This is a genomic window from Mesorhizobium sp. L-2-11 (genome assembly GCF_016756595.1).
GTDB lineage: Bacteria > Pseudomonadota > Alphaproteobacteria > Rhizobiales > Rhizobiaceae > Mesorhizobium.
Genome location: NZ_AP023257.1, coordinates 5440390 through 5552878, shown reverse-complemented (window position 1 = coordinate 5552878; position 112489 = coordinate 5440390). Strand labels below are relative to the sequence as shown.

The following is a 112489-nucleotide window of genomic DNA, read 5'->3' as shown; positions in this document are numbered from 1 at the left end:
CGCCGACCTTTAGCGCCCTGAGCGCCAGAAGCACGTCGTAGCCGAGGCCGCCGGCGCCGATCATCGAAGCGATGATCACCATATTGAGCGCCAGCATGATGACCTGGTTGACGCCGACCATCAGCGCTGGCCGCGCCGACGGCAGAAGCACGCGCCACAGTTTCTGGCGCGCCGTGCAGCCGGCCATCTCGCTGAAATCGTCGATTTCGGACGGCACCCGAGAAAGTCCCAGCATCGTCGCGCGCACCATCGGCGGTGTCGCGAAAATGGCCGTTGCGATCATCGCCGAAACCGGACTGTTGCCGAACAAAAGAAGCATCGGGATCAGATAGGCGAAGGTCGGGATGGTCTGCATCAGGTCGAGGGCAGGGGAGATCAGCAGCCTCTCCGCCCATGGCTTGCGCCACGCCCAGATGCCGACGAACAATCCGGTGACGATGCAGAACGGCACGGCAATCGAGATCAGCCCGAGCGTCAGCATTGCGCTGGTCCACTGGCCGAACAGCGCGATGTAGAGGAAACAGCCGCCGACCAGCGCGCCGAGCTTCCAGCCACCGGCGGCACGTCCGGCCAGGAATGCGGCGATGCAGACGCCGACCCAGGACAGGCGCGGCAGGACGAGCATCTCGGCGCCATGGCCGATCTTGAAATTCTTGGCGAGCAGACCGAGCGCAAAGTCGAGCGGCACACCGAGCACCGCGGTGATCGAGCGTGTCAGCCAGGAGAAGTTCGACTTCACCCAACTCATCAGCGCGCTGACCCAGTCGGCGACCGGAATGATTGCGCTGGCCGGATAATTGACCGCCCAGGGCAGGCTGTCCTGCAGCAGGAACACGGCAAGCACGGCGGCGAGGGCGCCGGCCCAGACTGCAAGCCAGAGCTGAACCGGGCGCGATCTCGCCTCGCTGGCGCTCGCCGTCACCGTCATGCGCCGGCCCCGGAACGCTCGATGCCGGCCAGAAGATCGATCACCGCTTGCGGCGTGACTTCGCCGATCGGCTTGCCGGTGCCGTTGACGACGGCGAACGGCTTGCCGGCCGAGACGATATCAGCCGAAAAACTTGATATCTTGGCATCCGGCGCGACCACGCCGCCATGCTCGGCGCCGTCGCAGGCGCGCATCAGGCTTCGCGCCGAGATCACCTTGGCGCGGTCGACGTCGCGGGTGAACTCGGCGACATAGTCGGTCGCCGGGTTGACCACCAGCTCTTCCGGGGTGCCGATCTGGATGACCTCGCCGTCCTTCATGATGGCGACGCGGTCGGCCAGCCGGATGGCCTCGTCGAAATCATGGGTAATGAAGACGATGGTCTTGTGCAGCATGGTCTGCAGCCGCATCAGTTCGTCCTGCATCTCGCGGCGGATCAGCGGATCGAGCGCCGAGAAAGGCTCGTCGAGAAACCAGATTTCCGGCTTGGTGGCGAGGCTGCGGGCGATGCCGACACGCTGCTGCTGGCCGCCGGAGAGTTCGCGCGGATAGAAATGCTCGCGGCCGCGCAGGCCGACAAGCTCGATCACTTCGCGCGCGCGTTTCTCGCGCGTCGGCCGGTCTTGCCCCTGGATGCCCAGTGGAAAGGCGATGTTCTCCAGCACATTCAGATGCGGCAGCAGGGCGAAATTCTGGAACACCATGCCCATGCGGTGGCGCCGCAGTTCGATCAGCGCGGCATCGGAGATTTTCAGGAGGTCCTTGCCCTCGAACTCGACCTTGCCATGCGTCGGCTCGACCAGCCTCGACATGCAGCGCACCAGCGTCGACTTGCCGGATCCCGAAAGCCCCATGATGATGAAGATCTCGCCCTGGCGGATTTCGAGGTCGACGGCGCGCACCGCGCCGACCAGCCCGGCCGCGGCGACCTCCGCCATGCTGGCCTTGCCGTCGCGCTGGCGGATGAAATTGGCCGCGTTCGCGCCGAACAGCTTCCAGACGTTGCGGCAGGCGAGCTTTATCGGGCGGGGATCCCTCGGCGTGCCTGCCGCTTGCGGCACCTGTTCAGTCGTATCGGCCATGCGGTCGTCCTTCTGGAATCCAAGGAAATCGCTTCGGCAAAGACCCCCTCATCCGGCCCTTCGGGCCACCTTCTCCCCGCGGGGAGAAGAGGTCGCTAGAGCCGGCATTTGCCTCTTCTCCCAGCGGGGAGAAGGTGGCCGCGAAGCGGCCGGATGAGGGGGCCTCATATGCGCGAACCTTCTCCTGGAACGGAAGAGATACCCGGCTGATCAACAGCCGGATCTCGCAGTTTCCAGTTGGAACGATCACTCGGCCCAGGCTTTCCAGTCGGCTTCGTGGGCAGCGATCCAGGCGGCGGCGACGTCTTCCGGCGTCTTGCCTTCGAGATCGATCTCGCCGCTCATCTTGTTGAGCTCGTCGGTGTCGATTGTGTAGTTCTTCGCGACCTTGTAGGCGACCGGCCATTTGTCCTTCATGCCGGCCCAGGAATATTTCCAGATCTCGCCATGCGGCTTGCCGCAGTCATATTTTGCCTCGGGGTTCACGCCCCATTTCGGATCGGTGTAGCACTCCGGCGTATAGTCGGGGAATTCGACCCATTCGCCCTTGTATTTGGCTGGCGCCCAATGTGGCGAATAGACCCACAGCATGATTGGCGCCTTGCGCTGATAGGCCGAATCCAGCTCGGCGAACATCGCCGCATCGGTGCCGGCATGGATGACAGTGAAGGGCAGCTTCAGCGCCGCGGCACGCTCGTCGTCAAAGCCTTCCCATGTCACCGGGCCGCCGAGATAGCGGCCGTTCGGCGCTGTTTCTGGCGTCGAGAAGGCCTCGGCGCATTTCGGGTCCTTCAGCGCTTCCCAGTTCGGCAGGCCCGGGCATTTCTCCTTCATGTATTCGGGATACCACCATTCTTCCTTGGCCTTTGGCCCGAGCGCGCCGAGGCGTTCGGTCTGCCCGGTCGCATCCGAGGCCTTCATGGCTTCGCCGGCCGTCGTGTCCCAGAATTCCATGGCGACAGCGAGATCGCCATTGGTGAGGCCGGTGGTCAGGCTGGAGAGATAGTCGGCGGTCGGGTACTCGACCGTGTATCCCAGTTTTTCCAAAATGCCGCCGAGGATCTTTGCGTTCAGATTGACGCTGGTCCAGTCGAACAGCGCGATCTTGATAGGGTCGTTCGATTCTGGCGCCGCCGCTTGGGCCGAAGGCGTCAGTGCACTTGCCGCGGCAAGTGTTAAGGCTCCCATTGATAATCTCGAAATCAAACTCCGAAGTGACATGCCTGTGCTCCTGTCAAGCTCTGGTGGAAGTTTTCGTTCGTTCCCTTCTTGCGTCTTTTTGATTGTGTTGGAAAAGCTGGTCGTTGCGCAAGTCCATTGGCAGCAAATTGCTGTCGGCGCTGAAGTAGGCGCAGACGGGAATGATACCGATGAAGAGCGAGCGCGTCATGGCTGCCGTGCTGCCGAAGCAGTGATCCGCGCATCGATCGCCAGATTTGCGGCGCCCTCAAGCTTGCGAGCCATCAAGGTCCCATGCTGTCGGCTGCCGGCAGTCGCCGAAGCCATTTTCATGAGATGAAATTATATATACCAACATTCATATCGCGCAACGACTAATGCCATCGGCGACGCCTCTTCCTTCTCCCCTTGTGGGAGAAGGTGGCCGAGCGAAGCTCGGTCGGATGAGGGGTGCTCCAGCTTGGCACTGGCGCACTACGTCCAACACCCCTCATCCGTCTTGGCGCTGCGCGCCAATCCACCTTCTCCCACAAGGGGAGAAGGAAAGAGGCGCCTCACGACATGATCAGGCCGCCATCGACATTGATCGTCTGGCCGGTGATGTAGGCGGCGTCGCTGCTGGCCAGGAAGCTGACCAGGCCCGAAACATCCTCGCCGCTGCCGGCGCGGCCCATCGGGATGTTCTTCACCCATTCGGCCATCAACTCGCCCGGCTTGTAGTCACCCATCAGTCTGCCCCATGCGGCATCGTTGTAGGCCCACATGTCGGTGTCGATGATGCCGGGGCAGATTGCGTTGACGGTGATCTTCTCCTTGGCCACTTCCTTGGCAAGGCTCTGGGTGATGCCGACGACGCCGAATTTCGAGGCGGCATAATGCGGCGTGTAGATAAAACCTTGGCGCGCCTGGCCGGATGCGGTGTTGATCAGCCTGCCGCCATCGCCATGCTTGCGGATGCGCGCGATCGCCTCCTGGCAGCACAGGAACACGCCCTTGGTGTTGACCGCCATCACCTTGTCCCACTCGGCCTCGGTCATCGCCTCGATCCTGGCGATGGTAATGACGCCAGCATTCTGCACGGAGATGTCGACGCGGCCGAACTGCTGTTCGGCCAGATCGTAGAGGGCGGCGACCTCGTCTTTCCTGGTCACGTCCATGCGCAGCGATGCGACCCTGGCGCCTTCCGCCTTCAGTCCGGCGGCGATCTCGTCGACGCGCGCGTCGATGGCGCTGACGACGACCGCAGCACCCTCCGCCGCGAAGCGCCTGGCCATGGCCGCGCCAATGCCGCCGCTGGCGCCGGTGATGACCGCCGTCTTTCCCTCGAACCGCTTCTGCATTTTCTCTCCTACCAGCAGACGAAGCCGCCATCGACGATCAGGTCGATGCCGGTGACGAAACTCGAAGCGCGGCTGGCCAGGAACACGGTCGGGCCGACCATCTCTTCAGGCGCCGCCATCCGCCCCATCGGCGTGTCGCGCTCGAAGATCCTGACCTGGTCGGCGACTTCCGGCCGCTTGTTCATCGGCGTCAGCGTGTAGCCGGGGCTGACGACATTGACGCGCAGACCGCGATCGGCCCATTCCATGGCGAGACTCCTGGACATGTGGATGACGGCGGCCTTCGACGAATTATAGTGCGCCTGGGTCAGGCCGCGGTTGACGATCGAGCCCGACATCGAGGCGATGTTGATGATCGAGCCCTTGCGCCGCGTCAGCATTACGCGCGCTTCGGCCTGGCAGGACAGGAATACGCCGCTGACATTGACGTCGTAGAGCTTCTGCCATTTCTCCAGCGACAGCGTCTCGGCCGGCTCGGCTCCAGCGACGCCGGCATTGTTGACGGCGATGGTCAGCGCACCGAGTTCTTTCTCCGTGCGCTCGATCGCCACTGACAAATCGGCCTCTGAGGTCACCGTGCCGGTCAGCACCAGTGCCTTGCGACCAAGCGCCGAGACCCTGTGCGCGGTTTCGTCCAGCCCGCCTTTCGAGGCATGGCCGAAACAGGCGATATCGGCGCCGGCCTCGGCCAGGCCGATGGCGATCGCTTGGCCGATGCCGCTGCCGGCGCCGGTAACGAGGGCAACGTCGCCATCAAGATCGAATAGTTTCATCGAAATGTTTTTCCTGTTGAGCCGCCGGTGCTGCGCTTGGAAGGAAGGGGCGCCAGTCCTGGCTGGCGCCCCGCGCGGTCCGGTGCCTGGGAGGATATCACCTGCTGCGCTCTATTCCGATCCTTTATGCCGCCCTCAGCTTGTGGCGAGCTCCATGACGGCGACGTTGCTCGCTTCACTGCGGTCGAGAATGCCGCGCTGGCGGCCACGGCTCAGCACCAGCACGCGATGCGACAGGCCGAGCACTTCCTCGAGGTCGGAGCTCACCACCACCACCGCCATGCCGGAGCGGGCGAGTTCGGCGATGACATCGTAGATCGCGGCGCGGGCGCCGACATCGATGCCGCGCGTCGGCTCGTCCAGGATAAACACCTTGGGCGGCCGTGAAATCCATTTGGCGATGATCACCTTCTGCTGATTGCCGCCGGAAAGCTTGCTGATCGCCTGGTTAGGTCGGCCCTTGACCCCGAGCCGGCTTATGCCGGCCTGGGCGAATTTCTGTACCGCCTTCGGAAATACCCAGCCATTCGGCGCGACATGGTCGAAATTGCCGATCGCCAGATTCTCGCCGATGGTCTGGTCGAGCACCACGCCTTGCGCCTTGCGGTCTTCCGGCACCAGCACGACGCCGGCCTTGATCGCCGCCGCCGGGCCAGTGAGATGCACCGGGTCGCCGGCGACCCGCACCGACCCCGAGGAAATCGGATCGGCGCCGGCGATCGCCCGCACCAGCTCGGTGCGGCCGGCACCGATCAGCCCGGCGATGCCAAGGATTTCGCCGGTCCTTACCGAGAAGCTGACATTCTGAAAACTGCGTTCCGGCGAGGACAGGTTCTCGACCTCGAGCAACGCCTCGCTGCCCGGCTCCGACAGCGGCGGGAACATCCGCTCGACGCTGCGGCCGACCATCTGCTCGACGATCGCGCGCACCGGGACGTCGGCGCGCTCGTGGCGGGCGACAATGCGCCCGTCGCGCATCACCACGACACGGTCGGCGATCTCGGCGACCTCGTCCAGCCGGTGGCTGATATAGATGAAGGACATGCCTTCCGCCTTGAGCTTGCGGATCTGCTTGAACAACAGCTCCGTTTCCTCGCTGCCAAGTGCCGCTGTCGGCTCGTCGAAGATCAGAAGCTCGGCATTGAGCGTCAGCGCCTTGGCGATCTCGACCTGCTGCTGGGCGGCGATGCGCAGCGTGCGCACCTTGCGTTCCGGCGAGACATCGAGGCCGAGCCGCTTCAGTTGGGCCGATGCCCGCGCATTCATGGCCGCGCGGTCGATGCGGCCGCCGCGCATCGGCAGGCGCCCGACATAGACGTTCTCGGCGACTGACAGGTCCGGCAGCAGCTTCAGTTCCTGGTGGATCATGCCGACGCCGGCGTCGATGGCCGCGGCGGGAGAGGCGGGGGAATACGGCTTCCCCCGCCATGTGATGCTGCCGGCATCCGGCTTGGTCGACCCGGCGATGATGTTCGAAACGGTGGACTTGCCGGCGCCATTTTCGCCAAGCAGCGCCACGACCTCGCCCGGCCGCACCTCGAAGCTGGCATCGGCCAGGACCTGCACCGGGCCGTAGCTCTTGCAGAGGCCGCTGACGAAGAGCCCCGGATGAGGGGTCTTCGTATGGCTGGGATCCAGGGACATCGTTCCGCTCGTCAACTGCCGGTCTCCTGGGGATCAGGGATGCTTGGCGATGAACTGATCGACATTGTCCTTGGTGGTCAGCGTCGCGTCCTGCAGCTGTTCTGCCGGAACGGTTTCGCCGGCCACCAGCTTGATCGCCGCATCGACGGCAAGCCGGCCCATGCCCTGTGTCTGCTGCGTCGCGGTCACGTCGAAGACGCCGCCTTTCAGTGCCTTGAGCGCCGCCACGTCGCCGTCGAAACCAGCGATCCAGACCTTGTGGCCGGGATTGGCGACCTTGACCGCCTGCGCAGCACCGAGCGCCAGCGCATCGGCCTGGCCGAAGACGATCGACACCTCGGGATGCGACTGCAGCAGGTCCTGCGTCAGCTTGAAGCCCTCGTCCTGGTGCCAGCCTTCGCTCCACAACTCGCCGACCACCTTGATGTCGGGATAGGCGCTCAGCGCTTCGCCGCAGCCCTTCGACCGGTCGACCTCGGGCGTCGTCCCTTTCTGGCCATGAATGATGATCATCTCGCCCTTGCCGCCAGCCTGCTTGGCGATGTGGTCGCAAACCGCCTTGGCCGACGCCACGCTGTTGGTGGCGATGAAGGTGTCGCCAGGGGCGCCCTCGGCGTTGCGGTCGACATTGACGACCGGGATACCGGCAGCCTTGGCCGTCTTGGTCGGCACGGTGGCGGCAGTGGCGCCGGCCGGGATGTAGATCAGCGCATCGATGTTCTGCGTGATCAGGTCCTGCACCTGGCTGACCTGGGTCGCCGAATCGCCCTTGGCGTCGACGGTGACGATCTCGAGGCCCTTTTCCTTGCCATAGGCCTCGACGGACTGCTTGATCTGGTTGAAGAAATCGGCCTGCAGGTTGGCGACGGCGAGACCAAGCTTCTTGGCCTCCTTGGCCGACGCCATCTCGGACAGTCCGAGCAGCGGAATGACGGCCGCGGCAGCAAGTAGCAATGAACGTTTGGTCAGCATGTGTTTCCTCCGTTGATGTTCAATCTGTCCCGCCGGCGCATCACGGCGCCCTTGGCCGAACAACTCCCAGTTTCGGATCACCGATCCGTTTTCGCCCGGACACCCGAGTGAATCTCATTGCGCCCCATTCTTCATTGAGCCCAGTTTTCATTGGGCTCTGCGCCGCCATGTATCCGTGGCCACCGCCAGCGCGATCACCACGCCGATCACCACCTGCTGGATGAAGGGCGACACGCCGAGCAGGTTCAGCCCGTTGCGCAGCACGCCGATGATGAGCACGCCGATGGCGGTGCCGCCGATCGAGCCGACGCCGCCCGATAGGCTGGCGCCGCCGATCACCACCGCCGCGATGGTGTCCAGCTCGTAGCCGAAGCCGGAGCTCGGCTGGACGGAATCGAGCCGTGCCGCAAGCACGATGCCGGCGAGCCCGGCCAGCACGCCGCAGACCGCATAGACCCAGTTGGTCAGCGAGCCGACCGGTATGCCGGACAGCCTGGCGACCTCGGCGCTGCCGCCGATCGCGTAGAGGCTGCGACCGGTCGCGCGATAGTTCAGAAAGATCGCAAAGATAATGGCCAGCACGATCATCAAGCCGACGGTGACCGACAGGAAACCGAAATGACGGATGATCGACAGGCTGGTGAACCAGTCGGGAAAGCCGATGATCTGCGAGCCGTCGGTGATCATGTTGGCGAAACCGCGGGCCACCGACATCATGGCCAGCGTGGCGATGAAGGGCGGCAGCTTGGTGACGGTCACGAGCAGGCCTGAAACCAGCCCGCAAAGTCCGGCAACGACAAGTGCTGTGATCACGCCGGCAGGCATGCCGAGATTGAGGTGGTCGGGATGGGCGACGAAGCCCATCACCATGGCGGCGAGCGCCAGCACCGAGCCGACGGACAGATCGATGCCGCCGATCAGGATGACCAGCGTCATGCCGATCGCCATGATGCCGAGCACAGTGACCTGGTCGAGCACGTTGAGGATGTTGCGGACGGTGAGAAACGTGTCGGTGGTCAGCGACAGCGCCAGGCACAGCAACACCAGCCCGATCAGCGGTCCCATGGTTCCGGCGAACAGGGCCGAAAGCTTCGCGCCCGCCGCGGCCTGGGCATTTGGGCCGGCCTTCAACTCGCTAGCACCGTTGCTCACAGCCATTTTGTCTCCTCCATCAGCGATCCGGCGATGCGTCGTCGGCTCACTCTTGCTCACCAGGCACCTCCCTGTGAACAATTTATCTTTGATATGCAATTTTGTTCAGCTAAACTGTTCGTCGGAAAATTGTCAAGGCCCGCCGTATCATTCCACGCCGGTTTGCGCCGCAAGCCAGTTTGCCTTACGAAAGAGCATGAAATGCCGCGTTTCAGGTCCGCTCTCATCCTGCGAATTCATGTCGGCTGCTTGAGCAGGGCGGGACGGCCAAGATGAAGTAAATGTTGACCATTTTGGCTTTCATTCACGTTGTAGAGGTATCCTGTCGGTGTCCTGAATCTCGAATCCTGGGCACGCAGACCGATTTCGCGTCGCCTGGTCGGATAACGCCATTTGAATGGCGACTAAGGATTCGGACGACCGCGGGAGGGCAAAAAGATGGCGATGACAGAGAATGACAAGGCCTCGCGCTTTCCGGATGCCGAGCTGAAGGCGCGTGCTGCGTGGCACTATTATGTCGAGGGTCTGACGCAGGAGAGGATTTCGGAGATCCTCGGCATCGGCCGCATCAAGGTGCATCGCATCCTGTCCGCCGCGCGTGAAGAGGGCGTCGTCCAGTTCCGCATCCGTGACAGCGTCGTCGAATGCCTGGTGCTGGAAGAGGCGCTGAAGCAGCGTTTTGGGCTCAGCCAGGCCGTTGTGGTGCCGTCGGCCGCCGACCGAAGCAACGCGCCGCTGATGATCGGCCATGCCGCGGGCGCCTATCTGGCCGACAATGTGAATGCCGGCGATGTCATCGCACTGGGCTGGGGGCGGACGCTGAAATTCGCCATCAACGAATTGCCGCGGCGGCCGATCGCCAGGACGACGGTGGTTTCCATGCTCGGCGGCCTTACCCACGCCCAGCCGCTCAACCCGACCGAAAGCGCCTGGGAATTCGCCGAAAAGATCGGCGCCGAGTGTTTTTTGCTGCCGGTGCCGGTCTATGCCGACAGGCCGGAGCAGCGCGAAGCCTTCATGAGCCAGCGCAGCGTTCAGGACGTCGTCTTCCGCGCACGCCGGGCAAACATCGCCGTGCTCAGCGTCGGATCGTTTTCCAACGACAGCCCGATCGCCAATTACGGCTTCATCAAGCCCAGCGAACTCGAAGAGTTGCAGGCGGCCGGCGCAGTTGGCGATATTTTATGCCATTTCATCGACGCCGAGGGCCGGCTCGTCGACCATGAGGTCAACCGCCGGGTCTGCGCCTATCCGCTGCAGGACCTGTCGGACATCCCGGCCATCGTCCTGGTCTCGGGAGGGCAGGAAAAAATCGCCATCATGCGGGCGGCGCTTGCCAACACCAGGATATCGGTTCTGATCACCGACGAGGATGCCGCCAAGGGCCTGCTCAACCGCTAGGGCTTGAACCCTTATGCCGAGGACCCCCCTCTGTCCTGCCGGACATCTCCCCCTCAAGGGGGGAGATTGGCAGCTTCGGCGCTCCGCTTATTCTTGCGACATTGGTGGTTGGCGAAAGCCGGGATGAAGTCCAATCTCCCCCCTTGAGGGGGAGATGGCCGGCAGGCCAGAGGGGGGTGCTGTCCCGCCGACATCTCACGTCCGAAAGGTCTCCGACCTGTCAAATCTCTAAACTTGCCCGACTTCACCAAGCCGCACATGGGTGTCGCGCGTCGCCTGATACAGGTCGCGGTAGATTGCCTTGCGCGCACGGTAAGCGGGGACCAGTCCGTCGACGAGGTCGACATGCCTGGTCGGCGGCGCGGCCATCGCCTCGGCCGCCATATCGGGCGAAGCAAACCATCCTATCGCTGAAGCCGCCAGCATGGCGGCGCCGAGCGCTGCGGCTTCGTTGACTGGCGAGACGGAGAGCGGCCGCTCGAGCACGCTTGCCATGATCCGCATCAGCAGGGCGCAGTTGGTGCCGCCGCCGGCTGCTATCATCGCCGCCGGTTTGCCGCCAGCCTGAGTTTCCGCCGCTTTGGTTTCCATTGCCTCGCTGGCGATGGCCTGCTCGAAGGCGATGCCTTCCAGAACCGCTCGAAAAAGGTGCTTCGGCTCATGGTCGAGCGACAGGCCGACAATGACGCCGCGCGCCGCGCCGTCCCAATAGGGGCTCATGACACCGGCCCAATAGGGCATGACAAGCAGGCCCTCGCTGCCGGCGGCAATGTCGGCCGCTGCTTTCTCCAGGACTGCCGCCGACGGCGAGCCGGTGGTGCGAACGATCCAGTCGACCAGTTGCATGCCCGAGCGCAGCACGGTTTCCAGCATGAAACCCGAACCGGTCGGCGAGACCAGAGTTCGAAATGCATCCGACGTCGTCAACCCATGGGAGTAACAGCCGCTGACGACGCCCGAACCGAGCGAAAGATAGCTTTTGCCTTCGCCATAGACGCACCCTGAGCTCGTCGGGGCCGCGGGGCTGCGGCCGGACCAGTTGCCGCAACTGGTCGCGCCAGGCGCGATCTGCGGCGGACTTGGTGAGAGCGTGGCCGGGCTGACCGGGTTGAAGGCCGGCACGCCTGTTGTCGCCGGCGCCGGCGACGGCCAGGCGATGGGCCTCGGCATGGGCGTGCCATTCCTGATGTCGAGCAGCCCGAGCGGATCCGCACTTGCCGTGCTGGTGACCAGACGCCCGGTCAGCCGGTGGACGAAGAAGCCGTGCACATCGACGAGTGCGGCTGCCTCATCAAGCGCTTGCGATTGGTGTTCGGCAAGCCAGCGAACAGCATAGAGCGCGGGCGTCGGGTCCGGCGGCTTGCCGCTCCAGTCGCGGATCGTCTCGCGGCCGAGCTCCGCCGAAAGCCTGGCGACTTGCGGACGCGCACGCTCGTCCAGCCACAGGATCGCTGGAATAAGCGGCTTGCCGGCGCGATCGATCAGCGTGAAGGTCTCGCGCTGGTGGGCGATGGCGATCGCCGCCACCCGGGCGGCGCCAACCGCCTCAACAACCTGCTTCAAGGCGCCGAGCAGCGCGGTCCACCAATGTTCGGCATCCTGTTCGAAATGGCCGGGCCTGGGATTTGAAAGCGGATAGGCTTCGCGCGCCTGGGACAGCTCTTTGCCGTCGCGCGTGAAGGCAATCGCTTTCACGGCCGTGGTCGAGGCGTCGATCCCGATTACGACATCGTCCATCAGACAGGAATCCAGCGGATCAGGCGGCGTTGGTGACGAACCGTCCGTCCGACTGGTCGAGACGACGGCGGATCTGGGTTATCACCATCGAATCGTCGGGTACACAATTTTCATAGGTGAGGAAATCGCCTGTCTTGACCGGTTTTACCACCTTGGCGCGTTCGGCGAGGCCGAGCGGCAGGGCGCCGCGGGCGCGCGCGTCCTCCCAGGTCATGGCGAAGCCGCGATAGTCGTTCTCGCCGATCATGCCGAGCGACTGGCCAGGGGCAAGCTCACTCTTGGCAACGGCCACCGCTTCGGCGACCGGATGGTCGAGCGGCTCCATGTCGGCGCGGTTGTAGACCACGGCGCGCGCCGCCGACAGCGGCACTTCCAGGCTGGTCAGATGATAGGGGCGGAAGATCGTGAAATACGGGCCCTTGCCGACCTTGAGGTCGATCATGCGCTCCAGCACGCGCGGATGCCGCGTCTCGATGATGCAGAACACGCCGGGCGCCACGCCCTTGCCGATCGAATAGTCGACGACGCCCTTGCGGTGCAGTACGCCGCCATCTTCGCGCGGGCAAAGCACGCCGGCGAGTTCCTCCAGCGTCGCGGTCGGGCCGTGCATGCCCGGCACGTCGGGCACCAGGCCGGTGGCGTTGGCGATCGCCACCATCTCGATCGCCGTCTTCGAGCCGTCGACGAACTCGACCAGCATGCGCGCATTCATGTTGCGCTCGGCCGCCTCCCTCTCGTAGTCGGCCGGCATGGCGTCGATCTTTAGCGGATTGTTCTTGCCCTTGCCGGCGGCGATGATGTTGAAGCCGAGGCTCCTGGCAAAGCCGATGATCTCCAGCGTGCAGGCCGGCTCGTCGCCGGCCGCACCGGTATAGACGACGCCGGCCTTGCGCGCCTCCTCCTTGAGGAAGCGGCCGATGGTGATGTCGGCCTCGACGTTGAGCATGACTATATGCTTGCCGTTCTTCATTACTTCGAGCGCGAACAGCGTGCCGATGTTGGGATTGCCTGTCGCGTCGATGATGACGTCGATGCGGCCGGCGGACGCCAGCGCATGCAAATCTTCGGTCACCGCGATCTTGCCGGCCTCGATGGCGCGGTCGATCGCCGCCGCATTGCCGGCCTGCACGATGTCGGAGCGGTCGTGGCCGGCCAGCAGCGCCGCATCGATCGCCGCCTGCGGCCTGACCTCGGAAATTGCGCCGATCCGCATGCCCGGCATCAGCGCGACCTGCACGACGATGTCGGTGCCCATCTGCCCGGCGCCGGCAAGCCCGATGGTGATCGGTCCCTGCTGTTCAGCGCGCTGCAAAAGTTCCGCTGCAAATTGCGGATGGGCCATGTCGCTTCCTCCAGTTCCTGACGCGTCGCAGCGTCGAAGCCATCATTTTGAACATTCCTATTTCCAAATGAAAAATATTTCAACCCGGCAATTCGGCAGCGCCCTGGCCAAATTGCGCGATTCCGATTTGTGCGCACCTGGCTTGGCCGCGCACCGGTTAGTGGCTCTGCACAGTGATTTTGACAGCTCGGGGCCGATCGGCAGCGACCGCCGGTGGTTTCTGTCCGCCGCGAATCGTGATGGCAATTCGCAACTTTGTGATTGGCCGAACCAATCCTCCAATTCGTCATCCTAGGGTCTGCGCCGCGTCGCTTCGCTCCTTGCTTGCCCTAGGATGACGAAGTGCAGGGGCTTACGGCTAATCGCGAATGTTGGAGATTGCCGGCTGAAAAGCTACTAGCTGGGCAGCGCAGAAGAAGGCCGCAATCTCCAGGGATGCAGGCGGCGACTGTGATCTCGCTTCTCGCCAATGAGCCAGTGCTGCGAAAAACTGTTTCGTAGCCGCTCAGCTGCCGATGCGCCGATCGCTAACGACGAAGCCGCGCAACAGAGAGCGCCGGCCGGCATGCTCGGTGCACGCCAGTTTATCAGCTGCCGACCTCGAAGAAGGGCGCGCCAAGCAGGTCGGGAACGACGTCGATGCCGAGGCCCGGCCTGTCGGGAATGCCCATGCGGCTTCCCGAAACCGGCGGCTTGTTCGATGCGGTGCGCACCGTCACCCATTCGTGGAAGGCAATGGCGTGCAGTCGGCGCTCCTCAGGCGTCGACAGCGACAGATGCGCCATGGCCGATGTGTCGATCTCGGCGCCGCCGGTGTCCTCGACGGTGATCATGAAGCCCAGGTCGACGGCAAGGTCGCGGATCTGGCGCGTCCTGGTCACGCCGCCGAGCCGCGAGATTTTCAGCGTCAGCCCGTCGGCCGCCCCCTTGCGGTGGATGTTGAGCATGTCGTCCAGCGAGGTGACGGATTCGTCGAGCACCATCGGCTTGTCGAGCGAGCGTCGCACCGACATGCATTCGTCGATCGTGGTGCAGGGCTGCTCGAACGTGTAGTCGATGGCACGCGTCGCGTCAGCGAACTGGCGCGCCTGATAAGGCGTCCAGCCGGCATTGGCGTCGCAGAAGATGACGGTGCCCTTCGGCACCGAAGCGGCGACCGCGGTGACGCGCTCGATGTCGTCATGGACATTGCCGCCGACCTTGACCTGCAGCCGGTGAAACCCGTCCTTGACAATGCGCTTGGCCAGTGCGGCCATCGCGTCGACCGTGCCATGGGTGACGACCTTGTAGAGTTCCGCCGCCTCGCTCTCGCGCCCGCCGAGCAGCGTCACCAGCGGTATGCCGGCGGCGCGTGCCGCGAGATCCGAGCAGGCCATGTCGAGCGCCGACTTGATGTAGGGATGACCCTTGAACACCGTGTCCATCAGCCTGCCGATACTGGCCAAGGCGCGAGGGTCGTGGCCGAGCAGATGCGGCGCAATTTCGATGACGCCGGCGCGAGTGCCAGCCGCGAATGCCGGCGCGTAGAAATTGCCGAGCGGCGCCATCTCGCCCCAGCCGGTCAGCCCGCTGTCGGAGGTGATGGCGACGATCACCGCGTCGAACGCGTCGGCGACACGCCCCTTGGACATGCGGTAGGGACCGTCCACGAAGGGCTGCACGACATGGTAGGCCTTGATGGTTTTGATCCGCAATTTTTCTGTCCTCTGCTGTCCCCAATGAAGGCATCGCAATTGGCCCCCAGAAGCAACCGAAGCAAGACAAGCAGCTTGTCGAAATTCCAGCAAGACCTTTTCGACTTCCGGATTGCGGGCAATGTCGCCGACCCGGCCGAACCACTCAGCAAAACGGCGCCCTCGGCATAGCCGGGAGCGCCGCTGGACCGGGCCTGATGGGGGGTATCAGGTGGCCGGTTTCTGTGGCAGCGGCGAGACAGGCATTCCCGGGCCGATCTTCTGCAGATTGCCTGTTATTACCTGGTCGCCTTCCGCTACGCCGCTCGAGATCGCCACCAGGTCGCCGTTGGTCGGCCCCAGCGAAACAATGCGCTGGTCGACGGTATTGTCCTTGCCGACGACGTAGAGATACTTGCCGAGCTGGCTCGATCCCAACGCCGTCTGCGGCACCATCAGTGCATCGGGCTGCTGCTTGATGTGCAGTCTCACACGAATATATTGGCCCGGCAGCAGAGTGAACTTGGCGTTGCCGATCGTCGCCCGTGCCGTGATGGTGCCGGTCGAACGGTCGACCGTGTTGTCGATGAAGCTGAGCTGACCTCTCTGGCGCGGTTCCGTATCGCCGGGAAGCAGGACGTCGACGTCGATAGGCCCCGCCGCGCGGGCTTCCTCGATCTGCGCCAGATCCGTTTCACTCGGATTGAAGGTGACATAGATCGGGTCGAGCTGCACCAGCGTGTTGAGCACCGTGCCGGCGACGCTGACCAGCGTTCCGACCGAGGCCTGGTTGCGGCCGACGCGCCCGGCGAACGGCGCCTTGATTTCCGAATAGCTCAGATTGAGCTCGGCGGTCCGCACCGCCGCCTGGTTCACCGCGAGTGAGGCCTGGGCCTCGCGCAAGCTGCTGGTGCGCTGGTCGAAGACATCCTTGGCGATGTAGCCGCTCTTGGCCAGCTCGGTGCCGCGACCAAGGCTGGAACGCGCATAATCGAGCGTTGCTTCGTCGCGCTGAACCTGGGCCTTCGCCTGCTCGAGGGCAGCCTGGAAATCCTCTGGAGCGATCTTGTAGAGAAGGTCGCCCTTCTCGACATCGCTGCCGTCGGGCGCGACCTGCTCCTGCAGATAACCCGGCACGCGCGATTGCAGCGTGATGCTGCGGATCGGCTCGGTGCGGGCGGCATAGTCGAGATAGATCGGGATCGTCTTCTTGACGACGCTCACCACCGGCACCGGCATGACAAATGCCGCGGGCTCGGGCGCCGTGGGCTCAGGCGTTGCCGCCCCTGCCGTGCCGGCGTTGAGGCCGAAATCACCCATGTCGAGCAAGTGGACGCTCACCATCGATATCGCCCCCACGGCAACAGCCGCCCCCAACGCAATTTTCCATTTACGCATGATCAATTCTCCAATCCTATTCGGCCGCTTCGGCCAATCGCGCGAAAGCGGGTTTTGCAGTTGGTTCAGTCGGTTCGGCAACGGGCTCGCTCTTGCTGCCGCGCTCGCGCAGCTGCTCGATCACCGCGTAGAAGACCGGCACGAACACCAGCGACAGGATCGTCGCTGCGACCATGCCGCCAAAGACGGTGGTGCCGATCGACTGGCGGCTGGCTGCACCGGCACCTGTGGAGAACATCAGCGGCAGCACACCGAGGATGAACGCGAAGGCGGTCATCAGGATGGGCCGCAGCCGCAGGCGCGCCGCTTCCATTGCGGCGTCGACGATGCTGAGACCTTCCTCGCGCCGGCGCCGGGCAAACTCCACGATCAGAATGGCGTTCTTCGCCGCCAGCCCGATCAGCATGACGAAGCCGATCTGCGAATAGACGTCGATCTGCATGCCGCGCATCAACAGGGCGACAAAGGCGCCGAACAGGGCAAGCGGCACCGCGAGCAGGACCATGAAGGGCATGGCCCAGCTCTCATATTGGGCGGCAAGGATCAGGAAGACGAAGACCATGGCGAGGCCGAAGACGATCGAGGCGATCGATCCGGCCTTGAGCTCCTGATAGGTGATGCCCGTCCATTCGTAGCCGAAATCCTTCGGCAGTGCCGTGGCGGCGGCACGTTCCATCGCAGCGACCGCCTGGCCCGAGGAGAAGCCGGGTGCGGCACCGCCATTGATCAGGGCTGACGCATTGTTGTTGTAATGCGGGACGGTTTCCGGGCCGACGATAGGCACCAGCTTGCCGAGCGTGCTCAACGGCACCATGCCGCCGGAGGCATTGCGCACATAGAGCCGCGAAATGTCGGCCGCACCCGCACGCGCATCCTTGTCGGCCTGGATCGTCACCCGGAAGGTGCGGCCGAACAGGTTGAAGTCGTTCACATAGAGCGAACCGAGATAGATCTGCAGCGTGCTGAACACGTCAGGCAGGCTGAGACCGAGCAGCTTCGCCTTGTTGCGGTCGAGGTCGTAGTTGAACTGCGGCGTCGAGGTCGAGAACGAGGAGAACAATTGCTGCGGGTTGAGCTCTGGCTGTTTGCGCGCCTCGGCCAGCACGGCCTGCGTCGCGTCGTTGAGCGCAGCGCTGCCACGGCCGGTCAGGTCCTCCACCTGGAATTCGAAGCCGCCGGTCGTGCCGATGCCCGGGATCGAAGGCGGATCGAAGCTCAGCGCGAAGGCTTCTGGGATTTCCATGAGTTTCGAGCGCACGTCGGCGACGAGCTTCGAGGCGCTCTGGTCCGGGCCGCGTTCATCCCATGGCTTCAGAATGGCGAATTCGACGGCCGAGTTCGACTGGGCGGCACTGGTGAGGAAGTTCAAGCCGCTGATCGAGCCGACGATATCGACGCCGGGCGTGTCCTGCAGGACATCGCGTACCTTCCGGGCGACTGCGTCGGTGCGCTCCAGCGACGCCCCATCCGGCAACTGGATGACCACGAAGAAATAGCCTTGGTCCTCGACTGGGAGGAAGGTCGAGGGCAGGCGCTGCCAGACGAAGTAGGTGGCGACAAGCCCGGCCGCGAACAGCCCGAGCATGATCCAGCGCAGACGGATGAGGATGCGCACACCATTGGCATAGGCATGCGACAGCCGATCGAAGCCCGTGTTGAACCAGCGGAACAGCACGAACTGCGTTGCCGGGCGGTGGCGCAGGAAGGCGGCGCTGAGCGCCGGGGTGAGCGTCAGCGAGACGAAGGCGGAGATGCCGAACGAGATCGCCACCGTCAGCGCAAACTGGTTGTATAGCCGGCCGGAAACGCCAGGTATGAAGGCGACCGGCACGAACACGGCCATCAGCACGGCGGTCGTGGCGATGATCGGGCCGGTCACCTCGGCCATCGCCGCGCGCGTGGCAGCCAGCGGTTTGAGGCCGGCCTCCAGCTGGCGTTCGACATTCTCGACGACGACGATGGCGTCATCGACGACGAGGCCGATCGCCAGCACCATGCCGAGCAGGCTGAGCATGTTCAGCGAGAAGCCGAACATGTACATGACGACGAGCGTTGCCACCAACGACACGGGAATCGCAATCGTCGGGATGATTGTGGTGCGCCAGCTCTGCAGGAAGATGAACACCACCGCGACAACCAGGACCAGCGCCTCGCCGAGCGTGACCAGCACGTCGTGCATCGATGCCGAAACGAAACGTGTCGTATCGTAATGCATGGCGTAGCTGACGCCCTTCGGGAAGCGGGCCGACAGTTCCTGCATCTTGTCCTTGACGCGCTGCTGCAGATCGAGCGCGTTCGAGCCCGGCATCTGGTAAACCGCGAGCACCACGGTCGGGTCCTTGCCGAAGAACGCCGATGACGAGTATTGCAGGGCGCCGAGTTCGATGCGCGCAACGTCGCGCAACCGCACCAGCGAACCGTTCGCGGCATCGGCGCGCACGATGATATCGCCGAATTCCTTGGGATCGCTCAGTCGGCCGACGGCGTTGACCTGCATTTCGAAAGCCGTACCCGCGGGCGCCGGCGACTGCCCGATCTTGCCGGCCGCGACCTGGACATTCTGCTCTGCGATGGCGTTCTGGACATCGACGGCGGTTATGCCGAGATTGGCGAGCTTGTCGGGATCGAGCCAGACGCGCATCGAATAGCGCCGCTCGCCGAAGATCTGCACGTCGCCGACGCCCGGGAGGCGCTTCAGCGGGTCGACCACTTGCAGGTAGGCGAGGTTGCTGAGCGCGACCGGATCGACAGAGCCGTCGGGCGAGGTGAGGTTGACGATCAGGACGAAGTTCGGGTTCTGCTTCTTGATCGTCACGCCGCCCTGGTTGACGATGGCCGGCAGCGAGGACGCCGCCTGTGACACGCGGTTCTGGACATCGACGGCGGCGGTGCTCAGGGGATAGCCGACCTCGAAGGTGACGGTGATCGTCGAAGACCCGTCATTGGAGCTCGACGACGACATGTAGGTCATGCCTTCGACGCCGTTGATCTGCTGTTCGAGCGGCGTCGTGACGGTGTCGGCCACGACTTGCGCGCTGGCGCCCGGATAGTTGGCGCTGACCACGACCTGCGGCGGCGTGATGTCGGGAAACTGCGAGACAGGCAGCAGGAAATAGCAGATCGTCCCGGCGAGCACCATGATGACGGCGATCGACGATGCGAAGATCGGACGGTGGATGAAGAAATTTACCATGACACGCATGCCTCGCCCGATGCTCTCGCCTGGCCAAAGGCCCTGGCGACCCTGGACAGCCGGCCGCGGCTTTGCCCGGGATCTTCCAGGAAACGAGGCGGCGCCTTGCGGCCGCGGAACTGCGCGTCCGCAAGGCTGCGCAGCATCGTCTCGAAAGCGTGCGGGTCGACACGGTCGGCCCTCATCAGCATCCGGATCATCGGATCCTTCACGACTTCGTCGATCGTCAAATCTTTGCGCTGCGACATCGTAGCGGCTCCTGGCTTGGCGATCTGCGGCGTACGCCGCCGCAGATCGGGTGGTCTTCCTGTTCGCGGCCAAAGTCGCCTGGGGCGCAGTTTCATGCCTGGGCCGATTTGGCGGAGGCTGTTCACAGGCGCCTGCGAGATTGACACGAGGCAATGGGGGTGTTACCAGTAAGTAACATCTAGAAGTTACAGACCGGTAACACCCTAGTCAAGAGGTGTACCGAGGGATTTTTCGGAAACCCCGAAACCAAGGAGGTTTTGATGGAAGACGGCACTGCGAAGCGCATCCGCCCCCGGGATCGCATCCTGGAGACGGCACGGGATATGTTCCACAAGCATGGCATCAAGGGCGTCGGTGTCGACGCGATCACTGAGGCCGCCGGTACCAACAAGATGACGCTCTACCGTCATTTCGAGTCCAAGGACGACCTGGTCATCGAGTGCCTGCGGGCGACCGCATGCAGCGCCAACGCGATGTGGCAAAAGTTCGAGGCGGAGCATCCGGGCGACAAACTTGCGCAACTGCATGCCTGGGTCCGGATGGCAGCCGATTGCCTGATGATGGACGGCCGCGGTTGCGACATGGCCAACGCCGCCATCGAGTTGAGCGAGACCGACCATCCGGCCCGTCCGGTAATCAAGGAACTCAAGCAGGCTCAGCGCGACCGTCTCGTCGGCCTGTGCCGGGATGCCGGCATCGGCCAGGCAGAACTTCTCGCCGATACATTGTCGCTGCTGCTTGAAGGCGCCCGTGTCAGCCTGCAAAGCGTCGGAGCCGAAGGCCCCAGCGCGCAGTTTGTCCGCATGGCGGAAGGCCTGATCACCTCGTTCAGGGCCAGATAGTCTCGCAAGCGGCGAAACGATCGGTGGCGTGTTCATTGCGAGCCGCGCTGCCGACTGCTCTTTTGTCCGTTCGGATGTACCGTCATTGCGCTTCTCCTTTGCGGTCCGTCGCCGCACAATTCCTGGCACTAGAGCGGGATGAGATTTATGGGAGTCGTGGGATTCCCAAATCAGCGATGATCTGATTCAACCTTGCTGCTGGGCAGGAGGCCAGCATTGATGGTTGGATATTCAATGGACCTGCGCGAACGGGTTGTTGCGGCGGTCAAGGTTGAAGGGCTTTCGCGGCGCGCGGCGGCTGCTCGATTTGGCGTCAGCTACAGCGCGGCGATCGAGTGGCTGAAGCGGGTGGAACAGACGGGGAGCGTGGCGCCCCGCCAAGTGGGCGGCTACAAGCCGAAGAAGATATCGGGAGCGTGGCGCGACTGGCTTGTCGAGCGCTGCCGGGAGAAGGACTTCACCTTGCGCGGGCTTGTGGCCGAACTTGGCGAGCGTGGCCTGAAGGTTGACTACCGCTCGGTGTGGGAGTTCGTGCACGCCGAGAAGCTGTCTCACAAAAAAAGACGCTGATCGCCGCCGAGCAAGATCGTCCCGATGTTGCGCGCCGACGGAGGCAATGGGTTCTGTATCAGGACCGGATCGACCCCGCCCGCCTGGTGTTCATCGACGAGACCTGGACCAAGACCAACATGGCCCCGCTCAGGGGTTGGGCACCGGTCGGACAGCGGATCAAGGCCAAAGTTCCCAATGGCCACTGGAAGACAATGACCTTTCTGGCTGCGCTGCGTCATGATCGCGTCGAAGCGCCCTGGCTCATCGACGGGCCGATCAACGGCGAGAGGTTCCTCCTCTATGTCGAGAAGGTTCTCGTGCCCACTCTCCAGCCGGGCGACATCGTTGTGATGGACAATCTCGGCAGCCACAAAGGCAAGGCCGTGCGTCGCGCCATCCGAAAGGCCGGCGCGAGGCTCTTCTTCCTGCCGAAATACTCGCCTGACCTCAATCCGATCGAACAGCTCTTCGCCAAGCTCAAGCACTGGCTGCGAAAGGCCGCAAAGCGCACCGTTGAAACGGTCTGCAACGCCATCGGCCAGATTCTCAACCGCGTCACACCGCTCGAGTGCTCAAATTACTTCGCAAACTCAGGCTATGACCGCAGGTAATCTCATCCCGCTCTAGCTGTTGCTGTTGATCAGCAGGATAGGAGCGATAGCGAATTGGCGAGAGTGACAAGTGTGACGGGATTCCGTTGGATGCGCTGATCGCGGCGGCAACATGCCCAGCGGGCTGGTCCCAGCGAGCCGGTGGCGATCGCCGCCAAATGCGACACGCGGACCGACACTCGTTCCGGCGATGGTCATGGCCCAGCCTCTGCCCAACCCGGAGCCGGAACAAAAAAAGCCCGCTGCCGGGAGGAGGTGGCAGCGGGCTTGATGTCGAATACGGCACGGGAGGAGGTGCGCCGCACTCAGCGTCGGCATCGCATCTGGGAGGAGTAGATGGCCGACACCTGCAAAACTATCAATTGCCCAATGATTCGGCAATAGAAAAAGATGCATAGCAGATGTGCAGATTCGCGTTATCAACCGAATTTTAACCATCGGCAAGTGACCGCCGTAGCGCGGCATCACTGGACGGGCACGTTTTCCTTGAAGACAAGGCGCGGTTCGATGAGTTTCCGCGTAAGATAGGGCGCCGAGGAAGCGATCGAGCCGAGCAGGCGAATGACCGATTGCTCGGCGATCAGCCGTGCATTCTGGTCGATCACAACATCGAGCAGATCGTCGACGAGATAGCCGCGTGTCGCCCTTGTCAGGTCGTGGCAGATGAACACCGGCTTCCTTTGCGGCTTAGCTTCCAGCAGCGCTTTCGCCACGCCAGAGCGTCCGGCGCCGACGCAATAGATGCCGAGCAGTTCCGGCTCGTTGTGCAGCGCCTTCATCGTCGCCGTGTAGCTGATATCAGGCTCGTCGTTGATCTCGACGGCGCTGGTCACGGTCAAATTGGGGAACTCCTCGCTGAGCACCGAGCGAAAGCCCATTTCGCGTTCCTCATGTCCGCGATAGGAGCGTGAGCCGACGACCATCGCCAGATGGCCCGTGCGACCGCCCAGGAAACGTCCCATCAAAAGGGCTGCGGTGCGCCCGGCGACACGGTTGTCGATGCCGACATAGGCCGATCGCGGTGCGCCCGGAACGTCCGACACCAGAGTGACCAGGCGGATGCCGACCTCGACGATCTCGCGCAGGATGTTGCGCGTTCTCGGGTGATCGATCGCAATGACGCCGACGCCGTTTGCCTTGAGCGAGAGGTTTTCGACCGCCGCCTGCAACGCGTTCGGCGAGATGCCGGCGAGCTTGTGGATGCGGCAGGAGGCGACGAGCGGCAGGCGTGCCGCATAGTCCTCGATATGATTTGCCAGATCCACCATGAAGGCGTTCGAGCCGATCGGCAGGAAGAACTCGAGATGCGCCGGCCGCGAGGGCAGCACGACCTGATCGACGACCGGCAAATAGCCGAGTTGCTTGGCCGCCTCCATCACCCGCTGCCGGTTGGCGGCGCTGGCGCCTGGCCGGTTGTTCAGCACCCGGTCGACCGTCGCGGTCGACAGCCCGCAGCTTCTGGCGATGTCCGCAACGGTGGCTTTCATAGTCATAGGAGCGGATGTGATCCTGTACCAGAGATACGACTAACCCGGCTTCCAACCGGCCACTCAGCCCTGCGATTGCTTGCCCTGGACGATGGCGTCGCGGATCTCCTTGTCGGACATGCCGGTGATGATCCGTTCGACTTCCGCGACGTTGGTGTTTTTCGGGTCGATATCGTCGGCGACCACCTTGCCGCGGCGCATGACGACGATGCGGTCGACCACCTGGAAGACATGATGGATGTTGTGGGCGATGAAGATGCAGGAATGGCCCGAATCGCGGGCGCTGCGCACGAAGCTCAGTACGCCTTGCGTCTCGGCGACGCCGAGATTGTTGGTCGGCTCGTCGAGGATGATGAGGTCGCTGTCGAAATGCATGGCGCGTGCGATCGCCACCGCCTGCCGCTCGCCGCCGGAAAGCGAGCCGATCGGTGTGGTCGGCGGGATGTTCTTCGAGATGCCGACCTGCTTGAGCAGATCGCGGGCGACCACGTTCATCGCCTCCTGGTCCATACGGTTGAGAAAACGCGGCGGCTTGATCGGCTCGCGCCCGAGGAACAGGTTGCGCGCGATCGACAATTGCGTGACCAGCGCCGAGTCCTGGTAGATCGTCTCGATGCCATGGGCGATGGCGTCGCTGGTGCTGCGCAGGTCCACCTTCTTGCCGCGGATGAAGATGTCGCCGCTAGTCAGCGGGACCGCACCCGACAAGACCTTGATCAGCGTCGACTTGCCGGCGCCATTGTCGCCGAGCAGACCGACGATCTCCCTTTCATTGACATGGAAATTGACGTCTACAAGCGCCTGCACGCGCCCGTAGTGCTTGCGGATGTTTTCCATGCGGACAAGCGGCTCAGTCATGGTTCAAGTCCCCGCCTGATGCCGGCGTTCCAGCCATGAGTGGAGCGCCATCATGCCGAGGATGATCGCGCCGATGAAGATGTTGTAGGCCAGGCCCGGCACGCCGATCAGCACGATGCCGTTGCGCATCACGCGCAGGATCAGGATGCCGAGCACGGTTCCGATGATGGTGCCGCGTCCGCCGGTCAGCGCCGTGCCGCCGATCACCACCATGGCGATGACTTCGAGTTCGTAGCCGGTGCCGCTGTTCGGGTTGGCCGCCGAGGTGCGCAGCGAGCTGATGACGCCGGCAAGCGAAGCCATGATCGACGACAGGATGAACAGGCCGATCTTGACGCCGCTGACATTGACGCCGCGCGCCCTTGCCGCATTGGGGTTGCCGCCGGCAGCCTGGATCCAGTTGCCGGTCCGGCTTTGTGTCAGCACATAACCGAGTGCGATCGCGGCTGCGATGAACCAGAACAGCGACATGTAGATACGGAACGGCCCGATGAAGAAATCGCCGACCAGCGCCTCGGCGAGCCAGCTGCCTTCGGCGCTCCAGGTCCGCTGCGGAAATCCGCTGGTGACGAACAGAGCGGTGCCGCGCACCACCAGCAGCATGCCGAGCGTCACCAGGAAGGACGGTATCTTGAGTTGCGTCACGAACCAGCCATTGACCAGCCCGATGAAAGCGGCAACCAGCAAGGCCACGACGAAGCCGGCCTCCAGCGAGGTGAGGCCGCTGTTGAAGAGCGTCCACATCAAGACGGGCGAGAAACCGAACAGCGATCCGACCGAGAGGTCGAATTCGCCTGAAGTCATCAACAGCGTCATCGCCAGCGCGATCAGGCCGAGCTCGACCGTGAAGGCGAGTATGTTGCTGATGTTCTGCGGCGACAGGAAGTCGTGGTTGAACCCCCAGAACACGACGATCTCGACGACGAGCAGCACGAAGGGCCCGAATTCCGGCCTGGCGATCGAGCGTTGGATGATGGAACTGTTTTCCACGTTGGACCCGCGCCATGGTTGGAACTGGCCAAGCCCGACACCGCGTGAGGCGGTTCGAGGCTCAGCGGGATGATGGGGATGATCGTGGCAGGCGTGCCGCGACCATCCCGATCGCGGTTTTATTTGCCGGACAAAATGTCGTCGTAGATCTGCGCGGTGTCCTTTTCGTAGAGCGCGCCGGTGATCACGTCGAAGCCGGGCGGAATGCCGCTGGCGGCCATGTTGGCGATCGAAAGCGCCACATAGCTGGTCGCCTGCGGATCCTGCCACTGCGCGGCATTGACGTAGCCGGTCAGCACCTCCTGGGTGGTGTCGAGCGAGTTGCCCCAGCCGGCGACCGGGATTTCGCCCGGCTTGATGCCGACCTGGTCGAACACCCGCTTGATCGAGCCGGTCACCAGGTCGCCGAGCCCGATGATCGCCTTGACCTTGGCCCTGTTGGCGGTGAGATAGTCGACCATGCGGTTGATGACTTCGGCCTGGTCGAGCGTGGCTTCGGTAATTTCATAGGTGATGCCGAGCGGCTCGAAGACGCTCTTGATGCCTTCTTCTTCCTGGACGCCATAGGTGGCGCCGGGGATTTCAACCGGCATCCAGACAAAATCGCCTTTCTTCACCAGGCCCTTGTCGACCAGATACTGCGCCCAGTTCTTGCCGAAGGTGACGTTGTCGCCGCCGACATAGGCGTTGAAGTCCGCCTTTGGATCGGGCGTGTTGAAGTTGATGATCGGGATGTTTGCCGCTCGTGCCTCCTTGACGAGCTCGATTAGGCTGCCCGGGTCAGGACTGGTGGTGGTGATGCCGTCGGCCTTGGCCGCGATGGCGGCGCGAACAGCCTCCTGCTGGGACGACACGTCGCCATTGTGGAACGAGGTGTTGACGGTGTTGCCGGTGTCCGTCGCCCATTGCTTGGCGCCGGCGAGGAAGTAGGTCCAGACCGGGTCGGCCGGGCCGCCATGCGAAATCCAGTAGAATGTCTTGGCCTGTGCCGCCGCCGGAATCGCCAGCGCCACGATCAAGCCGAATACAAATAGTCGTAGCCTCGTCAGCATTTGATTTCCTCCCATTTTGAAAACTCCTCCACCTCCACCACGATCACGGCAAACCCTGATCGTATTTCTTGCCGGCGCCGATCTGGATGCATCAGAGCATCCGCTTTTTCGACACATGGCAAGCCTCCATTTGCCAGTGGTAGTTGGCGCACGACAAGGCGCCATCAGCAGTCCCATCAGATTGCATCAGTTTGCCTGATAATTTTCCAGGCAGGCGGATCCTCAATTCGGCCGAGACATCTCTCTCAGTCGCAGTCGGGGAGGGAAACCTAGATAAGGTCGGCCCTGGCCAGGTCCCGCATCAGATGGCTGGCGCCGTAGGTCCAGTGCGGACAATCGGGTGACAGCCGTACCCGGTTGACCAAGGCGCCGAATTTCTCCGATGAGATGGTGACGATGTCGCCGACCTTGTGCGTAAAACCCTTGCCCTTTTCGCCGCGATCCTTCGACGGCACGAACATGGTGCCGAGATAGAGCGCCAGCCCGTCCGGATATTGGTGATGCGGACCCATGGCGGCGGCAACCAGCTCTTCCGGCGAACGGCTGATCTCGGCCATCGAACTGGCGCCCTCCAGCGAGAAACCGTCCTCGCCCTCGACCTTCAGCCGCACGGTGGCCTGCTTCACGTCACCGATGGAAAAGACATCGTCGAACAGCCGGATGAACGGGCCGAGCGCGGCCGAGGCGTTGTTGTCCTTGGCCTTGCCGAGCAACAGCGCCGAGCGTCCTTCGACGTCGCGCAGATTGACGTCGTTGCCGAGCGTGGCGCCGACGATCCTGCCGCTGCTGGCGGCGATGATGGCGATTTCCGGCTCCGGATTGTTCCAGGTGGAGACCGGATGCAGGCCGACATCGGCGCCGAAGCCGACCGACGCCATCGGCTGGCATTTGGTGAAAATCTCGGCATCGGGGCCGATGCCCACTTCCAGATATTGCGACCAGGCGCCGCGCTGGATCAGCTTGGCCTTGATCTCCATCGCTTCCGGCGAGCCGGGCCTGAGCTTGGACAGATCGTGGCCGATCAGTCCGGCAATGTCGGCGCGAATGGCGTCGGCTTTTTCCGCCGAGCCGCGCGCCTGCTCCTCGATGACCCGTTCGAGCAGACTGACGACGAAGGTGACGCCCGACGCCTTGACCGCTTGCAGGTCAACGGGGGAGAGCAGGTACGGCTTTTGCGGATCGCGCGCGGCCTGGAAACTGTTGGCTGAGATCGCATCGAGCGATCCGATCGGTTCGCCCGCGGCGGCGTGGACGTAGCCTGCCGGGTCCGGCATCTCGCAGACGTCGCGCACGGTTGGTGCCATGCTCGAGGTGATGTCGAAGACCGTACCGCCGCGTACGGTGACCACCAGCGGATGGGACCTGTCGCTTGTCCGGGCGCGGCCGATGAAGAGGCCCTCGTCGGGCAGGAGGGTGGCGTTCGTCATGGCTTGCGGTCCTCTGCTATCTTTGTCCTGCATCGTCGCTGCCGACCAATGGTCCATCAAAAGCTTGGGTCCATCAAAAGCCTGGCCGCGGCGGCGGCACTTTCAACAAATTCCCGCCAAAGGTCTATCCCGTTCCTCGCGGTCGAGCCCTGCGCTGCATTTCGCATCGGCGGACGCTATCCTCTTCAATCCGCTGATGCCTGGATCGAACGCTTTCAAAATTTTGAAATCGTGGGTTCAGGTGACCCTTGCCCATACCGTTTCGCTAGTCCGGCCGATCCCCATCCCAACCTTTCGGCAGGTCGACGTCGCCGTGACAATCGCCTGGAATCGTATGCTGGATGCATTCGAGCGGCTGATTTTATGCCGATTCAGGAATCAGCTTGACAGTTTCATGATTATGAAAAATTCTTGAGCAATTTCAAATTTCGATGGGCAATCCCGATGTCGACCATCGTTGCAAGGCAGCCGCTGCCGGAGTCCAGGTCCTCGACGGGTTTCCGGTTGGCCATGCTGCTGCCGGGCGGGCTGGTCACCTTCTTCCTGATCCTGTTCGCTCTCGGCCTCGTGGTTTTCCTCGCCCTTCGCAGCAATGACGGTTCGCTGCTGGGCGCGGGTTTCACTTTTGCGAATTTCATCACCGTGGCATCCGACCCGCTGTACTGGACGGTAACGCTGCGCTCGCTGGCCATTGCCGGCCTGGTGACGCTGGCGACGGTCGTCACCGCCTATCCCGTCGCCTACTACCTGGCCTTCCATGCCGGACGGCGGCGCGGGCTGCTGCTGTTTCTGGTGACGCTGCCGTTCTGGACCAGCTATCTCTTACGCGTTTTCGCCTGGAAGATCGTGCTTGCCTACAATGGCGTGCTGAACTCGGCGCTTATCGAAAGCGGCATCTGGTCCGAACCGACACTGGCGTTTCTCAACACGCCGGCCGCTGTCGTCGTCACGCTTGCCCACGCCTATGCGCCGTTCGCCATCCTGCCCATCTATGTGGCGCTGGACACGATCCCGAAATCGCTGCTCGAAGTTGCTTCCGATCTCGGCGCCAGACCGTTCACCAGCTTCCGCCGCGTCGTGCTGCCGAACTCGATGCCGGGCGTGCTGGCGGCGGCTCTCGTCGTCTTCGTGCCGACGGTCGGCGACTATGTCACCCCCGCGCTGGTCGGCGGTCCTGCCAGCACTATGATCGGGTCGCTGATCCAGGCCCAGTTCGGCAAGGCAAATGACTGGCCGTTCGGCGCAGCACTCGCCGTTGCCGTCATGCTGGTCATCCTTGCCGTGGTGCTGGTCGTGCGTTCCGCCGACCGCAGATTTGGCAGCCGGATATGAGCGTCGCGCGCATAGACGCAAAGCAAGGAGGCCGTTGGCTCGGCGCCTACGTCCTTGTCTACCTGGTATTCCTGTATTTGCCGGTATTGCTGATCCCGCTTTTCTCCTTCAACGATTCGATCCAGGCGGCATTTCCGCTGCAAGGCTTCACGTTTGAATGGTACAAGACGCTGTCCGGCAATTCGGCGCTGTCCGGCGCCCTTGTCAACAGCCTCGTCATCGGTGCAATTGCCGCCACCGGTGCCACGCTCTGCGGCATCACCGTGTCCTACATGGATCTCTTCGGCCGTTCGCCGCTTGCCGCCACGATCAGCGCCATCGCGCGGCTGCCGATCCTGATCCCCGGCGTCATCATCGGCATCTCGCTGCTGATCCTGGTCAACCTCATTGGCTTCGGTCCATCGCGAACCGCCATCGTGCTCGGCCACATATTGGTGGCGCTGCCGACGACGGTTGTGATCATGAAGAGCCGCTTCGCCGCTATCCCCAAGACCATCCGCGAGGCGGCGCTCGATCTCGGCGCGTCCGACTGGACGACGTTCAGGCGGGTCATGCTGCCGCTCAGCCTGCCCGCCATTGTGTCAGCGTTCATGCTGGCCTTCCTGACCTCCTTCGACGAGTTCATCGTCGCCTTCTTCCTCGCCGGCACCGAACCGACCCTGCCGCTTTATATCTGGAGCCAACTGCGCTTCCCGAAATCGCTGCCCACCGTCATGGCGCTAGGCACGGCCATCCTGGCTGTGTCCTTCGTCATCGCGGCAATTGCCGAAATCCTGCGCCATCGCGGGCTCGCCGCCGTTCGGCGGCCGGTACCCGCCAACCTGTCCAAACCGGAAGAAACCGAAAGAGGAGAACTGCAATGGCATTCGACCTGAAATCGATAAATCGCAAGACAGTCCAAGCCGGATTGGCAGCCTTCGTGCTGGCGCTTTCGTCGACCGTCGCGCTTGCGGCCGACAAGTTGCAATATTTCACCTGGTCGGGCTACGAACTTCCCGACTTCAACAAGAGCTTCCTCGCCGCACACCCCGATGGCGTCGAGGCCTCGATGTTCGGCGACGACGATGACGCCTTCACCAAGGTCAAGGCCGGTTTCCGCCCGGATGTCGCGCATCCCTGCTACGACAAGGTGGCGCGCTGGAACAAGGAAGGCCTGCTGCAGCCGATCGACACCAAGCGCATCAAGAATTGGGATTCGATCTTTCCGGTCTTCAAGAACCTGCCCGACCTGCAGGCCGGCGACGGCAAGGTCTGGATGATTCCGTGGGATTGGGGCAACACCTCGATCCTTTACCGCACCGATCTGGTGAAGAATCCGGAACCGAGCTGGAACCTGCTGTGGGACAAGCAATATGCCGGGCGCATGGCGACAATCGACGCCGTCCACGATACGCCGGTGGTGGCGGCGCTTCTCGCCGGCGTCAATCCGTTCGACATGACGCCGGAACAGATGGAAAAGGTGGCTGAAAAACTGCGCGAGCAGCGCCCGCTGCTCTCCAACTACACCACCGACATGACCTCGGTCGAACAGGCGCTGGCGAGTGGCCAGTTGGTCGCCGCCATGACCTGGAACGCGTCGGCCACCTCGCTGAAGAAGCAGGGTGTACCCGTCGAGTTCATGAAGCCTAAGGAAGGCATGCTGACTTGGGCGTGCGGCTTCGTCATGCTCAAGGACGCCAAGAATGTCGACCTCGCCTATGATTTCATCAACAGCCGGCTGGAGACGGATTCAGGAAAATACCTGATTCAGGCCTATGGTTACGGCAGCTCAATCAGCTCGGCCTTCGCCGCGGTGCCGAAGGAGGAACTGGAAAAGCTGCAACTGCCGTCCGATCCGGAAGTGATGCTGAAGACTACCGTCTTCACCGGGCCGATGAAACAGAATGACGAACTCGCCAAGATGTTCGAGAAGGTCAAGGCTGGCGGCTGAACCTGGCCTTCCCTTCTCCCCTTCTTGTGAGAGAAGGTGGCCGAGCGGAGCTCGGTCGGATGAGGGGTGGTCCAGCTCGGCACAACCGCGCTCCGGCCAGCGCTCTCAACCGTCTCGGCGCTGCGCGCCAAGCGCCGCTCCAGGATACCGAAAACGAGGTCGGGAAACAGATGGATATACTGGACCAAGCGGCTGATAAGCCGAAAGACGACGCCGATGTGCGGGTCGGCCGGCGCGTGCGGGCGCTTAGGCTGGAACGCAGTCTTTCGCTGGCCGAGCTTGCCGCCAAGGCCGGCGTTTCGATCGGTGCTCTCAGCCAGATCGAGCGCGGCCTGTCCTCGCTTCGCGTCAAGGTGATCTGGCCGCTCGCCGCCGCTCTCGACATCGAGCCGTCGGCGCTGATTGCTGACGGCAACGATGCCGTCAGCGATCTCTATTGCGTGCGCGCCAACAGTCGGCGCCAGATCCCGGTGAAGTCGGAAGGCATTGCCAAGGCGCTGCTGTCGCCGCCGGCCGCTACGCTCAACGGCATGCTGGTGACGGTGGAAGCCGGCGGCGGCACCGTCGAAGCCTACGCCCATCCCGGCCACGAATTCGGTTTCGTCCTGTCGGGCGAAGTCGAACTCGTGATCGATTCAACCACCTACGGGCTGAAGACCGGCGACAGCTTCGCCTTCAAAAGCACCTTGCTGCATGCCTTCCGCAATCCGGGCACCGAGCGCTGTCAGATCCTCTGGGTCAACACGACCAAACCGTCCGAGGTCCGCGATGGCGCCTGATCCTCTCGTCCGGCTGGATGCGGTATCGAAGATTTTCCCCGGCGGCATCGTCGGTCTCGACGCCGTCGATCTCGACATTGCCCGCGGCGAGTTCCTGACCTTGCTCGGCCCATCCGGCTGCGGCAAGACGACTAGCCTGCGGGTGATCGCAGGGTTCGAAAGCCCGTCGAACGGACGGGTGCTGCTCGACGGCCGTGACGTTACTTCGCTGCGGCCATTCGACCGTCCCGTCAACACCGTGTTTCAGGACTATGCGCTGTTTCCGCACATGGACGTCGCCGAAAATGTCGGCTTCGGCCTGTCGCTGCGCAAGCTTTCCGGGGCAGAGCAGGCAAAGCGTGTCGGCGAAGCGCTCGACATGGTCGGCCTTGCCGAGAAGCTCGGCGCCCGCGTGTCCGAATTGTCGGGCGGCCAGCGCCAGCGCGTCGCGCTTGCCCGCGCCATTGTCTGCGAACCGCGTGTGCTGTTGCTCGACGAGCCGCTGTCGGCGCTCGATGCGCATCTGCGCGAACAGATGCAGGTCGAATTGAAGCGGCTGCAGTCGCGGCTCGGCACGACCTTCGTCATGGTCACCCACGACCAGACCGAGGCGCTGTCGATCTCCGACCGCATCGTCGTCATGAACAAGGGCCGCATCGAGCAGATCGCACCGCCGGCGACGCTCTACGACCGGCCCGCCACCAAATTCGTCGCCAGTTTCATCGGCACGATGAACCTGCTGCAGTCGCGCTTTGTCGGCCGTGATGGCGATCGGTTGCATTTCGCCGCCGGCGCCCTGCCGCTCGAAGCCACGTCGGAAACCGGCGAAGCGCCGGGAGAAGGCGCCGTGCGAACCATCGGCGTGCGTCCGGAGGATCTTCTGGCAGCGACCGAAGCTGCGACCGGCACCGCGCCGGTGCGGGTGAGCAGCATCGTCTTTCATGGCCGCACCTTGCGCCTGCACGCCGAATTGGGGCAGGGGATACCAGTGGTGATCGATGCGCCACGCCGGGCGGAAGGTTTTCAATTCAGCGTCGGCGATGTGGCGTATATCAGCCTGCGTCGCGGCGCTACCTGCCCTATGCTACCCGGCTAATCTGATCCCCGTCCTTCCCAGAAAATCGGAGCATCACCCATGAGCAATCACCTGAACTTCTTCATCGACGGCAAATGGGTCGCGCCCGTGGTGCCGGCGACGCTGGATGTAATCGATCCGTCCACCGAAGAGGCCTACACCAAAATCTCCGTCGGCTCGAAGGCCGATGTGGATCGCGCCGTGGCGGCGGCGAAGGCGGCCTTTCCGGCCTTTTCTCAGACCAGCAAGGCCGAGCGCCTGAAGCTGCTTAGGCGCATTCTCGAAGTCTATAACGAGCGCTACGAGGATATCGCGCAGGCTGTCAGCCAGGAGATGGGCGCGCCGATCACCTGGGCGCGCCAGGCGCAGGCCTGGGCGGGCAGGGCGCATATGGAAGCCACCATTCGGGCGCTGGAGGGTTACGAATTCAGCGAGAAGCGCCGCACCACCATGGTGGTCAAGGAGCCGATCGGCGTCTGCGCGCTGATCACGCCGTGGAACTGGCCGCTCAACCAGATCGTCTGCAAGGTGGCGCCGGCGATCGCCGCCGGCTGCACCGTCGTGCTGAAGCCTTCCGAGATCGCGCCGATCAGCGGCATCGTCTTTTCGGAAGTGATGGAAGCGGCCGGCACGCCTGATGGGGTCTACAACCTGGTCAACGGCACCGGTCCGGATGTCGGACAGGTCATGGCCGGCCATCCGGATGTCGACATGGTTTCCTTCACCGGCTCGACCCGGGCCGGCATCATCGTCGCCAAGACGGCGGCCGAGACGGTCAAGCGCGTGGCACAGGAACTCGGCGGCAAATCGCCCAACATCGTGCTTGCCGATGCCGACCTTGAAAAGGCCGTGCGCAAGGGCGTCAACGCCTGTTTCGGCAATAGCGGCCAGTCCTGCGATGCGCCGACGCGCATGCTGGTGCCGGCCGCTCGCCACGATGAGGCGCTGACGATCGCCAGGAAGGCGGCGGAGGCGCACAAGGTCGGCGATCCGCGCTCGGAAGACACCAGGCTCGGGCCGGTGGTCAGCAAAATCCAGTTCGACAAGATCCAGCGGCTGATCGAGGCCGGCGTCGCCGAGGGTGCAACGCTGGTCACCGGGGGCCCCGGCCGGCCGGAGCATCTTAATCGCGGTTATTACGTGCGGCCGACCGTCTTCGGCCACGTCACGCCGGGCATGACCATCGAGCGGGAAGAAATTTTTGGGCCGGTGCTTTCCGTCATCTCCTATGATAACGACGATGACGCGGTGAAGATCGCCAACGACACGGTCTATGGCCTCGCCGCCTACGTGCAATCAGGGGATATCGAGCACGCGCGAAAGATCGCCGGCCGCCTGCGCGCCGGACAGGTCTCGATCAACTATCCGGAATGGGACACGTTCGCGCCGTTCGGCGGCTACAAGCAATCGGGCAACGGCCGCGAATATGCCGACTGGGCGATCCATGATTTCCTTGAGATCAAGGGCATCATCGGCTACGGCGCTTAGTGAAAGAGCCCGCTCAGCGCCGCCGTCCAGGAAGGGCGCGCGGCGCTGTAGCGTGGCCAAGCCAGACTATTCGGCGGCCTCGCGGACAGGGATCAGGCGCCGCTCGACCTGCTGGAGATGCAGGCGCATCGCTGCCGCCGCGCCGCCGAGGTCACGCTCGGCGATCGCCTCGACGATCCGTTCATGGTCGGCGAAGCTGTGATGGTCGGCCGGGGGGCGTGCGCCTTCTGAACGAAGACGTCCCCAGACCACGGTTCGGCGCACGGCGTTCAGTACGTCGAACAGGCCGAGCAGCACATTGTTGCGGCTCGCCTGCGCAATCTGCCGGTGGAGCAGATTGTCGACATTCTCATATTGCCGCCATGTGACGGCTTCCCGGGTCTGCACCAGCGATTGCCGCATCGCGGCGATATCCGAAAGCGTGGCGTGCAGCGCCGCTTCGCGCGCAATCTCCGGCTCGAGGATGAGGCGCGCGCGCATGACGTCGGCCGGATTGGTGCGCCCGGCGATTTCCGAAATGCCGATCGTCTCCTCGACCGGCCCGCTGCCGACGAAGGTGCCCCTGCCGACGTGACGCCAGATGCGGCCGTCCTTCTCGAGCACCGCCAGCGCCTTGCGCAGATCGCCGCGCGATACGCCGAGGCTCTCCGACAGTTCGCGCTCGGCAGGCAGCCGCGTCTCACCGGAATGATCCATCTGGGCAAGATAGGCCTGCAGCTGAACCAGGGCGGCGTGGCCGCCATTACCGGGATCGTCCATCAATTTAACCAATCCGCATATGATTTCCCTTTGTCGGTGTTAAAGCGATTAGCTCAAACCGTCAACTGCCGAGTTTTCTGGGCACACCTGTTCGATACGGTGCAGTTTCTCCTTGACCAATCCGTCCAATAGCTTTAACCAATCAAGGAAATGGTTACAAAAAACGGGAGGAATGACAATGACCGGCGTGTCCAGAATCCTTGCCACCGCTTTCGCTGCGGTCCTGGCATGTGCAGCGCCCTTGTCGGCGGCAAATGCCGGCGACATGCGCATCGCCTTCGGCGACCTTCCCGGGATCGAATCCATCCAGACACTCGCCGCGATAGAGCGCGCCAAGGCGCGCGGCGTGAATGTCGAGCTCATCGTTCTCAATGACGAGGATCTGGCCGCCCAGGCCATTGTCGGCGGCCAGGCCGATGTCGGCATCGGCGCACCCTATACCTTGATCCAGAAGGTGGGCGTGCCGATCCGCATTTTCGCGCAGATATCGACGCTGCGCTTCTTTCCAGTCGTCAACAGCGAATTCTACAAGGATTGGAAGGATCTCGACGGGCAGGAGGTCGCCGTGCAGGCGCGCGGCTCCGGAACCGAGGCGGTCATGCTGCTGATGGCGAAAAACCACGGCATCAAGCTCGGCAACATCAGCTATGTCCCGGGTTCCGAGGTTCGCCGCAATGCGCTGCTCCAGGGAACCATCAAGGCGTCGATCGTCGATGCCGCCAACAGGCGCGCGCTTGAGGCCGAGGCTCCGGGCAAGTTCATCGTTCTGCCGGTCGAGGATCTCGGCGCCTCTGACGAGGCGCTTTTCGCGACCGCGGACTATCTGAAGAACAACGCCGCCGACGTCGACATCCTGGTCGAGGAACTGATGAAGACCGCGCGCGAGATCACCGCGAATCCGGCGGTCGCCGTCGAGCTTCGCAACAAATATAAACTGCTGCCGGATCTCGGCGCTGAGGCCGACAGCGAAATCACCGAATACTACAAGGAAACCGCGGAAGCCGGCAGCCTTGCGCTGAACGGCGGCGGAGCCGATGCGGCCAAGGACGACTTCGCCTTCTTCAGCCTTGCCGGCCAGATCGAAGGCGATCCCGCCAGCCTCAAGGTCGAGGACTTCTGGGATGTCTCCGCAATCGACCGCGCCGTCGCCAAGCTCGGCAAGAAATAGGCGGCCTGCCGGATGGCCGTAAGCATCAGAACCGACGGCGAGGCTGCCCGCCTCGCTCCTCTTTCCAATCGCAGTGCAACGGGAGCATCTTGGGACCAGCCGGTCCTGCTCAGGCTGGTGTCGATAGCCCTGTTCGCGGGGATCTGGGAAGTGGCCGGGCGTATTCCCGTCAGCTTCGCCTTTCCGACTTTTTCAGACACCCTCGTCGCGTTCTTCGGGCTGCTCGCCGACGGCAGCCTGGCAGCTGCATATCTTTCGACGCTGCAGCCGCTGGTGCTTGGCGTTGTCCTGTCGGCGTTCCTGGGTGTCGGCCTCGGCACGATCTGTGGCCTGTGGCGCACCGGCGAATGGCTGGTGATCCCTGTGTTCATCGTGCTTCAGGCTGCACCTGTCGCCGCCTTCATTCCGATGGTGACCTTCGTCTACGGAATAGGCATGACCGCCAAGACGCTCGCCGTCATGATCCTGGCGCTGCCGGTCATCGTGCTCAACACCTACAAGGCCGTGCGCAACGTCAACGAGTCGCTGCTCGTCATGTGCCGATCGTTCCTGGGCACAAATTGGCAGACCGTCGCCAAGATCATTCTTCCGGACGCCAGCCCGGTGATTTTTGCCGGCTTGCGCCTCGGCGTCGCTGCCGGCTTCGTCGGCGTGGTGCTCGCCGAACTGCTGATTACCCCGACCGGCATCGGCGACCTCATAACCTTCCACCGCTCGCGCGCAGACTACGCCGAGATGTACGCAACAATCGCCTCGATCATTGCGCTTTCCACCCTGACGCTCGTCTTTCTGCAGTGGGTGGAAGTCCGCGTTTTCAGGCCCGAGAGCAGAGGTGCTTAGGATGGGCGCGACCGCATTGCGAAATGGACCGTCGCCGGTTCCCGCACCGATCGATTCGATCGTCGAAGTGAGAGGAATTTCCAAGACCTACGGCAATGTCGAGGCGCTGCGCGGCATCGACCTCGATTTTCCCAGAGGCAAGCTGACCAGCCTTCTCGGACCCAGCGGTTGCGGAAAGACGACGCTGCTGAAGATCATAGCGGGGCTGATACGCGCCGATGGCGGCACGGTCGCGATCAACGGCAAGCACGTCACCGCACCCGGCCCCGAACGCGCTTTCGTGTTCCAGGATTTTGCGCTGATGCCGTGGGCGACCGTGATGCGCAACGTCGCCTTCGGACTGGAATTGCGCGGCACCAACAAGGCCGAGCGCGAGGCGATCGCCCGCCGCTACATCGCCGAGGTGGGGCTCGCCGGCTTCGAGGACAAATATCCGCATCAGCTGTCGGGCGGCATGCGCCAGCGTGTCGGCCTGGCGCGGGCGTTGTCGGTCGATGCCGACGTCCTGCTGCTCGATGAACCGTTTTCGGCGGTCGACGAGCAGAACCGGCGGAAGTTCCAGGAAGACCTGATCCGGCTGCGCACCAACCAGAACAAGACCTTCATCTTCGTGACCCATTCGATCGAGGAGGCGGTCTACATCTCCGACCGCATCGTCTTGCTGTCACCGAGACCCGGCCGGGTTTCGCAGATCATCGAGCCGGAAATCGATCGCTCCGGCGACCCCGAGCGCATCCATCGCGACAGGCACTATCTCGATACTGTCGAGGAGATCTGGCAGGGGTTGAAGCAGTATGTGGAGTGACCGGCCGTGACCTTGTTTGGCTACCGTGTGCCAATGATGGCGTCCCTGCTGGTTTGGTGCGTCGTATGGGAAATCGTCGGCCGGCTCGACCTTGTCTTTCTGCTGCCGCCGTTTAGCGACGTGCTGGTTGCAGCGGTCAGCCTGGTGCAGACGCCGTCCTGGCAGAGCGCGACAGTCACCACCCTTCGCGCCTTCGCCACGGGCATGGCCCTGTCGATCGTAGTCGGCGTGCCGCTGGGCATCCTGATGGGACGCGTCAAGATCGCCGACGACCTGCTCGGCATGTGGGTCAACATCTTTTCAAGCGCACCGCTCTCGGCGATCGTTCCGGTGCTGATGATCCTGTTCGGCTTCGGCGAGAAGACGATTGTTGCGGCGGTATTCCTGTTTGCGATCTGGATCATCGTTCTCGACACCCGCGCCGGGGTCCGCCATATCTCGCCGTCGCTGATCGAGATGGCGCGTTCCTACGGCGCCTCGCGCCCGGCGCTCTATAGCAAGATCATCCTGTGGGCGGCGCTTCCGGAAATCCTTGCCGGCATTCGCCTCGGCCTCATCCGCGGCGTCAAGGGCGTCGTCATCGGCCAGTTGCTCGTCGCCATCGTCGGCTACGGTGCGCTGTTCGAAACCTTCTCGCGGAATTTCCGCATGGCCGAATTCTGGGCCCTGACCATCATCCTTTTTGCCTTCGCCCTGCTGATCGCCGAACTGATCGAACGGGCCGAAGCCAAAGTCGAATACTACGCAGGAGCAAGACAGTGAACATGCACGGCACGACTTCAAGCTACGTCATCGAACCGACCGCAATCCCGAGCATCCCGGTGGCGGGAACCGACAAGCTGTTTCCGGTGCACCGGGTCTATTGCGTCGGGCGCAACTATGCCGCGCATGCCGTCGAGATGGGACACGACCCCGACAGGGAGCCGCCATTCTTCTTCCAGAAGAACCCCGACAACCTCGATACGACAGGAGAATTTCCCTATCCTCCGGCCTCCAACGATGTCCATCACGAGATCGAAATGGTCGTGGCGCTGAAAAGCGGCGGTACCGACATCCCGGTCGAAAAGGCTCTGGACTGCGTGTTCGGTTATGGCGTAGGTCTCGATATGACGCGGCGCGACCTGCAAGGGAAGGCTAAGGACATGGGCCGTCCATGGGAGGTCGGCAAGGCTTTCGAGGCATCGGCGCCATGCACGCCATTGGTTCCGGCAAGCTCGACCGGCCATCCCAGCCAGGGCGCGATCTGGCTGGACGTCAATGGCCAGCGAAAGCAGACCGGCGACCTCAACCAGATGATTTGGAAGGTTCCGGAAATGATCAGCTATCTCTCGGGTCTGTTCACGCTGAAGCCGGGAGACATCATTCTTTCCGGCACGCCGGCGGGCGTCGGCGCGGTCGTTCGCGGTGATGTTCTTCGCGGTCATATCGATGGCGTCGGCGACCTAGAGGTTCGCGTTGTCTGAAGCCGCCTCGATCATTGAACGGCTTGCCGCCGGAACCGACGATGCGCCGGCGATTTCGGCGCCGGACAGGATCACGCTCAGCCATGGCGGACTGCGCCGCCTGATCGCCGAAACGGCAGCGCAATTGCATGCGCTGGGGCTCGGCCGTGGCGACCGGGTGGCCATCGTGCTGCCGAACGGGCCGGAAATGGCCACCGCCTTTGTCGCGGTGGCGGCGGCGGCATCGACGGCGCCGCTCAACCCGGCATACCGGGCCGACGAGCTCGATTTTTATCTGACCGACATCGGCGCCAAGGCGATCCTCGTCGCCGAGGACGAAAGCGGCCCGGCGGTGACCGTGGCCGAGCGCCTCGGCATAGCTGTGCTCAGGCTCACAGCACTGCGTGACGCGCCAGCCGGCAGTTTTGTGATCGAGGGCAAACCGGTTGGTCCGTCTGTTTCGCCAGGCCTGGCTGAGTACGGCGACATCGCGCTGTTGCTGCACACGTCCGGCACCACGTCACGACCCAAGCTGGTGCCGCTCAGCCACGCCAATCTCGCCGCCTCGGCCGCCCATATCGGCGCGACGCTTTCTCTGACATCAGGCGATCGCTGCCTCAACATCATGCCGCTGTTCCACATCCATGGGCTGATTGCGGCGGTGCTGTCCTCGCTCGCCGCCGGCGGCAGCGTCTTCTGCACGCCGGGCTTCAACGCGCTGCGCTTCTTCCATTGGCTGGGCGAGGCGCGGCCGAGCTGGTACACGGCGGTGCCGACCATGCATCAGGCGATACTGCCGCGGGCGGCGCGCAATGCCGATGCATTGGCGGTGGCGCCCTTACGCTTCATCCGCTCGTCCTCGGCATCGCTGCCGCCGCAAGTGATGGCCGAGCTTGAGGCGACCTTCGGCTGCCCGGTGATCGAATCCTACGGGATGACCGAGGCCGCGCATCAGATGGCATCGAACCGGCTGCCGCCCGGGCTGCGCAAGCCGGGCAGCGTCGGTGCCGCGGCCGGACCGGAGGTGGCGGTGATGGCGCCGGACGGGCGATTGCTGCAGCCCGGTGACCCCGGCGAGATCGTCATTCGCGGGCCTAATGTCACCGCGGGCTATGAGAACAATCCGGACGCCAATGCCACGGCTTTTGCGCATGGCTGGTTTCATACCGGCGACCAGGGCGTGCTCGACGAAGACTTCTATCTGCGCGTCACCGGCCGGCTCAAGGAGATCATCAACCGCGGCGGCGAGAAGATCTCGCCGCTCGAGGTCGACGACGTGCTGATGGACCATCCGGCGGTTGCGCAGGTCGTCACCTTCGCCACGCCGCATGACAAGCTCGGGGAAGAAGTCGCGGCTGCGATCGTGCTGCGCGAGGGCATGGCCGCCACAGAAGGCGAAATCCGCAGCTTTGCCGCGACACGGCTTGCCGATTTCAAGGTGCCGCGCATTGTCCTGATCCTGGACGAAATCCCGAAGGGCGCGACCGGCAAGCTGCAGCGCATCGGTCTCGCGACCAAACTCGGTCTTGTCAAACCCGGGCTGGGATATTGATGCGGATCAGCATTTTTGGCGCCGGCGCGATCGGCGGCTATCTCGCGGCCAAACTTGCCATGGCCGGCCGGGTCGATTTGTCGATCGTGGCGCGCGGCGCGCATCTCGACGCGATCAGGGCGAACGGGCTTCGCCTGATCGAAGACGGTCATGAATCCGTCGCCTCGGTCAGGGCCGCCGCGCAGGCGCAGGAGTTAGGCGTCCAAGACTATGTCGTGCTGGCGCTCAAGGCTCATTCGGTCGCACCTGCGCTCGACCAGATCGCCCCGCTGCTGGGAGAGGGGACGGCCGTCGTCACCATGCAGAATGGCGTGCCGTGGTGGTATTTCCACAGGATCGGCGGGCCGCTCGAAGGCACGCGGTTGCAGGCGGTAGATCCCGGTGGGGTGATCTGGGACCGGCTTGGGCCGGATCGCGTCATCGGCTCGGTCGTCTATCCCGCGGCCGAGGTGGATGCGCCCGGCCTGGTCCGCCATATCGAGGGAAAACGCTTTTCGCTCGGCGAGCCTTCGGGCGAGAAGAGCGAGCGTGTCACGCTGCTTGCCGAGGAGATGGTTGCGGCCGGGCTGCAGGCGCCGGTCCGCGACGACATCCGCAGCGAGATCTGGGTGAAGCTCTGGGGCAATCTCTCGTTCAACCCGATTTCCGCGCTGACCGGCAGCACGCTTGCGGCAATCACTGCCGACGAGGCCACCCGCACGCTCGCCCGCACCATGATGCTGGAGGCGCAGGCGATCGGCGAAAGCCTCGGCGTCCGTTTCCCGATCTCGGTCGACCGGCGCATCAAGGGTGCCGGCGACGTCGGCGAGCACAAGACCTCGATGCTGCAGGACCTCGAGCGCGGCCGGCCAATGGAGATCGACGCGCTGGTGACGGCGGTCCAGGAGCTTGGCCGGCTGACCGGGCAACCGACGCCGACCATCGACAGCGTGCTGGCGCTGGTGCGCCGCCTCGCCATCGAGCGCGGCTGCTATCTGATCTGATATGAGACTCAGGCGCTCGCCTCAAGGAGGTGGGTGGAACGCCTTGTGACGAAAGAAGCTTCACGGCTTTTTTGTCAGGAGACGTTTGGCATCGTCAGCCACCTAGGCACGGAGCAGAACGTTCGTCTCCGCCGAGATATTCATTCCTTGCCGGCCCCGGCGGCCGCACCAGCCTCGGCGATTGCATCATTGATTTCCTCAATAGTGAGAACCTGGCCATTCGTCTTACCTTTCAGGAAGCCATGAAGGTCCCGGAACGATCCCTTCGGCCGCGATGCCTTTAGCTCTGCCCGGCCACCCGGCAGCAAATCCAGTTCGATTTTTTCTCCCGGCTGGATGCCGAGGTGTTGGAGCACTTCTTTGCGAAAAGTGACCTGCCCCCGCGCCGTTACCGTCAGTGTCGCCATGGCAGAATCTCCTGATTGGCAAACAAAGATAATGCATTGCGTTCAAGTGCCAGCCTTCTCCGGCCGGCACGATCTCCACTTGACTATTCAGGTTGTTCCTGTTTTGTTTCATGCGCTCGTCGCATCATAAGTGGTTGAGGGCAAGGGGCCGGCACGCGATATTCATCGTGGCGCCCTACCTGGAATTAGTCTGAACAGGAGGAACATATGACCACCGCGGAAATTGCCAAGGATTTCACAGATCTGCTCAAGCAGGGTCAGAACCATGTTGCGGCTGAGAAACACAATGCCGACGACATCGTCAGCTACGAAGCAATGGAAGGGCCTATGGCCGTCTGCCGTGGCAAGGAAGCCGTGAGGCAGAAGGGCCAGTGGTGGGAAGAGAACAACGAAGTTCATGGCGGCTCGGTCGAGGGCCCATATGTCAACGGCGACCAGTTCGCAGTGCGCTTCAAGTTTGACATAACGCCCAAGGCTACAGGCGAGCGTGTCAGCATGGATGAGGTTGGTCTGTACACGGTCAAGAACGGCAAAATTGCCGAAGAGCGCTTCTATTATTGAGGCTGAAACCGGTTCTGGGAGCCTGATCACTTAGCTGCATCGTTTGAAAATCAGGCATGGCGGCCAGGACAATGCCCTGGCCGCCATGTGAGCACCTCAAATCCCCTTCACATACGCCGCAAGCTGGTCGGCCACGGTGCCCCAGCCGTCGAAGAATCCCATTTCCTCGTGGTTCTTTCGTGTCGCTTCATCCCGGTGGATGGCGGTCGCGGTGTAGCGCGTCGCCTTGCCTTCCGGCTGCAACGATATGACCGCTGTGATGAATGGGTCCCCTGACGGCCGATAGCCGGGCAGCAACGCATCGGTCCACACCAGCCGCTCGTTGGGCACGATGTCGAGATAGCAGCAATGCCGGTCGTTGACCTCCTTGCCATCAGGCGACTGCATGCGGGTCCTGAACAGGCCGCCGGGCCTAAGATCGATCTCGCAATCGGAAACGATCCACGGCTTTGGTGTGAACCATTGCCGAACATGCTCGGGCGTCGTCCAGGCTGTCCACAAAAGCTCGCGCGGCGCGTCAATGACGCGTTCAAGGACGAGGTCGAGTTTGGGGTCGGGTTTCAACAGCAGGGTCGAGCTCATTTGTCTTTCTCCTTGAGTTTTAGGACGTAGTCGTCGAATTGATCGAGGCGGCGCTCCCATAGCGTGCGTTGCTCGGCCAGCCAGTTTTCCGCGAGCTTCAGCGGCTCAGGCGCGAGTTGGTAGGTCCTGATGCGGCCAGTCTTTTGCGAGCGCACCAGCCCGCAGCCTTCCAGAACTTTCAGGTGTTCAATGAAGGAGGGCAGCGCCATGCCGAACGGCTGGGCAAGCTCGCTGACCGAGGCGGGGCTTCTGTTCAGCCGCTCGACAACACGGCGGCGCGTCGGATCGGCAAGCGCCCGGAAGATGCCGTCGATCGGCGGGATGTTCGAACTTGCGGTCTGCGGGATTGTTGCGGCGGTCATGTCTTCCTCGCGCCACTGCGCATGGCAAAGATGTTCGGAAGATACTTAGGAAAATTCCTTAGTTTTAGCAAGCCCAAAAAATTAAGGATGCCGGCCTGATCGCTGGCAAAGGCAGAGACGCGGTTTTAGGGTGCCGTCAGATTCGAATTTCTATCCGTCCGAGGGACCATAATTTTGACGATCACAATGTACGGCATCACCAATTGCGACACGATCAAGAAGGCGCGTGTCTGGCTGGAAAGCCATGACGTCGCCTATCGTTTTCACGACTACAGGGTCGAGGGGCTGGAGGCGGACCGGCTCGACGGCTGGTCCGGCAAGGTCGGCTGGGAAATCCTGCTCAACAAGGCGAGCACGACGTTTCGCGAACTGTCGGACAAGGACAGGCTGAGCCTCGACGAGAGCAAGGCTAAGGCGCTGATGCTGGCCAACCCGACGATGATCAAACGGCCGGTCCTCGATCTCGGCGATCGTATCCTCGTCGGCTTCAAACCTGATGTCTATCAGCAGGCGGTGGGCGGGTTGAAGTAGCGGGACGGACGCTTTTCACGTTGCGGTTCGCCAGGCGAATTGGGTCGCGGAAAAGACCTTGGCCTGCCTGGCCGACAGCGCGTCCCACGCTGGGCGGCAGCTGGGATCCGGCTCGATCGTCTCGGCGATGCTCGTCATGGCGTCTGCGGCCTCGGCAAAACCCTCGAACCATCCGATGCCGACGGCGGCGCTGATCGCTGCGCCGAGCGAGGAGGCTTCGGCATTGTGACCCTTGTGGATGGCGATCCCGGTGGCGTCCGCGATCATCTTTGTCCAAAGCCTGCTGTTGGCGCCGCCGCCGATCGCCACCATTTGCGCCGGCGAAAGACCATGGCTGCGCATCTCTTCGAGAGCCCGGGCGGTTTGCAGCGTCATCGCCTCTAGCCCTGCACGATAGAAATGACCGAGCGTGTGCGAGGGGTGCATGCCGATGAAGCTGGCGCGTGCGCTCGGATCCCAATGCGGGTCCATGCAACCGACCAAAGTGGTGCCGGCGAGAAGTCCGTCCGAGCCGATCGGCACGGCCGCCGCTTCCCTTTCCAGGCGGTCGAAGATCGCCGGATCGGAGCGTCCGCCGGCAAACATGTCGACGAACCAGTTGACGAAATAGACACCCGCCCGCTGCACGGCCTCGAGGAAATAGCCATCGCCGGTCGGCGAGGTCATGGTCCGCCAGAAGGCGCCGACCACCGGCTCCCTGGACCATATTCCCGCAACGATCGCAGTTCCGAGATTGAGATAGACGACGCTGTCGCGCATGGCATTGACGCCGAGCCCGGCGCATTGCCCATCACCGCCGGCGGCGATCACCGGGGTTCCCTCGGCCAGGCCGGTAGCAGTGGCGGCCGCGGCATGGACGGTCCCGACCCGTGTCCCGGACCGCACCGCATTGGGAAATTGCGACGGCTTGATGCCGAGATGATCGAGGATCGGCTGCGACCATTCTTTGCGCGAGATGTCGAAGAGACCGAACGGATCGGCGCTGGTCCAGCTGGCGCTCGGCGTTCCCGTCAGTTTCAGCGTCAGATAGCCGTGCACGTCGAGGATTTTGTTCGCCTCGTCCAACCGTTCCGGCTCGTTCTCGCGTAGCCATTTCAGGCGGTAGACGACCGGCGTCACATCGATCGGCTTGCCGGTGATCGCGTGAAGCCGCTCATGGCCGATCTCCGCCGCGAAACGGTCGACCAGCCCGGCGGCGCGTTCGTCGAGCCAGAGGCTGGCGGGCCCGATCGGCTCGCCGGCGCCGTCGATGAGCGCTACGGTCTCGCGCTGGTTGGAGATCGCGATGCCGGCGATGCGTTTCGCGTCGACCGTGCCGACAAGCTGTCGCAGCGCCACTGTTGCGGCCCGCCACCAGTCGGTGACCTCCTGCTCGACATAGTCCGGCCTCGGCTTCATCAGCTCGAGCGGCGCCCGGCCTTCCGCCACGGCTCGTCCGTCCCGGCTCCAGGCAATCGCCTTGCAGGATTGCGTGGAACTGTCGAGGCCGACGACAAGAGGTCCGTCGCTGCTGCCCATGATTGTCCTCCCGAGACGATGCGTTCCACCGAGTGCTGATTAGTCCAAGTGCCGGTCATTCCAAAAGAATGTTCGCGGTGGCCATGTCGGTGACAAAATGGGTCGCATATCCGCCGCCGAGCCCGGCCCTGATCGCCGCCATCTTGCGGGCGCCGCCGGCGGCGCAGATGCGGACCGGCACCGCTTTCAGTTCGTCGAGTGTGATGCCGACGGTGCGTCCGTCGAGCGGCGTTGCGAAAGGCGCTCCCTGAGCGTCGATGAACCGCCCGATGATGACCCCGAGCGCGCCTTGCTCGATCATGCTGGCAAGCGCGGCGGCATCCGATATCCCGGCTCGGGCATAGGTGCTCTCCGGACCGACATCGCCGATCCCGAAGATGACCTTGCCGGCGGCACGGATCATGCGGAACTGGTTGACGAGCATCGGCTCCTGCATGAGTTCGTCGTGCAGTTCGTCGGTTGAGACGATCGCCGGGGCAAGCAGGTTGATGCAGCGGGCGCCGAGCCGATTGGCCATCAGCGAGGTGCAGAATTCCGGTGAGAAATCGCTGGTGCCGATCGAGCTTCCCGAGAGCTGGACCACGGTGAGGTTGCGGTCATGCCGTAGTCGTGGGATCGAGCGGGCGGCAGCGAGCACCGTTTTTCCCCAGGCTACGCCGATCGTGTCACCCGGATCGACCATCGATGCCAGCAACCGTCCTGCCGCTTCGCCGATGCGGCGGTCGGCATCGTTGGGATCGAGGTCGGGGATAACCGCCGCGCCGCGAAGCCCGAATTTTTCCATCAGACGCCGCGAGGTCAAGGTACGGGCAAAAGCGTCGTGGTCGACCTGCACGGCGACAAGTCCGCTTTCGCGCGCCTCCTGCAGATAGTGCACCACGCTCGCCCTGGAGACGTTCATGACCTTGGCGACGTCGCTCTGGTTGAGCTGGTCGACATAGTAGAGCCAGGCAGCCCACGCCACCGCGCTGTCGAATTCGGGCGGCAGTGCCGAGAGCCCGGATGGTCGGACCATTTCGATGTCGGCATTGGCATTCATGTCCCTTTTTCCGCAGGTTTGCAGAACGAAGTCAAGCGTCGCCGGCGCATGCTTGACAAAAGACAGTGATAGGTGACTATTGTTTTATTAACGCCAACGCTCCTGCGCCTCGATTACAGGGTCGCCAGCATGAGGACGTCATGACCAATCCGGCAGCCGGATCCTGGACGGCATTGATCGACGACATTCTGGACGGGCGCTGGACCAACCCGGAGACCGGCAAAAAGGCTGTGGTGCCGTATGACCGGATTGTCATCGAAGAAAGCCTCGACGGGCGGGCGGCCGATCTCGTTTCGGAGCTCGATCTGGGGGAGCGGTTCACGGTCGTTGCTGATGCCGCCACCTATGAGGCGCTTGGCGAACGCGTTGCGCGCGAACTGAAGACGCTCGGCCCCGTCGATGTGGTGATCCTGGATCATCCGCATGCCGACATGGCCAATGTCGAAAGCCTGGCCGTCAAACTCGCCGATGCGGATGCCGTGGTCGCGGTCGGTTCCGGTACCATCAACGATCTCTGCAAGTTCGTCACCGGAAGGAATGAACGGCGCTACTGCGTGTTCGGGACGGCCGGTTCGATGAACGGCTACACATCGACGACTGCGTCCATCACACTTGAAAGCGGCCTGAAAGTATCGCTCCCTTCCCACGCCCCTTCAGGCTTTTTCGTCGATCTTGGCGTCTCCGCTGCCGCCCCGACCTACCTGTCGGCGGCGGGGTTCGGGGACTGCCTTTGCCGCTCGGTCGCCCAGATCGACTGGTGGATGTCGCACCGCCTGCTTGGCACTGCCTACCATCAGGTCCCTTTTCTCATCCAGGAAAAGGATGAGGCGGCGCTCAACCAGCGTGCGGCAAAGCTTGCCGAACACGACATCGAGGCCAATGGCTATCTCTATCGCGTGCTGACGCTCTGCGGTCTCGGAATTTCTTTCACCGGCGTCTCCAATCACGGTTCCATGGGCGAGCATCAGATATCGCACTACATCGACTGCTTCGCCGGCGAGCGTCACCCCGGCACGCTGCACGGCACCCAGGTCGGCGTCGCTTCTCTCACCATGGCGCGATTGCAGCAGGCAATGCTTGCAAGCGACAAGCCGCCGATGGTGAAGGCGACGAACATCGATCCTGACGACATGGTCCGCCGCATGGGACCGGCTGTCGCCGCACAATGTCTCGACGAATTGAGGAAGAAGGCCTTCGATGAGACAGCCGCCGCGGCATTCAACGAGCGGCTGCAGGAGCTCTGGCCGACACTCAGGCAGGAGCTCAAGCAATTCATGGTACCTGTCGACGAGATGCAGCGCCTGCTGAAATCTACCGGCGGGCCGATTTCAGCGGCCGAATTGGGCACGCCGGCCGATTTCTATCGCGAAGCCGTCGTTCATTGCCGGGAGATGCGCAATCGCTTCTCGTTCCTCGACATTGCTGCCGATGCAGGAATGCTGGAGGACTTTGCGCGTGGGGAAGCCTGACCGGATGCGCGACCTCGCCGAATTCGGACCCGAAACGGCATCGCGCATTCGCGGCGTCTTCTGCGATATCGACGACACGCTGACCACCGAGGGTCGTCTTCCGGCCGACGCCTACCGCGCGCTCGAACGCCTGCACGAGGCGGGCCTTGTCGTTGCTCCCATTACCGGGAGACCGGCAGGCTGGTGCGACATGATAGCCCGGTTCTGGCCGGTCACCGGCGTGGTCGGCGAAAATGGCGCTTTTTACTTCGCTTATGACCAGGCAACGCGAAAGATGATCCGGGTTTTCGCGGCGAGCGCTGACGAACGCCGGGAAAACAGGCGCAGGCTCAACGAACTGGAAAAGCGCATTATCGAGGAAGTGCCCGGTTCGGCAGTGTCCGCCGACCAGCAATATCGCGAAGCCGACCTGGCCATCGACTTTTGCGAAGATATTCCGGCGCTGCCGCTGTCCGATGCCAGGCGCATCAAGCAGATTTTCGAGGAGGCCGGCGCTGTCGCCAAGATTTCCTCGATCCATGTGAACGGCTGGTTTGGCCGATACGACAAGCTGGCGATGACGCGCCGCTTTGCAAGCGAGAGGCTGGGAACCGATCTCGATGCTGAGAGGCAGGCCTATGCATTCGTCGGGGACAGCCCAAACGACGCGCCGATGTTCGGGTTCTTTCCGAACGCGTTTGGAGTCGCGAATGTAATGGATTTCCAGGGACAGATCGACGCCGAACCGGCTTTCGTCGCCAGGTCGCGGGGTGGCCGCGGCTTCGTCGAGATTGCCGAAATGATCCTGGCAAACCGGAGATCGGGAGTGGTCTGATCGGCCGGCGCAAAATGGCCGGCTGCAAAAGACGCAAAGGATGTTCTGCAGGCGATGGAACCGAACCAGGGACGGCTTAGGGAAGATTCGCTGCCAGTTGGCTTTCAGCTGAAAGCCGGCGCGTTGCACCAGGCAAAACCGGACTGCAGCTTCGGCTGCGGCCGCAATCCCGGCCGGTCACAGCGAGCTGCCCGTCTCCTGGTCGGTGATGAGGCCGGTGAAGAATCCCTTTTCCAGGAGCTTGGCCATGATGCCGACCTTGTTCTTTCCGCCGGAAACGAGGATGCGTTTGGGAATGTTCAGCGTGTCGCGAGGATGGACCCCGACAATGCGCTCGTTGACGGGATGGTCGATGAGTTCGGCGTCCCGATCGAAGAAATAGCCGAGGAAGTTCCCGATCGGCTTCAGTCTCAGGACATCGTCGAATTCCTCGTCGGTCATGTAACCGACGCTCCGCAGCGTCGAACTGGTTGTGCCGCCGACGCTCATCAGCGCAAGGTCGGCGTTCAGCGCCTTCTGGATGACCTCGCGCGCGCTCGGCTGCTGCAGGATCGTCTCGCGGCTTTCGCGGCTGTCGCAGATGATCGGTCCGGGGAGATAGTAGGATTCGGCCTGGGTGCGCTGGGCAAAGACGGCGGCGGCGTCGTATTTGTCGATCGACGACCGGCGCGACAGCGAGCCGAGAAGCGGCACGACGGTAACGTTCCTGAGCGCCACCGGCTCGATGTTGGATGCGAGCCATCGCATGGTTCGGCCCCACGCCATGGCGACCGTCATGTCGTCCTTGAGCAGCGTCTCGACCGTCTGCGCGGCATAGATGCCGATCACTTCGGAGAGCCCGAGCTCCGACCCGGTATCGTTGGGTGTGACGCTGCATATGTCGAGCCGATACTTCCGCCTGAGCTGTTCTTCCATTTCGAGCGCCTGGGACGTCCCGGCATTGATACGGATCGAGACGATGCCGCGCTCCTTCGCCTCGGCCAGCAGCCTGTGGATCTTGGTGCGGTTGATCTGCAGCCGCTCGGCGATGGCCTGCTGCGTTTCGCCCAGCACGAAATACTGGTGGGCAACCCGTGCCAGCAGACCGATCGACGTCATGAGGGTTCTCCGATGCTTGTGGCGCACCCATCCGAATGCCGCTGTAGCCGGCCAACAAGTGCTTGCCACAGACAGGGCGACGATATAGCATTTGAACAAATGCACAAGATATGAACATTTGTGCATCGCAAAACGAAGCGGTTCGGGAGGAACGCGTGCGGGTTGCCCAGGCCAGACGTTTCGTCATTTCGGATCACCCGCTGCCCTGGCTGCTGCCGCTGGTGGCGATCCTGCTTGTCTTCACCGTCTATCCCCTGATCTACAACATCTGGCTGAGCTTCCATGAGTTCGTCCCGCGCCGGCGGGCGCTCGAATTCGTCGGAACGGAAAACTGGGTGCAGCTGTGGAATGACACGCGGTTTTGGCAGTCGCTGGTCATCACCTTCACCTATTTCGCCATCGCGCTGGTCTTTGAACTGGTGCTCGGCATGGCGATCGCGCTGCTCCTCGACAGCGACGGCTTCGGTTTCGGATTCCTGCGCGGCGTGCTGACGATGACGCTCGTCATCCCGCCGGCCATTGTCGGCATGATGTATCTGCTGATGGAGGATCCGCAGTTCGGCGTGATCAGCTATCTCCTGCAGTCGATCGGACTGCTCAATTCAAACAACCCCATCCTCGCCACCGCGTCGACCGCGCTTGCCGGCGTTCTCGTCGCGGAAATCTGGCAGTGGACGCCGTTCATGGTGCTCATCTTCCTTGCCGGTCTCAGGGCGCTGCCGCCGGAGCCTTACGAGGCCGCGATGATCGACGGCGCCTCGCCGTTCCAGATTTTCCGGCGCATCACCCTGCCGATGATGTCGAAGGTGATTGCCATCGCCGTGCTGGTCCGCGGCATCGATCTGTTCCGCGTCTTCGACTACGTCTTCGTCATGACCTCCGGCGGGCCGGGAGCGTCGACTTATTCGCTTTCCCTTTATGCATGGCAGCAAACGTTCAGCTTCGTGAAATGGGGCTATGGAGCCACGCTCAGCCTCGTCACCCTGGTGATCATCCTCGTCATTGCCAACCTCTTCATCCGTATCGCCAAGGTGAGGTGGTAGAATGAACGGCTCCTTCTCGGCCCGCATGCTTCGCACCATCGCCGCCTGGGTTGTGGTCGCAATCTTCTTCTTTCCGATCTCCTATTGGACTTCGGTAGCGTTCAAACACGGCAACGACATCTTCAACCGGCCGCCGAAACTGTTCGCCTTCACGCCGACCTTCGACAATTTCCAGAAGGTGTTCGGGATTTCGCTGGGCAGCGGCGGCATCACCGTGACGCCGGGCGGCGGCAATTTCTACATGGCGCCCCGCGTCTGGGATTCGATCGTCATCGCGACGCTGTCGACCGTGCTCGCTGTCGCCATCGCCACGCTTGCCGCCTATGCCCTGTCGCGCATGAACTTCCGCGGCCGGCACAGTTTCGTCGGCTGGGTGTTGTCGACGCGCATGATGCCGCCCGTCGCGGTCGCGGTGCCGATGTTCTTCATCTACAAGAATTTCGGTCTCATCGACACCTATACCGGCATGGTGCTGATCCACGCGCTGATGAACCTGCCGCTCGCCGTCCTCCTGATGAAGAGCTTCTTCGACGACATTCCTTCCGAGATCGACGAGAGCGCCATCGTCGATGGCGCCAGCCGCTTCATGATTTTTCGCCGGATCGTGCTGCCTATGGCCAAGGGCGGCATCGCCGCCACGGCGGTGCTCTGCTTCATCTTCAGCTGGACCGAATTCCTCTTCGCGCTGACCCTGACCACCACGTCGCTCAAGACCGTGCCCGTCGTCTCGTCGACCTTCGTCACCTCGATCGGCACCGCCTGGGGCAACATGGCCGCGCTTGGCGCCGCATCCATCATTCCCGCATTCATCTTCATTCTGTTGGTTCAGAAGCACCTCGTGCGCGGTCTCACGATGGGATCGTTGAAACAATAGATGGGAGGCTCGAATTCGCAGCCTTGTGAAAATCGCGAATTAAACCGGAGGAGTAGACAATGAAAGACAGCATCAGAAAGGCGCATCTTGCTTCTGTCACCGACCGCTTCGTTCGCGGACAGATGGACCGCCGCTCGTTTCTTCGCGCAGCAGGCATTCTCGGCCTCGGCGCCGGCGCGCTCGGCATGGGCCTGGGACGGCGTCCGTTCTACGGCATCAGCCAGGCATCGGCTCAGGAACAGGAACTGAAGCCCAGCGCCGAAATCACCAAATGGCTGTCGGATGTCGGCAAGCCCTTTGCCGGAACGACGCTTCGTCTCGCCACCGAATCGACGCCGCCGTCGAATGCCATCGCCACGCAGCTCAAGCAGTATTTCGAGGAGGCTACCGGCATCAAGGTCGAGATCGAAGTGCTGCCGCTCGAGCAGGTGCTGCAAAAGTTGACCCTCGACGTGGCCTCGAGCCTCGGAACTTACGACCTCTACTATATCGACCAGAGCTGGGCAGCGAGCTTCAGCCAGGACGTCTTCGATCCGCGTGAGCAGCTCAAGAACGCCGACCTGGCAATGCCGAACTACAACATCGACGACTTCCTGAAGCCGCTCGTCGACGGCATCGCCATGTACGAGGACCGCATGGTCGGCGTGCCCTACGACATCCCGATCTTCATCATGCAGTACCGTAAGGACGTCTGGGACGAGCTCAAGCTGCCGCCTCCGGCCACGCTGGACGATTTGCTGAAGGCGTCTGCGGCGATCACCGACGCCAAGGGCCCCAACATGTACGGCACCAGCGGCCAGATGAAATCGGGCCATTACAGCCTCGAATGCGATTGGACGGCGTGGCTTTGGGGCCATGGCGGTTCGATTTTCGGCCCCGACGGCAAGTTCACCGGCAATGACGAAGCCGGCTTGGCCGCCATGGCCTACTGGGACAAGCTCAAGAAGACGATGCCGCCCGGCGTCGACGGCTGGACATGGGATGGCGAGGGCCAGTCGGTCGGCCAGGGCGTCGCCGCCTCGATGCTGTCGTGGGGCGAATTCTTCCCGTTCTTCGACGACCCCAAGGCCTCCAAGGTCTCCGGTCTGATGGAAGCGATGGTTCCGCCGAAACCTGCTGCGACACTGCGCACCGTCGAGCAGACCGGATTCGGCGAAATCCCGGGCGTTGGTCACCAGGGCGGTTCTTCGCTCGCGGTATCGAAATACTCGAAGAGCCCGGACGCCGCCTGGATTTTCATGCAGTGGGCGACCTCAGCCGATACCCAGGCGCTGATAACCGTTCTGGGCGGCGGTACGGGGCCAACGCGCACCAGCGTCTATGATGATCCGCGCGTGCTGGCCAATGCCCGTGTCGGCGCCGGCACGACCCGCCATTTGCCGGTCGTGCGCGACACCATCGCCAACTACATGGGATCCGAGCCCGACCTGCCGGCGTGGGCAGAACTCTCAAGCGATATGATCCCGGTTGCGCTGGGCAAATACTTCGCCGGCCAGTCGGGCTCGGCCAAAGAGTCGCTCGACGCCCTGAAAACCCAGGTCGACGATCTCGTCGCCAAGGGCTGAATGTTCCGGGGTGGCGGCTTAGGCCGCCACCCCGGCGTATCGACAACTTCCATGAGGAAAAGCCATGGCTGGAAAACAGCTTGTAGCAGTGACGGGAGCCAGTTCTGGTATCGGCGAGGCGGTCGCCAAGGTGTTTTCGCGCGCCGGCCACCCTGTTTTGATGATGGCCCGCCGTCTGCAGCGCATGCAGGCGCTGAACCTGCCCGACAGCATGGCCCGGCAGGTCGATGTCCGCGACCGCGCCGCGATCGCGGCCGCGGTGAAGGAGGCGGAAGCCGAATACGGACCGGTCGACATGCTGTTTGCCAATGCCGGCATTGCGCGTCTTGCCGACATCGGCCGCCAGCCGCCCGAGGAATGGGACGAGATGATCGACATCAACACCAAAGGCGTGCTGAATTCGGTCCACGCCGTGATGTCGGGCATGATGGAGCGCCGTCATGGAACGCTGTTCATGATGAGTTCGATCGCCGGCCGAAAAATCTATCCGGATCATACGGTCTACTGCGGGACGAAATTCTTCGTTCACGCCGTGTCGGAATCGCTGCGCGACTATCTTTCCGACTATGACGTCCGCGTCGTCGTGCTTTCGCCCGGGGTGATCGAAACCGAGGTTCTGAGCGGCGTCCTCGATCCGCAGACGCTCGCCAACTACAAGGCCAACAAGCTCAAGATCGGCGGCGGCATCGGCCCGGAGCACGTCGCTGACCTCATGCTGCACACCTACCAAATGCCACAAAACGCTCTCGTGCAGGAAATCGTCATCACGCCGACCAGGCAGAAATACTGACGACCCGTAACCGGGCGTCTGGAGAGACAGAATGGCCACTGTAGAATACAAGAACATCGCCAAGAGTTTCGGGCATGTCGAGGTGATGAAGGACATCTCCTTCGGCATTGCCGACCGTGAATTCGTCGTGCTTCTTGGGCCGTCGGGCTGCGGCAAGACCACGCTGCTGCGCATGACAGCCGGCCTCGAGCGCGTGACCAGCGGCGACCTCTTGATCGGCGACAGGCGGGTCAACGATGTTCACCCGCGCGACCGCGACATCGCGATGGTGTTCCAGAACTACGCTCTCTATCCGACGATGAAGGTGTTCGACAATATCGGCTTCAGCCTCGAAGTGGCGAAAGTGCCAAAGGCGGAGATCAGGAAGAAGGTCGAATGGGCGGCGGAAATCCTGAATCTCACACCCTACCTCGGCCGCTATCCCAAGGAACTGTCGGGTGGCCAGCGCCAGCGCGTCGCCATGGGCCGCGCCATGGTGCGCAATGCCGCCGTCTTCCTTTTCGACGAGCCGCTCTCCAATCTCGACGCCAAGCTGCGCACGCATATGCGCGTGGAAATCCGCCAACTCCACAACCGTCTCGGCACGACCACGATCTACGTCACCCATGACCAGATCGAGGCGATGACGATGGCCGACAAGATCGTGCTGATGCACGCCGGCAGGATCATGCAGATCGGCACGCCCGATGAGGTCTATGAGCGCCCGAACTCGAAATATGTCGCTGATTTCATCGGCTCGCCGTCGATGAACTTCATCGCCGGCGCTGTCGAGACCGCAGGCGGCAGTCCTCGCTTCGTCGCCGAAGGCGTGTCGATCGGCCTGTCGCCGCAGATCAAGGCAAAACCAGGCCAAAAGGTCATCATGGGGGTGCGGCCACATGATCTCGGCATTTCGGATGCGGGTGAGATCAAGGGCGAGGTCGTGCTGTCCGAAACGACCGGCGCGGATGTCCAGATTCATTTGCGCGTGGCGGGATACGATGCCGTCGCCGTGGTGCCGCGTGACGAGCGCCGCAACGCCGGCGCCGCGATCAATCTTTCGGTGCTGCCGGGCAAGGTGCACCTCTTCGATGCGGCCACGGAACTGCGTGTCGCCTGAGATTAATGCATGTCGCGCAAAAGTGTGCAGCGGTTTTGCGATAACGACATGCATAAAACCAACAACCTAAAGCGCGTCGCGTGAGGCCGGTCAAATGCGACGCGCTTTAGCGACAAAGGCGCGGATGTGATCCGGCAGCGCGCTGCCTCAGCCCTTCAGGCTGAGATAATCGGCCAAAGCCACTGCGTTGTTGTGCAGTTCGTCCTGGGCGCCGTAGAGCAGTGTCACCCGGCCGTTGTCGAGCAGGGCGCGCAATTGGCCGACCGCCTCGCTGTTCCTGTCGAGCTCGCCGCGATAGCGCTGCTGGAATTCCATCCAGCGCGTCGGATCGTGGCCGAACCATTTGCGCAATTCATCGCTTGGCGCGATGGTCTTCAGCCATAGCGTCAGTTCGGCGTCTTCCTTGCGGACGCCGCGCGGCCATACGCGGTCTATGAGCACCCGCTGCCCATCGCCAGGCGAGGGCGGCTCGTAGATGCGTCTGACCCTGATATCCCGTTTCATTGCCAACTCCGGGGTTGGCCGCCATGACGTCTTGCTGGCCATGACGTCTTGCTGGCCATGACGGCTTGCTGGCGGCTGCTTACGCCCACTCGCCCTTACGCCCACTCGCCCTTGCGCATCACCGGCACGCGGCCGCCGTCCTTGCCGACGCCGTCGATGTCGACCTTGTCCGAACCGATCATCCAGTCGATATGGATGAAGCTCTTGTTGCCGCCGCGCGCCGCGATCTCGTCCTGCGTGAGCGAGGCGCCGTCGACAAAGCACTTCGAATAGCACTGGCCGAGCGCGATATGGCAGGCGGCATTCTCGTCGAACAGCGTGTTGAAGAACAAGAGGCCGCTCGCCGCGATCGGCGAGGAATGCGGCACCAAGGCGACCTCGCCGAGCCGGCGGGAGCCTTCATCGGTGTCGAGCACTTTCTTCAGCACATCCTCGCCGCGGCTGGCCTTGGCGTCGACGATGCGGCCCGCCTCGAAACGCACTGCAATGCCGTCGATCAGCGTGCCTTGGTACGACAGCGGCTTGGTGCTCGTAACATGGCCTTCGACGCGCCTTGCATGCGGCGTGGTGAAAACCTCCTCGGTCGGGATGTTCGGGTTGCAGGTGATGCCGTTCCTGGCGGTCGAGGCGCCGCCCATCCATTCATGGCCGTCGGCCAGACCGACGGTCAGGTCGGTGCCGGGTCCGGTGAAATGCAGCGCATGGAAATTATGGCCGTTCAGCCATTCGGTGCGGCTACGCAGAGCCGCATTGTGCGCTGTCCAGTTGCCGATCGGGTCATCGACATCGACCCGCGAGGCGGCAAAGATGGCGTCGGCGAGTTTTGCCACGGCGACGTCATCGGCATCGTCGGGAAATACCTGCCTGGCCCAGGCCAGGTCGGGATAGGCGACGATGTTCCAGTTGATGTCAAAGCCGGTGATCTTTTCCAGTGCCGGCTGGTAGGCGATCGAGTTTGCCTTGTTGGCGCGCGCTACTTTTGCCGGATCCTGCGCCGACAGCAGCGACGGATCCTCGCCGCGCACCGCCAGCCGCGCCGCATTGTTGGCGAAGGCCTTGGCCATGCCTTCGTAAAGCCAGCCCGCGGCGTGGTCAAAACCGGCATCGGCGCCATAGCGGAAGCGCGCCAGCGTCATCTCGTCGTCGTTGAAGATCGGCGTCACCAGGCCGGCGCCCGCCTTGTAGGCATGCTCGACGATCCGTCGCGTCAAAGGCAGCGCTGCGATCGACGATGTCAGCACCAGATCCTGTCCCGGCTGCAATTGCAGCCCGACCTTGATGGCGACTTCTGCCAGCCTGTCGAGCTTCACCGGGTCGATCGTTGCGGCAACGCCGCGCGAATGTGTGGTCATGATCCTGCCTGTCGCGATGTGGGAGTCTGGTTCTTACATAGACCGGTGCCGTCGGTCTTTCCACCGTGATCGACCGGGCCCGCTCAGGCCGCGCCGGCGAGCGCGCCGAACTGCGCCATCGTTGCCTCGATCTCCTCGCGGATCCAGAGCTTGAAATCGCGCACCTTGCGGCTCTCGCTCTTGCTGGCCGAGGTGACCAGCCAGTAGCCCAGCCCGCTCTCGGCGCGGACGCCGAACGGCGCGACCAGCCGGCCGTCGGCGAGAGCGTCAGCCGTCAGCAACTGCCAGCCGAGCATGACGCCGTGGCCGGCGATCGCCGATTCCAGGCAAAGCATCGGGTCGGTGAAGCGCGCGCCCTTGAGGAAGCTGACCGGCTTTACCCCGGCCGCCTCGAACCAGCTTTCCCAGCTGATCATCGCTTTTTCGTCGGTGATCGCGCAAGTCGAGGCAAGATCTTCGATCGATTTCAGTTTGTCGGCGATCACCGGAGCGCAGACCGGGAAGACTTCCTGCGCCAGCAGCAGCTCCGCGCGCACGCCCGGCCATTTGCCGTCGCCAAGCCGGATGGCGATGTCGATGTCCGAGCGATCGAGATCGGCAATCCGCACCGAGGCGTCGATGCGCAAAAGCACATTCGGATGCAGGGCGAAGTGACGTGACAGTCGAGGCAGCAGCCACTTCGAGGCAAAGGCCGGCGCGACCGAGACCACCAGCGTGCATTCGGAGGCCTCGTCGGCGAGCGCCACGGCTTGGGCGAGCTCGCGGAAACCTGCCCCGAGCCGGGCGGTGAAGACGGTGCCGAATTCGGTCGGCACCAGACCGCTTGCCGTTCGTTCGAACAGCGCCTGGCCAAGTTGCGCTTCCGTCCGCTTGACTTGCTGGCTGACGGCGCTGGCGGACACGTTGAGTTCGCTCGCCGCAGCCGAAAGCGATCCCAGGCGGGCGACGGTTTCCACGGCGCGCAGGCCGTTGAGGTGGACGCGATTGAGCATACCCATACAGTTTTTCTAAACCGCCATGGTTGAAATCTCAATTGAAATACAAGGCGGAACGGCAAATTTTAAGGAAGAAGCAGACCTGTAGAGGAACAATGCGATGAAGATTTTGTCACTGCTCGGGGTCTTTTCCGCTGCCGGCGCGCGGCAAAGCCGGTCGCATGAAAGCGAGGCCACCCGATGGGCAACCGATCCGCTGTCGCATCCTGTGCTCGACAGCATGTCGGAGCGCGAACTCGGCGACCTGCCGTTCCGGCTGACGGCCCGGCGCACGGCCTACGAGACGCGTTCAGTCCTTTTCGGGTCTAATTAAAAGTCGAATCCTCTGTACGGAGGATTTCAGCCGCAGCGGACCTGCACCGTAGGCGTATTCGAGCGCCGCGGCGGTACAGAACGAACGTCGACGATCCTTCGCGCCCCCCTCTGCCCTGCCGGGCATCTCCCCCACGAGGGGGGAGATCGGCCGTCATCGCCGCTTTCGCCAATATCCGAGATTGAAGAATGGAGAGCCGGCGCCGAAGCCGCCGATCTCCCCCAAGTGGGGGAGATGTCCGGCAGGACAGAGGGGGGCGCCGTAGAGCGCCGACGCTCGTCCTGTATCACTGCGCGCTTCAATAGAGTCCTTGCAACCCTCTCTGGCCCAACAAGAAGCGGATTGTCTCACCGGCTCGTGCACCTATTGTGCACCGCAATGAAAGCCGCTTCGCCGTCCCCTCTGCGCCTCGCCTTCGCCGGCATGATTGCCCTGGCCGTCGCCATGGGCATCGGCCGCTTCGTCTACACGCCGATCCTGCCCGGCATGATGCAGGAACTTGGCCTGTCGCCGGCCGATGCCGGCTGGATCGCATCCGCCAACTATCTCGGCTATCTCGTTGGCGCGCTCGCAGCCGTCGGCGGCTGGGCGCACGGTCGCGAGCGCCTGCTGATGCTTGGCGGTCTTGCCGCCACCGCAGTCCTCACCGGGCTGATGGGCCTGGCCGACACGATGTCGGCTTTTCTCGTCATCCGCTTTCTGGCCGGTGTGGCCAGCGCCTTCGTCCTGGTGTTCATGTCCAGCATTGTTTTCGGCCATCTCGCCGCGGCCGGCCGAAACGACCTGCAGGCGCTGCATTTCGGCGGCGTCGGCCTTGGCATAGCAGCGTCCTCGGCGCTGATGGCAGTACTCGTCACCGGACAGGCCGGCTGGTCGGCGGGCTGGTTCTGGTCCGCCGCGATCTCAGCCTGCGCGATTGCCGTTGTGGCCTTGCTGCTCGGCAGCACTGCGACCGCCAACGGCGCCGATGGCCGCGAACCGGCGCTGCCAAAGGACCGGTCGCTGGTGAAGGTCATTGTCGCCTACGGGCTGTTCGGCTTCGGCTATATCGTGACGGCGACGTTCCTGGTCGCCATCGTCCGGCAGGGCGGCGGCGGCCGCGTCTTCGAGGCCGTGGTGTGGATGGTCACCGGCCTTGCCGGAATTCCCTCGGTCTGGCTGTGGCAGAAGATCGCGGCAAAGATCGGGCTCTACCGGGCTTATGCCTGGGGGTGCCTCGTCGAGGTGGTCGGGGTCAGCGCGAGCGTCACTATGGGCGGACACATTGGGCCGCTGCTCGGCGGGTTTCTGCTTGGCGGCACCTTCATCGCCATCACCGCGCTCGGCCTGCAGAGCGGAAGGCAGCTTGCCCCGCAAGCGCCACGCCGGATCCTGGCGTCGATGACGGCGTCCTTCGGCCTCGGCCAGATCATCGGTCCGATCGTCGCCGGGCTGCTTGCCGAAGCCTCGGGCGACTTCTTCCTCGCATCGATCGTGGCCGCCGCCGTGCTGCTGGTCTCTGGCGCGGTCATCTGGTCGGCTGCGCCAAAATCGCCATGATTGTGGTCTTGCTCGGGGCCGGGCATCGCGCACCGGCCATTTTCATTGCTTTCGATGTGTGACCTTATGCCCGCTGAACAGCAACGCCACTGATTTGCGCATCGACCGAGGATTTCCCCAACGTGTTCGTATCCTTCTTCCCGCAGCCGAAGTTGTTTTTCATTTCGGCCGTCGTATGGAGCCTTCTGCTCGTCCTCCTGTGGTTTTTCGGCGGCGAACACCTTGGCACGATGCTCGGCATGCCGCCGGTCGACCCGCAAGCAGCGCCAGTCATCAGCCCGATAAGATTCCTGACGCCGGCATTTCTCTGGTTTTACGGCTATTTCTTCGCCGGTATGGGCGTATTCTACCTTTTTTGGGCGCTGTATTCCCCGCATCGCTGGCAGAACTGGTCGATCCTTGGCTCTGGTTTGATCATTTTCGTCACCAATTTCATCGTCCAGATCAGCGTGGCGCTCAATGACTGGCGCGGCATGTTTTACGACATGGTGCAGAGGGCGCTCACCACACCTGGATCAGTCCCCCCTGCTGAGCTCTACTATGGAGTGTGGCAATTCCTGTCGCTGGCGCTGCTCTATATGTCGATTGCGGTCTTGAACGTCTTTTTCGTCAGGCATTATGTCTTTCGCTGGCGCACCGCGATGAACGATTATTTTACCGCTTACTGGCCGCGGCTGCGCCATATCGAAGGGGCGTCGCAGCGCGTTCAGGACGACACGATGCGCTTTTCGGGTACGATGCAGGGGCTCGGAGTGAACTTCATCGACTCCATCATGACCCTGATTGCATTCCTGCCCGTGCTGGCCTCCCTTTCCGTCCATGTTGCAACGCTCCCAATCGTCGGCGCAATCCCTTATCCGCTGGTCATCGCGGCGATCGGCTGGTCTCTGTTTGGCACCGGCTTGCTGGCAGTCGTTGGCGTCAAGTTGCCTGGGTTGGAGTTTCGCAATCAGCGTGTTGAAGCCGCGCTGCGCAAGGAACTTGTCCTCGGCGAGGACGATACGGCACGCGCGCAGCCACCAACGCTGGCCGAGCTTTTCGGCAATGTTCGGAAGAACTACTTCACGCTATACGCTCACTATGTCTATTTCGACATGGTGCGTTATCTATATCTCCAGGTGGACAACGTTTTTGCCACGCTCATTCTTGTTCCGACACTAGCTCTTGGTAAGATAACCTTTGGACTTTTTCAGCAGATTGTCACCGCCTTTTCTCAAGTCGCCACTTCGTTCCAATATCTCGTGAATTCCTGGCCGACCATCGTCGAACTGATCTCCATCTACAAGCGCCTGCGCGCCTTCGAGGCGACGCTTGAAGGGGCGCCGTTGCCGGAAATCGACCAGGCTTATCTGGAGCGGGAGCGAGCCGGCTTGCGGCCTGAGGATCAGCCGGTAAGTTGAGGAGTAGTGGGCGGCGAGCGCTTCTAGTCAGCGCCCACCGACGCCTGCTTTTCGCCGTCACGTCGCCGCGAAACATAGTCGCGATAGCTGAGGCACTCGACATCGGGCCTGGTGCAGACCTCGCCGGCAAAGCGCTCCAGTGCATTCCAGTAGGCGCCGTCATTCATCAGTGTGAAATGGAAGCCGAGTTCCAGCGGAATGCGTTTGCCCTGGTATTGAGCGTCGAAGGCGGCGCGAAAGGCGTCATAGGTCCGGTTGGCGAATTCGTCCGCCTGGCTCGGCCGCTCGAACCCGCCGGAATGCCTGACATAGAGATTGTAGTCCATCGCGATCACCCGCCTTGTGTCAGGACCTTCCGGAATCTGCGGCAATGAGAAGCGTGTGATGCCGTCGCTGGTCGGTGGCCGGGCAGGGCCGCGCGACACGCCGCTTGCGTCGAACCAATAGCCCGCCTTTGGCAGCGCCTCGTAAAGCGCCTTGTTTGCCGACAGATAGGGTGCGCGAAAGCCAACCGCCTTACGGGCAATTTCGCGCCAGCCTGCGGGTTCGGAGGTAATGGCGTTGATCGAATAGGCGTTTTCGAGAATGCGCTTGAACGAACTGAACTCGCTCAGCCAGTCGGCCTTGTTCCAGTCCTTGCCGTCGAAATGGCCGCAAGCGTGGCTGCCGATGTCATGGCCTTCCGAGGCGGCGAGGTTTATCTGCTCGAGCCGGTCAGCGATTTCCTGTTTTGAGGCGGCGAAGCCGATATTGGATTTGCCTGATGTCCCGCCGGGCGCCGTGTATTGCTTGCGCGTCTCCGGCGAGAGCAGGAAGACGCAGGACACGAAATAGGTGAAATGGGCGCCGGTGCGCTGGGCCAGCGCCCGGCTGCGCTTCCATTGCGAAATATCGCGGGCGCTGTCGAACGAGATGAGGACGGCCTGCTTCGGCTTTACCGGCGCTGGCGGGTCGGCGACAGCAGCGCCCGCCGCAGCAAGCGACGCGATCGAAAACGCAACAGCGCGGGACAAACGAGGCATCAGTGTCTGATCTGGATTTTGAGGAGGGTTCGCGCACCGGCTATCGGCGAAATGTGGCGTCGGTGCGGTCGCCCTTTTCGGTCGTCCTGTACATCGCCGCCCGGCGATTAGCCGATTTTCCGGTCGAACCCCTTCCATGCCGGCAAAATTTCGCTAAAACGCCGCATCGGCCTGAAGTGCAGAATTGATTTTCAGGAAGCACGATGCGCAAATTCAAAGTGTTAGAGCGTACTTTCCATGGACGCACGTCGCTCTAAACCGCCCTGAGGCGGGCAGGATGGTTTTGAGATGTCGGACGACAGTTTTATCCGCGAAGTCAACGAAGAGATGCGTCGCGATCAGGCGCATGCGCTGTGGGACCGTTTTGGTCCTGCCTTGCTTGCGCTCGCGATACTTGTGGTGGTCGGCACCGCCGCCTTCGTCGGCTATCGCTATTGGGACGAGACCCGCGCCAATCGCTCAGGCGATGCCTTCTCGCAGGCGCTGAAGCTCGCCAATGAGGGCAAGAGCGACGAAGCGCTGGCGGCCCTCGATGCGCTGGAAAAAGATGGCTACGGCGCTTATCCGCTGCTCGCCCGCATGCGAGCGGCAACCGTCAAGGCGGATAAGGGCGACGTCGCTGCCGCCGTCAAGGACTTCGACGAGGTCGCCGCCGATACGGACATTCCATCAGGCCTTCGCGACATGGCGCGCCTCAGGGCAGCGCTGCTGCTCGTCGACCACGGTTCGTTCGCCGATGTCTCGAGCCGGGTCGAGACGCTCACCGCCGACACCAATCCGCTGCGCCATACCGCGCGCGAGGCGCTCGGCCTTGCCGCCTGGAAGGAAGGCAAGGCGACGGACGCACTGAAACTGTTCGACCAGATCGCCTCGGATGACAGCGCCCCGCGCAACGCGCGCGAGCGGGCGACGTTGATGTCCGAGTTGATCCGTGGGTCGGGCAATGTGTCGTGACGGATGACGTTCAAAGTCGCCATCATCGGCCGGCCTAACGTCGGCAAATCAACCCTTTTCAATCGTCTGGTGGGAAGGAAGCTGGCGCTTGTCGACGACACGCCGGGCGTCACCCGCGACCGTCGCGTCCATGCCGCCAAGCTCTACGATCTGCATTTCGACGTCATCGACACTGCCGGCTTCGAGGATGCTGCTGCTTCGACGCTGCCGGGCCGCATGCGCGCCCAGACCGAGATCGCCATCCGCGAAGCCGACCTGATCTTTTTCACCATCGATGCCAAGTCCGGGCTGATGCCTGACGACAAGACCTTCGCCGAGATCGTGCGCAAGTCCGGCAAGCCGGTTGTCGTGGTCGCCAACAAGGCCGAAGCGCGCGGCGCCCAGGGCGGCATGCTGGAGGCCTGGGAACTCGGCCTTGGCGAGCCGATCCCGGTCTCGGCCGAACACGGCCAGGGCCTGCCCGATTTGCGCGATGCGGTGATATCAGCACTGGGCGAGGCGCGCGCCTTCGGCGAAGAAGAGGATGCCGATGAGGAGGCCGCGGCCAGCGAGGTGCTGATCGGCGAGGACATCACCGATCCGGATGCCGAGCCGAGCTATGACGATACCAAGCCGATGCGCATCGCCGTCGTCGGCCGTCCGAACGCCGGCAAATCGACGCTGATCAATGCGCTGATCGGCGAGGAGCGGCTCCTGACCGGTCCGGAAGCCGGCATCACCCGCGATTCGATTTCCGTCGACTGGGACTGGCATGGCCGGCGTCTGAAACTGTTCGACACCGCCGGCATGCGCCGCAAGGCCCGGATTCACGAAAAGCTGGAAGTCATGTCGGTGCAGGACGGCCTGCGCGCCATCCGCTTTGCCGAGATTGTCATCATCGTGCTCGACGCCACCATTCCCTTCGAGAAGCAGGATCTGCAGATCGCCGACCTGATCATCCGCGAGGGCCGCGCGCCGGTGATCGCCTTCAACAAATGGGATATGATCGACCATCCCCAGGAACTACTGGCGGAACTGCGCGAGAAGACCGAGCGGTTGTTGCCGCAGGCGCGCGGCATCCAGGCGGTGCCGGTCTCGGCCGAGACCGGGCGCGGCCTCGACAAGCTGATGGATGCCGTCATCAAGACGCACAGAGTGTGGAACAGCCGCGTCTCGACCGGCAAGCTCAACCGCTGGCTGGAAGGCATCCTGGCGCACCATCCGCCGCCCGCCGTCGCCGGTCGCCGGCTGAAGATCAAATATGTCACCCAGGCCAAGACGCGGCCGCCGGGCTTTGTCGTGTCCTGCTCGCGGCCGGACGCGATGCCGCAATCCTATGTCCGCTATCTCTCCAACAGTCTGCGCGAAGCCTTCGACATGCCCGGCGTGCCGATCCGCATCGCCTTGCGCACTTCGGAAAATCCGTTCGCCGGCAAGGCGAAGAAACGCCGCTGAGCGCTGCGTCTTCCGGGCGCCGGCATCAGCCGTGACGCGCTTTAATGGGCGGTGTAAGCTCCGTCCACCAGATGGTAGCTGCCAGTGATAAAGCTGGCCTGATCGGACAACAGGAAGCACACAAGAGCCGCTACCTCTTCCGGTTTGCCGCGTCTGCCCATCGGCTGAAGGGCTGCCATGCGCCGGGTGGCTAATGTCTCCACTTGCTCCGATAAAAGAGGGGTTTCGATCCAGCCAGGGCCGACGACATTGATCCGGATGCCCATCCTCGCATATTCGATCGCCGCAACCTTGGTCAGTCCAACGACCCCATGTTTCGCTGCCGTGTATGCGGACGCAGTCGGCAAGCCGACGGAACCGAGAATCGAGGACATGTTCACGATGGCGCCTCCGCCTCGATCCAGCATGGCGGCGATTTCGTACTTCATGCTGTAGAAGACGCCATTCAGATTGACGTTTATCAGCTTGTGCCAGTTGTCGAGCGGATAGTCTGCCGTTGCTTTTCGAACGCCGTCGATGCCGGCATTGTTTACCGCCATGTCCAGTCCGCCGCATTTCTGGACAGTGAACTCGACCAGCTTTTCGACGGCTGCCGCATCCGTGACATCGACCGCAAAGTCGTGGGCCCTGCCCCCTTGCGCGCTTATTTCGGCGGCCATGCGGCGCGCGGCCTCGGCATCAAGGTCGGCGACAACGACCTCGGCTCCTTCCTGCGCGAGTTGCCGTGAAACAGCCGCTCCTATTCCGGAGCCTGCGCCGGTCACAATCGCGACTTTCCCATGGAAGTCAGGCTTCATCGTCTCTGTCCTATGCCCATTGTGACATAACCGAACAGAGGCAGACGGTTATCGCAAGAAGTTTCGCTCCAATTCGCTTGCCAATCCTGTGAATTCATTTTGCCACCACACAGCGAGACTTGGCCCGCAGGCCCGGGAATGGTAGAGACGAGGGTGGGGTAGATTGACCAGTTTCCTAGCAGGTAAAAATGGAAGAACACGACATTGCGCGCCGCGGGCTCGTGCTGGGTAGTCTGGCTCTGATGCTTTCCGGATGTACGTCGACGTTACGAGAGGTGACGGAGCCGATTTCATCAGCATTCGGACCAAGGAATGGCCTCAATCCTCGTTTCCGACGGCGGCATGTGCGGTACGACGGCAACGAGCCGCCTGGAACAATCGTCGTCGATACGTCGCAACGTTTTCTCTATGCCGTCGAGGGCGACGGGTGGGCGACGCGCTACGGCGTCGGCGTCGGCGAGCAGGGACTTTCGTTCAAGGGTACAGCGACCATCGCCCGCAAGGCGGACTGGCCGTCTTGGACACCCACCGCCAACATGATGAGGCGCAAGCCGCGCCTGGTGCAGTATGCAGGAGGGGTCCCTGGCGGACCAAACAACCCGCTTGGTGCGCGTGCCCTTTATCTCTACCGCAACGGGCGCGACACTCACTTCCGGATACATGGTACCAACGAGCCATGGACGATAGGCACAGCGGTATCGAGCGGGTGCATCCGTTTGATCAATGACGACATCATTGACCTCTACGACCGTACTCCTTTGGGCACGACGGTGGTGGTTATTTGATGGTGGGCAGGCCTGATCTCCGTTGGATGGTGAGCCCTGCCGGCACGTCACCGCAAAACTGTTGCCTGCAACCAGGTGGCAACTGTGGCATTTCTGCACTAGGCTTTGGTGTAGATCGAAGCTAACTTGGCGGGGCTGCATATCTTTTTATTTGTGGCGATTCTATAGGCTGTTCCGCCCCTGGGGAAAGGATTGCTTGATGAGCAGAATGTTGATTGTAATGGTTGCTACCCTCGCCGTTACCAGCCTGAGCGGCTGCGCGAACGGGATCGGTAAAGGAAAGGGGAAGGCTCCTCCGCCGGAACCCGCTGCCGTAGAAGAGCCCGTGATTAAATAAGCACCGGCTTTCGGAGATTTGGGGAAGGGCCGCCAGGCCCTTCCCCATCGATATGCAGGGGCCAAGGCCGGATTCGCAGCCTACCTGCGGTTGGCGGGCAAAGGCTGGCACCAGGTGTGCGGCCCTCGGAGTCTGGATGAGATGACGCTTGTAAGTGGCCGTTCAACACTTGTGGCCCTGCTCGCGCTTGTCGCGGCGTCATGCCAGTCGCAAGACAACAAGCCGCAGCCGACTTTTGTGTCCAACGATCGGGCACTGAGAACCGCGGCGATGCCGGCGCGCGCGGCCCAACGGCATTTCATCGAGTTCCGCTCCCGGTACGCCCTTACCTATGGCCATTCCTACGTGATTTTTGGACGATTGAACCAGGCGGGACGGATGGTCAACCCCGAAGTCGCGGGGCTCGCTCCAAAGTCCGATGATCCCAATGTCTATGTTCTCGGCCATGTGGCGCCCGTGCCAGCCTCGACCGGGTGGACGGACGGCGACCTGGAAGATGCCTACCGGTCGGCAAGCTGGCGAGTTTTACTTACCGAAGCCGAATATAGGGAAGTCGTCGCGAGCATACGAAAACTGCAGGCCAGTTCTCCACTTTGGCACGCCTCGCTTTACAACTGCAACGCATTCGTAGCGGACATCGCCAGATCGATGGGGTATAAGACCCCCGGTACCTGGCTCCGGCCGCAACAATTCATAACCAAGCTTCGGGAGATGAACGGGGGTTGAAATGCGATTGGCAAATCCCGCTTTCGCGCCATTCGCCCGGTCAAATCCGAAAGCAACGCGCTCTGAATGTCTATCGGTCGACAACTCGGACGGTGACATAGTTGCGACGGCTTTTTGTGGTCCCAGATCGAAAAAAAAGCTCCGGTGACCTGAAGTGACCATTTCTGTAGCTTCACTTGGCGAGATCATTTGGGTGGTCGGCCTCGTTGCTTGGTACGTGATCCGGTATCCGTTCGAGCGCCGGGCAAAGCGCGTGCGAATCGTAGCTGGCGGCCGCTCGAGTTCCGACACCGTCGGGCTTGCATCGGCTCTCCTTGGCCTGGCGATTCTGCCTGGCTTCTATGTCGCCACCGGCATCCCCGCAGCGGCTGACCATCCGGCCAGCCTATGGTCGGTGGCGCTCGGAACCATCATCTTCTGCTCCGCGCTGTGGATTTTTCGCATGTCCCACAAGGAACTTGGCCGTAACTGGTCGATCACGCTCGAGATTCGCGAACGGCATGAACTGGTCAGCGCCGGGCCATACGCCTTGGTCCGTCACCCGATGTACACTTCGTTCCTGCTTATGGGGCTCGGCCAGGCCTTTCTGCTGCCGAACTGGGTTGCGGGCATATCCGGTTTGATTGGTTTCGCCGTGCTTTTCCTGCTGAGAGTGGATAAGGAAGAGCGTATGATGCTGGAGAATATAGGCCCGCAATACCGTGCCTATATGGAAAGGACCAAGCGAATATTCCCTTATCTTTACTAGAGGTCGTTTGATGCGAGGCCGAGCCATCAAGCTTTCGGCGCCCCGGCGCCTTGTTGGCGATCTGATGAGGTTTTCGATCGGCGTGCCACGGGTCGCGGTGCAGCGTCAGATGAACCTCGGCCCACTTCTAAGGGCTAGAATGGCGCAGCAGACCAGGCCTTCGTGGACCGCGATCTTCCTGAAAGGATATGCACTTCTCGCCCTGGAAATGCCGGAGCTGCGGCGCGCCTATGTCAAGTTGCCCTGGCCGCAGCTTTACGAGTATCCGGCAAGCGTAGCCTCGATTGCCCACGAGCGCGAATATGACGGCGAGCTGGCCGTTCTGCTGAGCTGCATCAAGTACCCGGAACGCTACTCCATCACCGAACTTGAGGGGTCCATCCACGCGGCTCGATCACGGCCGATCCTCGAGGTCCCGGAGTTCCGACGTGCCTTGCGGATGGCAGGTGCGCCCGCGCCAGTCAGGTGGCTGCTTATGTGGCTAGGGTTGAACATCGCCCGGCAAAGGGCAAATTACTTCGGTACCTTCCAACTGTCCGTCTATTCTGGTCTCGGTGCGGAATCACTCAACCCGCTGACACCATTGACCACGCTGCTAAACTACGGTCCGATCGGCAAAGACGGATCGGTGAATGTCCGCATCCACTACGATCACCGGGTCATGGATGGAGCGAACGTCGCACGAGCGCTGGAGCGATTCGAAAAGATCCTGAACGGCACTGTCGCCAATGAAGTGGTGCTGCTCGGTCAAGGTGTTGCCGCCCCTGCAAGACGGAGGAACGCGACGTGATTTCGCACCGTGACTTCCGGCCGGCCGTCGTTGTGATTGGCGGCTCGGGTGGAATTGGCCGGGCAATTGCGAGCGTCGCTGCACGCGAGCACGGCGCGGTTGTGCTGGTTGCCCGCTCGCCAGAGGGTTTGGCCGCCGCCGCGTCTGAGGTTCGGGAGGCGGGTGGCGAGGCATTCACGCTCGAGCTGGATCTCATGGCAGGTGATGCGCCAACGCGACTAGAGGGCTTTCTGTCCGCACATGGCCTGGTCTGTGATGTCCTGGTCAACAGCGCCGGCTATGGCCTGCGGGGCGCGACGACGGCGCTGCCCATTGATGGTCAACTCGGTATCATCGATCTCAACATACATTCCCTCACAGAACTGACCCTTCATTTTCTGCCCGCAATGGTGGCGCGCCGGCGGGGCGGCGTGCTCAATCTCAGTTCTGTGGCCGGGTTCCTTCCCGGACCTTATATGGCTCTGTACTTCGCCAGCAAAGGTTTCGTGCGCTCCTTCTCTGAGGCGCTTCACCAGGAATTGCGCCGAACCGGTGTGACGGTCACATGCGTGGCTCCAGGCCCGGTGTCGACGGAGTTTCTCGCAAGGTCAGGCGCCAGTCAGACGGTGCTCTTCAACGTCTTGCCCAAGGTGGATGCGGACTATGTGGCCGAACGCGCGTGGCGAGGGTTCAAATCCGGTCGTCGCCTCGTCGTGCCGGGAATCTCGGCCAAGTTGGTGGCCCTTGCGGCGACGCTCCTGCCTTCCGCAGCGCTGCTGCCCCTGGTCGGTCGGCTGCAACGCAGCGGGAATGATCAATGTCCTTGCGGTTCAGGTATGAAGTTCAAGAAATGCTGCGGTACCCGCCAGATCCAGCTGCGCCGGGGCCCGCGGGGAATTACCCCCTGACGGACGAGCACGCCATGGAAAAACCTGATTGAAGCAAGAGACGGCTCGCTGATGGCGGGCCGTTAAACATGTTCTTGGCATAGAGGAGAATCCCTCCATCTCTGAACAGCGCTCTGCGGAGCGGTTATTGCGAGCGTTGGAGCCGTTTCCAACAAAGCCTTTGAAATGATTGGCTGTCGCACTCCGTTAACGCCCCATCAAGGTTAATGCATCATCGTGCCTCTCCAGTGGGGTCCGTTGCGTTTCTGGAGAGTTCCGTGCATCGACGTGTTTTGAAGCGGCTTGTCGCTTTCGCCGGTGAGAAAAGACGTTCCTTTCTATCTCCTCTGGTCATTGGACTTGGCATTTGGGTCGGCTTTCCCAATGTCATCGCCTACCAGGACATGGCGAGCCTGGTTTCCGGCCTCAAGGCGCCGAACGCCCGCTGGAACGCCTATGTCGAGAAATCCGTCGCCGGCTCGGTCCATGCCGCCGAAATGCCTTTCCTCGATTCCGACACCACCGGCTCGATCTCGGGTTCCGGCGTCCGCTTGCCCGGCATCGGCGCCGTGTCGTTTCGCGGCAAGGGCAGCGTCGCCAGCACGACGCCCGACGAGGACCGCATCCTGCGCGCCGACAAGAAGGGCCGCATCATCATCGTCTCGCCGGTCGCGCCACCGAAGAACTTCAATGCCGGCTCGGTGTTTGAGCGCTCCTCCTCGCTGCTTCGTCCGAGCATGGACAGTGGCCTGAAAATGGCTTTCGCCAAGCCCGAGATCAAAGGCAAGGAGATCCAGATTGCCGCCGCGTTCCATAGGCGCGTCGACAAGAAGCCGGATCCCGGCGTGCCGGCCATGCTGGCCGCGCTGGTCAACAACGATCGCCCGGACATCCTGGCGACGGCCTACGCAGCGGCCGCGCCTGACTATGCCCAGGCTTCGCCCTTCGAGGCCTTGCTTCAGGACGAGAAGCCGAACGATGGCCGCTTCATTCCGCCGGTGGCCAAGGGCGATCATTCGTGGATGCAAACTCCGCTGCCGGCGAGCGTCTTCTCCAAGCCGGAACAGGCTTGCCTCGCCAACGGCATCTATTTCGAGGCGCGCGGGGAATCAGTGCGCGGCCAGGCCGCCGTCGCCCAGGTCATCCTCAATCGCGTTCGCAATCCGGCCTATCCGAACTCGATCTGCGGCGTAGTCTATCAGAACGACAAATGGTTCAACCGCTGCCAGTTTTCCTTCGCTTGCGACGGCAGGAAGAAGCGCATCCAGAGTCCGGCCCACTACAAGACCGCGCAGGACATCGCCATGGCGGTCACTGCCGGCAAGATCTTCATCCCGGAAGTCGGATCGTCGACCCATTACTACGCCAACTACGTCAACCCGGGTTGGGCGCGGACGATGAAAAAAATGACCAGGATCGGCCTGCACATCTTCTATCGCACCTATGGCGGCGGCTGGAGCTGAGCGCTCCGGCAAGGCCCCGGCCGCGGCCGATCGAACACCCGTCGCCGCGGGGATTCGGTCGCGGTACGCCAGCGGCAGTAGCGGGCACGATGTCGCACCCTGGCAAGCTCTTGATTTTCATTGGAAAAATACTTGAGGCTGAAGTCCTGCCCGTGGCTTGACGGGCGGGGACCCTCTAACTATGTTGCCGGCGACTTAAGAGCGGACGGACGGTGACGATCTGACCGGGCAAAGGGGTTGCGATGGCCGACGAGAATGGGCCAGACGGAACCGGAGAAACCGGCCGCGGCAAACAGCGTCAAGCCGATATCCGCGACGACGATCTTGAGCGCCGCCGGCGCGACCTTGAAGCATCGCTTGCGACAAGGCGGCCGGACCGGCTCGAGGGGAAAGACGACGCGAAAGCGGGCAGTGCGGCCGGATATGGCCAGGCGCTCAAGTTATCCAGCGAGTTCATCGCCGGGATAGTGGTTGGTGCTGGTCTTGGCTGGATCATCGACCGTGTGGCGGGGACATCGCCATGGGGTCTGATCGTTTTTTTGCTGCTCGGTTTTGGCGCTGGCGTGCTCAATGTCCTGCGCTCCGCGGGACTGATGGCGGAATTCGGACAGGGCGACAAAACCCGCGATCCGAAAGAATGACTTGAGGCGCCGCTTGCCGGCGCAGTGAACAGGACACAAAAGCCGCGCGCGGCTTTGACGGGGATTTAAAGTGGCTGCTGACAAGGTCGATCCGATCCACCAGTTCCATATCAACAAGCTGATTCCGATCGAGATCGGCGGCTACGACCTGTCGTTCACCAATTCGGCGCTCTTCATGGTCGCGACTGTCGCCGTTGCCTCGGCGTTCCTCTATCTCAGCACCTCGAGCCGCAGCCTCGTTCCCAGCCGTCTTCAGTCGGTTTCGGAAATGGCCTACGAATTCGTCGGCAACATGCTGAGGGAAGCAGCCGGAACCCAAGGGATGAAGTTCTTTCCCTTGGTATTTTCCTTGTTCATGTTCGTGCTCGTTGCCAATCTGCTCGGTCTTTTTCCATATTTCTTCACCGTCACCAGCCATATCATCGTCACCTTCGGCCTTGCCGCGCTGGTGATCGGAACCGTCGTCGTCTACGGCTTCATGAAGCATGGCCTTGGTTTCCTGAAACTGTTCGTCCCGCATGGCGTGCCGGTTTACCTGCTGCCGTTGGTGGTGCTGATCGAGGTGATTTCCTTCGTTTCGCGTCCGGTCAGCCTCTCCGTTCGTCTGTTCGCCAACATGCTGGCCGGCCACATCACGCTGAAGGTGTTCTCGGGCTTCGTGGTGAGCTTGAGCGCGCTTGGCACGCTCGGCATTGCCGGATCGGTTCTGCCGCTGGCGATGGCCGTGGCGCTAACGGCGCTGGAACTGCTGGTCGCCTTCCTGCAGGCCTACGTCTTTGCCGTGCTGACCTGCATGTATCTGAACGACGCCCTGCATCCCGGGCACTGACCCAGGTTGACCCAAGAGTTTCCGGCCCCGCTGCCGGGATAGAAATCGCAACGGAATTTTTAGATCCAAAGGAGTTGAACACATGGAAGCAGAAGCAGCAAAGTTCATCGGCGCCGGCATCGCATGCCTCGGCATGGGTGGCGCCGGTATTGGCCTTGGCAACATCTTCGGCAGCTATCTGGCGGGCGCATTGCGCAACCCGTCGGCCGCGGATGGCCAGTTCGGCCGCCTGATCTTCGGCTTCGCCGTGACTGAAGCGCTGGGCATTTTCTCCCTGCTCATCGCGCTTTTGGCCCTGTTCGGCTGAGCCCTTGTTCGGCTAACATTGGCAATTGCAAGGGCCGGCCGCAAATCGGCGGCAGGCCTGACATCAGGGGATAGTCCATGTTCGTGACATCTGCCTTTGCGCAAGAGTCCGCGCCCGCCGTCGAAGGCGGCCATACCGGCACGGAAGGCGATACGCATTCCGGCACCGGTGTGCCTGCCGAGGCGCACGGCGTGTTCCCGCCATTCGATCCGGCGACATTCCCGTCGCAGCTTGTGTGGCTGGCGATCACCTTTGGGCTGTTCTACCTGTTCCTGAAGAAGGTGGTGATGCCGCGTGTCGGCGGCATCATCGATGTCCGCAACGATCGCATCACCCAGGATCTCGACCATGCCGCCAGGCTGAAGGGCGAGGCCGATGCCGCCGTTGCCGCCTATGAGCAGGAACTGGCGGAGGCCAAGACCAAGGCCAATGCGATCGGCCAGCAAGCCAACGATGCCGCCAAGGCGGAAGCCGAAGCCGCCCGCAAGAAGGTCGAGGCAGCGCTTGACCAGAAGCTTGGCGAAGCCGAGGCTCGCATTTCGACCATCAAGGCCAATGCCATGAAGGAAGTCGGCACGATCGCCGAGGACACGGCTTCGGCAATCGTCGAGGCGCTTGTCGGCGGCAAGGCCAGCAAGGCCGAGATCGCGGCAGCCGTCAAATCCGTGGCCCGGTGAGGAGCGCATCATGGACGCCACATCACTCGCGACGCTTTGGGCCACCGTTGCCCTCGTCATTTTTCTGGGCATTGCCGTCTACGTCAAGGTGCCTAAGCTGATCGCCAAGGCGCTCGACGCCCGCGCCGACAAGATCAGCAACGAGCTTGAAGAAGCGCGCCGGCTGCGCGAGGAGGCCCAGCAACTGCTCGGCCAATACCAGCGCAAGCGCAAGGAAGCCGAGCAGGAGGCCGCCGACATCGTCGCCGCCGCCAAGCGCGAGGCCGACATGCTGGCTGCCGAGGCGCACAAGAAGACCGAGGACTATGTCGCCCGGCGCACCGCACTTGCAGAACAGAAGATCGGTCAGGCCGAGCGCGAGGCGATCGGCGAAGTGCGCGCCAGTGCCGTCGATATCGCCGTCGAAGCCGCCCGCACGCTGCTCGCCGCCAAGATTGACGCCAAGGCGGGCGCCGACCTGTTCCAGGCCTCGCTTCAGGACGTCAAGTCCAGGCTGAATTAAGGGATTTCATCGAGAAATTTCATCGAAGGCCGCCCGGGAAACCTGGCGGCTTTTTTTGCGCATTGGCGAAAGCGGCTGAGCGCGTAATTTCCCCCCTTGAGGGGGAGATGTCGCCGAAGGCGACAGAGGGGGTCGGTACGTCCCGGCGCGACGCCATGTGGAGGCGAAAGAGGAGGTTGGCGCTTCACGCGCGGCTACCCCCTCTGGCCTGCCGGCCATCTCCCCCTCAAGGGGGGAGATTACGCACTTGACCGCCTTCGCCAATCGCGCAGGCCCATCGCCTCAATCCAGGCCCGTAAAACTCTCTTCGTCCGGCAGTTCGGTGCCGTCGAGCCGGAACGGTGCGAAGGACGCGCGGTGCAGCCGCGCCACCGGTCCATGCAGCTCGATCGCCGTGCGGTGGCGCACCGTGGCGTAGCCCATATGGAGCTCGAAACCGTAATCCGCGTGATGGCTGCCGCAGCCGCACATCATGCGGTCGCGCATCACCTTGGCGACGATCGAGGCGGCGGCGATCGACTGGGAGCGCTGGTCGCCCTTGATCAGCGCTTTCCCTTCGCATGGCAGTCCGGGCGGCACGTCGCGGCCGTCGGCCAGGGCCAGCTTTGGCTGCACCGAGAGCCCGACCAAGGCGCGGCGCATCGCCTCGAGGCTGGCCTTGAGAATATTGCTGCCATCGATACCTTCCGCGCCGACCGAGGCCATCGACACGCCAAGAGCGGAGCCGAGGATTTTCAGGAACAGCGCCTCGCGCTGCAGGTGGCTGAGCCGCTTGGAATCGTCGAGACCGTCGGGAATGTTGGCGGGATCGAGCACTACCGCTGCCGCGACGACCGGCCCGGCGAGTGGGCCGCGCCCGGCCTCGTCCATTCCCGCCACCGGCCACAGGCCTTCGGCCATCGCCTTGGTCTCGAAGGAGAAATCGGGTCTCTCAACGATTTCGAAGAGAAGCGGAGAATCAGAACGCGCGCGAGCCATGTTGCGGCGAGGTTCGCATCGGCTCCGATTCTCCGCAAGCCCCTCCGGGTCGGGTGAGGCACCGGACCCGGAGGGCACCGTCTGCAAGCCCGGGGACAGGACAGGCCGGACGGGATTTTTTCGTCTGCCGCCGGCAGCGGCGGCAGACGATGTCTTCAAAGCAGCATCAGTTGCTCGGTTGCCTTGGCTGCGGCGACGAACTGGTCGGTCCTGAGCGACCGCCGCTCGGCGTTGAGGCCAAGCCGCTTGGCGGCGATCTCGAAGCGTCTGCCGATCTGCCAGGCATAGGGGCCGGAGCCTTTCATGCGCTTGCCCCATTCCGAATCGTAATCCTTGCCGTCGCGCATCGAGCGGATCAGCGACATGACGTGACGGTAGCGGTCCGGATAATGACGCAGCAGCCAATCCTTGACGATCGGCGCGACCTCCAGCGGCAGGCGCAGCAGGACGTAGCCGGCCTCGCGCGCTCCTGCCGCACGTGCCGAATCGAGGATGCGTTCCATCTCCTGATCGGTCAGGCCGGGGATGATAGGAGCGACCATGACCGAGGCCGGAATGCCGGCATCCGAAAGCTGCCTGATCGCCTCCAGCCGCTTGGTCGGTGTCGACGCGCGCGGCTCCATCGTTCTGGCCAGCATACGGTCGAGCGTCGTCACCGACAGCGCCACCTTGGCCAGCCCGCGTTCGGCCATGCGCGACAGAATGTCGATGTCGCGCGTCACCAGCGCGGATTTGGTGACGATGCCGACTGGGTGGCCGCGCGCCTCCAGCACTTCGAGGATCTCGCGCATGATCCGGTACTGCTTCTCGATCGGCTGGTAGGGATCGGTGTTGGTGCCGATGGCAATGGTGCGCGGCTGGTAGCCGTCCTTCGACAATTCCTTGTCGAGCAGCCGCGCCGCATCCGGCTTGGCGAACAGCTTCGATTCGAAATCCAGTCCCGGCGACAGGCCCATGAAGCTGTGCGTCGGCCGCGCGAAGCAATAGACGCAGCCATGTTCGCAGCCGCGATACGGGTTAATCGAGCGGTCGAAGGAAATGTCGGGCGATTCGTTGCGGGTGATGATGGTGCGCGGCTTCTCGACCTGCACCTCGGTCTTGAACGGTGGCAGCTCCTCGAGCGAATTCCAGCCATCGTCGAACACATGCCGGCTGACCGGTTCGAACCGGCCGGACGGGTTGATGCCGGCGGACCGGCCGCGATTACGCTCCGGGCGGATACGGACGCCACTCTGCTCGATCATTGCATTGGCCATCTCGGCTCTTCCAGCCCCAAAGGCAGCAATGTCGGCACGTACGATCTGTTCCATTTTCGCCCTCTCCCAGGGACTGTCGGCCGGCTGTCGAATCGCTCTGTTCATGAAAATAATCCTATTCAGCCTTGGAGAACAAAGCAAGAACATTTTTTAGGGGCGACGCAAAAACTGGCGCTGCGCCCGGCTTTCCGCTATTCGGCTAACGATGCTCAGCGTTCTCATCCAGACCATGAATGACGAGGAAAGATTGGCCCGCACGCTCGCCTCGCTGATCGGCGGCGCGGTCGAGGGCGTGGTGCGCGATGTCATCGTCTGCGACACCGGCTCGACCGACCAGACGCACCGTGTTGCCGAACATGCCGGCTGCCTTTATGTGGCGAGCGGCGGCATTGCTGCCGGCATCAGGCAGGCCAAGGGCGACTGGCTGCTGCTGCTGGAGCCGGGCGCGCGGTTGGGCGAGGGCTGGATCGACGAGGTCGTCGCCCACACCGCCAGGCAAACCATGCCGGCGCGGTTCTCGCGGGCACGCGGCAGTCGCGTGCCGTTCCTGTCGCGCGTGTTCTCGAGAAACCGGGCACTGGCCGAAGGGCTGGTGATCAGCAAGCGTCAGGCCGCTTCCTTATCGAAAAACGCCCGCAGCGCCGAAGCCATCGCCCGCGGCCTTGCGACCAGGAGGCTCGACGCCGAGATCTGGGTGGCGCCGGTCAAGTGACGGTCGTCATTCTTCCCATAGCGGGCGAGGGAGACGTCGAATCCTTCGTTAGGATGAGGCGGCGCGCAAGCCGTGGGCGGAAAGCGACATGCTGGAAATCCGCATTGGCGCGATACTCCTAGGCAGAAGCATATGCTTGTCGTCCTGCGGGAAACTCGCGATACTCGGCGACAGCTCGGGGAGATCGCAGATGAATCTATCCATATTCGTTCGTATCGCCTTGCTGGCAGCCGCTTGCTCAGTGCCGGCGATCGCGGAGGCGCAGGAATCGTCGCTTTGGTCGGTTTATGAGAACACGCTCAAATCGGCCAAGTACATCGATCTGACCCATGCCTTCGAGCCGGTGCAGCCGGTATGGCCGGGCTTCGCCAACGCCCGGTTCAAACCGGCTATCGCCGGTCGGGACATCGAGGGCTACGTCAAGGCCAGCGAAGAGTTCACCTACGACAAGCATGGGTTCGTTGCGAGCGCCTACGAGCTGACGACGGACCAATATGGCACGCAGCTCGATCCACCCTCCCATTGGAACCCGCTTGGCGCGACGATCAGCGACCTGCCGGCCACCTATGCCGTGCGGCCGCTCGTCGTCATCGACATCAGCGGCAAAGTGCAGACTGACGAAGGCTATCACCTCCAGGTCGCCGACATTGAGGAGTGGGAAAAGCAGCACGGCCGCATACCGGAAGGTTCAGTCGTCTTCGTGCGTTCGGATTGGTACAGGAAATGGTCTGATGCCGCCCGCTTCAACCAAAAACCGTTTCCAGGCGTCAGTTTGGCCGCGCTGAAGTTCCTGCATCTGGAACGGAAGATTCTGTTTCATGGCCATGAGCCGCTCGATACCGACACCACGCCCAACCTCGAAGGCGAACATTGGCTGCTTCACAACGATTTCACGCAGGCAGAAGGCGTTGCAAATCTCGACAAGGTGCCAGAGGCCGGGGCGCTGGTTACAATCGGCTTTGCCAAGCCGCTCGGCGGGTCAGGCGGATATGCGCGTTACGTCGCGATTGCACCCGCCGACTGGACGGAGGGCGTTTCGGTCACCGAAGCGCCTGGTGCGCCGCTTTCCCGGCAAACCGCGCCGCTCAAGCGTGACGAGAACGGCGTCTTCCGTCCGACGCCCTGATCACTGGCGATTCGGGAGGCCGGCGCGTCCCACCCCACGCGAGTTGTTGCGCAAGGTCCAGACTTCGGTCCCTCCGCCGCTCGCGAAAACGTGACTGTCCCGACGATAGCCACCACGATTGCTAGCGCTATCGTGGCAGGAGCGCGCCAGTCCTGCCACGGGAGGCAGTCATGCTTCGCCTATCTGCTGCCGTTCTGCTGACCATGGCCTTCTGGCCGTTCGCCGCTTCGGCCCAGGAAGAGAAGCCGCCGTCGAGATGCGTTGCGATCGCTGACGCGCTGCCGTCGGCCACCTATGCCAGCTTCACAGCGCCACAGGGGCAGACGTCTCGGCTGGCCCAGGCTTTCGTCGACGGTGACGTTACGATCACCTATGCCGGCCATTCGACCTACGTCATCGAGACACCCGCCGGCGTCAGGATCGCCACCGACTTTTCCGGCGTCTATGGCGCTGACCCGCTGCCCCGCGTTGTGACCATGAACAAGGCCCACCGCACGCACTATTCGGACCATGTCGATCCCGGCATCGAATATGTGTTGCGCGGTTGGAATCCGGACGGCGGTCCGGCGCGCCACGCCCTTGTCGTCGACGATGTCTATATCCGCAACGTGCCGACGGATATCCGCAATGGCGGCGATCTCGGCAAGGACGGCAATTCCATCTTCATCTTCGAAGTGGCGGGACTCTGCATCGGCCATCTCGGCCATCTGCACCACCGGCTGGAGGATGCGCATTACGGCGCCATCGGTCGGCTCGATATCCTTATGGTGCCTATCGACGGCGGCATGACGCTGTCGCTCGACCGGATGACCGAAATCACCGCGCGGCTCTATTCCTCGATGATCTTGCCGATGCATCGCCATTCGACCCCGATCAGTGAGTTCACAGGTAGGATGGGCGACGATTTCGCGGTGGAATTCCTCTCCGGCCGATCTCTGACGGTCTCACTGAAGACGCTGCCCGACCGGCCGACGATCATCATCCTCGAAGGTGTTTGATCGCTTCGTCGCTGCCTTCTCCACCGTGCGCAACCTCTTCGTTCCACCTCGCTCGAAACACTCACTGTCGCGAAATCAGCGAGCCTTAATGTTCCGTCAAGCTTGCCGGAAAGTTTGCGACAACTCCCATTCATTGTGCATCGCACAAAATCTAACCGGGGCTTACCATTCCTTTGATGCGGGCGGATGGGTTTGGGTATCGCCTGAGCGGTGAGCGGCCGACGCTTCGTCGACGCGCCCCTTATAGCTGAGGATTCTGATGACCCCTGACCAATCCGGTGCTGCAAGCCTCGAGTCGATCGCTCGAAACGGCAGCCTGCTGCGCCGCATTGCCGTGCGGATACCGACCTATCTGTCGGACCTTCGCGAGAATCCGGCATGGCTGCCGATGTTCATGCTGGCGCGCACCATGCCGGCGCGGCGGTTGCATTGGCGTGGCGCAAAACCGGTTCGACCCGCACAAAAAGCCGGGGAAACAATGTTCGCCGGCGTCGATCGTGACGCGGTGGTCGACGCGCTCCGCTCGGACGGCCTCTTTTCCGGCCTTGCCCTGCCGCAGTCGATCCACGAGGAAATCGCCAGCTTCGCGAAGCGCACGTCTTGCTTCGGCAATTTCGATCGTCGCCTGGAGTTCCTGCCGGTCAAGCATGCGGAGGCCGAAAAACACTTCGGCCGTCCCCTGCTCAGCGGCCACTTTTTCGAGCGGATCCTCGACTGCAACGCTGCGCTTACCGTGCAGCGCGATCCGCTGCTTCTCGACATCGCCGCCCATTATCTCGGCAGCCAGGCAAAGCTGATCACCACGCGGGTCTGGTGGAGCTTTCCGACGAGCTCCGTGTCCGACGCCGAGAAGAACCTGGCGTCGCTTGGCAAGTACCACTTCGATCTCGACGATTGGCGGATGCTGAAATTCTTCTTCTATCTCAATCCGGTAGATGCCGAGACCGGTCCGCATGTCTATGTCCGCGGCAGCCACAACCGCCGCACCCTCAAGCACCAGTTGACGCTCCTCGTCGGCCATCCCGCGGAAGAGGTTTTGAATGTCTACGGCGCGCAGAGTCCGATTACGCTGACCGGCGAGGCGGGTTTGGGCTTCGTCGAGGATCCCTTCGGTTTCCACATGGGCACCGTGCCGACACACAAGCCGCGGCTGATGATGGAAGTCGGCTTCGGCGTATCGCCGCCCTCGCGCCGGCGGTTCCACGGCGAGCCGGTTATTCGCTGATTGTGGCGCTGATTCTGATCTCGGAACAGCTTTTTGAGAACCTGGTCTAACTTGTCTTGGTGCCGCCGCGCCGCAGATGCTCGTCCAGGCGCGGCATGATCTCGACGAAGTTGCAGGGCATATGCCGGTAGTCGAGCTGCGGCTTCAAAATGCCGTCCCAGGCATCCCTGCAGGCGCCGGGCGAACCTGGCAGCACGAAGACGAAGGTCGCGTTGACGACGCCGCCGGTCGCCCGGCTCTGGATCGTCGACGTGCCGATCTTGTCGTAGGAAATGCGGTGGAACACTTCGGAAAAGCCGTCCATGCGCTTTTCGAAGATCGGCTCCAGCGCCTCCGGCGTCACGTCGCGGCCGGTAAAACCGGTGCCGCCGGTGGTAATGACGACATCGATCGCTTCGTCCCTCGACCAGCCCAGAACCTTGTCACGGATTTTCTGGCGGTCGTCGGTGACGATGTCGCGGGCAGCGAGAATATGGCCGGCCTCGAGGATGCGGTCGACCAGCGTCTGGCCGGATTTGTCGTCGGCAGGGCTGCGCGTATCGGAAACGGTCAGCACCGCGATTCGCACGGGAACGAAGGAACGGCCCTCGTCAATCCTGGCCATATGCGTCAGGCTCCGATGTCATGCTTCGCGTGGCGGCGACGAACCAGTCGGGATGGCGGCTGCGGATATCGACGGCGGCGCGCTTGGCGACATTGCCAGTCTCGAACAGCCCAAAACAGGTCGCACCGGAACCGGACATTCGCGCGAACCCCGCTCCGGCCTTGTTGAGCACCGAAAGCGCCTTGCCGATGATCGGTCGGATCGCCCGTGCCGCAGGCTCGAGATCGTTGCGGGTGATCTCCAGCCAATTGCGGATGCTGTGGAAGTCGAGGTCGCGCGACAGTGGCGGCAGTCCCTCATTGTCGCGATCAGAAAGGGCGTTGAACACCTCGGCCGTGGAGATGGCAACGCCGGGATTGACGAGAACCAGGCCGAGTGCGGGAAAGCCCGGCACGGCCGACAGTTCGTCACCGACGCCGCGCGCGATCAGCGGTTTTGCCATAAGGCACATGGGAACGTCGGCACCCAGCGAGAGGCCGACCCGCGCCAGGTCGGCATCGTCGAGGTCCAGCCTCCATGTCTCAACGAGCCCGCGCAGCACCGTTGCGGCGTCGCTCGACCCGCCGCCGACGCCGGATGCGACCGGCAGGTTCTTTTCGAGCCTGATTGCGACCGGCGGCGTATGCCGCGGACCGGCCTGTTTTCGCAGCGCATCGCGCGCTTTCACGACCAGATTGCCGTCATCGAGCGGGACCGCGGACGCGTATCGGCCGGAGACTGAGAACCCGTCGCTGTCGGCGAGTTCGACCTCGACCCGGTCACCGAAGCGCGTGAACACCGCCAGGCTCTCGATCGTGTGATAGCCGTCGGCGCGCCTGCCGGTGACGTGCAGCGCGAGATTTATCTTGGCATGCGCATGCAATGCCCGGACCCTATTGCCGGGAGCCACTGTGTCGGTCACGAGAGGGATGATGTCAGTCCTTGGCCAAGCGGTATTCGCCGGTCTTCGGGTCCCTGACCAGCGTGCCCATTGTGCCGTTGGTCGCCTGTTTTTCGGTGCGCCGTATCTTGGCCGTGACGCGCTCGGCCTCCCTGACGAAGGAGCGATAGCCGAAATAGGCGAGCAGGCCGACTGCGATAAAGAAAATGATCTGTGGCATGTCAAACTCCTCCCTCGCAAGGCCGACTGCGGCGCCGGTCGGGCCGGTCAAGCGTTTAAGTTAAACGCTTTCGCCGATTTTTCAAAGCCCGAAGCGCGCCCACAGCGCGCGCTCTTCCGCCGCAGCGATCACGCCGCTTGCGGCAGCAGCGGCGATCTCGGGTGCCGAAAAGCCGCCTCTGCTTGAGCTGAACCAGCCAAATCGACCAAACAGGCCGCGCGGCGCCGTGATCAGCTTGAGCTGGGTTTTTGGCCCAAAACGGGCCCTCAGCACGCTGCGCATATCGCCGAGCGCATCGACAAGCCCGAGCTCCAGTCCCTTCTTGCCGGTCCAGAACAGGCCGGTGAACAGGTCCGGGTCGTCTTTGAGCTTGGCCCCGCGCCGGTCCTTGACGAGGTCGATGAAGGTCTCGTGGACCTCGAGCTGCAGCGCCTTCAGCCGCTCGATATCTTCCTTCTTCTCTGGCTTGAACGGATCGAGCACCGCCTTGTTCTGGCCGGCCGTATGGACGCGGCGCTCGACGCCGATCTTCTTCAACAACTCGGGAAAGCCGAACGAGGCCGACACCACGCCGATCGAACCGACGATGGAAGACGGATCGGCAAAGATCTCGTCGCCGGCGACCGCAATCATGTAGCCGCCCGACGCCGCCACATCCTCGACGAAGACCAGAACCTTTTTGTTCTTCTCGCTCGCCAGGTCGCGGATGCGTCTGAAGATCAGCCGCGACTGCACCGGCGAGCCGCCCGGCGAATTGATCGAAATGGCGACCGCGGGCGCGTCGAAGGAAAACGCCTTCTCGATGGGGCCGGCGGTGGACGCCAGCGACAGGCTCGGCCGCAACGGGCCGCCGCCCGGCATGATGGTGCCATGCAGCCGGATGACGGGAATGGTGACGATGTCGGAGCGCCAGGATTTCGGCAGCAGGCGGTTCAGGAAGCGTTTCACGGGGTCTCCGGTCAAATTGGCTTGAAGGCATGTAGGGATTCGCCAGCCAACGGCAATGCCGCGACGCCCGGCCGGCCAAAAAGGGTCAGTCGCCGAACAGCGAAGCCATCCCGTTGTTGATCATCTCGGTCCGCTCCGTGGGGCCGTCACCGGATTGCCCGTGCAGCATCAGCGGCGGGCGGATCGACAGTTTTCCGCGTGCGCCGAGGATTGCCCTGACGACGATGCGGATCGCCGCTGCCTCGGGGCGGGGGTGGACGGCCAGCATCTCGGCGTCGCCGAAGCGGCCTGATATCGCATCGAGGATGGCGCCGAGCTGATCGGGCCTGGCAATCACGGCAAGACCGCCGCGCGGCCTGACCACGGCAGCCGCGCTTCGGATCCAGCTGTCGAACAGCCCGTTCTCCATCACATGCGCCGCCTTCCTGAGTGGGTCGGGCGTGGCGCGATCCTCGGCGGCGTTGAAGGGCGGGTTCATGATGACGAAGTCGAAGGAGTTGTCGGCAAGCCCAGTGGCGGTTCGCGCCTGGCCCGACAGCGCGACGTCGGCGGCGAGCACCGAGGCGCGGTCGTTAAGATGCGCATTACCGGGGTGGGCAAGCGTCGTTGCGGCGAAGGCCGCCATTTCCGCAGACCGTTCGATGAGCATGGCCTCGGCATCAGGACAGCGCGACAGGACGGCCAGGCCTGCGGCGCCAGCACCCGCGCCGAAATCGGCAAGGCGCCCGGCGAAGGAGGACGGCACGGCAGCCGCCAGCATCATGGCGTCCATGCCGGCGCGATGGCCTGCCTTTTTCGGCTGCACCAGCCAGAACCGCCCGCGATGGAAAGCATCGACCGTATGGGCCGGCGTGTCCTGGATAAGGGTGTCGCGCGCAGCGGACATTACTTCTGGCGCATCTCGTTGGCGATGCCTGCATCGGTCAGGATGCGTCGCGCCGCATCGGCCTGGTCGGCTTCGACCATGATGCGCCTGGGCAAGATGCCGATCGAACCGTCGAGCACGCTCATGTTCTGGTCGGCGACGAAACAGCCGATGCCGGCATCGCGCATCAGCGATTCGACAAAGGAGATGATCACGGAGTCGTTGGTGCGGATAAGCTCTATCATAGGACGAAACTCGCAGGTTGCAGCGTCTATGTAAATGTGGGTGGCTTCCGTCGCCACCTCGCCGCGCCAAATCGCCTCTTGCCGTGCCTGTGGGTAGCGCCCTAGAGTCTGCGGCGGTATCGGGGTGCCGTCGTGCGCGTGACATAAGACGGGAGTTTGTCGTGGGTGTCGTTCTCAACATCGAAAACGGGAAGCGGGAAGCCGCGTCCATTAAGGATCTCATCGACCTGACTTCGGCCGATATGGGGCGCGTCAACAAATTGATCCTGTCGAAGGCCGGTTCCGACGTCGAGATGATTCCCGAAATTGCCAACCACCTGATCTCTTCGGGTGGCAAGCGGCTGAGACCGATGCTGACGCTCGCCTCAGCGCAGATGTTCGGCTATTCCGGCGAGGGCCATGTCAAGCTCGCCACATCAGTCGAGTTCATGCACACCGCCACGCTCCTTCACGACGATGTCGTCGACGAGAGCGGCATGCGGCGCGGCAAGAAGACCGCCCGCATGATCTGGGGCAACCAGGCGAGTGTGCTGGTCGGCGATTTCCTGCTCGGCCAGGCTTTCCGCATGATGGTCGATGTCGGTTCGCTGGAAGCGCTCGACATCCTGTCCAGCGCCGCCTCGATCATTGCCGAGGGCGAGGTGATGCAACTCGCCGCAGCCAAGAACCTCGAAACCACGGAGGATGAGCATTTCGCGGTGATCAAGGCCAAGACCGCTGCCCTGTTCTCGGCCGCCGCCGAGGTCGGTCCGGTCATCGCCCAGGCGACGCGAAACGATCGCGCGGCGCTGCGCTCCTATGGCATGAATCTCGGCCTTGCCTTCCAGCTGATCGACGATGCGCTGGATTATGGCGGCACCAGCAAGGATCTGGGCAAGAATGTCGGCGACGACTTTCGCGAAGGCAAGGTGACGCTGCCGGTGATCCTCGCCTACCGGCGCGGCACCAAGGCCGAACGCAGCTTCTGGAAGCGCGCCATCGAGGACAATGTCACCGATGACGCCGGGCTGGAAAAGGCGGTCGGGTTGATGACCCGCCACGGCGCTATCGCCGACACCATCGGGCGCGCCGGCCATTTCGGCGAGATCGCCCGCGACGCGCTGGCGCCGCTCGAAGCGACGCCGCAGAAATCGGCGCTGCTCGACGTCATCGATTTCTGCATCAGCCGGGTGAACTGAAAGACATCGCCGGCGGCCGGCACCGCGCCGGCCCGTGATATTGGTCGGGCAGGGCTCCGAGACGGTCAGCGCGCCCGGCAAACTATCGACGTCATGAAAATGACCACGCGCTCTTCAGCAGCGCCACGAGCTCGCTCTGACGGCTGGTTTCGGTTTTCCGGAAGATTCGCTCAAGATAGGTGCGGGCCGATTTGACGGCGATGCCGATTTCCATGGCTGCCTCCTGCACCGAATGGCCGGAGGCCAGCTCGACGGCGAGCCGGGCTTCCGCCGGCGTCAGGTCGAACAGGCCTGAAAGCACTTTGGGCGACGGAACAGTGGCGCCGGTACCGACCGTGGTTGCGACAACCAGAATATCCGCACCCGAAAAAATATCGTGCGCGGCGCGACGCAGCGGTAACAGCTGAACGACCAGCGCGGGCCGCCCTTTGATGGCTGCAACCGGGATGGACCGCACGACGCGGTTATCCCGGTTCTGCGCGATGGCCTGCTGGAAAAGCGCGTTTGCAGTTTGATCGGCAATCGCCATGCCGCCATGGGCTGTGGGAAGGAAGACGTCCGCCATGTCTTCGAAAAGCGGATTGGCCGTCAGCACACGGCCCGATCCACTCATGCCCGATCCACCCATGATTGCAGCCGGCAGCCCGATTTCCCGGAGAATGGATACGGCGGTCCTGGCCCGTTCCAGGCCCAGGCGCCCGGCGACAAGGCCGGCCCGTGCGAGGTGCGGACGCAGTCCGTTCAACAGACCGATTGCGGCCTGGTCATAACTCCCGTCCTTCAGCCAGCGCTGGAAGACAAAAAGGACAAGCTCGCCGCCAGGCATGGGGACGGGCGAGCATAGATGCGGCCCGATGCCAAACGCGGTGGCACTTTTGCGAACGGGATCGCGCTCGATCTCCTCGCAGATGATGAAATTATCGACCCGCACAAAGCTTGCTGGCTGCGCGGCGCACATGCGCTTCAGGCTCTCGGAAAACCGCCAAGTATCCCCCTTCGTGAACGCGTCGAGCAAGGGCTGGACATGCGTTTCGGTGATGGCGCGGACCGGGCAATGATCGCTGACTACAAAAATCGCGCCGTTTGCCGAGCGGGAGATCGCGCTTGCCGCCGCCAATACCTCCGGCCACAGCTCGGCCGCGAACGCCGCTTCGTAGATAAGATCGACAATGGCGAAGGCCTGCTGGTCCGGCGACATTTCCAGCATCGGCATCTTCCTGGGCGAAGCAACGGCATCCATCTGCACGGTTCCACGCATCATTCCGCTGCGGAAACTTTCACCGCCCGCCGCTTACGGATCGCTTACGGCATCGCGGCGCCGGTGCGCTGCAGCAGGGCAGGCCGGCAGCCCGCCCGGCCTGTAAAGCGCGGTCGACGGTCGCAGTTGGGCGCATTTTCGCGTGGTTTTTGATAGCATTACCCGATTGTGAATTCGGGCCGGGTTGAAGCCTCACCCCAAAAAGGCCATGCTTTGCTTGGAAAAGATCGAGTCTGCGGCGATCCCGCTGACGCGGGCATGGCTTTGAGTGAAAGGGATACGATGCGGCAAGGATGTGCGCGCTGGCTGACAGGGCTGGCAATTGTGACGGCCATGGCGGCCTCCGGTCTGCCCGCCTACGCCAAAGAAACCACCGCGCCAGTCAATATCACTTCGTTCTCGGGGGCCTATCTTGCCGCGCGGGTCGCCGAAGGCGACAATGATCTCGACAGTGCCATCGCCTACTACAAGCAGGCGCTCGCCTTCGCTCCCGGTGACACCTCGTTGCAGCAAAGCCTGATGCTGTCGCTGATCGCGCAGGGGCGCTTCGAAGAATCCCTGGTCTATGCCGACAAGCTCAAGACGGTTCCCGACGTCGAGCGGTTCTCGCGCCTGGCGCTGGCCGTCGGCTCCTTTCACAAGAAGGACTTTTCCAAGGCCGAATACTGGCTCAAGCTTTCGCTCGAATCCGATCTCGACCGGCTGATCTCCGGCGTCATGACCGGCTGGGCCAAGCAGGGCGCCGGCGACGCCGGCGAGGCCATGGCCTCCATCGACAAGCTGCAGGGTCCGGACTGGTTCGGCCTCTTCAAATCCTTCCATCGCGCGCTTATCGCCGATGCCTCGGGCCTGCCCGAAAAGGCGGATGCGATCTACGCCGCCACCTTGCAGGACACTGCGACCGGCGCCGCCGCGCCCGAAACCTGGATGCGCAATGCGCAGGCCTATGCCTCCTTCCTTGCCCGCAAGGGCGACAAGGACAAGGCGCTGTCCGTGCTCGATCAGGCCGACGCATTTGCACCCGGCAAGGTCGAGATATCGGCGCTTCGCGACAGGATCACCAAGGGCGAGAAGATCGAACCCTTCGTTGCCGGGCCGTCCGACGGCGCCTCGGAAATTCTGCTCAATCTCGCCACCGCGCTCAATCGCGGCGGCGGCGAGCCGTTCGTCCGCCTCTATCTGCAATATGCCCTGGCACTGCGGCCCGACAGCGACGCGGCCCTCGTCCAGCTCGCCGCCGTCTCCGAGCAGTTGAAGGACGCAGAGGGCGCCATCGCCTTCTATCGCCGCATCCCGGCCGGTTCGCCGCTGAAGACGCTGTCGGAACTGCAGCTCGGCCTCAACCTTGCAGATCTCGACCGCTATGACGAGGCCATCGCCCATCTGAAGGCCCTTGTCGAAGCGCGTCCCGGCGACATGCGCGCCTATCAGGCGCTCGGTGGCGTCTATGCCTCGAAGGAGGATTTCCGCTCCGCGGCCGATCTCTATGACAAGGCGGTGGCGATGCTGAAGGCTCCGACCCGCGCCGACTGGAACATTTTCTACCAGCGCGGCATCGCCTATGAGCGACTGAAGGAGTGGCCGAAGGCCGAGCCGAATTTCCGCAAGGCGCTGGAATTGTTCCCCGACCAGCCGCAGGTCCTGAACTATCTTGGCTATTCCTGGGTGGACATGAACATCAACCTTAGGGAAGGCCTTCAGATGATCCAGAAGGCCGTCGAGCTCAGGCCGAGCGACGGCTACATCGTCGATTCGCTGGGCTGGGCCTATTTCCGCCTTGGCCGGTTCGACGATGCGGTGCGCGAATTGGAACGTGCCGTTTCGTTGAAGCCGGAAGATCCGGTGCTCAACGATCACCTCGGCGATGCCTATTGGCGCGTCGGCCGCAAATTGGAAGCCACCTTCCAGTGGAACCAGGCCCGCGACCTGAAGCCGGATCCCGGCGTGCTCGCCGCCTTGCAGCAGAAACTGCTGAAGGGCCTGCCGCCGATCGAATCCAACACGGCGCAGGAAACCCCGAAGGTCAAGCCCGAACCGGCGACCGCTCCCAAGGGCTGAATACTTCTGAATTCGATCGTGCGGGGCTCGTCGCCGCTGTCGCTAAGGGTCTGGACTTTAAGCCATGCTAATCGTGCGCGGTGTCGAGCATCGCTCGGAGCGCTGAGTCATTCTGGCGGAGATGTTCCTCGATCCATCGGGTCGTACGGTCGTAGGCATCCGAAAACAACTCAAAATGCCGACTCCAATCCATGAAGCTGATCGTGTTCGCAACCTCCGGACAGACCAGGATATCCTCTTCGCCGACGGCAATGTCCTGTGGCCGGTGTGCCAGCATGCTCGAGGCAATGACCTGAAGCATGCTGGGAACCCGAGGCAAGCGGGCGCGACCGAAAGGGTTCAGCAAGGCCAATGCCAGTTCGGAAACTCCGGGGATGCGGTCATAGTCTATGTCGTATTTCTGCGGTGCACTCGACCCGAAGGTAACGATGACATTGGGTCCGGTCTTGAGCTCCGTCATCTGCTCCAGCGGCAAATTGTTCATGATGGCGCCGTCCACCAGCATATCGCCGTCATCTGTAAAGAACGGCGGCAGGACGCCCGGGATGGAGCCGGACGCCCGAACGGCGTGCCAGAGCTTTCCACGACGGTGGACATGTGGCTGACGGCTGCTCAGATTGGTCGAAAGCGCAAAGAAAGGAAGCCAAAGATCCTCGATCAGAACGTCGCCGTATTCCAGCCGAAGGGCCCGATCAAACGCTTTGTGATCCAGAAGCGCGAAATGCGGCAGGGTGGGACGGCGAAACGCCCGGCTCTTGATAAATATGCTGTGGGTGCCTCGGTCGATCTGGTCGGCATCCAAGCCTTTTGCGAAGCCGGCCATCATCGCCGCTCCGGAACTTGTCCCGCCGAGATAGTCGAAGCAAGCGCCCGCCTCAACGAAAGCCTTGTAGACGCCTAAATGAGCGCTGCCGAGGGACCCGCCCCCTGCCGCCACGAAGCCCAATGCCTTGCCCGAAATAAATCGGACCAGGCGCTGGAAATCAACCCCGTCGTGCAGCGCAACATGATGATGCTGGTCAACATAGGGTCGCTCATCGAGCCATGCAGAGGTACCGGAGACCGCAGCCGAGCGCTTGTCGTGAACTAGGACAAGCCGACTGGTCGATGGCGGATGGACCGATAGGGCCAGTTCCTCAGACGGGTTCAGGCGAGGCGAGCAGGACGCGTTGGCCAGTAACAGGACGGTATCGGCCTGGCGAATGCAGATTTGGGTCCATTCATTAGGTTCCTCATCGGCAACATAGACGATGAATCGGGCTTCCGCCTCCAGTTCGTTCAACCAGTTAAGGATCCGCTGGTCGTCGATCGGAAGACCTGGGAATTTCGCTTGGATGTCAAGCCGGGAAACGAATCGAGCGCGCGTGGCCGCGCCGAACGCTTGCCGCAGGTGCTGGATGAGCAGCGGTGAGATGCGACTTCCGCCGGCTGCAATGATCGCAAGCGTTCGGATCTTGGCAGGTTCCTTGAGACGCGACGAACGTGGAGATTGGGTGGCAAACCGGCGCGCCAGAAATACCGTGACCGCCTCTCTCAGGCTCGGCAAAGTCTCGGCTGCCTTCTCGAAATGATTGCGACCGATTTCAAGGACGATCGAATCGCGCGCTGCAAGGACAGTGGCCGTGCGGGGTAGTCCCGCGAAGAAACCGATTTCACCGATGAGTTCACCCTGTGCGATCTCGGCGACCGAGCCATTCGAATCTTCTTTGTGTACCGTAAAGCGTCCAGACAGCACGATGAAAAACCTGTCCGACGCATCGCCTTCGCGAACCAGAACCTCACCGCGTCTCAGGACCCGGCGGTCGAATTCGGCAGCTAAAGCCTCAAGCGCCAGCAACGACGCCCGATCGAACATCAATGTTGCCGACAATAAACTCGCTGCAAGAGAATCGACGGAGGACATCTGAGCCATTCCTTGGGAATCCATGACTTTTGTCTCCTCGAGGGTGCTGGACGCCCTGCCGAATGATACCACACATGAGAGCAGCCGAACGGCTGAGGCGCGGGACTGACCGCTGTGCGCTCCCATCTCTGGCTCCCAGCAAGATCCACGATCAGGCCGCCACGCCGCTCTCGGCGCCGTCTTTTAGCGCCGGGAAATTTACTTGAGCCCACATCGCGAACCTGCTCGCTTGCCTGCCGGCCATCTTGTTGCCAGCGCAATCTCGTCGTGCGGCCGGCCCCTTGCCTTGACGCTTTCCGGTGGGCGCTCTAGGGAGGGCCGCATCCCCGCCTTTCCCGTCGAGGCCGCCGTGACAGTTGATATCCCAGCCCATATGCATCCCAGCCGCTCGTTCCAGGGGCTGATCCTGACTTTGCATAACTACTGGGCGGACTATGGCTGCGTCGTTCTCCAGCCCTATGACATGGAAGTCGGCGCCGGCACGTTCCACCCGGCGACGACGCTGCGCGCGCTGGGGCCAAAGCGCTGGAACGCGGCCTATGTGCAGCCTTCGCGCCGGCCCAAGGACGGGCGCTACGGCGAGAACCCGAACCGGCTGCAGCATTACTACCAGTATCAGGTGATCCTGAAGCCGAATCCGCCCAATCTGCAGGAACTGTATCTCGGCTCGCTGGCGGCCATCGGCGTCGATCCGCTTCTGCATGACATCCGCTTCGTCGAGGACGACTGGGAAAGCCCGACGCTCGGCGCCTGGGGGCTGGGCTGGGAGTGCTGGTGCGACGGCATGGAAGTGTCGCAGTTCACCTATTTCCAGCAGGTCTGCGGCATCGAATGCGCGCCGGTGGCGGGCGAGCTCACCTACGGGCTGGAGCGGCTGGCCATGTATGTGCAGGGCGTCGACAATGTCTACGACCTCAACTTCAACGGCCGCGACGGCGCTGACAAAGTGACCTATGGCGACGTCTTCCTGCAGGCCGAGCAGGAATATTCGCGACACAATTTCGAATTCGCCAACACCGCGATGCTGCTTCGGCATTTCGAGGACGCCGAAGCCGAGTGCAAGGCGCTGCTCGACGCCGGCGTGCCCTTCTCCCCCCTCGAGGGGGAGATGCCCGCCAAGCGGGCAGAGGGGGTCGCCTCAGAAGGCACCGCGGGCCCTGCGTCGAGCACTGCCCGGGCAACCCCTCCCGGCCCTTCGGGCCACCCTCCCCTCAAGGGGGAGGGGAACCACCGCCTGGTATTTCCCGCCTACGACCAGTGCATCAAGGCCAGCCACGTCTTCAACCTGCTCGACGCGCGCGGCGTGATTTCCGTCACCGAGCGGCAGAGCTACATCTTGCGGGTGCGCAATCTGGCGAAAGCCTGCGGCGAGGCGTTTTTGCTGACGCAGGCGGGCGGGCTGGCGGCTTAGCTCCACAGGCTGTTTGCGATTTCGACTGAAGCGCTGATTGGCAATGCGCCTTGGCCGCTGGAGCCAGCCATTGTCCGCAGCGCCTGTCTGACGCCAGGCATGGTGAACGTGCCATGAGCCTGCGCCGCGAAACAGGCGCTGAGCGCGAGGATCTGGAGGAATGTCGATGCCGTCTTCATGGTCGTTCAGCCAATAGTTCCCTGCCTGAGCGTTGGTCGCTTCAGCGCTGCGTTCGGTTCATGGAAATCTTTGACCCAAGGACGGGTGGTCCCGCTCCGGCCCGACAGGCAGCGGAATATTTTTGGCAATCGTCGGTAGATGCGCCGATTGCATGCAGGCCGATTGCATGGGGCCCGAATTGCATGGGGCCCGAATTGCATGGGGGAAGGGTGACAGCGGCCAGCCGAGTTGCTATGCCGCCTGGACCATTTTGCCGCGTGAGCACAATTTATGCCCGACCTGCTTTTAGAACTCCGTTCGGAAGAGATTCCCGCGCGCATGCAGCGCAAGGCGGCGGGCGACCTGAAGAAGATGATGACGGACGGTCTGGTCGAGGCCGGGCTAACCTATGAGGCGGCGCGCGAATATTGGACGCCGCGCCGGCTGGCGCTCGACGTTCGCGGCGTGACCGCGCGCTCGAAGGATATAAGCGAGGAGATCAAGGGACCCTCGACCAAGGCCCCCGAACAGGCGGTCCAGGGTTTTCTGCGCAAGGCCGGTCTTTCCTCGATCGCCGAGGCGCATGTCCACGCCGATCCGAAGAAGGGCGACTTCTATGTCGCCCATATCTCCAAGCCGGGCCGGCCGGCGGAAGAGATCATCGCCGAACTGGTGCCGGGCATCATCCGCGACTTTCCATGGCCGAAATCGATGCGCTGGGGGCCGGCCTCGGCGAAACCGGGATCGTTGCGCTGGGTGCGGCCGCTGCAATCCATCCTCTGCACCTTCGGCCCGGAAACCGAGGAGCCGGTGGTCGTCGATTTCGAGATCGACGGCATCCGCTCGGGCAACATCACCTACGGCCATCGTTTTCATGCGCCGGGCGCCATCAGCGTGCGCCGTTTCGACGACTATGCCGCCAAGCTCGAGGTGGCGAAGGTCGTGCTCGACGCCGACCGGCGCAAGCAGGTCATCCTTTCCGACGCCAGGAATCTCGCCTTCGCCAGCGGTCTCGACCTTGTCGAGGACGAGGGGCTGCTCGAGGAAGTGTCAGGCCTGGTCGAGTGGCCGGTCGTGCTGATGGGCGAGTTCGAGCAGGACTTTCTCGCCATTCCGGCCGAGGTGATCCGGCTGACCATCCGCGCCAACCAGAAGTGTTTTGTGACGCGGCCGCAGGGAACTGGTGAAGAGCTTTCCAGCAACTTCATCCTGACCGCCAACATCGAGGCCAGCGACGGCGGCAAGGAGATCGCCCACGGCAACGGCAAGGTGGTGCGCGCCCGCCTCTCCGACGCGCTCTATTTCTGGAAGACCGACCAGGGCGATTTACCTGATCTCGACCAGTTGCAGGCATCGGCGGAAAAGTTCGGGCTCGATCTCAAGAAGCCGCTCGACCAGCGCATGGCCCGCCTCGACCATCTCGGCGTCACCTTCCACGCCAAGCTCGGCTCGCAAGGTGAGCGGGTAGAGCGCATTGCGCGGCTGGCTGAGGAATTGGCGCCGATCGTGGCGAGCGCCATCTCCCCCCTTGAGGGGGAGATGGCCGGTAGGCCAGAGGGGGTTGTCTCGCGTGAAACGCCGGCATCCTTTGTCCGCGATAGGGCGTTGCGTCAGTACGTGCCGACCCCCTCTGTCGTCTTCGGCGACATCTCCCCCTCAAGGGGGGAGATTCCCGCGCTCGCACGTCGCGCTGCCGTCCTGGCCAAGGCCGATCTCACCACCGAGGTGGTCGGCGAGTTCCCGGAATTGCAGGGCGCCATGGGCCGAAAATACGCGCTGCTGCAGGGAGAGCACACTTTGGTCGCCGCGGCGATAGAAGAACACTACAAGCCGCAGGGCCCGTCCGACCGTGTTCCGACCGACCCGGTATCGGTGGCCATAGCGCTCGCCGACAAGCTCGACACGCTGGTCGGATTCTGGGCGATCGACGAAAAGCCGACCGGGTCAAAGGACCCCTATGCGCTGAGGAGGGCGGCGCTAGGGGTAATCAGGATCTTGGTCGAGAATCGGGTCCGGCTTGCGCTGACATCTCTCTTCGACCGCGCTTACCAGATGGCGAACTATCTCGCGTCCGGACCGGCCTTTAGCGCCGACCTCCTCGCCTTCTTCCACGACCGCCTAAAAGTCTATTTGCGTGACCAGGGTGCGAGGCATGATTTGATCGATGCGGTGTTGGCGGCGGGCTCGCGCCTGATCTCCCCCTCAAGGGGGGAGATTGGCCAATCGCAAAACGACGATCTCCTGCAAATCGTCCGCCGCGTCCTAGCCCTTGGCTCCTTTCTCGATACCGAGGACGGGAGGAACCTGCTGGCCGGCACCAAGCGCGCGGCCAACATTCTGGCCGCCGAGGAGAAGAAGAAAACGACGATCGCCGAAAATGTTGAGCCGGCTCTATTCCGGGAAGATACCGAGAAATCGCTGTTTGCCGCGGTGAATCAGGCCGAGAAGGAAGCCGGCCAAGCGATTCACAACGAAGACTTTTCCGCCGCCATGCTGGCGCTTAGCGCGTTGCGTGAACCGGTTGATTCATTCTTCGAACGCGTTCTTGTGAATGATGAGGACCAGGCCGTGCGCGCCAACCGCCTGGCGTTGCTGGCGCGCATCCGGGCAGCGACCGACCAGGTCGCGGATTTCTCGAAAATCGCCGGCTGAGGCTTGGCAAATCAGGCGAGCGTCGCCTGGCCGCGAACTTCTACCTGGCCTGATCGATTTCGGGGATGGGCGTTGGTTGCGGTGTTGCGGACTCCGGCGGGCTGTTCGTTGCCGTTATTTTTTTGTCGGATTTGGTGGCCGCCCCGGGCGCTGCGGTAGCGGTTGCCGCGGCCGGTGCGGGGCTGGGCGCCGGCTCTGCGAAGACGTCACCGACGATGCCGCCGCGAATGACCATAGGGCTTTGCACGAAATCCTGCTTGGGCTTGGGCTGGCTCGGAATCGCAGAAACTTTTTCATCGGTGACATCGGGCACTGGTTCGCCGAGGGCCACGATCGATGGCGTCGAGGAACTCCCGGCCATCTCCACCTGTTCAGGCGCGCCGAGCCTGACGACTGACGGGGTCGAGGATGGTGCACCGGGAACAACGAAGGACGAAGCCTGTGCTGTGCCCGCCGCGAGAGTAAGACCAAGCGCTCCCAGGATACGCATCCAGACCATGATAGTTCCCCTTTGCCCAACACGCCGGCACCATACCGTCCGGAAATTGATGCCGGCTTGCCAGGTAAGCTGGCATTTTAGCGATTGGCAATTCGCTTCCGCCCGGACTTGCCCCGTGAACGTCCCCGTACTACGCACCGAGATCTGTGAGGTCCCGCTTCTTTAAGGTCCCGCATCTGTAAGGTGATGAGAGTGGCTGAGATACTTGCCGCCAGCGAGGCGATGGAGCGGGCGCTGGCGCTGCTCGAAGGCGGCGATGTCGTCGCCATTCCGACCGAAACCGTCTACGGGCTGGCCGCCGATGCCACCAATGGCGTTGGCGTGGCGCGCATCTTCGAGGTCAAGGGCCGGCCGCGCTTCAATCCGCTGATCGCCCATGTCGCCGATCTGGCGATGGCTGAGCGCATAGCGCTGTTCGATCCCGTGTCGAAAAGACTGGCGCAGACATTCTGGCCGGGACCGCTGACGCTGGTGCTGCCGCAGCGGCCCGGCAACGGCATTCATCCGCTGGCCACCGCCGGGCTCGACACGATCGCGCTGCGCATGCCGAAAGGCTTTGGCGGCCAACTGATTGCCAGCCTCGGACGCCCGCTCGCAGCGCCCAGCGCCAATTCCTCTGGCAGGATCAGCGCGACGACGGCCGAGGCAGTGGCCGCCGATCTCGGTGCAAAAATCAAGCTGGTGGTCGATGGCGGTGCGACGTCGGTCGGGGTCGAATCGACAATCGTCAAGCTGGAGGGCGCAAAGCTGCGGCTGCTGCGGCCGGGCGGCATTGCCGCCGAAGAGATCGAAGCGGCCGCCGGCATGAAGCTGCTGCGCGGCGCGGCGGGGATCGAGGCGCCGGGCATGCTTGCCTCGCATTACGCGCCGGGTGCTGCGGTGCGGGTCAACGCCGCAAAAGTCGCAAAGGGCGAAGCCTTGCTGGCGTTCGGCCCGCGCCGCGCCGAAGGCTGGCAAGGCGCTGCCGCCTTGCGCAACCTGTCCGAGACCGGCGACCTGCGCGAGGCAGCAAGCAACCTCTTTGCCCATATGCAGGATCTCGATCGCAGCGGCGCCAAGACAATCGCCGTCGAGCCGATCCCCTCCGACGGGCTGGGCGAGGCGATCAACGACCGGCTTTCGCGCGCCGCCGCCCCTCGTGACAAGATCGATCGAGCACCATAGTTTCCATCCATGAACGACATCTCAAGGGATATCGACCCAGCCCTCATCGACTGCTTTGCGGCAATCGTCGGCGACAAATATGCGCTTCGCGACCAGCAGGATATCGCGCCTTATCTTATGGAAAGACGCGGCCTGTGGCATGGCCGGACGGCGCTGGTGCTGAGGCCCGGCAGCGTCGACGAGGTCAGCCGCATCATGCAGCTGGCGACCGAGACGGGAACGCCGGTCGTGCCGCAAAGCGGCAACACCGGACTGGTCGGCGCGCAGGTGCCGGACACGTCCGGCCGCCAGATCGTGCTGTCGCTGTCGCGGCTCAACCGCATCCGCGAGATCGACGTCCTGTCCAACACGGTCACCGTCGAGGCCGGGGTCATCCTGCAGACGCTGCAGGAAGCGGCCGATGCCGCCGACCGGCTGTTTCCGCTGTCGCTTGCGGCGCAAGGCTCCTGCCTGATCGGCGGCAATCTCTCTTCCAATGCCGGCGGAACCGGCGTGCTCGCCTATGGCAATGCGCGTGAGCTGTGCCTCGGCGTCGAAGTGGTTCTGCCGACCGGCGAGGTGTTCGACGATCTGCGCAAGCTGAAGAAGGACAACACCGGTTACGATCTGAAGAACCTGTTCATCGGCGCGGAAGGCACGCTCGGCGTCATCACCGCCGCCGTGCTCAAGCTTTTTCCAAAGCCCAAGGGGCGCGAGGTGGCCTTTGCCGGCCTGTCGTCACTTGAGGCGGCACTGTCCCTGTTCAGCCTGGCGATGGATCGCGCCGGTGCGGCGCTCACGGCTTTCGAGCTGATCGGCCAGCGACCCTACGATTTTACGCTTCTGCACGCGCCAGGCGTCGTGCGGCCGCTGTCTGAGGATTGGCAGTGGTATGTGCTGATGCAGATCTCTTCGGGTCGCTCGGCGGACGATGCGAGGGCCCTGATCGAGGAGGTGCTCTCAGCCGGCCTCGAGCAGGAGATCGTCGGCGATGCAGTGATTGCGGCGAGCATCGCGCAGGGCGATGCCTTCTGGAATTTCCGCGAGCTGCTGCCCGAGGCGCAGAAGCCCGAAGGCGCCTCGATCAAGCACGATATCTCTGTGCCGGTGGCGGCCATCCCGCAATTCATCGAAAAGGCAGCCGGCGCCGTGCAATCGGTCAGCCCCGGTGCGCGCGAGGTGTGTTTCGGCCACATGGGCGACGGCAATCTCCACTACAACATCTCCCGGCCGATCGGCGGCGATGACGAAGCGTTTCTCGGGCTCTATCACGCCATGAACAAGGCCGTGCACGATGTGGTGCGCAGCCTTCACGGCTCGATCTCGGCCGAGCACGGCATTGGCCAGCTGAAGCGCGATGAGTTGATCGCGACAGCGCCGCCGATGGCGATCGAATTGATGCGCAGGGTGAAGACGGCCTTCGACCCGGCCGGCATCATGAATCCCGGTAAGGTTATCTGATCCTTTCGCCGTCCTGTGAATGGTCGCATTCCGATAACCATCCCCTCGAGATCAGCAAAATTTAACCGACTTTCTTAAGCGCTGCGATAAGAAGCCCGCGCTAATGTTTCCCCACAACGAGGCTGGAAAAACCAGCCCGGAGAACCGGAAGACCGGCTCTCAGGAGAGACAGGAAAGGCACGAAATGAACACTGGACTGAAGCCAGTCTGGGCTGGGCGCAATATGCGCCTCGACCCATTCCGCCTGCCGCAGGTGGTGAGCTACGCGACGCGCGACGACTATGGCGACGTTACCTTCACCATCGACCACCGCGGCGCCGTCATTCGCCGCGTGCTGGAGATGAGCGGCCTGCCGGCGTTCATCGCTCTGCCCGCCAACGCGTTCCGTGGCGTGGCAGCCCGCGCAATGGAGGATCCGGACGGCAATGTCACGGTGACGCTGGAGCTTCTGCACAATGATCCGATGCTGTCGGTGCCGCTACTGGTGGCCGACGATCTCGAGGATGTCGCCGCCGACTGGCGCGCCTGGGCCGATGCCTACCGTCTGCCGATGCTTCTGATCGAATCCGACGGCATCGCCCGCACCCTGGAGGAATCGCTTGGCGCCGCCATCAAGACATTCCCGGCGCAGGACCGCCGCAGGGGTCGGCTTTCGACCAAGCGTCGTCCGCGCTTCCTCGCCCGCCGCAGGGCCGGCGCCCTCGGCCTCAGGCTGGTGATCGGCGGCCAGGAAATTATTTCGCGCGACGAATAGTGCGAGCGTTTTCCCTTCTCCCCTTGTGGGAGAAGGTGGCCGCGAAGCGGCCGGATGAGGGGTGTTCCAGGGAACGCCAACGCCTCATTTCTTCCAACACCCCTCTTCCGTCTCGGCGCTGCGCGCCGATCCACCTTCTCCCACAAGGGGAGAAGGAAAAAAATCCCTACACCAGCGGCTTCAGCGCCACCCACAACGCGCCGCCGATCAGGCCGAGGAAGATCAGCCAGCCGACCTGGTTGTTCGACCTGAACAGAAGCATGCACTGGTCCGGATCGTCGATGTCGAGCACGGCGATCTGCCGCGCCATATGGGCGCCGGCGGCGACCAGCCCGGCCAGCGCCGGCACCGGCGCCTGCGCCGCCGCGAAGGCGACGGCGAAGCAGACCAGCGCTCCGCCATAAAACCCGACGAGCCAGGTCTTGGTGTTGTCGCCGAACAGGCGTGCGGTCGAGCGCACGCCGACGATGGCGTCGTCTTCCTTGTCCTGATGCGCATAGATCGTGTCGTAGCCGATCACCCACAGGATCGAGCCGATATAGAGCATGAAGGCCGGGCCATCGAGATCGCCGAACTCGACTGCCCATCCCATCAGCGCACCCCAGGAAAAGGCAAGGCCGAGAACCAGTTGCGGCCAGTTGGTAAATCGCTTCATGAACGGGTAAATGGCGACGACGGCGAGTGAGCCGATGCCGAGCAGGACGGCAAAGCTGTTGAACTGCACAAGCACAGCGAGCCCGACCAGTGCCTGGATCACGAGAAACGCCCAGGCCTGCCGGCGCGTGACCTTTCCCGCCGGCAGCGGCCGCGAGCGCGTGCGTTCCACCTGGTTGTCGATGTCCTGGTCGACCAGGTCGTTGTAGGTGCAGCCGGCGCCGCGCAAGGCGACGGCGCCGATCAGGAACAGCACGAGATACCATGGAGCCGGCAGCAGCGTGAGCAGGGGATCAGTAGGGCGTGGATAGGCACTCGCGGCAAGCGCTGCCGACCACCAGCACGGCCACAGCAGCAACTGCCAGCCGATCGGCCGGTCCCACCGGGCAAGCTGCGCATGGGGCCACAGCCAGCGTGGCAGAATGCGGTAGACCCAGTGGCCGCTCGGCGCATCGGCGACGCGGCCCTGGGCTGTTTTCGATTGGACGGGTTCCATCGTGCTGAAGTGGCAGCAGCGGCGGAAAGCGTCAAGCCTCGTCCGCGACCTAGATCCTTTCGATGAGGGTCACGACTGGCAGGCTCTCGAAATGCTTGTCACAAGTCAAGAGCGTCGCGTCATGCGCCCGAGCGGTCGCGAAAATGATCGCATCTGCGGTCGCCAATTTGTGCTTCCGGCAGGCTTCGGCGGCTGCTAGGGCGATCTCCGTGTCAAGCGGGACCACCCTACAGATCTGCGTAAAGGCGATGGTCTGATCGGCTTTGTTTTCGCCTACTTCGCGAGTGAGCCATTTCGCGAGTTCCAACTGCACCATGGTCGGAACGAGCCAGTCGGCTCGCTCGGGCAGATGCTCGGCCACCTGCTCTCCAGTCGTGGAGCCTACCAGCCATTCGATCCAAGCCGAGGTATCGACAAGCACCATCAGACACGGTCCGACCGGTCGCGATATTCCGTCGCCGAAGCGCCCTTCGCCAGTCCCTTCAGCGCTTCCCGCTTCGGCACAGGGACGAGTAGCACGCCCGTTCCCTTCGGGATGAAGGCAAAGGTCAAACCCGCTTCCCAATGCTGGGCGGTCCGGATCGCCTTGGGAATCGATATCTGAAACTTCGAGGACAGGGTTGCAGTCTCCGACATTATCATACCCTCACTTGATCGATACACAAAACGTAAGACGCAATTGGGGCCAATGCAAGGTGCAGTTGGAGCCCACGTTCCCGTGCGCAATTGCCGTCGAAGCACCCAAATGTCTTGACCCATCGTCCGCGGCGCAATAGCGCAGTCCTGATCGTGGAATGGCAAGGGACCTGGGCATGCGCGTATTGTTGATCGGCTCCGGCGGCCGCGAACATGCCTTGGCCTGGAAGATCGCGGCCTCGCCGCTGCTGACCAAGCTTTACGCGGCGCCAGGCAACCCGGGCATCGGCCACGAAGCCGAACTGGTGACGCTCGACATCGCCGATCATGCGGCGGTGGCCCGGTTCTGCGCGGAGAAAAAGATCGACCTCGTCGTGGTCGGGCCGGAAGGGCCGCTGGTCGCCGGCATTGCCGACGGCCTTCGCGCTGAAAACATTCGCGTCTTCGGCCCGTCCAGGGCGGCGGCGCGGCTGGAAGGCTCCAAGGGTTTCACCAAGGATCTTTGCGCGAAATACGCCATCCCGACCGCCGCCTATGGCCGTTTCGGCGATCTGGCGTCGGCCAGGGCCTATGTCGAAAGGATGGGCGCGCCGATCGTCATCAAGGCCGACGGCCTCGCCGCCGGCAAGGGCGTTACCGTCGCCATGAATTTGGCCGAGGCTCTGGCAGCGCTCGATGCCTGTTTCGACGGGTCCTTCGGGCAGGCCGGCGCCGAAGTGGTGGTCGAGGAGTTTCTCACCGGCGAGGAGGCGAGCTTCTTTTGCCTGTGCGACGGCGTCACCGCGCTGCCATTCGGCACCGCACAGGACCACAAGCGCCTCAGTGACGGCGACGTCGGCCCGAACACCGGCGGCATGGGGGCCTATTCGCCGGCCCCGGTGATGACGCCGGAGATGATCGACCGCACCATGCGCGAGATCGTCGAGCCGACCATGCGCGGCATGGCCGAGCTTGGCGCGCCGTTTTCGGGCGTGCTGTTTGCCGGACTGATGATATCAGACAACGGACCGAAGCTGATCGAATACAACGCCCGTTTCGGCGACCCGGAATGCCAGGTGCTGATGATGCGGCTGAAGGACGATCTCCTGGTCCTGCTCAACGCTGCCGCCGACGGCCAGCTTGCACATACCTCGGTGCGCTGGCGCAACGAGGCGGCGCTCACCGTGGTGATGGCGGCAAGGGGTTATCCCGGCACGCCGGAAAAGGGCTCGGTCATCCGCGGTGTCGAACAGGCCGCGGGCGATGGCGTCGAGATCTTTCATGCCGGCACCGCCATCGACAACGGCGCGCTGGTCGCCAATGGCGGCCGTGTGCTCGCTGTCACGGCGATCGGCGGCACGGTCGGCGAGGCGCAGCGACGAGCCTATGCCGCGCTCGACCGGATCGATTGGCCGCAAGGTTTTTGCCGCCGCGACATCGGCTGGCAGGCCGTGTCCCGCGAACAGGTGCGCTGATGTACAAGATTAGCGGGGCCTACGATCCAGCTCGGTCGACGCAGTGCTGACCGGATCGGTGGGCACGGCCTCAACGGCCGATGCGGAGGGCTTTTCCTTTCGCAGCCACCCCAGATAATCGGCGATCCGGCGCGGAAGACGCAGCGCTGTCTCTACGGCAGGCATTTGCAAGCTGCCGCGGAACTTGGCCCAGCCCGCACTGAACATGGCGACCATTTCGGTGAAGCTCGGCGGCGGCGCCACGGTCGCATAGGTAAGGGTGACATTGCCCGCAAGGCCGGCCGCCCGCGAGAGAGGCAGCGGTATCGAGGCGAGGTAATCCGGCTGCGCGTCGATCAGGCCGCCGAAAGGCCATTGCGCGCGCAACGCGGCGGCATCCATCGGTGCGACATTGACGTCGATGTCGTTCGGCGTGCCAGCCACCCGGTAGGGGCAGCGGAACCGGCCGCAATTGGCCTTTGCCGAAAACTGCCAGAGTGCGTAGCCTTGCCAGTTGCCCATAGGAAAATGCACGCCGATGTCGGGCTTGTAGCGCGCATACCAGAGCGGCAGCCGCGACAGCAGCCGGTATTTGTACTTGTTGTCGGCGATGTGCTTGGCGGTCTTGCCGTTGGTATAGAGCACCGGAAAACGGCCAATCCGCCGATGCACATGGCGCACGAACTCCTCTGCATCCTCGAGCGACATCCATTTCGTCGGGTCGTCATCCTCGATATCGAGGGCGAGCAGGTCGTCCGGACCAGGTTTGGCGAAATTGATGAAATTATTGGCCTGCCCGACGGGGTTTCCGGGTCGGGCGAGGTGATAAGCGCCCCATTTCAGGCCGAGCGCCTTGGCCACCACCTTGCGCGTCTGAAACAGTTCCTGTGCCACCGCATGGCGCTTCCACAGCGCCTTGCAGAGCCGCGTCGCTGTCTCGTCGCCGAAACAGAAATACGCCGGCGGCATCCCGTCGGACGCCTTGTTGATGAAGCCGACGATGCGCTTGTCGGTGGCAAGCTCGGTCCAATCGATGGGATTGTATTCGTAGGCATCGATCACCAGCGCCCGGTCGGTATTCTTCCAGGGCTCGGAGAAGTCCGAGGCCTGTGCCGGCGCCAATGCCATTGTCATCGCGGTCGCGACGAGGAGTCCTGGGCGGCGAAGAGGGTGCGCCGACGGCTTCAAACAGCATATCCTTGCTGGCCAAAGCCTGATCCTGAACCGCCATGGTTAAGGAAATGCTTTCGGCGGCCCGCGGCAACCGCCGCGATCGTGCCGGGGATGGCTTTGCTGGTCATCAACGCAGGGTGAGCGGGTGGAACGGGTCGGGCGCCGGCGCCTGCGGCAGCGTTCCCTCAGTCTGGCGCTTGCAGTGATGGGCCAGCGAGCATTGCGGCGAACACAGAATGCCGCGATCCGACCAATAGGCGGCGCCGTCCTCGATCTTGCCGCGATGATGCCAAAAGCCTGCCGCTCGATAGGGCAGGCCGCATTCGGTGCAGCGATAGGCGTCAGGTCTGGCGAGCACGGGCGGTCCCCTCCGGTAATCTTGATTTGTCGCCGGTCGACTTGTCCGGCTTTTTTGCCGATTTTAGCGTGAACAATTCCAATTGCAAAATCCGCGTGACAAAATTTGACGTTTACGTAAAAAGAAGGCGGGAGAGGCGACCCAAAAGCGAATGGTTTTGTGTCGGCACGGATATTGGGCTTCCCTGTCGGACTGAGGAGGAGGAGCGGCATGTATCGGGCACCAGTCGAGGACATCGCGCTCACGCTGAAGCATGTGGCCGGCCTGAGGCCGGCGCTTGACGCCGGCACCTTTGGTGACCTTGGCGAAGACCTTGTCGACGCCATTCTGGCCGAAGCCGGCCGCTTTGCCGGCGAAGAGGTCGCGCCGCTCTACAAGATCGGCGATGAACAAGGCGCGGTGCTGAGCGGCGCTGCCGTCACCATGCCGCCCGGCTGGAAGGAGCTTTATCGCCGCTGGATCGACGGCGGCTGGAACGCGCTGTCAGCGCCGGAGGAATTCGGCGGCCAGGCGCTGCCGACCATGCTGGGCGTCGCCGCGCTCGAAATGTGGAACTCCGCCGCCATGGCCTTCGGTATCGGCCCGACGCTGACCATGGGCGCGGTCGAAACGCTCGACAAGCATGCCTCACCGGCGTTGAAGGCCAAATACCTGGAAAAGCTCGTCTCAGGTGAATGGATGGGCACGATGAACCTGACCGAGCCGCAGGCTGGCTCGGATCTGAATGCCTTGCGCGCCCGCGCCGAGCCGGCCGGCGACGGCACCTACCGCATCTTCGGTCAGAAGATTTTCATCACCTATGGCGAGCACGATCTTACCGACAATATCATCCATCTGGTGCTGGCGCGGCTGCCGGACGCGCCGGCCGGCACGCGCGGCCTTTCGCTGTTCCTGGTGCCGAAATTCCTTGTCGGCGACGATGGCGCGCTTGGCGCACGCAACGACGTCTTCTGCTCCGGGCTGGAGCACAAATTGGGCATCCACGCCTCGCCGACCTGCACCATGATCTATGGCGACGGATTCGAAGGGACCGCCCCCGGCGCGATCGGCTGGCTCATCGGCGAGGAAAACAAGGGCCTCGCCTGCATGTTCACCATGATGAACAATGCGCGGCTCGCCGTCGGCATGCAGGGCGTTGCGGTCGCCGAAACGGCCATGCAGAAGGCGCTCGCCTACGCCAATGACCGCCGGCAAGGCAAGGCCGCGAGCTATGATGGCAGTGGCATGGCGCCGATCGTCCATCACCCCGACGTGCAGCGCAATCTCCTGACCATGAAGGCGCTGACCCAGATTGCGCGCGCCATCAGCTATTCCTGCGCGCACGCCATTGACCACGCGCGCGTATCCGTCGGCGATGCAGCGATCCATTGGCAGGAGCGCGCCAATCTGCTGACGCCGCTGGCCAAGGCCTTTTCCACCGATGTCGGCGTCGAGGTCGCCTCGCTCGGGCTGCAGGTTCATGGCGGCATGGGATATATTGAGGAGACGGGTGCGGCAGCACTTTATCGCGACGCGCGCATCGCGCCGATCTATGAAGGCACCAACGGCATCCAGGCGATAGACCTGGTGGCGCGCAAGCTGCCGCTTGGCGGCGGCGAGCATGTGCATGGTTACATCGCCGAGCTGAAAGCCGTCGCCAATCAAGTGCGGACCTCGAACATTCCAGGTTTTGGCCGCACCGCCGATGGCCTCGACCAGGCGCTCGACGATCTCAGCCAGGCGACGCGCTTCCTGCAAGGGCTGCTCGCCGACGGCCGCTCGGACGCGGCGCTGGCCGGCGCGACGCCGTATCTGAGGCTGATCTCGCTGGCGGCGGGCGGCGCCTATCTGGCGCGCGGCGCGCTTGCCGACCAAGGCCGCATCGCCGTTTGCCGCTTCTTCGCCGAAAATCTGCTTGGCGAGGCGGGCGCGCTGAAGGAGCGTGTCATCGGCGGCGCCGACAGCCTTGCCGCTGCCGGCCAGACACTGAGTTCTGGCTGACAGCCACCAGGTTGACGTTTCACGACGTTCACAAAGGATCACCCGTGACAGACCACATCCTCGTCGAGCGCCAGGGCGCCATCCAGATCATCCGCATCAATCGTCCGGATAAGAAGAACGCCTTGACGCGGGCCATGTATGCGAAAATGTCCAAAGCCCTTGCCGAGGGCGACGCCGATCCGGCGATCCGCGTCCATGTATTCCTCGGTGTTTCGGGCGCCTTCTCGTCCGGCAACGACCTTGCCGATTTCATGGTCGTCGCCACCGGCGGCGAAGGCGGCACCGAAGTCTGGGATTTCCTGATGGCGCTGGCCAGGACGGAAAAGCCGATGATCTCCGGCGTCGACGGCATTGCGGTCGGCATCGGCACAACGCTCAACCTGCATTGCGACCTGACCTTCGCCACGCCGCGCACACTATTCCGCACGCCCTTCGTCGATCTCGGCCTGGTCCCCGAGGCCGGGTCGAGCCTGCTTGCGCCGCAGATCCTGGGCCGGCAAGACGCCTTCGCGCTGCTTGGCCTGGGCGAAGGCTTTTCGGCCGAGCGGGCGAAGGCCGCCGGACTGATCTACGCAGTGGTCGAGGAGAACGAACTCGAGTCCGCCGTGCTTGCCGCCGCCGGCCAGATCGCGGCCAAGCCGCCGCAAGCGCTGAAGATCGCGCGTGACCTGATGCGCGGCTCGCGTGAAGAGCTTGTTGCCCGCATCGGCCAGGAAAGCGAGCATTTCCGCGAGCGGCTGAAGTCCGACGAGGCCCGCGCCGCCTTGGTGGCCTTCATGACCAGGAAGAAGGGATAGCTTGTAAAAGCAGTCACGCTCATAACTTTCCTGGTTCACTATGAATATTGATGAACCAAGGTGGTTCGGCAAGGACCAGGCTCCCTGGTGAAGCTGCTTAAGGGACCACTCGCTCAGGGATAAAGCCTTGTCTTGTCCCAGCCGCCCTCAGCGTTGCGCGAGAAGACAATGCGGTCGTGCAGCCGGAAAGGCCGGTCGTGCCAGAACTCGATCGTCTGCGGCACGATGCGGAAGCCCGACCAGTGTTTCGGCCGTGGGATCTCGCCGATCGCATGGCGCGCCGTGTATTCGGCAACGGCTTTTTCCAGTGCGAAGCGGCTCTCCAGCGGCCGCGACTGTTTCGACGCCCATGCCCCGATGCGGCTGCCGCGCGGACGCGTCGCATAATACGCGTCCGCTTCCGCCTCGGTAACGATCTCCACCGGCCCGCGCGCGCGCACCTGCCGGCGCAGCGATTTCCAGTGAAAGCACATCGCCGCCTTCATGCTGCCAAGAATCTCGCGGCCTTTGGCGCTCTCGAAATTCGTGTAGAACACAAATCCGTTTTCATCGAATCCCTTGAGCAGCACCATCCGCACATTCGGCATGCCCTCGGCATCGACGGTCGCCAGCGCCACGCTGTTGGGATCATTGATCTCGCTCTTCGTCGCGTCGTCGAGCCATCCGGCAAACAGGCGGAATGGCTCGGCAGCTTCGCTAAAGTCACTGCTTGTTAACTCAGTTTCGCTCATAGTTTTTCCAAATTCTATTGCCGGCCGGGGGAGATTGCCGATTGTCGCGCATCGCGCAACTTTTTGACAGCAGGCAATGGCGCCTTATTGCTTCGGCCAACGCGCTGGTTGCGGTCAAGGCCACAGCGATCGTGCTGGTCGCCTTGCCGCTTGCCGCCTGCGGTGCCGGCGGCTTCAGTTTGGAGCAGGCGGAGGTCGACCGTACGATCCTCACCAGCAGCACGCCTGCCTCTGCCTTGCCGATCGACCAGGATCGCGCCTCGGACCAGGCGACGATCCGCAACGCGGTGTCTTCAGCCGATATCCAGGAACTTGGCGGGCAGGCCGTTCCCTGGGCGAATTCCGATACCGGTTCGCGCGGCTCGATCACCGAGCTGGCGGAGTCCAGGGACAACGGCCAGCTTTGCCGCCGCTTCACCGCCTCACGCGAAAGCTTCGACGGCGTCGCCCTGTTCAAGGGCGAGGTGTGCCTGGCCGGCGCCGGCGCCTGGCGGATGCAGGACTTCAAAGCGCTCTGATTTTCCGCCATCATGTGACCGTAAGCTACTGGAATTTCTTCCTATGCGAGCGCATATAGATGGCAATCATGGACTCACTCCTTCTCCAGGGCAGGAAGCATGCGCGACCCCTATGAGGTGCTGGGCGTTGCCAAGAACGCATCGGCCAAGGATATAAAATCGGCATACCGCAAACTCGCCAAGGAGTATCATCCGGACCAGAATCCGGATCCCAGGGCGAAGGAGCGGTTTGCCGCGGCCAACCAGGCCTACGAGATCGTCGGCGACGAGAAGAACCGTGCGGCTTTCGATCGCGGCGAGATCGATGCCGAGGGCAAGCCGCGCTTTCAAGGCTTCGAGGGCGCCGCCGGCGGCGCCGATCCGTTCGCCGGTTTTCGCCGGCAGCAAGGGCCGGGCGGCTCGCGTTTCGAGTTTCGCTCAGGCCGTCCGAGCGGCGATCCGTTCGACGGCAGCAGCGACATCTTCAGCCAGATTTTTGGCGAGACCTTCTCTCGCGGCGCCGGCATGGGCGCCGGCCGGCAGGCGCCGTCCGGCGCTGACCTGAATGTGACGCTCGACATCACCATCGAAGAAGCGGCGACTGCCGAGAAGGTAACGGCGATGTTCCCCGACGGGCGCAAGGTCGCCGTCAAGCTGCCAGCCTATGTCGAGGACGGCCAGACCATCCGGCTGAAAGGCCAGGGCGAGCAAGGGCCAGGGCAACCGGGCGATGCGCTGGTCAAGATCCGCTTCCGGCGGCATCCGCGCTACCGTGTCGAAGGCCGCGACCTCCATGCCGACCTGCCGATTGCGCTGGCGGATGCCGTGCTGGGTGCCAAGGTGGCCGTCGAAACGCCGACCGGCAGGGTTGCAGTCAATGTTCCCGCCTGGTCGAGCTCGGACAAAGTCCTGCGGCTGAAGGGCAGGGGCCTGCCGGAAAAAGTCGGCGGTCACGGCGATCTCTACGCGCATGTGCGGCTGATGCTGCCTGAGGGTGGCGACAGCGATCTCGAAGCATTGATGCGCAACCGCAAACGCTAGCCCGAATTTCTCGGCTTGGCGCGTCAAAGACGCACGCCGCGAACGCTCAGACATGTCGGAGGCGATCGCCTTTGCTTCGCTCCTGTTGGCGTCGTCGCCGGACGCGACGGAGCGCGCGGTCATGAACATCTGCGCCAACGGAACCGACAAATTTCGAGGGCGGAACAGAAGCCTCACGAGACGCAGCGCTGGCGCAGGGCTTCACGATCAACGGATTGGTCCTGGGGCAGGATGCGGAACTTGCGCAATATTTCCGCTCCAGCGTGATCGGCGGTAGCGGAGCGTTCGCCATGGACATCGCGGATGCGAAAGATACCGGTGAATTCATGACGAGGAAACTTGTTCGCGACCTGTTGGCGTCCGCGCCGGCGGATGCGCCTCGTTTCAGGATCGAGTGAGCTCTTCGACGCACAACTACCCTTGCAGAACTGCTGCATGGCAAGGCGCGTCGTCTTTTCGTCAATTCTCGCTTGAGCGCGCCACAAGCGCTTCGCCCAGGCAATCGATCCTCCAGGTTGGAAGGTCAGCCAGCGGGCACTGTCCGTTTTGAGCGCTTGAAGGGGCTCTGTGCCTGTGCGATAGCCACTTCACGAAGCAGCAAATCTTGCGGAGAGCGCTCACATGGCGGGTGGACAAGGCATTATGGCCGGCAAGCGCGGGCTTGTCCTGGGCGTCGCGAACAATCGGTCGATCGCCTATGGCATCGCCAAAGCCTGCGTCGACCATGGCGCCGAGATCGCGCTGACCTATCAGGGCGAGGCGTTCAAGAAGCGCGTCGAGCCGCTGGCGGCGGAACTCAACGCCCATGTCGCCGGGCATTGCGATGTGACCGATCCGACAACCCTCGATGCGGTCTTCGACGACATCGCCAAGCATTGGGGCAAGCTCGATTTCCTCGTCCACGCCATCGCCTTTTCCGACAAGGACGAACTGACAGGCCGCTATGTCGAGACGACGCGCGACAATTTCCTGCGCACGATGGACATTTCGGTGTTTTCCTTCACCACCATCGCCAAGCGCGCTGAGGCGCTGATGACCGATGGCGGCTCGCTGCTGACGTTGACTTATTACGGTGCGGAAAAAGTGATGCCGCACTACAACGTCATGGGTGTTGCCAAGGCTGCGCTCGAAGCCAGCGTGCGCTATCTGGCCGTCGACCTCGGCGCCAAGAAAATCCGCGTCAACGCCATCTCCGCCGGTCCGATCAAGACGCTGGCAGCCTCCGGCATCGGCGATTTTCGCTACATCTTGAAGTGGAACGAATACAATTCGCCGCTAAAGCAGACGGTGACGCAAGAGGAGGTCGGCGATTCAGCGGTCTATTTCCTTTCAAACCTTTCACGCGGCGTCACCGGCGAGATCCACCATGTCGATTCCGGCTACCATGTCGTCGGCATGAAGGCGGTCGACGCGCCCGATATCTCGACCGTCAAGGAATAGTCGAATATACCCTCCCGCCTGCTCACGACCGCTCTCCGGATGACCTGATGTATCCGCTCGTCTACATCGCGCGCCATGGCCAGACGGTGTGGAACGCCGAGTCCCGGCTGCAAGGACAGGCCGATACCGATCTCAACCCGCTCGGCCGCGAGCAGGCGACCCGCAATGGCCGTCGACTGGCCGAATTCGTTCATAACCCCGAAGATTTCGATTTTGTCGCCAGCCCGATGCGGCGAACGCGTGAGACCATGGAACGCATTCGCATGGCGATGGGGCTCGATCCCCAAGCTTACCGCACCGATCCCCGCCTTGTCGAAATGAGTTTCGGCGACTGGCAGGGTTTCACCTTTCCCGAACTCGAGGCCCGGCATTTCGGCTCGGCCAGGGAGAGGCGTCTCGACAAGTGGAATTTCCTGCCGCCCGGCGAGGGCGCCGAAAGCTACCAAATGCTGCTCGAACGGGTAAAGCCGTGGTTCGACGCGCTGGATCGCCAGACGGTCTGCGTGACCCATGGCGGCGTCGTGCGCGCCCTGTTCCGCATGGTGCTGGGAATGCCCGAGAAAGAAGCCGCAAGACTAAATGTGCCGCACGATCGCTTGCTCAGGCTGGAGGGCCGACGCCTGGAGTGGCTCTGATGCATGTCGCGCAAAAGCATGCCCTCGACAAGGGCAGAGGGAGTGTCTGCCATTACTCTTCTACCCGGCCCAACGATCTCAATGCCGCTGCCTCGTCTTCCCGTGACAGAGGCTCATGCGCTCCGGTTGCCGCGAGATAGGAATCGAGCGCTTCCGTAGACGAGGCCGGTGCATATCCGCCATCGCGCGTGGGCGCAACGACGGCAAAATTCACCGCCCAACCAATATCCGAGTGGCACGCCACGGATATGACGGTCGAGCGGTTGGCGGAATCGATTTCGAATTCGCGGCACAAGGAACCGGTTCCATCGCGAAACGTGGCTACGGCACGGATCCTGTCGGTGGAGCCTGCCAGCACGGTTTCTGCGCCGGACGCCACCTGCCCGAGCGCCTCTGAAAGTGGGCTGTTCTGCCCTGCCACCTCAAGTCCATGCGGCTGGTTTTGGATGGCAAAGCCAAAAAAATATCCGCCGAACCCAAAAGCGACTGCAACCAGCGAAGCAGCCAACGGCATGATCCGGGATCCCTGGGGGCGCGGCATTGCACGATTGTCCCCCGCCCCGAAGGCAACGACACGCGCGCGCTGGCTGGCGTGCGATGGAACGCTGCGCCGCCTGGCCTCGTCGATCATTCGCTGCACGGACTGGCTGAGCCGGTCGGGAACGGGTTCATCGAGAACCGGCATCAGTGCCTCTTTGACCTGAATGCGGGTTTCCAGGAACAGGGCGACCTGGCTGGCGATATCCGGTTGCATGGCTTTCTCGATGGCTGCGGCAGTCGCGTCGTCAAGTTCGCCGTCTGCAAAGGCCATAAGCGTTTCGTCAGCAAACTCGCATCTGATCATTTCTGTTCTCGCCCTTCGTGATCGGTGAACGTGGCAAGCCGGGATTTATTCCGACTGCCTCGGCGAGGTTTTTTCTGGCGCGGGCCAGCCGGCTCATCACCGTTCCGATCGGTATTTCGAGAACGCCGGCCGCCTCCCTGTAGGAAAGGTCCTCGACGCAGACCAGGAGAATGATTTCGCGCTGATCGTCCGGCAGATCGGTAATCGCCTGGGCAACGCTGTTCAGGATAAAGCGTGCTTCGACATCTCGCTCGCCACAGGCGCCGACAAGGTCCTGCCGTTGCTCAATGTCTTCCTGCGGGCCGGCCGTGCGCTGCCTTCTGATGTGATCAATCCACAAATTTCGCACAATCCGGAACAACCAGGCATCAAAACGGGTTCCAGGTTCAAAGCGCTCGGAGTTGGCAAGCGCGCGTTCGCAAGCCGCCTGCACCAGATCGTCGGCAAGATCGCGGGAACGGCAAAGGGAAATCGCAAAACGGCGCAGGTTCGGA

At 62.9% G+C, this 112489-nt stretch carries 113 protein-coding genes (2 of these 113 running past the window's edge); 63 read left to right on the top strand and 50 right to left on the bottom strand.

Going from position 1 to position 112489, the window contains the following annotated elements; translation table 11 throughout:
• From JG739_RS26550 to JG739_RS26515, 8 genes are all read right to left on the bottom strand, one after another.
• Positions 1–928: the 5' portion of an ABC transporter permease gene (locus tag JG739_RS26550; protein WP_202364098.1), read on the bottom strand. 1055 nt of this gene lie to the left of the window's left edge; 928 of the gene's 1983 nt are visible here — the first part of the coding sequence; it begins with the start codon at positions 926–928; the stop codon falls past the left edge of the window.
• Positions 925–2010, bottom strand: a complete 1086-nt coding sequence (locus JG739_RS26545; protein ID WP_202364097.1) for a quaternary amine ABC transporter ATP-binding protein — start codon at positions 2008–2010, stop codon at positions 925–927. The genes JG739_RS26550 and JG739_RS26545 overlap by 4 nt, the downstream gene beginning before the upstream one ends.
• Positions 2011–2256: 246 nt before the next feature.
• Positions 2257–3231 (bottom strand): ABC transporter substrate-binding protein, encoded by a 975-nt coding sequence (locus JG739_RS26540; protein ID WP_202364096.1) that lies wholly within the window; start codon positions 3229–3231, stop codon positions 2257–2259.
• Positions 3232–3743: 512 nt separating this feature from the next.
• The gene (locus tag JG739_RS26535) at positions 3744–4529 is read right to left on the bottom strand and encodes an SDR family oxidoreductase (RefSeq protein ID WP_202364095.1); all 786 of its coding nucleotides are present in this window, start codon (positions 4527–4529) and stop codon (positions 3744–3746) included.
• Positions 4530–4537: 8 nt separating this feature from the next.
• The gene (locus JG739_RS26530; RefSeq protein WP_202364094.1) at positions 4538–5302 is read right to left on the bottom strand and encodes an SDR family oxidoreductase; all 765 of its coding nucleotides are present in this window, start codon (positions 5300–5302) and stop codon (positions 4538–4540) included.
• Positions 5303–5437: 135 nt separating this feature from the next.
• Positions 5438–6946: a sugar ABC transporter ATP-binding protein gene (locus tag JG739_RS26525; RefSeq protein WP_202364093.1), complete on the bottom strand. Its 1509-nt coding sequence runs from the start codon at positions 6944–6946 to the stop codon at positions 5438–5440.
• A gap of 33 nt (positions 6947–6979) precedes the next feature.
• Positions 6980–7918: a sugar ABC transporter substrate-binding protein gene (locus tag JG739_RS26520; protein WP_202364092.1), complete on the bottom strand. Its 939-nt coding sequence runs from the start codon at positions 7916–7918 to the stop codon at positions 6980–6982.
• Positions 7919–8065: 147 nt separating this feature from the next.
• Positions 8066–9076, bottom strand: a complete 1011-nt coding sequence (locus JG739_RS26515; protein ID WP_202364091.1) for an ABC transporter permease — start codon at positions 9074–9076, stop codon at positions 8066–8068.
• A gap of 432 nt (positions 9077–9508) precedes the next feature.
• Between JG739_RS26515 and JG739_RS26510 the strand changes: the two genes are divergently transcribed.
• Complete coding sequence (locus JG739_RS26510) at positions 9509–10471, top strand: sugar-binding transcriptional regulator (protein WP_202364090.1); 963 nt, start codon at positions 9509–9511, stop codon at positions 10469–10471.
• Between the two features lie 228 nt (positions 10472–10699).
• Here JG739_RS26510 and JG739_RS36445 read toward each other — a convergent pair whose 3' ends face one another.
• Together JG739_RS36445 and JG739_RS26500 are read right to left on the bottom strand one after the other, a co-directional pair.
• The gene (locus JG739_RS36445) at positions 10700–12208 is read right to left on the bottom strand and encodes a xylulokinase (RefSeq protein WP_202364089.1); all 1509 of its coding nucleotides are present in this window, start codon (positions 12206–12208) and stop codon (positions 10700–10702) included.
• A 19-nt stretch (positions 12209–12227) separates the two neighbouring features.
• Entirely contained in the window at positions 12228–13550 is a 1323-nt protein-coding gene (locus tag JG739_RS26500) for an NAD(P)H-dependent oxidoreductase (RefSeq protein ID WP_202364088.1), read from the bottom strand.
• On the opposite strand from JG739_RS26500, the gene JG739_RS26495 reads away from it, so the two are divergent.
• Entirely contained in the window at positions 13549–13845 is a 297-nt protein-coding gene (locus JG739_RS26495) for a hypothetical protein (protein WP_202364087.1), read from the top strand. The two genes, JG739_RS26500 and JG739_RS26495, sit on opposite strands and share 2 nt — an antisense overlap.
• Before the next feature lie 292 nt (positions 13846–14137).
• Here JG739_RS26495 and JG739_RS26490 read toward each other — a convergent pair whose 3' ends face one another.
• The 4 genes from JG739_RS26490 to JG739_RS26475 form a co-directional block, all read right to left on the bottom strand.
• A complete protein-coding gene (locus JG739_RS26490; protein WP_202364086.1) occupies positions 14138–15244 on the bottom strand; it encodes a mandelate racemase/muconate lactonizing enzyme family protein in 1107 nt (368 codons plus the stop codon).
• 207 nt (positions 15245–15451) lie between these two features.
• On the bottom strand, positions 15452–16621 hold the full coding sequence (locus JG739_RS26485) for an efflux RND transporter periplasmic adaptor subunit (RefSeq protein ID WP_202364085.1): 1170 nt from the start codon (positions 16619–16621) through the stop codon (positions 15452–15454).
• 16 nt (positions 16622–16637) lie between these two features.
• Entirely contained in the window at positions 16638–19814 is a 3177-nt protein-coding gene (locus JG739_RS26480) for an efflux RND transporter permease subunit (protein WP_202367658.1), read from the bottom strand.
• Positions 19808–20062 (bottom strand): hypothetical protein, encoded by a 255-nt coding sequence (locus JG739_RS26475; RefSeq protein WP_202364084.1) that lies wholly within the window; start codon positions 20060–20062, stop codon positions 19808–19810. Before JG739_RS26475 ends, JG739_RS26480 begins: the two co-directional genes overlap by 7 nt.
• A 261-nt stretch (positions 20063–20323) precedes the next feature.
• Between JG739_RS26475 and JG739_RS26470 the strand changes: the two genes are divergently transcribed.
• Together JG739_RS26470 and JG739_RS26465 are read left to right on the top strand one after the other, a co-directional pair.
• On the top strand, positions 20324–20905 hold the full coding sequence (locus tag JG739_RS26470) for a TetR/AcrR family transcriptional regulator (protein ID WP_202364083.1): 582 nt from the start codon (positions 20324–20326) through the stop codon (positions 20903–20905).
• 219 nt (positions 20906–21124) lie between these two features.
• A protein-coding gene (locus JG739_RS26465) for an IS630 family transposase (protein WP_446720497.1) occupies positions 21125–22068 on the top strand; the annotation gives its coding sequence in 2 pieces (ribosomal slippage) (positions 21125–21461 and positions 21461–22068; 945 coding nt in all).
• A 464-nt stretch (positions 22069–22532) separates the two neighbouring features.
• On the opposite strand, the gene JG739_RS26460 is transcribed toward JG739_RS26465, so the two are convergent.
• From JG739_RS26460 to JG739_RS26440, 5 genes are all read right to left on the bottom strand, one after another.
• A complete protein-coding gene (locus tag JG739_RS26460; protein WP_202367657.1) occupies positions 22533–23555 on the bottom strand; it encodes a LacI family DNA-binding transcriptional regulator in 1023 nt (340 codons plus the stop codon).
• 63 nt (positions 23556–23618) lie between these two features.
• The gene (locus tag JG739_RS26455; RefSeq protein ID WP_202364082.1) at positions 23619–24413 is read right to left on the bottom strand and encodes an ATP-binding cassette domain-containing protein; all 795 of its coding nucleotides are present in this window, start codon (positions 24411–24413) and stop codon (positions 23619–23621) included.
• Positions 24414–24416: 3 nt separating this feature from the next.
• Positions 24417–25403, bottom strand: coding sequence for an ABC transporter permease (locus tag JG739_RS26450; protein ID WP_202364081.1), 987 nt, complete (start codon positions 25401–25403; stop codon positions 24417–24419).
• 119 nt (positions 25404–25522) lie between these two features.
• Entirely contained in the window at positions 25523–26455 is a 933-nt protein-coding gene (locus JG739_RS26445) for a substrate-binding domain-containing protein (protein WP_202367656.1), read from the bottom strand.
• A 269-nt stretch (positions 26456–26724) separates the two neighbouring features.
• Positions 26725–27882, bottom strand: a complete 1158-nt coding sequence (locus JG739_RS26440) for a fumarylacetoacetate hydrolase family protein (RefSeq protein ID WP_202364080.1) — start codon at positions 27880–27882, stop codon at positions 26725–26727.
• Between JG739_RS26440 and JG739_RS26435 the strand changes: the two genes are divergently transcribed.
• The 7 genes from JG739_RS26435 to JG739_RS26405 all read left to right on the top strand — a co-directional run bounded on the left by JG739_RS26435 (position 27869) and on the right by JG739_RS26405 (position 34465).
• Positions 27869–28297 carry a hypothetical protein gene (locus tag JG739_RS26435; protein WP_202364079.1) on the top strand — a complete coding sequence of 143 codons (429 nt, stop codon included), beginning with the start codon at positions 27869–27871 and terminating at the stop codon, positions 28295–28297. The genes JG739_RS26440 and JG739_RS26435 overlap by 14 nt on opposite strands.
• Positions 28298–28326: 29 nt before the next feature.
• Entirely contained in the window at positions 28327–29214 is an 888-nt protein-coding gene (locus JG739_RS26430; protein ID WP_202364078.1) for an ABC transporter permease, read from the top strand.
• Positions 29211–30089 carry an ABC transporter permease gene (locus JG739_RS26425; RefSeq protein ID WP_202364077.1) on the top strand — a complete coding sequence of 293 codons (879 nt, stop codon included), beginning with the start codon at positions 29211–29213 and terminating at the stop codon, positions 30087–30089. The genes JG739_RS26430 and JG739_RS26425 overlap by 4 nt, the downstream gene beginning before the upstream one ends.
• Positions 30074–31144 (top strand): ABC transporter substrate-binding protein, encoded by a 1071-nt coding sequence (locus JG739_RS26420; protein ID WP_202364076.1) that lies wholly within the window; start codon positions 30074–30076, stop codon positions 31142–31144. The genes JG739_RS26425 and JG739_RS26420 overlap by 16 nt, the downstream gene beginning before the upstream one ends.
• A 170-nt stretch (positions 31145–31314) precedes the next feature.
• Complete coding sequence (locus tag JG739_RS26415; RefSeq protein ID WP_202364075.1) at positions 31315–31923, top strand: cupin domain-containing protein; 609 nt, start codon at positions 31315–31317, stop codon at positions 31921–31923.
• Positions 31913–32998, top strand: coding sequence for an ABC transporter ATP-binding protein (locus JG739_RS26410; protein WP_202364074.1), 1086 nt, complete (start codon positions 31913–31915; stop codon positions 32996–32998). Before JG739_RS26415 ends, JG739_RS26410 begins: the two co-directional genes overlap by 11 nt.
• Before the next feature lie 39 nt (positions 32999–33037).
• Complete coding sequence (locus JG739_RS26405; RefSeq protein WP_202364073.1) at positions 33038–34465, top strand: aldehyde dehydrogenase family protein; 1428 nt, start codon at positions 33038–33040, stop codon at positions 34463–34465.
• Between the two features lie 66 nt (positions 34466–34531).
• On the opposite strand, the gene JG739_RS26400 is transcribed toward JG739_RS26405, so the two are convergent.
• Positions 34532–35224, bottom strand: coding sequence for a FadR/GntR family transcriptional regulator (locus JG739_RS26400; RefSeq protein WP_202364072.1), 693 nt, complete (start codon positions 35222–35224; stop codon positions 34532–34534).
• Between the two features lie 178 nt (positions 35225–35402).
• On the opposite strand from JG739_RS26400, the gene JG739_RS26395 reads away from it, so the two are divergent.
• From JG739_RS26395 to JG739_RS26365, 7 genes are read left to right on the top strand one after another with little or no spacing between them, the layout of a single operon-like run.
• Positions 35403–36392 (top strand): ABC transporter substrate-binding protein, encoded by a 990-nt coding sequence (locus tag JG739_RS26395; protein ID WP_202364071.1) that lies wholly within the window; start codon positions 35403–35405, stop codon positions 36390–36392.
• Positions 36393–36404: 12 nt separating this feature from the next.
• On the top strand, positions 36405–37232 hold the full coding sequence (locus JG739_RS26390) for an ABC transporter permease (RefSeq protein WP_202364070.1): 828 nt from the start codon (positions 36405–36407) through the stop codon (positions 37230–37232).
• Position 37233: 1 nt separating this feature from the next.
• Complete coding sequence (locus tag JG739_RS26385) at positions 37234–38037, top strand: ABC transporter ATP-binding protein (RefSeq protein WP_023799434.1); 804 nt, start codon at positions 37234–37236, stop codon at positions 38035–38037.
• Between the two features lie 6 nt (positions 38038–38043).
• Positions 38044–38799: an ABC transporter permease gene (locus JG739_RS26380; protein ID WP_128167733.1), complete on the top strand. Its 756-nt coding sequence runs from the start codon at positions 38044–38046 to the stop codon at positions 38797–38799.
• A 2-nt stretch (positions 38800–38801) separates the two neighbouring features.
• Positions 38802–39500: a fumarylacetoacetate hydrolase family protein gene (locus tag JG739_RS26375; protein ID WP_202367655.1), complete on the top strand. Its 699-nt coding sequence runs from the start codon at positions 38802–38804 to the stop codon at positions 39498–39500.
• On the top strand, positions 39493–41031 hold the full coding sequence (locus JG739_RS26370) for an acyl--CoA ligase (RefSeq protein WP_202364069.1): 1539 nt from the start codon (positions 39493–39495) through the stop codon (positions 41029–41031). The genes JG739_RS26375 and JG739_RS26370 overlap by 8 nt, the downstream gene beginning before the upstream one ends.
• On the top strand, positions 41031–42014 hold the full coding sequence (locus tag JG739_RS26365) for a 2-dehydropantoate 2-reductase (protein WP_202364068.1): 984 nt from the start codon (positions 41031–41033) through the stop codon (positions 42012–42014). The genes JG739_RS26370 and JG739_RS26365 overlap by 1 nt, the downstream gene beginning before the upstream one ends.
• Positions 42015–42154: 140 nt before the next feature.
• On the opposite strand, the gene JG739_RS26360 is transcribed toward JG739_RS26365, so the two are convergent.
• Positions 42155–42421 carry an AbrB/MazE/SpoVT family DNA-binding domain-containing protein gene (locus JG739_RS26360; RefSeq protein ID WP_202364067.1) on the bottom strand — a complete coding sequence of 89 codons (267 nt, stop codon included), beginning with the start codon at positions 42419–42421 and terminating at the stop codon, positions 42155–42157.
• A gap of 207 nt (positions 42422–42628) precedes the next feature.
• On the opposite strand from JG739_RS26360, the gene JG739_RS26355 reads away from it, so the two are divergent.
• Positions 42629–42982, top strand: a complete 354-nt coding sequence (locus tag JG739_RS26355; protein WP_202364066.1) for a nuclear transport factor 2 family protein — start codon at positions 42629–42631, stop codon at positions 42980–42982.
• 96 nt (positions 42983–43078) lie between these two features.
• Here the strand turns inward: JG739_RS26355 and JG739_RS26350 are convergent, their stop codons facing one another.
• Positions 43079–43564, bottom strand: coding sequence for an SRPBCC family protein (locus tag JG739_RS26350; protein WP_202364065.1), 486 nt, complete (start codon positions 43562–43564; stop codon positions 43079–43081).
• Positions 43561–43926 (bottom strand): ArsR/SmtB family transcription factor, encoded by a 366-nt coding sequence (locus JG739_RS26345; protein ID WP_202364064.1) that lies wholly within the window; start codon positions 43924–43926, stop codon positions 43561–43563. The genes JG739_RS26350 and JG739_RS26345 overlap by 4 nt, the downstream gene beginning before the upstream one ends.
• A gap of 174 nt (positions 43927–44100) precedes the next feature.
• Between JG739_RS26345 and JG739_RS26340 the strand changes: the two genes are divergently transcribed.
• The gene (locus JG739_RS26340) at positions 44101–44457 is read left to right on the top strand and encodes an ArsC family reductase (protein ID WP_202364063.1); all 357 of its coding nucleotides are present in this window, start codon (positions 44101–44103) and stop codon (positions 44455–44457) included.
• A gap of 15 nt (positions 44458–44472) precedes the next feature.
• Here JG739_RS26340 and JG739_RS26335 read toward each other — a convergent pair whose 3' ends face one another.
• Positions 44473–45975 carry a xylulokinase gene (locus JG739_RS26335; RefSeq protein ID WP_202364062.1) on the bottom strand — a complete coding sequence of 501 codons (1503 nt, stop codon included), beginning with the start codon at positions 45973–45975 and terminating at the stop codon, positions 44473–44475.
• Between the two features lie 55 nt (positions 45976–46030).
• Positions 46031–47014, bottom strand: coding sequence for a sugar-binding transcriptional regulator (locus JG739_RS26330; protein ID WP_244749585.1), 984 nt, complete (start codon positions 47012–47014; stop codon positions 46031–46033).
• Between the two features lie 140 nt (positions 47015–47154).
• Here JG739_RS26330 and JG739_RS26325 point away from each other — a divergent pair, with 140 nt between their 5' ends.
• Positions 47155–48483 carry a sn-glycerol-1-phosphate dehydrogenase gene (locus JG739_RS26325; protein WP_202364061.1) on the top strand — a complete coding sequence of 443 codons (1329 nt, stop codon included), beginning with the start codon at positions 47155–47157 and terminating at the stop codon, positions 48481–48483.
• Positions 48484–48487: 4 nt separating this feature from the next.
• On the top strand, positions 48488–49297 hold the full coding sequence (locus tag JG739_RS26320; RefSeq protein ID WP_202367653.1) for an HAD-IIB family hydrolase: 810 nt from the start codon (positions 48488–48490) through the stop codon (positions 49295–49297).
• Between the two features lie 177 nt (positions 49298–49474).
• Here the strand turns inward: JG739_RS26320 and JG739_RS26315 are convergent, their stop codons facing one another.
• The gene (locus JG739_RS26315) at positions 49475–50395 is read right to left on the bottom strand and encodes a sugar-binding transcriptional regulator (RefSeq protein ID WP_202364060.1); all 921 of its coding nucleotides are present in this window, start codon (positions 50393–50395) and stop codon (positions 49475–49477) included.
• 155 nt (positions 50396–50550) lie between these two features.
• Here JG739_RS26315 and JG739_RS26310 point away from each other — a divergent pair, with 155 nt between their 5' ends.
• From JG739_RS26310 to JG739_RS26290, 5 genes are all read left to right on the top strand, one after another.
• The gene (locus JG739_RS26310; protein WP_202364059.1) at positions 50551–51438 is read left to right on the top strand and encodes a carbohydrate ABC transporter permease; all 888 of its coding nucleotides are present in this window, start codon (positions 50551–50553) and stop codon (positions 51436–51438) included.
• Position 51439: 1 nt separating this feature from the next.
• Positions 51440–52312 (top strand): carbohydrate ABC transporter permease, encoded by an 873-nt coding sequence (locus JG739_RS26305; protein ID WP_202364058.1) that lies wholly within the window; start codon positions 51440–51442, stop codon positions 52310–52312.
• A 59-nt stretch (positions 52313–52371) separates the two neighbouring features.
• Positions 52372–53877 (top strand): ABC transporter substrate-binding protein, encoded by a 1506-nt coding sequence (locus JG739_RS26300; protein ID WP_202364057.1) that lies wholly within the window; start codon positions 52372–52374, stop codon positions 53875–53877.
• Positions 53878–53941: 64 nt separating this feature from the next.
• Entirely contained in the window at positions 53942–54667 is a 726-nt protein-coding gene (locus JG739_RS26295) for an SDR family oxidoreductase (protein ID WP_202364056.1), read from the top strand.
• 31 nt (positions 54668–54698) lie between these two features.
• A complete protein-coding gene (locus tag JG739_RS26290; RefSeq protein ID WP_202364055.1) occupies positions 54699–55766 on the top strand; it encodes an ABC transporter ATP-binding protein in 1068 nt (355 codons plus the stop codon).
• A 147-nt stretch (positions 55767–55913) separates the two neighbouring features.
• On the opposite strand, the gene JG739_RS26285 is transcribed toward JG739_RS26290, so the two are convergent.
• The 3 genes from JG739_RS26285 to JG739_RS26275 form a co-directional block, all read right to left on the bottom strand.
• Positions 55914–56270 (bottom strand): DUF488 domain-containing protein, encoded by a 357-nt coding sequence (locus tag JG739_RS26285; protein WP_202364054.1) that lies wholly within the window; start codon positions 56268–56270, stop codon positions 55914–55916.
• Positions 56271–56365: 95 nt separating this feature from the next.
• Positions 56366–57622 (bottom strand): aminopeptidase, encoded by a 1257-nt coding sequence (locus tag JG739_RS26280; protein WP_202364053.1) that lies wholly within the window; start codon positions 57620–57622, stop codon positions 56366–56368.
• Positions 57623–57705: 83 nt separating this feature from the next.
• Entirely contained in the window at positions 57706–58620 is a 915-nt protein-coding gene (locus JG739_RS26275; RefSeq protein ID WP_202364052.1) for a LysR substrate-binding domain-containing protein, read from the bottom strand.
• 97 nt (positions 58621–58717) lie between these two features.
• Between JG739_RS26275 and JG739_RS26270 the strand changes: the two genes are divergently transcribed.
• The 3 genes from JG739_RS26270 to sbmA all read left to right on the top strand — a co-directional run bounded on the left by JG739_RS26270 (position 58718) and on the right by sbmA (position 61869).
• A complete protein-coding gene (locus tag JG739_RS26270) occupies positions 58718–58930 on the top strand; it encodes a hypothetical protein (RefSeq protein WP_202364051.1) in 213 nt (70 codons plus the stop codon).
• Positions 58931–59308: 378 nt separating this feature from the next.
• Positions 59309–60469, top strand: a complete 1161-nt coding sequence (locus JG739_RS26265) for a YbfB/YjiJ family MFS transporter (RefSeq protein ID WP_202364050.1) — start codon at positions 59309–59311, stop codon at positions 60467–60469.
• A gap of 122 nt (positions 60470–60591) precedes the next feature.
• Positions 60592–61869: a peptide antibiotic transporter SbmA gene (gene sbmA / locus JG739_RS26260; RefSeq protein ID WP_202364049.1), complete on the top strand. Its 1278-nt coding sequence runs from the start codon at positions 60592–60594 to the stop codon at positions 61867–61869.
• 23 nt (positions 61870–61892) lie between these two features.
• Here the strand turns inward: sbmA and JG739_RS26255 are convergent, their stop codons facing one another.
• A complete protein-coding gene (locus tag JG739_RS26255; protein WP_202364048.1) occupies positions 61893–62891 on the bottom strand; it encodes a polysaccharide deacetylase family protein in 999 nt (332 codons plus the stop codon).
• 288 nt (positions 62892–63179) lie between these two features.
• Between JG739_RS26255 and JG739_RS26250 the strand changes: the two genes are divergently transcribed.
• Positions 63180–63845, top strand: a complete 666-nt coding sequence (locus tag JG739_RS26250) for a tetratricopeptide repeat protein (RefSeq protein ID WP_027152289.1) — start codon at positions 63180–63182, stop codon at positions 63843–63845.
• Between the two features lie 3 nt (positions 63846–63848).
• Complete coding sequence (der, locus tag JG739_RS26245) at positions 63849–65279, top strand: ribosome biogenesis GTPase Der (protein ID WP_202364047.1); 1431 nt, start codon at positions 63849–63851, stop codon at positions 65277–65279.
• A 41-nt stretch (positions 65280–65320) separates the two neighbouring features.
• Here the strand turns inward: der and JG739_RS26240 are convergent, their stop codons facing one another.
• Complete coding sequence (locus JG739_RS26240) at positions 65321–66076, bottom strand: SDR family NAD(P)-dependent oxidoreductase (RefSeq protein ID WP_202364046.1); 756 nt, start codon at positions 66074–66076, stop codon at positions 65321–65323.
• 188 nt (positions 66077–66264) lie between these two features.
• Between JG739_RS26240 and JG739_RS26235 the strand changes: the two genes are divergently transcribed.
• The 12 genes from JG739_RS26235 to JG739_RS26185 all read left to right on the top strand — a co-directional run bounded on the left by JG739_RS26235 (position 66265) and on the right by JG739_RS26185 (position 74747).
• Positions 66265–66861 carry a L,D-transpeptidase gene (locus tag JG739_RS26235; RefSeq protein WP_202364045.1) on the top strand — a complete coding sequence of 199 codons (597 nt, stop codon included), beginning with the start codon at positions 66265–66267 and terminating at the stop codon, positions 66859–66861.
• A gap of 199 nt (positions 66862–67060) precedes the next feature.
• Positions 67061–67198, top strand: a complete 138-nt coding sequence (locus JG739_RS35560; RefSeq protein ID WP_244749584.1) for an ABC transporter — start codon at positions 67061–67063, stop codon at positions 67196–67198.
• 141 nt (positions 67199–67339) lie between these two features.
• On the top strand, positions 67340–67924 hold the full coding sequence (locus tag JG739_RS26230) for a hypothetical protein (RefSeq protein WP_202367652.1): 585 nt from the start codon (positions 67340–67342) through the stop codon (positions 67922–67924).
• A 160-nt stretch (positions 67925–68084) separates the two neighbouring features.
• Entirely contained in the window at positions 68085–68672 is a 588-nt protein-coding gene (locus JG739_RS26225; RefSeq protein WP_202367651.1) for a protein-S-isoprenylcysteine O-methyltransferase, read from the top strand.
• Between the two features lie 10 nt (positions 68673–68682).
• Positions 68683–69462, top strand: coding sequence for a hypothetical protein (locus tag JG739_RS26220; RefSeq protein WP_202364044.1), 780 nt, complete (start codon positions 68683–68685; stop codon positions 69460–69462).
• Positions 69459–70349 carry an SDR family NAD(P)-dependent oxidoreductase gene (locus JG739_RS26215; protein WP_202364043.1) on the top strand — a complete coding sequence of 297 codons (891 nt, stop codon included), beginning with the start codon at positions 69459–69461 and terminating at the stop codon, positions 70347–70349. The genes JG739_RS26220 and JG739_RS26215 overlap by 4 nt, the downstream gene beginning before the upstream one ends.
• A gap of 257 nt (positions 70350–70606) precedes the next feature.
• Positions 70607–71791 (top strand): cell wall hydrolase, encoded by a 1185-nt coding sequence (locus tag JG739_RS26210; RefSeq protein ID WP_202364042.1) that lies wholly within the window; start codon positions 70607–70609, stop codon positions 71789–71791.
• Positions 71792–72033: 242 nt separating this feature from the next.
• A complete protein-coding gene (locus JG739_RS26205; RefSeq protein WP_202364041.1) occupies positions 72034–72432 on the top strand; it encodes an AtpZ/AtpI family protein in 399 nt (132 codons plus the stop codon).
• Between the two features lie 70 nt (positions 72433–72502).
• Positions 72503–73261, top strand: coding sequence for a F0F1 ATP synthase subunit A (locus tag JG739_RS26200; RefSeq protein ID WP_202364040.1), 759 nt, complete (start codon positions 72503–72505; stop codon positions 73259–73261).
• An 82-nt stretch (positions 73262–73343) separates the two neighbouring features.
• A complete protein-coding gene (locus JG739_RS26195; RefSeq protein ID WP_023799397.1) occupies positions 73344–73568 on the top strand; it encodes a F0F1 ATP synthase subunit C in 225 nt (74 codons plus the stop codon).
• Positions 73569–73645: 77 nt separating this feature from the next.
• Positions 73646–74245 carry a F0F1 ATP synthase subunit B gene (locus tag JG739_RS26190; protein ID WP_202364039.1) on the top strand — a complete coding sequence of 200 codons (600 nt, stop codon included), beginning with the start codon at positions 73646–73648 and terminating at the stop codon, positions 74243–74245.
• A 10-nt stretch (positions 74246–74255) separates the two neighbouring features.
• The gene (locus JG739_RS26185; RefSeq protein ID WP_202364038.1) at positions 74256–74747 is read left to right on the top strand and encodes a F0F1 ATP synthase subunit B; all 492 of its coding nucleotides are present in this window, start codon (positions 74256–74258) and stop codon (positions 74745–74747) included.
• A 282-nt stretch (positions 74748–75029) separates the two neighbouring features.
• On the opposite strand, the gene JG739_RS26180 is transcribed toward JG739_RS26185, so the two are convergent.
• Positions 75030–75725: a ribonuclease HII gene (locus JG739_RS26180; protein ID WP_202364037.1), complete on the bottom strand. Its 696-nt coding sequence runs from the start codon at positions 75723–75725 to the stop codon at positions 75030–75032.
• Between the two features lie 155 nt (positions 75726–75880).
• On the bottom strand, positions 75881–77035 hold the full coding sequence (locus JG739_RS26175) for a PA0069 family radical SAM protein (protein ID WP_202364036.1): 1155 nt from the start codon (positions 77033–77035) through the stop codon (positions 75881–75883).
• 151 nt (positions 77036–77186) lie between these two features.
• On the opposite strand from JG739_RS26175, the gene JG739_RS26170 reads away from it, so the two are divergent.
• From JG739_RS26170 to JG739_RS26155, 4 genes are all read left to right on the top strand, one after another.
• On the top strand, positions 77187–77693 hold the full coding sequence (locus JG739_RS26170; protein WP_202364035.1) for a glycosyltransferase: 507 nt from the start codon (positions 77187–77189) through the stop codon (positions 77691–77693).
• A gap of 190 nt (positions 77694–77883) precedes the next feature.
• Positions 77884–78819 carry a cyclase family protein gene (locus tag JG739_RS26165; protein WP_202364034.1) on the top strand — a complete coding sequence of 312 codons (936 nt, stop codon included), beginning with the start codon at positions 77884–77886 and terminating at the stop codon, positions 78817–78819.
• Between the two features lie 170 nt (positions 78820–78989).
• Positions 78990–79817: an MBL fold metallo-hydrolase gene (locus JG739_RS26160; RefSeq protein ID WP_202364033.1), complete on the top strand. Its 828-nt coding sequence runs from the start codon at positions 78990–78992 to the stop codon at positions 79815–79817.
• 259 nt (positions 79818–80076) lie between these two features.
• Entirely contained in the window at positions 80077–81042 is a 966-nt protein-coding gene (locus JG739_RS26155) for a hypothetical protein (protein ID WP_202364032.1), read from the top strand.
• A gap of 46 nt (positions 81043–81088) precedes the next feature.
• Here the strand turns inward: JG739_RS26155 and moaB are convergent, their stop codons facing one another.
• From moaB to JG739_RS26125, 6 genes are all read right to left on the bottom strand, one after another.
• Positions 81089–81646 carry a molybdenum cofactor biosynthesis protein B gene (gene moaB, locus JG739_RS26150; protein WP_202364031.1) on the bottom strand — a complete coding sequence of 186 codons (558 nt, stop codon included), beginning with the start codon at positions 81644–81646 and terminating at the stop codon, positions 81089–81091.
• Positions 81633–82535, bottom strand: a complete 903-nt coding sequence (locus tag JG739_RS26145) for a 4-(cytidine 5'-diphospho)-2-C-methyl-D-erythritol kinase (RefSeq protein ID WP_202367650.1) — start codon at positions 82533–82535, stop codon at positions 81633–81635. Before JG739_RS26145 ends, moaB begins: the two co-directional genes overlap by 14 nt.
• 25 nt (positions 82536–82560) lie before the next feature.
• Positions 82561–82746: a hypothetical protein gene (locus tag JG739_RS26140; protein ID WP_077381693.1), complete on the bottom strand. Its 186-nt coding sequence runs from the start codon at positions 82744–82746 to the stop codon at positions 82561–82563.
• A gap of 81 nt (positions 82747–82827) precedes the next feature.
• Positions 82828–83694, bottom strand: a complete 867-nt coding sequence (locus JG739_RS26135) for a S49 family peptidase (protein ID WP_202364030.1) — start codon at positions 83692–83694, stop codon at positions 82828–82830.
• Between the two features lie 85 nt (positions 83695–83779).
• Positions 83780–84580 (bottom strand): tRNA1(Val) (adenine(37)-N6)-methyltransferase, encoded by an 801-nt coding sequence (locus JG739_RS26130; RefSeq protein ID WP_202364029.1) that lies wholly within the window; start codon positions 84578–84580, stop codon positions 83780–83782.
• Positions 84580–84804 (bottom strand): putative signal transducing protein, encoded by a 225-nt coding sequence (locus tag JG739_RS26125; protein WP_202364028.1) that lies wholly within the window; start codon positions 84802–84804, stop codon positions 84580–84582. Before JG739_RS26125 ends, JG739_RS26130 begins: the two co-directional genes overlap by 1 nt.
• A 161-nt stretch (positions 84805–84965) precedes the next feature.
• On the opposite strand from JG739_RS26125, the gene JG739_RS26120 reads away from it, so the two are divergent.
• Positions 84966–85982, top strand: coding sequence for a polyprenyl synthetase family protein (locus JG739_RS26120; RefSeq protein ID WP_202364027.1), 1017 nt, complete (start codon positions 84966–84968; stop codon positions 85980–85982).
• A gap of 91 nt (positions 85983–86073) precedes the next feature.
• Here the strand turns inward: JG739_RS26120 and JG739_RS26115 are convergent, their stop codons facing one another.
• Entirely contained in the window at positions 86074–87222 is a 1149-nt protein-coding gene (locus tag JG739_RS26115; RefSeq protein WP_244749582.1) for a helix-turn-helix transcriptional regulator, read from the bottom strand.
• 300 nt (positions 87223–87522) lie between these two features.
• On the opposite strand from JG739_RS26115, the gene JG739_RS26110 reads away from it, so the two are divergent.
• The gene (locus JG739_RS26110) at positions 87523–89298 is read left to right on the top strand and encodes a tetratricopeptide repeat protein (RefSeq protein ID WP_202367648.1); all 1776 of its coding nucleotides are present in this window, start codon (positions 87523–87525) and stop codon (positions 89296–89298) included.
• A gap of 67 nt (positions 89299–89365) precedes the next feature.
• On the opposite strand, the gene JG739_RS26105 is transcribed toward JG739_RS26110, so the two are convergent.
• The gene (locus JG739_RS26105; protein ID WP_202364026.1) at positions 89366–91201 is read right to left on the bottom strand and encodes a patatin-like phospholipase family protein; all 1836 of its coding nucleotides are present in this window, start codon (positions 91199–91201) and stop codon (positions 89366–89368) included.
• Positions 91202–91550: 349 nt separating this feature from the next.
• Between JG739_RS26105 and JG739_RS26100 the strand changes: the two genes are divergently transcribed.
• Positions 91551–92612, top strand: coding sequence for a glycine--tRNA ligase subunit alpha (locus JG739_RS26100; protein ID WP_244749581.1), 1062 nt, complete (start codon positions 91551–91553; stop codon positions 92610–92612).
• Between the two features lie 450 nt (positions 92613–93062).
• A complete protein-coding gene (glyS, locus tag JG739_RS26095; protein ID WP_202364024.1) occupies positions 93063–95423 on the top strand; it encodes a glycine--tRNA ligase subunit beta in 2361 nt (786 codons plus the stop codon).
• 40 nt (positions 95424–95463) lie between these two features.
• On the opposite strand, the gene JG739_RS35555 is transcribed toward glyS, so the two are convergent.
• Positions 95464–95736: a hypothetical protein gene (locus tag JG739_RS35555; RefSeq protein ID WP_244749580.1), complete on the bottom strand. Its 273-nt coding sequence runs from the start codon at positions 95734–95736 to the stop codon at positions 95464–95466.
• 378 nt (positions 95737–96114) lie between these two features.
• Here JG739_RS35555 and JG739_RS26085 point away from each other — a divergent pair, with 378 nt between their 5' ends.
• The 3 genes from JG739_RS26085 (at position 96115) to JG739_RS26075 (ending at position 99280) form a co-directional block, all read left to right on the top strand.
• A complete protein-coding gene (locus JG739_RS26085) occupies positions 96115–97086 on the top strand; it encodes an L-threonylcarbamoyladenylate synthase (RefSeq protein ID WP_202364022.1) in 972 nt (323 codons plus the stop codon).
• A gap of 9 nt (positions 97087–97095) precedes the next feature.
• Positions 97096–98526: an FAD-binding oxidoreductase gene (locus JG739_RS26080; protein WP_202364021.1), complete on the top strand. Its 1431-nt coding sequence runs from the start codon at positions 97096–97098 to the stop codon at positions 98524–98526.
• A gap of 184 nt (positions 98527–98710) precedes the next feature.
• A complete protein-coding gene (locus tag JG739_RS26075) occupies positions 98711–99280 on the top strand; it encodes a DUF6101 family protein (RefSeq protein ID WP_202364020.1) in 570 nt (189 codons plus the stop codon).
• A 166-nt stretch (positions 99281–99446) separates the two neighbouring features.
• Here JG739_RS26075 and ubiA read toward each other — a convergent pair whose 3' ends face one another.
• The 3 genes from ubiA to JG739_RS26060 are packed head-to-tail and all read right to left on the bottom strand — an operon-like array spanning position 99447 to position 101072.
• A complete protein-coding gene (gene ubiA, locus JG739_RS26070; protein WP_202364019.1) occupies positions 99447–100430 on the bottom strand; it encodes a 4-hydroxybenzoate octaprenyltransferase in 984 nt (327 codons plus the stop codon).
• A gap of 49 nt (positions 100431–100479) precedes the next feature.
• Positions 100480–100854 (bottom strand): type II toxin-antitoxin system VapC family toxin, encoded by a 375-nt coding sequence (locus JG739_RS26065; protein WP_202364018.1) that lies wholly within the window; start codon positions 100852–100854, stop codon positions 100480–100482.
• Complete coding sequence (locus JG739_RS26060) at positions 100854–101072, bottom strand: AbrB/MazE/SpoVT family DNA-binding domain-containing protein (protein WP_274609405.1); 219 nt, start codon at positions 101070–101072, stop codon at positions 100854–100856. Before JG739_RS26060 ends, JG739_RS26065 begins: the two co-directional genes overlap by 1 nt.
• A 170-nt stretch (positions 101073–101242) precedes the next feature.
• Here JG739_RS26060 and purD point away from each other — a divergent pair, with 170 nt between their 5' ends.
• The gene (gene purD / locus JG739_RS26055) at positions 101243–102520 is read left to right on the top strand and encodes a phosphoribosylamine--glycine ligase (protein WP_202364016.1); all 1278 of its coding nucleotides are present in this window, start codon (positions 101243–101245) and stop codon (positions 102518–102520) included.
• Positions 102521–102529: 9 nt separating this feature from the next.
• On the opposite strand, the gene JG739_RS26050 is transcribed toward purD, so the two are convergent.
• Both JG739_RS26050 and JG739_RS26045 read right to left on the bottom strand, forming a co-directional pair.
• Positions 102530–103633, bottom strand: a complete 1104-nt coding sequence (locus JG739_RS26050; protein ID WP_202364015.1) for a glycoside hydrolase family 25 protein — start codon at positions 103631–103633, stop codon at positions 102530–102532.
• Positions 103634–103799: 166 nt separating this feature from the next.
• Entirely contained in the window at positions 103800–104030 is a 231-nt protein-coding gene (locus JG739_RS26045) for a hypothetical protein (protein WP_202364014.1), read from the bottom strand.
• Positions 104031–104240: 210 nt separating this feature from the next.
• Between JG739_RS26045 and JG739_RS26040 the strand changes: the two genes are divergently transcribed.
• Positions 104241–106010 (top strand): acyl-CoA dehydrogenase, encoded by a 1770-nt coding sequence (locus JG739_RS26040; protein WP_202364013.1) that lies wholly within the window; start codon positions 104241–104243, stop codon positions 106008–106010.
• A gap of 44 nt (positions 106011–106054) precedes the next feature.
• A complete protein-coding gene (locus tag JG739_RS26035) occupies positions 106055–106807 on the top strand; it encodes a crotonase/enoyl-CoA hydratase family protein (protein WP_202364012.1) in 753 nt (250 codons plus the stop codon).
• A gap of 113 nt (positions 106808–106920) precedes the next feature.
• On the opposite strand, the gene pdxH is transcribed toward JG739_RS26035, so the two are convergent.
• Positions 106921–107538, bottom strand: coding sequence for a pyridoxamine 5'-phosphate oxidase (gene pdxH / locus JG739_RS26030; protein ID WP_202364011.1), 618 nt, complete (start codon positions 107536–107538; stop codon positions 106921–106923).
• Positions 107539–107579: 41 nt separating this feature from the next.
• On the opposite strand from pdxH, the gene JG739_RS26025 reads away from it, so the two are divergent.
• The 5 genes from JG739_RS26025 to JG739_RS26005 all read left to right on the top strand — a co-directional run bounded on the left by JG739_RS26025 (position 107580) and on the right by JG739_RS26005 (position 111151).
• Positions 107580–108056: an RT0821/Lpp0805 family surface protein gene (locus JG739_RS26025; RefSeq protein ID WP_202364010.1), complete on the top strand. Its 477-nt coding sequence runs from the start codon at positions 107580–107582 to the stop codon at positions 108054–108056.
• A 99-nt stretch (positions 108057–108155) separates the two neighbouring features.
• Entirely contained in the window at positions 108156–109076 is a 921-nt protein-coding gene (locus tag JG739_RS26020) for a DnaJ C-terminal domain-containing protein (RefSeq protein ID WP_202364009.1), read from the top strand.
• 215 nt (positions 109077–109291) lie between these two features.
• Entirely contained in the window at positions 109292–109474 is a 183-nt protein-coding gene (locus JG739_RS36440) for a DUF1194 domain-containing protein (RefSeq protein WP_366510064.1), read from the top strand.
• Positions 109475–109697: 223 nt separating this feature from the next.
• The gene (fabI, locus tag JG739_RS26010; protein ID WP_077381357.1) at positions 109698–110516 is read left to right on the top strand and encodes an enoyl-ACP reductase FabI; all 819 of its coding nucleotides are present in this window, start codon (positions 109698–109700) and stop codon (positions 110514–110516) included.
• A gap of 47 nt (positions 110517–110563) precedes the next feature.
• Complete coding sequence (locus tag JG739_RS26005; protein ID WP_202364008.1) at positions 110564–111151, top strand: histidine phosphatase family protein; 588 nt, start codon at positions 110564–110566, stop codon at positions 111149–111151.
• A gap of 52 nt (positions 111152–111203) precedes the next feature.
• Here JG739_RS26005 and JG739_RS26000 read toward each other — a convergent pair whose 3' ends face one another.
• Complete coding sequence (locus tag JG739_RS26000) at positions 111204–111962, bottom strand: anti-sigma factor family protein (protein ID WP_244749578.1); 759 nt, start codon at positions 111960–111962, stop codon at positions 111204–111206.
• A 10-nt stretch (positions 111963–111972) separates the two neighbouring features.
• Positions 111973–112489: the 3' portion of an RNA polymerase sigma factor gene (locus JG739_RS25995; protein ID WP_202364006.1), read on the bottom strand. It continues 122 nt past the right edge of the window; 517 of the gene's 639 nt are visible here — the last part of the coding sequence; its start codon lies off the right edge, out of view; it ends in the stop codon at positions 111973–111975.

What these genes read in the sequence shown, in the direction of transcription:
- JG739_RS26545 (WP_202364097.1), bottom strand. Translation starts at nt 2,010, where the DNA reads ATGGCCGATACGACTGAACAGGTGCCGCAAGCGGCAGGCACGCCGAGG.
- JG739_RS26540 (WP_202364096.1), bottom strand. Translation starts at nt 3,231, where the DNA reads ATGTCACTTCGGAGTTTGATTTCGAGATTATCAATGGGAGCCTTAACA.
- JG739_RS26535 (WP_202364095.1), bottom strand. Translation starts at nt 4,529, where the DNA reads ATGCAGAAGCGGTTCGAGGGAAAGACGGCGGTCATCACCGGCGCCAGC.
- JG739_RS26530 (WP_202364094.1), bottom strand. Translation starts at nt 5,302, where the DNA reads ATGAAACTATTCGATCTTGATGGCGACGTTGCCCTCGTTACCGGCGCC.
- JG739_RS26525 (WP_202364093.1), bottom strand. Translation starts at nt 6,946, where the DNA reads ATGTCCCTGGATCCCAGCCATACGAAGACCCCTCATCCGGGGCTCTTC.
- JG739_RS26520 (WP_202364092.1), bottom strand. Translation starts at nt 7,918, where the DNA reads ATGCTGACCAAACGTTCATTGCTACTTGCTGCCGCGGCCGTCATTCCG.
- JG739_RS26515 (WP_202364091.1), bottom strand. Translation starts at nt 9,076, where the DNA reads ATGGCTGTGAGCAACGGTGCTAGCGAGTTGAAGGCCGGCCCAAATGCC.
- JG739_RS26510 (WP_202364090.1), top strand. Translation starts at nt 9,509, where the DNA reads ATGGCGATGACAGAGAATGACAAGGCCTCGCGCTTTCCGGATGCCGAG.
- JG739_RS36445 (WP_202364089.1), bottom strand. Translation starts at nt 12,208, where the DNA reads ATGGACGATGTCGTAATCGGGATCGACGCCTCGACCACGGCCGTGAAA.
- JG739_RS26495 (WP_202364087.1), top strand. Translation starts at nt 13,549, where the DNA reads ATGTCGCTTCCTCCAGTTCCTGACGCGTCGCAGCGTCGAAGCCATCAT.
- JG739_RS26500 (WP_202364088.1), bottom strand. Translation starts at nt 13,550, where the DNA reads ATGGCCCATCCGCAATTTGCAGCGGAACTTTTGCAGCGCGCTGAACAG.
- JG739_RS26485 (WP_202364085.1), bottom strand. Translation starts at nt 16,621, where the DNA reads ATGCGTAAATGGAAAATTGCGTTGGGGGCGGCTGTTGCCGTGGGGGCG.
- JG739_RS26480 (WP_202367658.1), bottom strand. Translation starts at nt 19,814, where the DNA reads ATGGTAAATTTCTTCATCCACCGTCCGATCTTCGCATCGTCGATCGCC.
- JG739_RS26475 (WP_202364084.1), bottom strand. Translation starts at nt 20,062, where the DNA reads ATGTCGCAGCGCAAAGATTTGACGATCGACGAAGTCGTGAAGGATCCG.
- JG739_RS26470 (WP_202364083.1), top strand. Translation starts at nt 20,324, where the DNA reads ATGGAAGACGGCACTGCGAAGCGCATCCGCCCCCGGGATCGCATCCTG.
- JG739_RS26460 (WP_202367657.1), bottom strand. Translation starts at nt 23,555, where the DNA reads ATGAAAGCCACCGTTGCGGACATCGCCAGAAGCTGCGGGCTGTCGACC.
- JG739_RS26455 (WP_202364082.1), bottom strand. Translation starts at nt 24,413, where the DNA reads ATGACTGAGCCGCTTGTCCGCATGGAAAACATCCGCAAGCACTACGGG.
- JG739_RS26445 (WP_202367656.1), bottom strand. Translation starts at nt 26,455, where the DNA reads ATGCTGACGAGGCTACGACTATTTGTATTCGGCTTGATCGTGGCGCTG.
- JG739_RS26440 (WP_202364080.1), bottom strand. Translation starts at nt 27,882, where the DNA reads ATGACGAACGCCACCCTCCTGCCCGACGAGGGCCTCTTCATCGGCCGC.
- JG739_RS26430 (WP_202364078.1), top strand. Translation starts at nt 28,327, where the DNA reads ATGTCGACCATCGTTGCAAGGCAGCCGCTGCCGGAGTCCAGGTCCTCG.
- JG739_RS26425 (WP_202364077.1), top strand. Translation starts at nt 29,211, where the DNA reads ATGAGCGTCGCGCGCATAGACGCAAAGCAAGGAGGCCGTTGGCTCGGC.
- JG739_RS26420 (WP_202364076.1), top strand. Translation starts at nt 30,074, where the DNA reads ATGGCATTCGACCTGAAATCGATAAATCGCAAGACAGTCCAAGCCGGA.
- JG739_RS26415 (WP_202364075.1), top strand. Translation starts at nt 31,315, where the DNA reads ATGGATATACTGGACCAAGCGGCTGATAAGCCGAAAGACGACGCCGAT.
- JG739_RS26410 (WP_202364074.1), top strand. Translation starts at nt 31,913, where the DNA reads ATGGCGCCTGATCCTCTCGTCCGGCTGGATGCGGTATCGAAGATTTTC.
- JG739_RS26405 (WP_202364073.1), top strand. Translation starts at nt 33,038, where the DNA reads ATGAGCAATCACCTGAACTTCTTCATCGACGGCAAATGGGTCGCGCCC.
- JG739_RS26400 (WP_202364072.1), bottom strand. Translation starts at nt 35,224, where the DNA reads ATGGACGATCCCGGTAATGGCGGCCACGCCGCCCTGGTTCAGCTGCAG.
- JG739_RS26395 (WP_202364071.1), top strand. Translation starts at nt 35,403, where the DNA reads ATGACCGGCGTGTCCAGAATCCTTGCCACCGCTTTCGCTGCGGTCCTG.
- JG739_RS26390 (WP_202364070.1), top strand. Translation starts at nt 36,405, where the DNA reads ATGGCCGTAAGCATCAGAACCGACGGCGAGGCTGCCCGCCTCGCTCCT.
- JG739_RS26385 (WP_023799434.1), top strand. Translation starts at nt 37,234, where the DNA reads ATGGGCGCGACCGCATTGCGAAATGGACCGTCGCCGGTTCCCGCACCG.
- JG739_RS26375 (WP_202367655.1), top strand. Translation starts at nt 38,802, where the DNA reads ATGCACGGCACGACTTCAAGCTACGTCATCGAACCGACCGCAATCCCG.
- JG739_RS26365 (WP_202364068.1), top strand. Translation starts at nt 41,031, where the DNA reads ATGCGGATCAGCATTTTTGGCGCCGGCGCGATCGGCGGCTATCTCGCG.
- JG739_RS26360 (WP_202364067.1), bottom strand. Translation starts at nt 42,421, where the DNA reads ATGGCGACACTGACGGTAACGGCGCGGGGGCAGGTCACTTTTCGCAAA.
- JG739_RS26355 (WP_202364066.1), top strand. Translation starts at nt 42,629, where the DNA reads ATGACCACCGCGGAAATTGCCAAGGATTTCACAGATCTGCTCAAGCAG.
- JG739_RS26350 (WP_202364065.1), bottom strand. Translation starts at nt 43,564, where the DNA reads ATGAGCTCGACCCTGCTGTTGAAACCCGACCCCAAACTCGACCTCGTC.
- JG739_RS26345 (WP_202364064.1), bottom strand. Translation starts at nt 43,926, where the DNA reads ATGACCGCCGCAACAATCCCGCAGACCGCAAGTTCGAACATCCCGCCG.
- JG739_RS26335 (WP_202364062.1), bottom strand. Translation starts at nt 45,975, where the DNA reads ATGGGCAGCAGCGACGGACCTCTTGTCGTCGGCCTCGACAGTTCCACG.
- JG739_RS26330 (WP_244749585.1), bottom strand. Translation starts at nt 47,014, where the DNA reads ATGAATGCCAATGCCGACATCGAAATGGTCCGACCATCCGGGCTCTCG.
- JG739_RS26325 (WP_202364061.1), top strand. Translation starts at nt 47,155, where the DNA reads ATGACCAATCCGGCAGCCGGATCCTGGACGGCATTGATCGACGACATT.
- JG739_RS26320 (WP_202367653.1), top strand. Translation starts at nt 48,488, where the DNA reads ATGCGCGACCTCGCCGAATTCGGACCCGAAACGGCATCGCGCATTCGC.
- JG739_RS26315 (WP_202364060.1), bottom strand. Translation starts at nt 50,395, where the DNA reads ATGACGTCGATCGGTCTGCTGGCACGGGTTGCCCACCAGTATTTCGTG.
- JG739_RS26305 (WP_202364058.1), top strand. Translation starts at nt 51,440, where the DNA reads ATGAACGGCTCCTTCTCGGCCCGCATGCTTCGCACCATCGCCGCCTGG.
- JG739_RS26300 (WP_202364057.1), top strand. Translation starts at nt 52,372, where the DNA reads ATGAAAGACAGCATCAGAAAGGCGCATCTTGCTTCTGTCACCGACCGC.
- JG739_RS26295 (WP_202364056.1), top strand. Translation starts at nt 53,942, where the DNA reads ATGGCTGGAAAACAGCTTGTAGCAGTGACGGGAGCCAGTTCTGGTATC.
- JG739_RS26290 (WP_202364055.1), top strand. Translation starts at nt 54,699, where the DNA reads ATGGCCACTGTAGAATACAAGAACATCGCCAAGAGTTTCGGGCATGTC.
- JG739_RS26285 (WP_202364054.1), bottom strand. Translation starts at nt 56,270, where the DNA reads ATGAAACGGGATATCAGGGTCAGACGCATCTACGAGCCGCCCTCGCCT.
- JG739_RS26280 (WP_202364053.1), bottom strand. Translation starts at nt 57,622, where the DNA reads ATGACCACACATTCGCGCGGCGTTGCCGCAACGATCGACCCGGTGAAG.
- JG739_RS26275 (WP_202364052.1), bottom strand. Translation starts at nt 58,620, where the DNA reads ATGGGTATGCTCAATCGCGTCCACCTCAACGGCCTGCGCGCCGTGGAA.
- JG739_RS26270 (WP_202364051.1), top strand. Translation starts at nt 58,718, where the DNA reads ATGAAGATTTTGTCACTGCTCGGGGTCTTTTCCGCTGCCGGCGCGCGG.
- JG739_RS26265 (WP_202364050.1), top strand. Translation starts at nt 59,309, where the DNA reads ATGAAAGCCGCTTCGCCGTCCCCTCTGCGCCTCGCCTTCGCCGGCATG.
- JG739_RS26255 (WP_202364048.1), bottom strand. Translation starts at nt 62,891, where the DNA reads ATGCCTCGTTTGTCCCGCGCTGTTGCGTTTTCGATCGCGTCGCTTGCT.
- JG739_RS26250 (WP_027152289.1), top strand. Translation starts at nt 63,180, where the DNA reads ATGTCGGACGACAGTTTTATCCGCGAAGTCAACGAAGAGATGCGTCGC.
- der (WP_202364047.1), top strand. Translation starts at nt 63,849, where the DNA reads ATGACGTTCAAAGTCGCCATCATCGGCCGGCCTAACGTCGGCAAATCA.
- JG739_RS26240 (WP_202364046.1), bottom strand. Translation starts at nt 66,076, where the DNA reads ATGAAGCCTGACTTCCATGGGAAAGTCGCGATTGTGACCGGCGCAGGC.
- JG739_RS26235 (WP_202364045.1), top strand. Translation starts at nt 66,265, where the DNA reads ATGGAAGAACACGACATTGCGCGCCGCGGGCTCGTGCTGGGTAGTCTG.
- JG739_RS35560 (WP_244749584.1), top strand. Translation starts at nt 67,061, where the DNA reads ATGAGCAGAATGTTGATTGTAATGGTTGCTACCCTCGCCGTTACCAGC.
- JG739_RS26230 (WP_202367652.1), top strand. Translation starts at nt 67,340, where the DNA reads ATGACGCTTGTAAGTGGCCGTTCAACACTTGTGGCCCTGCTCGCGCTT.
- JG739_RS26220 (WP_202364044.1), top strand. Translation starts at nt 68,683, where the DNA reads ATGCGAGGCCGAGCCATCAAGCTTTCGGCGCCCCGGCGCCTTGTTGGC.
- JG739_RS26205 (WP_202364041.1), top strand. Translation starts at nt 72,034, where the DNA reads ATGGCCGACGAGAATGGGCCAGACGGAACCGGAGAAACCGGCCGCGGC.
- JG739_RS26195 (WP_023799397.1), top strand. Translation starts at nt 73,344, where the DNA reads ATGGAAGCAGAAGCAGCAAAGTTCATCGGCGCCGGCATCGCATGCCTC.
- JG739_RS26190 (WP_202364039.1), top strand. Translation starts at nt 73,646, where the DNA reads ATGTTCGTGACATCTGCCTTTGCGCAAGAGTCCGCGCCCGCCGTCGAA.
- JG739_RS26185 (WP_202364038.1), top strand. Translation starts at nt 74,256, where the DNA reads ATGGACGCCACATCACTCGCGACGCTTTGGGCCACCGTTGCCCTCGTC.
- JG739_RS26180 (WP_202364037.1), bottom strand. Translation starts at nt 75,725, where the DNA reads ATGGCTCGCGCGCGTTCTGATTCTCCGCTTCTCTTCGAAATCGTTGAG.
- JG739_RS26175 (WP_202364036.1), bottom strand. Translation starts at nt 77,035, where the DNA reads ATGGAACAGATCGTACGTGCCGACATTGCTGCCTTTGGGGCTGGAAGA.
- JG739_RS26170 (WP_202364035.1), top strand. Translation starts at nt 77,187, where the DNA reads ATGCTCAGCGTTCTCATCCAGACCATGAATGACGAGGAAAGATTGGCC.
- JG739_RS26165 (WP_202364034.1), top strand. Translation starts at nt 77,884, where the DNA reads ATGAATCTATCCATATTCGTTCGTATCGCCTTGCTGGCAGCCGCTTGC.
- JG739_RS26160 (WP_202364033.1), top strand. Translation starts at nt 78,990, where the DNA reads ATGCTTCGCCTATCTGCTGCCGTTCTGCTGACCATGGCCTTCTGGCCG.
- JG739_RS26155 (WP_202364032.1), top strand. Translation starts at nt 80,077, where the DNA reads ATGACCCCTGACCAATCCGGTGCTGCAAGCCTCGAGTCGATCGCTCGA.
- moaB (WP_202364031.1), bottom strand. Translation starts at nt 81,646, where the DNA reads ATGGCCAGGATTGACGAGGGCCGTTCCTTCGTTCCCGTGCGAATCGCG.
- JG739_RS26140 (WP_077381693.1), bottom strand. Translation starts at nt 82,746, where the DNA reads ATGCCACAGATCATTTTCTTTATCGCAGTCGGCCTGCTCGCCTATTTC.
- JG739_RS26130 (WP_202364029.1), bottom strand. Translation starts at nt 84,580, where the DNA reads ATGTCCGCTGCGCGCGACACCCTTATCCAGGACACGCCGGCCCATACG.
- JG739_RS26125 (WP_202364028.1), bottom strand. Translation starts at nt 84,804, where the DNA reads ATGATAGAGCTTATCCGCACCAACGACTCCGTGATCATCTCCTTTGTC.
- JG739_RS26115 (WP_244749582.1), bottom strand. Translation starts at nt 87,222, where the DNA reads ATGGATGCCGTTGCTTCGCCCAGGAAGATGCCGATGCTGGAAATGTCG.
- JG739_RS26110 (WP_202367648.1), top strand. Translation starts at nt 87,523, where the DNA reads ATGCGGCAAGGATGTGCGCGCTGGCTGACAGGGCTGGCAATTGTGACG.
- JG739_RS26105 (WP_202364026.1), bottom strand. Translation starts at nt 91,201, where the DNA reads ATGTCCTCCGTCGATTCTCTTGCAGCGAGTTTATTGTCGGCAACATTG.
- glyS (WP_202364024.1), top strand. Translation starts at nt 93,063, where the DNA reads ATGCCCGACCTGCTTTTAGAACTCCGTTCGGAAGAGATTCCCGCGCGC.
- JG739_RS26080 (WP_202364021.1), top strand. Translation starts at nt 97,096, where the DNA reads ATGAACGACATCTCAAGGGATATCGACCCAGCCCTCATCGACTGCTTT.
- JG739_RS26075 (WP_202364020.1), top strand. Translation starts at nt 98,711, where the DNA reads ATGAACACTGGACTGAAGCCAGTCTGGGCTGGGCGCAATATGCGCCTC.
- ubiA (WP_202364019.1), bottom strand. Translation starts at nt 100,430, where the DNA reads ATGGAACCCGTCCAATCGAAAACAGCCCAGGGCCGCGTCGCCGATGCG.
- JG739_RS26065 (WP_202364018.1), bottom strand. Translation starts at nt 100,854, where the DNA reads ATGGTGCTTGTCGATACCTCGGCTTGGATCGAATGGCTGGTAGGCTCC.
- JG739_RS26060 (WP_274609405.1), bottom strand. Translation starts at nt 101,072, where the DNA reads ATGATAATGTCGGAGACTGCAACCCTGTCCTCGAAGTTTCAGATATCG.
- purD (WP_202364016.1), top strand. Translation starts at nt 101,243, where the DNA reads ATGCGCGTATTGTTGATCGGCTCCGGCGGCCGCGAACATGCCTTGGCC.
- JG739_RS26050 (WP_202364015.1), bottom strand. Translation starts at nt 103,633, where the DNA reads ATGACAATGGCATTGGCGCCGGCACAGGCCTCGGACTTCTCCGAGCCC.
- JG739_RS26040 (WP_202364013.1), top strand. Translation starts at nt 104,241, where the DNA reads ATGTATCGGGCACCAGTCGAGGACATCGCGCTCACGCTGAAGCATGTG.
- pdxH (WP_202364011.1), bottom strand. Translation starts at nt 107,538, where the DNA reads ATGAGCGAAACTGAGTTAACAAGCAGTGACTTTAGCGAAGCTGCCGAG.
- JG739_RS26020 (WP_202364009.1), top strand. Translation starts at nt 108,156, where the DNA reads ATGCGCGACCCCTATGAGGTGCTGGGCGTTGCCAAGAACGCATCGGCC.
- fabI (WP_077381357.1), top strand. Translation starts at nt 109,698, where the DNA reads ATGGCGGGTGGACAAGGCATTATGGCCGGCAAGCGCGGGCTTGTCCTG.
- JG739_RS26005 (WP_202364008.1), top strand. Translation starts at nt 110,564, where the DNA reads ATGTATCCGCTCGTCTACATCGCGCGCCATGGCCAGACGGTGTGGAAC.
- JG739_RS26000 (WP_244749578.1), bottom strand. Translation starts at nt 111,962, where the DNA reads ATGGCCTTTGCAGACGGCGAACTTGACGACGCGACTGCCGCAGCCATC.